This is a genomic window from Methylococcus mesophilus, from assembly GCF_026247885.1.
GTDB lineage: Bacteria > Pseudomonadota > Gammaproteobacteria > Methylococcales > Methylococcaceae > Methylococcus > Methylococcus mesophilus.
The window spans coordinates 1886296-1995309 of record NZ_CP110921.1; the positions used below are offsets into that span (position 1 = coordinate 1886296).

119 protein-coding genes, 4 tRNA genes and 1 pseudogene (2 of these 124 cut by a window edge) are annotated in these 109014 nt (G+C 62.5%); 74 read left to right on the forward strand and 50 right to left on the reverse strand.

What is annotated here, in order from left to right; all coding sequences use genetic code 11:
• The 3 genes in view from OOT43_RS08805 to OOT43_RS08815 are tightly spaced (at most 9 nt apart) and all read right to left on the reverse strand, a layout consistent with a single transcriptional unit that may run on beyond the window.
• Positions 1–1091: the 5' portion of a proton-conducting transporter transmembrane domain-containing protein gene (locus OOT43_RS08805; protein ID WP_266024537.1), read on the reverse strand. 475 nt of this gene lie to the left of the window's left edge; the window shows 1091 of its 1566 coding nt (coding positions 1–1091); its start codon is at positions 1089–1091; its stop codon lies beyond the left edge, outside the window.
• Between the two features lie 9 nt (positions 1092–1100).
• Positions 1101–4388, reverse strand: a complete 3288-nt coding sequence (locus OOT43_RS08810) for a DUF2309 domain-containing protein (protein ID WP_266024538.1) — start codon at positions 4386–4388, stop codon at positions 1101–1103.
• Positions 4389–4396: 8 nt separating this feature from the next.
• Entirely contained in the window at positions 4397–5863 is a 1467-nt protein-coding gene (locus OOT43_RS08815; protein ID WP_266024539.1) for a complex I subunit 4 family protein, read from the reverse strand.
• Between the two features lie 235 nt (positions 5864–6098).
• On the opposite strand from OOT43_RS08815, the gene gltX reads away from it, so the two are divergent.
• The gene (gltX, locus tag OOT43_RS08820; RefSeq protein WP_266024540.1) at positions 6099–7499 is read left to right on the forward strand and encodes a glutamate--tRNA ligase; all 1401 of its coding nucleotides are present in this window, start codon (positions 6099–6101) and stop codon (positions 7497–7499) included.
• Position 7500: 1 nt separating this feature from the next.
• The gene (gene cysS, locus OOT43_RS08825; RefSeq protein WP_266024541.1) at positions 7501–8925 is read left to right on the forward strand and encodes a cysteine--tRNA ligase; all 1425 of its coding nucleotides are present in this window, start codon (positions 7501–7503) and stop codon (positions 8923–8925) included.
• Between the two features lie 9 nt (positions 8926–8934).
• Here cysS and OOT43_RS08830 read toward each other — a convergent pair whose 3' ends face one another.
• Positions 8935–9795 (reverse strand): NADP-dependent methylenetetrahydromethanopterin/methylenetetrahydrofolate dehydrogenase, encoded by an 861-nt coding sequence (locus OOT43_RS08830; RefSeq protein ID WP_266024542.1) that lies wholly within the window; start codon positions 9793–9795, stop codon positions 8935–8937.
• Positions 9796–9912: 117 nt separating this feature from the next.
• Here OOT43_RS08830 and fchA point away from each other — a divergent pair, with 117 nt between their 5' ends.
• From fchA to OOT43_RS08855, 5 genes are all read left to right on the forward strand, one after another.
• A complete protein-coding gene (gene fchA / locus OOT43_RS08835; protein ID WP_266024544.1) occupies positions 9913–10536 on the forward strand; it encodes a methenyltetrahydrofolate cyclohydrolase in 624 nt (207 codons plus the stop codon).
• Between the two features lie 82 nt (positions 10537–10618).
• Positions 10619–10695, forward strand: a tRNA-Pro gene (locus tag OOT43_RS08840).
• A 5-nt stretch (positions 10696–10700) separates the two neighbouring features.
• A tRNA-Arg gene (locus OOT43_RS08845) sits at positions 10701–10777 on the forward strand.
• A gap of 9 nt (positions 10778–10786) precedes the next feature.
• Positions 10787–10862, forward strand: a tRNA-His gene (locus OOT43_RS08850).
• 12 nt (positions 10863–10874) lie between these two features.
• Positions 10875–10950 (forward strand) — tRNA-Lys (locus OOT43_RS08855).
• Between the two features lie 25 nt (positions 10951–10975).
• Here OOT43_RS08855 and OOT43_RS08860 read toward each other — a convergent pair.
• The 15 genes and pseudogenes from OOT43_RS08860 to OOT43_RS08925 all read right to left on the reverse strand — a co-directional run bounded on the left by OOT43_RS08860 (position 10976) and on the right by OOT43_RS08925 (position 21413).
• Complete coding sequence (locus tag OOT43_RS08860) at positions 10976–12013, reverse strand: tyrosine-type recombinase/integrase (protein ID WP_266024546.1); 1038 nt, start codon at positions 12011–12013, stop codon at positions 10976–10978.
• Positions 12014–12072: 59 nt separating this feature from the next.
• Positions 12073–12282, reverse strand: a pseudogene (locus OOT43_RS20555) (helix-turn-helix domain-containing protein); the annotation flags it as partial.
• A complete protein-coding gene (locus OOT43_RS08865) occupies positions 12249–13538 on the reverse strand; it encodes a hypothetical protein (protein WP_266024548.1) in 1290 nt (429 codons plus the stop codon). The pseudogene OOT43_RS20555 and the gene OOT43_RS08865, both read right to left, overlap by 34 nt.
• Before the next feature lie 277 nt (positions 13539–13815).
• Positions 13816–14049, reverse strand: a complete 234-nt coding sequence (locus OOT43_RS08870; RefSeq protein WP_266024551.1) for a hypothetical protein — start codon at positions 14047–14049, stop codon at positions 13816–13818.
• A gap of 8 nt (positions 14050–14057) precedes the next feature.
• Complete coding sequence (locus tag OOT43_RS08875; protein WP_266024552.1) at positions 14058–15182, reverse strand: zonular occludens toxin domain-containing protein; 1125 nt, start codon at positions 15180–15182, stop codon at positions 14058–14060.
• Positions 15183–15265: 83 nt separating this feature from the next.
• Positions 15266–15658: a hypothetical protein gene (locus tag OOT43_RS08880; protein ID WP_266024553.1), complete on the reverse strand. Its 393-nt coding sequence runs from the start codon at positions 15656–15658 to the stop codon at positions 15266–15268.
• On the reverse strand, positions 15615–17189 hold the full coding sequence (locus tag OOT43_RS08885) for a hypothetical protein (RefSeq protein WP_266024554.1): 1575 nt from the start codon (positions 17187–17189) through the stop codon (positions 15615–15617). Before OOT43_RS08885 ends, OOT43_RS08880 begins: the two co-directional genes overlap by 44 nt.
• Positions 17190–17406: 217 nt before the next feature.
• Positions 17407–17685 carry a hypothetical protein gene (locus OOT43_RS08890; RefSeq protein WP_266024555.1) on the reverse strand — a complete coding sequence of 93 codons (279 nt, stop codon included), beginning with the start codon at positions 17683–17685 and terminating at the stop codon, positions 17407–17409.
• 30 nt (positions 17686–17715) lie between these two features.
• Complete coding sequence (locus OOT43_RS08895; RefSeq protein WP_266024556.1) at positions 17716–17967, reverse strand: hypothetical protein; 252 nt, start codon at positions 17965–17967, stop codon at positions 17716–17718.
• Positions 17968–17996: 29 nt separating this feature from the next.
• On the reverse strand, positions 17997–18836 hold the full coding sequence (locus tag OOT43_RS08900; RefSeq protein ID WP_266024557.1) for a hypothetical protein: 840 nt from the start codon (positions 18834–18836) through the stop codon (positions 17997–17999).
• 20 nt (positions 18837–18856) lie between these two features.
• Positions 18857–19543 carry a hypothetical protein gene (locus OOT43_RS08905; protein WP_266024558.1) on the reverse strand — a complete coding sequence of 229 codons (687 nt, stop codon included), beginning with the start codon at positions 19541–19543 and terminating at the stop codon, positions 18857–18859.
• A 621-nt stretch (positions 19544–20164) separates the two neighbouring features.
• The gene (locus OOT43_RS08910; protein ID WP_266024559.1) at positions 20165–20386 is read right to left on the reverse strand and encodes a hypothetical protein; all 222 of its coding nucleotides are present in this window, start codon (positions 20384–20386) and stop codon (positions 20165–20167) included.
• Position 20387: 1 nt separating this feature from the next.
• A complete protein-coding gene (locus tag OOT43_RS08915) occupies positions 20388–20717 on the reverse strand; it encodes a hypothetical protein (RefSeq protein WP_266024560.1) in 330 nt (109 codons plus the stop codon).
• A 1-nt stretch (position 20718) separates the two neighbouring features.
• Entirely contained in the window at positions 20719–21174 is a 456-nt protein-coding gene (locus OOT43_RS08920; protein WP_266024562.1) for a hypothetical protein, read from the reverse strand.
• Positions 21171–21413, reverse strand: coding sequence for a hypothetical protein (locus tag OOT43_RS08925; RefSeq protein WP_266024563.1), 243 nt, complete (start codon positions 21411–21413; stop codon positions 21171–21173). The genes OOT43_RS08920 and OOT43_RS08925 overlap by 4 nt, the downstream gene beginning before the upstream one ends.
• Before the next feature lie 123 nt (positions 21414–21536).
• On the opposite strand from OOT43_RS08925, the gene OOT43_RS08930 reads away from it, so the two are divergent.
• Together OOT43_RS08930 and OOT43_RS08935 are read left to right on the forward strand one after the other, a co-directional pair.
• On the forward strand, positions 21537–21815 hold the full coding sequence (locus OOT43_RS08930) for a helix-turn-helix domain-containing protein (RefSeq protein WP_266024564.1): 279 nt from the start codon (positions 21537–21539) through the stop codon (positions 21813–21815).
• Positions 21816–21924: 109 nt separating this feature from the next.
• Positions 21925–22455, forward strand: a complete 531-nt coding sequence (locus tag OOT43_RS08935; RefSeq protein WP_266024565.1) for a DUF4231 domain-containing protein — start codon at positions 21925–21927, stop codon at positions 22453–22455.
• A gap of 1098 nt (positions 22456–23553) precedes the next feature.
• On the opposite strand, the gene OOT43_RS08940 is transcribed toward OOT43_RS08935, so the two are convergent.
• Entirely contained in the window at positions 23554–23883 is a 330-nt protein-coding gene (locus tag OOT43_RS08940; RefSeq protein ID WP_266024566.1) for a hypothetical protein, read from the reverse strand.
• Positions 23884–24057: 174 nt separating this feature from the next.
• Here OOT43_RS08940 and OOT43_RS08945 point away from each other — a divergent pair, with 174 nt between their 5' ends.
• From OOT43_RS08945 to OOT43_RS08960, 4 genes are all read left to right on the forward strand, one after another.
• Positions 24058–24402, forward strand: coding sequence for a type II toxin-antitoxin system RelE/ParE family toxin (locus tag OOT43_RS08945; RefSeq protein WP_266024567.1), 345 nt, complete (start codon positions 24058–24060; stop codon positions 24400–24402).
• On the forward strand, positions 24399–24683 hold the full coding sequence (locus tag OOT43_RS08950; protein WP_266024568.1) for a helix-turn-helix domain-containing protein: 285 nt from the start codon (positions 24399–24401) through the stop codon (positions 24681–24683). The genes OOT43_RS08945 and OOT43_RS08950 overlap by 4 nt, the downstream gene beginning before the upstream one ends.
• A 586-nt stretch (positions 24684–25269) precedes the next feature.
• Positions 25270–25785 carry a metal-dependent hydrolase gene (locus OOT43_RS08955; RefSeq protein ID WP_266024569.1) on the forward strand — a complete coding sequence of 172 codons (516 nt, stop codon included), beginning with the start codon at positions 25270–25272 and terminating at the stop codon, positions 25783–25785.
• Between the two features lie 27 nt (positions 25786–25812).
• A complete protein-coding gene (locus OOT43_RS08960) occupies positions 25813–26205 on the forward strand; it encodes a hypothetical protein (protein WP_266024570.1) in 393 nt (130 codons plus the stop codon).
• Positions 26206–26242: 37 nt separating this feature from the next.
• Here the strand turns inward: OOT43_RS08960 and OOT43_RS08965 are convergent, their stop codons facing one another.
• Positions 26243–26920 (reverse strand): thermonuclease family protein, encoded by a 678-nt coding sequence (locus OOT43_RS08965; RefSeq protein ID WP_266024571.1) that lies wholly within the window; start codon positions 26918–26920, stop codon positions 26243–26245.
• 70 nt (positions 26921–26990) lie between these two features.
• On the opposite strand from OOT43_RS08965, the gene OOT43_RS08970 reads away from it, so the two are divergent.
• From OOT43_RS08970 to OOT43_RS09000, 7 genes are all read left to right on the forward strand, one after another.
• Positions 26991–27710 carry an SOS response-associated peptidase gene (locus tag OOT43_RS08970; protein WP_266024572.1) on the forward strand — a complete coding sequence of 240 codons (720 nt, stop codon included), beginning with the start codon at positions 26991–26993 and terminating at the stop codon, positions 27708–27710.
• Between the two features lie 574 nt (positions 27711–28284).
• Positions 28285–28563, forward strand: coding sequence for a hypothetical protein (locus OOT43_RS08975; RefSeq protein WP_266024573.1), 279 nt, complete (start codon positions 28285–28287; stop codon positions 28561–28563).
• Between the two features lie 16 nt (positions 28564–28579).
• Positions 28580–29761 (forward strand): HlyD family secretion protein, encoded by a 1182-nt coding sequence (locus OOT43_RS08980; protein WP_266024574.1) that lies wholly within the window; start codon positions 28580–28582, stop codon positions 29759–29761.
• A gap of 31 nt (positions 29762–29792) precedes the next feature.
• Positions 29793–31598 carry a hypothetical protein gene (locus OOT43_RS08985; protein ID WP_266024575.1) on the forward strand — a complete coding sequence of 602 codons (1806 nt, stop codon included), beginning with the start codon at positions 29793–29795 and terminating at the stop codon, positions 31596–31598.
• A 755-nt stretch (positions 31599–32353) separates the two neighbouring features.
• Entirely contained in the window at positions 32354–32944 is a 591-nt protein-coding gene (locus OOT43_RS08990; RefSeq protein ID WP_317134066.1) for a LexA family protein, read from the forward strand.
• Complete coding sequence (locus OOT43_RS08995; RefSeq protein ID WP_266024576.1) at positions 32941–34224, forward strand: Y-family DNA polymerase; 1284 nt, start codon at positions 32941–32943, stop codon at positions 34222–34224. Before OOT43_RS08990 ends, OOT43_RS08995 begins: the two co-directional genes overlap by 4 nt.
• A 45-nt stretch (positions 34225–34269) precedes the next feature.
• A complete protein-coding gene (locus OOT43_RS09000) occupies positions 34270–34584 on the forward strand; it encodes a DUF167 domain-containing protein (protein ID WP_266024577.1) in 315 nt (104 codons plus the stop codon).
• A 121-nt stretch (positions 34585–34705) separates the two neighbouring features.
• Here OOT43_RS09000 and OOT43_RS09005 read toward each other — a convergent pair whose 3' ends face one another.
• The 6 genes from OOT43_RS09005 to OOT43_RS09030 form a co-directional block, all read right to left on the reverse strand.
• Positions 34706–35188 (reverse strand): hypothetical protein, encoded by a 483-nt coding sequence (locus tag OOT43_RS09005; protein ID WP_266024578.1) that lies wholly within the window; start codon positions 35186–35188, stop codon positions 34706–34708.
• 10 nt (positions 35189–35198) lie between these two features.
• A complete protein-coding gene (locus OOT43_RS09010) occupies positions 35199–35555 on the reverse strand; it encodes a site-specific recombinase resolvase (RefSeq protein ID WP_266024579.1) in 357 nt (118 codons plus the stop codon).
• Entirely contained in the window at positions 35555–36952 is a 1398-nt protein-coding gene (locus OOT43_RS09015) for a recombinase family protein (protein WP_266024580.1), read from the reverse strand. The genes OOT43_RS09010 and OOT43_RS09015 overlap by 1 nt, the downstream gene beginning before the upstream one ends.
• Entirely contained in the window at positions 36949–37401 is a 453-nt protein-coding gene (locus OOT43_RS09020; RefSeq protein ID WP_266024581.1) for a DUF2924 domain-containing protein, read from the reverse strand. Before OOT43_RS09020 ends, OOT43_RS09015 begins: the two co-directional genes overlap by 4 nt.
• Before the next feature lie 408 nt (positions 37402–37809).
• Positions 37810–38721: an ImmA/IrrE family metallo-endopeptidase gene (locus OOT43_RS09025; RefSeq protein ID WP_266024582.1), complete on the reverse strand. Its 912-nt coding sequence runs from the start codon at positions 38719–38721 to the stop codon at positions 37810–37812.
• Positions 38718–39041 (reverse strand): helix-turn-helix domain-containing protein, encoded by a 324-nt coding sequence (locus OOT43_RS09030; RefSeq protein ID WP_266021484.1) that lies wholly within the window; start codon positions 39039–39041, stop codon positions 38718–38720. Before OOT43_RS09030 ends, OOT43_RS09025 begins: the two co-directional genes overlap by 4 nt.
• A 216-nt stretch (positions 39042–39257) precedes the next feature.
• On the opposite strand from OOT43_RS09030, the gene OOT43_RS09035 reads away from it, so the two are divergent.
• The 18 genes from OOT43_RS09035 (at position 39258) to OOT43_RS09120 (ending at position 53666) form a co-directional block, all read left to right on the forward strand.
• Positions 39258–40484, forward strand: coding sequence for a hypothetical protein (locus OOT43_RS09035; protein ID WP_266024583.1), 1227 nt, complete (start codon positions 39258–39260; stop codon positions 40482–40484).
• Positions 40485–40491: 7 nt separating this feature from the next.
• Positions 40492–41451 carry a hypothetical protein gene (locus OOT43_RS09040; protein ID WP_266024584.1) on the forward strand — a complete coding sequence of 320 codons (960 nt, stop codon included), beginning with the start codon at positions 40492–40494 and terminating at the stop codon, positions 41449–41451.
• 65 nt (positions 41452–41516) lie between these two features.
• Entirely contained in the window at positions 41517–41738 is a 222-nt protein-coding gene (locus tag OOT43_RS09045) for a DUF2188 domain-containing protein (protein WP_266024585.1), read from the forward strand.
• A gap of 186 nt (positions 41739–41924) precedes the next feature.
• Positions 41925–42137, forward strand: a complete 213-nt coding sequence (locus tag OOT43_RS09050) for a helix-turn-helix transcriptional regulator (protein ID WP_266024586.1) — start codon at positions 41925–41927, stop codon at positions 42135–42137.
• Positions 42134–42613, forward strand: coding sequence for a hypothetical protein (locus OOT43_RS09055; RefSeq protein WP_266024588.1), 480 nt, complete (start codon positions 42134–42136; stop codon positions 42611–42613). Before OOT43_RS09050 ends, OOT43_RS09055 begins: the two co-directional genes overlap by 4 nt.
• The gene (locus OOT43_RS09060; protein ID WP_266024590.1) at positions 42610–43473 is read left to right on the forward strand and encodes an ATP-binding protein; all 864 of its coding nucleotides are present in this window, start codon (positions 42610–42612) and stop codon (positions 43471–43473) included. Before OOT43_RS09055 ends, OOT43_RS09060 begins: the two co-directional genes overlap by 4 nt.
• Positions 43474–43475: 2 nt before the next feature.
• Positions 43476–44096 (forward strand): hypothetical protein, encoded by a 621-nt coding sequence (locus tag OOT43_RS09065; RefSeq protein WP_266024591.1) that lies wholly within the window; start codon positions 43476–43478, stop codon positions 44094–44096.
• A gap of 14 nt (positions 44097–44110) precedes the next feature.
• Positions 44111–45796: a DEAD/DEAH box helicase gene (locus tag OOT43_RS09070; protein ID WP_266024592.1), complete on the forward strand. Its 1686-nt coding sequence runs from the start codon at positions 44111–44113 to the stop codon at positions 45794–45796.
• 73 nt (positions 45797–45869) lie between these two features.
• A complete protein-coding gene (locus OOT43_RS09075; protein ID WP_266024593.1) occupies positions 45870–46226 on the forward strand; it encodes a DUF6511 domain-containing protein in 357 nt (118 codons plus the stop codon).
• Positions 46210–46974, forward strand: coding sequence for a hypothetical protein (locus OOT43_RS09080; protein WP_266024594.1), 765 nt, complete (start codon positions 46210–46212; stop codon positions 46972–46974). Before OOT43_RS09075 ends, OOT43_RS09080 begins: the two co-directional genes overlap by 17 nt.
• Positions 46971–47330: a hypothetical protein gene (locus OOT43_RS09085; RefSeq protein WP_266024595.1), complete on the forward strand. Its 360-nt coding sequence runs from the start codon at positions 46971–46973 to the stop codon at positions 47328–47330. Before OOT43_RS09080 ends, OOT43_RS09085 begins: the two co-directional genes overlap by 4 nt.
• Entirely contained in the window at positions 47323–49476 is a 2154-nt protein-coding gene (locus tag OOT43_RS09090) for an AAA family ATPase (protein WP_266024596.1), read from the forward strand. Before OOT43_RS09085 ends, OOT43_RS09090 begins: the two co-directional genes overlap by 8 nt.
• Positions 49473–50252, forward strand: a complete 780-nt coding sequence (locus OOT43_RS20675) for a crossover junction endodeoxyribonuclease RuvC (protein ID WP_266024597.1) — start codon at positions 49473–49475, stop codon at positions 50250–50252. Before OOT43_RS09090 ends, OOT43_RS20675 begins: the two co-directional genes overlap by 4 nt.
• Complete coding sequence (locus OOT43_RS09100; RefSeq protein WP_266024598.1) at positions 50249–50458, forward strand: hypothetical protein; 210 nt, start codon at positions 50249–50251, stop codon at positions 50456–50458. Before OOT43_RS20675 ends, OOT43_RS09100 begins: the two co-directional genes overlap by 4 nt.
• Positions 50451–50822 carry a DUF6362 family protein gene (locus OOT43_RS09105; RefSeq protein ID WP_266024599.1) on the forward strand — a complete coding sequence of 124 codons (372 nt, stop codon included), beginning with the start codon at positions 50451–50453 and terminating at the stop codon, positions 50820–50822. The genes OOT43_RS09100 and OOT43_RS09105 overlap by 8 nt, the downstream gene beginning before the upstream one ends.
• Positions 50823–50869: 47 nt before the next feature.
• Positions 50870–51235, forward strand: coding sequence for a toxin-antitoxin system TumE family protein (locus OOT43_RS09110; protein WP_266024600.1), 366 nt, complete (start codon positions 50870–50872; stop codon positions 51233–51235).
• On the forward strand, positions 51232–51582 hold the full coding sequence (locus OOT43_RS09115; protein WP_266024601.1) for an HVO_A0114 family putative DNA-binding protein: 351 nt from the start codon (positions 51232–51234) through the stop codon (positions 51580–51582). Before OOT43_RS09110 ends, OOT43_RS09115 begins: the two co-directional genes overlap by 4 nt.
• Before the next feature lie 689 nt (positions 51583–52271).
• Positions 52272–53666 (forward strand): site-specific DNA-methyltransferase, encoded by a 1395-nt coding sequence (locus OOT43_RS09120; protein WP_266024602.1) that lies wholly within the window; start codon positions 52272–52274, stop codon positions 53664–53666.
• Between the two features lie 31 nt (positions 53667–53697).
• Here OOT43_RS09120 and OOT43_RS09125 read toward each other — a convergent pair whose 3' ends face one another.
• The 3 genes from OOT43_RS09125 to OOT43_RS09135 are packed head-to-tail and all read right to left on the reverse strand — an operon-like array spanning position 53698 to position 54621.
• On the reverse strand, positions 53698–54042 hold the full coding sequence (locus tag OOT43_RS09125; protein ID WP_266021462.1) for a helix-turn-helix domain-containing protein: 345 nt from the start codon (positions 54040–54042) through the stop codon (positions 53698–53700).
• Positions 54026–54283, reverse strand: a complete 258-nt coding sequence (locus OOT43_RS09130) for a type II toxin-antitoxin system RelE family toxin (protein WP_266021461.1) — start codon at positions 54281–54283, stop codon at positions 54026–54028. The genes OOT43_RS09125 and OOT43_RS09130 overlap by 17 nt, the downstream gene beginning before the upstream one ends.
• Before the next feature lie 56 nt (positions 54284–54339).
• A complete protein-coding gene (locus OOT43_RS09135; protein ID WP_266021460.1) occupies positions 54340–54621 on the reverse strand; it encodes a type II toxin-antitoxin system Phd/YefM family antitoxin in 282 nt (93 codons plus the stop codon).
• Between the two features lie 42 nt (positions 54622–54663).
• On the opposite strand from OOT43_RS09135, the gene OOT43_RS09140 reads away from it, so the two are divergent.
• Positions 54664–55926, forward strand: a complete 1263-nt coding sequence (locus OOT43_RS09140; protein ID WP_266024603.1) for a site-specific DNA-methyltransferase — start codon at positions 54664–54666, stop codon at positions 55924–55926.
• Positions 55927–55932: 6 nt separating this feature from the next.
• Here the strand turns inward: OOT43_RS09140 and OOT43_RS09145 are convergent, their stop codons facing one another.
• The 4 genes from OOT43_RS09145 to OOT43_RS09160 all read right to left on the reverse strand — a co-directional run bounded on the left by OOT43_RS09145 (position 55933) and on the right by OOT43_RS09160 (position 57332).
• Positions 55933–56211, reverse strand: a complete 279-nt coding sequence (locus OOT43_RS09145) for a type II toxin-antitoxin system RelE/ParE family toxin (protein WP_266024604.1) — start codon at positions 56209–56211, stop codon at positions 55933–55935.
• Entirely contained in the window at positions 56211–56420 is a 210-nt protein-coding gene (locus OOT43_RS09150; protein ID WP_266024605.1) for a TA system antitoxin ParD family protein, read from the reverse strand. The genes OOT43_RS09145 and OOT43_RS09150 overlap by 1 nt, the downstream gene beginning before the upstream one ends.
• Before the next feature lie 110 nt (positions 56421–56530).
• Positions 56531–57040 (reverse strand): DUF3489 domain-containing protein, encoded by a 510-nt coding sequence (locus OOT43_RS09155; protein WP_266024607.1) that lies wholly within the window; start codon positions 57038–57040, stop codon positions 56531–56533.
• Between the two features lie 97 nt (positions 57041–57137).
• Positions 57138–57332 carry a DUF6900 domain-containing protein gene (locus tag OOT43_RS09160; RefSeq protein ID WP_266021455.1) on the reverse strand — a complete coding sequence of 65 codons (195 nt, stop codon included), beginning with the start codon at positions 57330–57332 and terminating at the stop codon, positions 57138–57140.
• Positions 57333–57425: 93 nt separating this feature from the next.
• Between OOT43_RS09160 and OOT43_RS09165 the strand changes: the two genes are divergently transcribed.
• From OOT43_RS09165 to OOT43_RS09180, 4 genes are read left to right on the forward strand one after another with little or no spacing between them, the layout of a single operon-like run.
• Positions 57426–57953 (forward strand): elements of external origin, encoded by a 528-nt coding sequence (locus OOT43_RS09165; protein WP_266024608.1) that lies wholly within the window; start codon positions 57426–57428, stop codon positions 57951–57953.
• The gene (locus OOT43_RS09170) at positions 57954–60005 is read left to right on the forward strand and encodes a phage terminase large subunit family protein (protein WP_266024609.1); all 2052 of its coding nucleotides are present in this window, start codon (positions 57954–57956) and stop codon (positions 60003–60005) included.
• Positions 59939–60142: a phage head-tail joining protein gene (locus tag OOT43_RS09175; RefSeq protein WP_266021452.1), complete on the forward strand. Its 204-nt coding sequence runs from the start codon at positions 59939–59941 to the stop codon at positions 60140–60142. The genes OOT43_RS09170 and OOT43_RS09175 overlap by 67 nt, the downstream gene beginning before the upstream one ends.
• Positions 60142–61632: a phage portal protein gene (locus OOT43_RS09180; protein ID WP_266024610.1), complete on the forward strand. Its 1491-nt coding sequence runs from the start codon at positions 60142–60144 to the stop codon at positions 61630–61632. Before OOT43_RS09175 ends, OOT43_RS09180 begins: the two co-directional genes overlap by 1 nt.
• On the opposite strand, the gene OOT43_RS09185 is transcribed toward OOT43_RS09180, so the two are convergent.
• Together OOT43_RS09185 and OOT43_RS09190 are read right to left on the reverse strand one after the other, a co-directional pair.
• Entirely contained in the window at positions 61622–61900 is a 279-nt protein-coding gene (locus tag OOT43_RS09185; RefSeq protein WP_266024611.1) for a type II toxin-antitoxin system RelE/ParE family toxin, read from the reverse strand. The genes OOT43_RS09180 and OOT43_RS09185 overlap by 11 nt on opposite strands.
• Positions 61897–62121, reverse strand: a complete 225-nt coding sequence (locus tag OOT43_RS09190; RefSeq protein WP_266024612.1) for a TA system antitoxin ParD family protein — start codon at positions 62119–62121, stop codon at positions 61897–61899. Before OOT43_RS09190 ends, OOT43_RS09185 begins: the two co-directional genes overlap by 4 nt.
• A 60-nt stretch (positions 62122–62181) precedes the next feature.
• Here OOT43_RS09190 and OOT43_RS09195 point away from each other — a divergent pair, with 60 nt between their 5' ends.
• The 21 genes from OOT43_RS09195 to OOT43_RS09295 all read left to right on the forward strand — a co-directional run bounded on the left by OOT43_RS09195 (position 62182) and on the right by OOT43_RS09295 (position 79308).
• The gene (locus OOT43_RS09195; RefSeq protein ID WP_266024613.1) at positions 62182–63471 is read left to right on the forward strand and encodes a S49 family peptidase; all 1290 of its coding nucleotides are present in this window, start codon (positions 62182–62184) and stop codon (positions 63469–63471) included.
• A gap of 3 nt (positions 63472–63474) precedes the next feature.
• Positions 63475–63852 carry a head decoration protein gene (locus OOT43_RS09200; protein ID WP_266024614.1) on the forward strand — a complete coding sequence of 126 codons (378 nt, stop codon included), beginning with the start codon at positions 63475–63477 and terminating at the stop codon, positions 63850–63852.
• Positions 63853–63854: 2 nt separating this feature from the next.
• Complete coding sequence (locus OOT43_RS09205; RefSeq protein WP_266024615.1) at positions 63855–64856, forward strand: major capsid protein; 1002 nt, start codon at positions 63855–63857, stop codon at positions 64854–64856.
• A gap of 2 nt (positions 64857–64858) precedes the next feature.
• On the forward strand, positions 64859–65167 hold the full coding sequence (locus OOT43_RS09210) for a head-tail joining protein (protein ID WP_266021445.1): 309 nt from the start codon (positions 64859–64861) through the stop codon (positions 65165–65167).
• Positions 65164–65490, forward strand: coding sequence for a hypothetical protein (locus OOT43_RS09215; protein ID WP_266021444.1), 327 nt, complete (start codon positions 65164–65166; stop codon positions 65488–65490). Before OOT43_RS09210 ends, OOT43_RS09215 begins: the two co-directional genes overlap by 4 nt.
• A 9-nt stretch (positions 65491–65499) precedes the next feature.
• Complete coding sequence (locus OOT43_RS09220) at positions 65500–66012, forward strand: phage tail protein (protein ID WP_266024616.1); 513 nt, start codon at positions 65500–65502, stop codon at positions 66010–66012.
• Positions 66009–66446, forward strand: coding sequence for a phage tail terminator protein (locus OOT43_RS09225; protein WP_266024617.1), 438 nt, complete (start codon positions 66009–66011; stop codon positions 66444–66446). The genes OOT43_RS09220 and OOT43_RS09225 overlap by 4 nt, the downstream gene beginning before the upstream one ends.
• A 61-nt stretch (positions 66447–66507) precedes the next feature.
• Positions 66508–67011, forward strand: a complete 504-nt coding sequence (locus tag OOT43_RS09230; protein ID WP_266024618.1) for a hypothetical protein — start codon at positions 66508–66510, stop codon at positions 67009–67011.
• 6 nt (positions 67012–67017) lie between these two features.
• Positions 67018–67377 carry a hypothetical protein gene (locus OOT43_RS09235; protein ID WP_266024620.1) on the forward strand — a complete coding sequence of 120 codons (360 nt, stop codon included), beginning with the start codon at positions 67018–67020 and terminating at the stop codon, positions 67375–67377.
• A gap of 111 nt (positions 67378–67488) precedes the next feature.
• On the forward strand, positions 67489–70656 hold the full coding sequence (locus OOT43_RS09240) for a tape measure protein (RefSeq protein WP_266024621.1): 3168 nt from the start codon (positions 67489–67491) through the stop codon (positions 70654–70656).
• 28 nt (positions 70657–70684) lie between these two features.
• The gene (locus OOT43_RS09245; RefSeq protein WP_266021438.1) at positions 70685–70960 is read left to right on the forward strand and encodes a hypothetical protein; all 276 of its coding nucleotides are present in this window, start codon (positions 70685–70687) and stop codon (positions 70958–70960) included.
• A gap of 42 nt (positions 70961–71002) precedes the next feature.
• On the forward strand, positions 71003–71269 hold the full coding sequence (locus OOT43_RS09250; RefSeq protein ID WP_266024622.1) for a hypothetical protein: 267 nt from the start codon (positions 71003–71005) through the stop codon (positions 71267–71269).
• A complete protein-coding gene (locus tag OOT43_RS09255; RefSeq protein WP_266024623.1) occupies positions 71266–71739 on the forward strand; it encodes a lysozyme in 474 nt (157 codons plus the stop codon). The genes OOT43_RS09250 and OOT43_RS09255 overlap by 4 nt, the downstream gene beginning before the upstream one ends.
• A gap of 118 nt (positions 71740–71857) precedes the next feature.
• A complete protein-coding gene (locus tag OOT43_RS09260) occupies positions 71858–72013 on the forward strand; it encodes a hypothetical protein (RefSeq protein WP_266024624.1) in 156 nt (51 codons plus the stop codon).
• Positions 72010–72471, forward strand: coding sequence for a hypothetical protein (locus tag OOT43_RS09265; protein ID WP_266024625.1), 462 nt, complete (start codon positions 72010–72012; stop codon positions 72469–72471). Before OOT43_RS09260 ends, OOT43_RS09265 begins: the two co-directional genes overlap by 4 nt.
• Position 72472: 1 nt before the next feature.
• Positions 72473–73222, forward strand: coding sequence for a hypothetical protein (locus OOT43_RS09270; RefSeq protein ID WP_266021433.1), 750 nt, complete (start codon positions 72473–72475; stop codon positions 73220–73222).
• Positions 73222–75537: a hypothetical protein gene (locus OOT43_RS09275; protein WP_266024626.1), complete on the forward strand. Its 2316-nt coding sequence runs from the start codon at positions 73222–73224 to the stop codon at positions 75535–75537. Before OOT43_RS09270 ends, OOT43_RS09275 begins: the two co-directional genes overlap by 1 nt.
• A gap of 4 nt (positions 75538–75541) precedes the next feature.
• Positions 75542–75967, forward strand: a complete 426-nt coding sequence (locus OOT43_RS09280; protein ID WP_266024627.1) for a hypothetical protein — start codon at positions 75542–75544, stop codon at positions 75965–75967.
• Complete coding sequence (locus OOT43_RS09285) at positions 75967–76332, forward strand: hypothetical protein (protein WP_266024628.1); 366 nt, start codon at positions 75967–75969, stop codon at positions 76330–76332. The genes OOT43_RS09280 and OOT43_RS09285 overlap by 1 nt, the downstream gene beginning before the upstream one ends.
• The gene (locus tag OOT43_RS09290; protein ID WP_266024629.1) at positions 76329–78701 is read left to right on the forward strand and encodes a hypothetical protein; all 2373 of its coding nucleotides are present in this window, start codon (positions 76329–76331) and stop codon (positions 78699–78701) included. Before OOT43_RS09285 ends, OOT43_RS09290 begins: the two co-directional genes overlap by 4 nt.
• 121 nt (positions 78702–78822) lie before the next feature.
• Positions 78823–79308: a DUF488 domain-containing protein gene (locus OOT43_RS09295; protein ID WP_266024630.1), complete on the forward strand. Its 486-nt coding sequence runs from the start codon at positions 78823–78825 to the stop codon at positions 79306–79308.
• Here OOT43_RS09295 and OOT43_RS09300 read toward each other — a convergent pair.
• Positions 79265–79987 (reverse strand): hypothetical protein, encoded by a 723-nt coding sequence (locus tag OOT43_RS09300; protein ID WP_266024631.1) that lies wholly within the window; start codon positions 79985–79987, stop codon positions 79265–79267. The genes OOT43_RS09295 and OOT43_RS09300 overlap by 44 nt on opposite strands.
• 45 nt (positions 79988–80032) lie before the next feature.
• On the opposite strand from OOT43_RS09300, the gene OOT43_RS09305 reads away from it, so the two are divergent.
• Positions 80033–81082 carry an IS630 family transposase gene (locus tag OOT43_RS09305; RefSeq protein ID WP_266024632.1) on the forward strand — a complete coding sequence of 350 codons (1050 nt, stop codon included), beginning with the start codon at positions 80033–80035 and terminating at the stop codon, positions 81080–81082.
• 167 nt (positions 81083–81249) lie between these two features.
• Here OOT43_RS09305 and OOT43_RS09310 read toward each other — a convergent pair whose 3' ends face one another.
• From OOT43_RS09310 to OOT43_RS09345, 8 genes are all read right to left on the reverse strand, one after another.
• Positions 81250–83085, reverse strand: coding sequence for a DUF262 domain-containing protein (locus OOT43_RS09310; RefSeq protein WP_266024633.1), 1836 nt, complete (start codon positions 83083–83085; stop codon positions 81250–81252).
• A 15-nt stretch (positions 83086–83100) separates the two neighbouring features.
• Positions 83101–83823, reverse strand: coding sequence for a hypothetical protein (locus OOT43_RS09315; RefSeq protein ID WP_266024634.1), 723 nt, complete (start codon positions 83821–83823; stop codon positions 83101–83103).
• Positions 83820–85835 (reverse strand): BREX-3 system phosphatase PglZ, encoded by a 2016-nt coding sequence (pglZ, locus tag OOT43_RS09320; RefSeq protein ID WP_266024635.1) that lies wholly within the window; start codon positions 85833–85835, stop codon positions 83820–83822. Before pglZ ends, OOT43_RS09315 begins: the two co-directional genes overlap by 4 nt.
• The gene (locus OOT43_RS09325) at positions 85832–88639 is read right to left on the reverse strand and encodes a DEAD/DEAH box helicase (RefSeq protein ID WP_266024636.1); all 2808 of its coding nucleotides are present in this window, start codon (positions 88637–88639) and stop codon (positions 85832–85834) included. The genes pglZ and OOT43_RS09325 overlap by 4 nt, the downstream gene beginning before the upstream one ends.
• A 2-nt stretch (positions 88640–88641) precedes the next feature.
• Positions 88642–91425, reverse strand: a complete 2784-nt coding sequence (locus tag OOT43_RS09330) for a DNA methyltransferase (protein ID WP_266024637.1) — start codon at positions 91423–91425, stop codon at positions 88642–88644.
• Between the two features lie 70 nt (positions 91426–91495).
• The gene (locus OOT43_RS09335) at positions 91496–95224 is read right to left on the reverse strand and encodes a DUF6079 family protein (protein ID WP_266024638.1); all 3729 of its coding nucleotides are present in this window, start codon (positions 95222–95224) and stop codon (positions 91496–91498) included.
• 35 nt (positions 95225–95259) lie between these two features.
• The gene (gene brxF, locus OOT43_RS09340; RefSeq protein WP_266024639.1) at positions 95260–95721 is read right to left on the reverse strand and encodes a BREX-3 system P-loop-containing protein BrxF; all 462 of its coding nucleotides are present in this window, start codon (positions 95719–95721) and stop codon (positions 95260–95262) included.
• 4 nt (positions 95722–95725) lie between these two features.
• Positions 95726–96571 (reverse strand): WYL domain-containing protein, encoded by an 846-nt coding sequence (locus OOT43_RS09345; RefSeq protein ID WP_449406835.1) that lies wholly within the window; start codon positions 96569–96571, stop codon positions 95726–95728.
• Between the two features lie 192 nt (positions 96572–96763).
• Here OOT43_RS09345 and OOT43_RS09350 point away from each other — a divergent pair, with 192 nt between their 5' ends.
• Genes OOT43_RS09350 through OOT43_RS09365 form a run of 4 tightly spaced genes read left to right on the forward strand, consistent with a single transcriptional unit; the run spans position 96764 to position 99538 of the window.
• Entirely contained in the window at positions 96764–96922 is a 159-nt protein-coding gene (locus tag OOT43_RS09350; protein WP_266024641.1) for a hypothetical protein, read from the forward strand.
• Positions 96923–96924: 2 nt separating this feature from the next.
• On the forward strand, positions 96925–97872 hold the full coding sequence (locus tag OOT43_RS09355) for a patatin-like phospholipase family protein (protein ID WP_266024871.1): 948 nt from the start codon (positions 96925–96927) through the stop codon (positions 97870–97872).
• Positions 97873–97885: 13 nt separating this feature from the next.
• Positions 97886–98779: a nucleotidyltransferase domain-containing protein gene (locus tag OOT43_RS09360; RefSeq protein WP_266024642.1), complete on the forward strand. Its 894-nt coding sequence runs from the start codon at positions 97886–97888 to the stop codon at positions 98777–98779.
• A 12-nt stretch (positions 98780–98791) separates the two neighbouring features.
• Complete coding sequence (locus OOT43_RS09365) at positions 98792–99538, forward strand: DCL family protein (RefSeq protein WP_266024643.1); 747 nt, start codon at positions 98792–98794, stop codon at positions 99536–99538.
• Between the two features lie 908 nt (positions 99539–100446).
• On the opposite strand, the gene OOT43_RS09370 is transcribed toward OOT43_RS09365, so the two are convergent.
• Complete coding sequence (locus tag OOT43_RS09370) at positions 100447–100977, reverse strand: hypothetical protein (RefSeq protein WP_266024644.1); 531 nt, start codon at positions 100975–100977, stop codon at positions 100447–100449.
• A 559-nt stretch (positions 100978–101536) separates the two neighbouring features.
• Positions 101537–101773, reverse strand: a complete 237-nt coding sequence (locus tag OOT43_RS09375; protein WP_266024645.1) for a tyrosine-type recombinase/integrase — start codon at positions 101771–101773, stop codon at positions 101537–101539.
• Positions 101774–102097: 324 nt separating this feature from the next.
• Here OOT43_RS09375 and OOT43_RS09380 point away from each other — a divergent pair, with 324 nt between their 5' ends.
• The 3 genes from OOT43_RS09380 to OOT43_RS09390 all read left to right on the forward strand — a co-directional run bounded on the left by OOT43_RS09380 (position 102098) and on the right by OOT43_RS09390 (position 103754).
• Entirely contained in the window at positions 102098–102436 is a 339-nt protein-coding gene (locus OOT43_RS09380) for a Rieske (2Fe-2S) protein (RefSeq protein WP_266024646.1), read from the forward strand.
• A 48-nt stretch (positions 102437–102484) separates the two neighbouring features.
• Positions 102485–102844 (forward strand): DUF4144 family protein, encoded by a 360-nt coding sequence (locus OOT43_RS09385; RefSeq protein ID WP_266024647.1) that lies wholly within the window; start codon positions 102485–102487, stop codon positions 102842–102844.
• 238 nt (positions 102845–103082) lie between these two features.
• On the forward strand, positions 103083–103754 hold the full coding sequence (locus OOT43_RS09390) for an SDR family NAD(P)-dependent oxidoreductase (protein WP_266024648.1): 672 nt from the start codon (positions 103083–103085) through the stop codon (positions 103752–103754).
• Between the two features lie 241 nt (positions 103755–103995).
• On the opposite strand, the gene OOT43_RS09395 is transcribed toward OOT43_RS09390, so the two are convergent.
• Positions 103996–104817, reverse strand: coding sequence for a class I SAM-dependent methyltransferase (locus OOT43_RS09395; RefSeq protein ID WP_266024649.1), 822 nt, complete (start codon positions 104815–104817; stop codon positions 103996–103998).
• 547 nt (positions 104818–105364) lie between these two features.
• Between OOT43_RS09395 and OOT43_RS09400 the strand changes: the two genes are divergently transcribed.
• Positions 105365–106168 (forward strand): bestrophin-like domain, encoded by an 804-nt coding sequence (locus OOT43_RS09400; RefSeq protein ID WP_266024650.1) that lies wholly within the window; start codon positions 105365–105367, stop codon positions 106166–106168.
• Between the two features lie 120 nt (positions 106169–106288).
• Here the strand turns inward: OOT43_RS09400 and OOT43_RS09405 are convergent.
• Positions 106289–107394, reverse strand: a protein-coding gene (locus OOT43_RS09405) for an IS3 family transposase (protein WP_394358016.1) whose coding sequence is annotated in 2 segments (ribosomal slippage) — positions 106289–107136 and positions 107136–107394 — 1107 coding nt in all. Because the reading frame shifts where the segments join, the coding sequence is not laid out codon by codon here.
• 278 nt (positions 107395–107672) lie between these two features.
• Positions 107673–108653, reverse strand: a complete 981-nt coding sequence (locus OOT43_RS09410; RefSeq protein ID WP_266024873.1) for a transposase — start codon at positions 108651–108653, stop codon at positions 107673–107675.
• 188 nt (positions 108654–108841) lie between these two features.
• On the opposite strand from OOT43_RS09410, the gene OOT43_RS09415 reads away from it, so the two are divergent.
• Positions 108842–109014, forward strand: the 5' portion of a protein-coding gene (locus OOT43_RS09415; RefSeq protein ID WP_266024651.1) for an addiction module protein. 28 nt of this gene lie beyond the right edge of the window; only the first 173 of its 201 coding nucleotides appear in the window; it begins with the start codon at positions 108842–108844; the stop codon falls past the right edge of the window.

Below are 109014 nucleotides of genomic sequence, written 5' to 3' on the forward strand. Positions count from 1 at the left end.
CCGGATAGCGCGTGCATCAGCGCCGGCGCAGTGAGGAACTGGTAGCCCCGGACGACGGCGTGGGCGAACAGATGCCAGGTCGCAAGCTGCCAGAATCCCAAGCCGCAGGCCAGGAACATCAATCCCACCTGGGCCAGGGTCGAAAACACCAGGGCGGATTTGACGTCGGTTTGGCTGAGTCCACAGAAATAGCCGTAGAGCGCGGTCAAGAGGCCTGCCGCAGCCATCAGTGCCGACGCCGCTTCCGCGTGGACGAACAGGGGTTCGAGCCGCAGCACCAGGTAGACGCCGGCATGGATCATCAGCGCTCCGTAGAAAATCGCACTCGACGGCGTCGGTCCCTCCATGGCGCGCGACAGCCAGGGCGAGAACGGCACCTGGGCCGACTTCGCGAAGGCGGCGACCAGGAAGCAGGCGGCGACGAGGTTCTGCTTCTCCGACGAGAGCTGCGCCAGTCCGGCCAGCAGCTTCGGCCATTCGAGCTGGCCGGTCCAGGCGAAGCTCAAGGCGATCGCCAGGACGAAACCGGCGTCGCCCACGCGGTTGGTGACGAAGGCTCGGGTAGCGTTGCCAGCCGCGACCGGACGATCGTAGGCGTAAGCGATCAGGAGGTAGGAGCAGACCCCGGCCAGCTCCCAGCCGAAAAACGTCAGCACCGGGTTCCCGGCCAGCACCAGGAACTGCATGGCCCCGGCGAACAGGCTGAGCACCAGGAAGAACCGGTGGAAGCCCCGCTCGCGGTGCATGTAGTTGACGGAAAAGCGCGCAACCAGGTAAGCCATGAGGGCGACCAGCGCGGACAAACCCAGGCTCAGGCGGTCGAGCTGGAAGCTGAGGAGCACGCGGTAATCCGCGCTGGCCAGCCAGGTGCCCAGCACCGTTCTGGCCTCGAGCGTACCCGCCGACCCCAGCACCAGCAGCAGCGTCGCCAGCAGTCCCGACGCCCCCAGCGCCGACCGCACGAGCCGGGCGCTCATCCGTTCGCAGGGTTCACCCTCGAGACGCCCGAGCGCGATGCCTGCGGCGATGCCGAACGCGGCTGCGGCGGGCAGCAGCGGAATCAGAACGGCGGCTTTTTCGAGATAGGCCACGGCGCGATGTCAGACGCTAATCAAGGCAGGGGGCAACGGCTCGGCATGGCCTTCGAACCAGTCGGCCGAACGGGCGCACACTGCCATTTCCGCCACGGCGCCGGTCCAGGGAACGAAGCCCTGCTCCGGATCAAACGTCGAGATCGTACCGTCCGCAGGGTGAATTGCGGACAACAGGATCCAGCCGTTGCCGGCGAGTTCCCGGATCGGCGGCTGGCGGCGGTAGATCGCGGCCAGGATTTCCGGCGTCTGCTCCACCACGATCTGCAGCCGCATGGCTTCGTGAACCTCGGCCATTTGCCGGGGCAGGCCGGTGCGCAAGTCGCTGGCGGTGCCTTCCATGATGCCGAACAGCCCGGTCACGTTGTGCGGCACCTTGGAACCGCAGCCGTAGCGCTCGTTGTTCACCGTGGAAAAATAGTATTCGAGGTTGATGCCCGCCCCTACGGGGCCCGCCGCGAGCAGGATACCTTCCAGGATGCGCCCTTCCGGATCGCGGGTCGGGTCGTAGGAGATCAGGAATACCCGGCGGTCCAGGAACAGGCCACGGCTGACCGAACGCCGGCCGATCAAGGCGGCGGCATTGGTCGCGTGGCCCAGTTCCGGCCGGGCCTGGCTGAAATCCACCGAACGCCCGGTGACGTGGCGCAGCGCCCTGGCCGGCGAGGGCCGTTTGGGCGCCGAGGCAAAACGGCGGCAGCGTTCCTGCGCCGAAAGCCGGCAGGCCTCGTCCAGTTGCGCCGCGAAGGCATGCCAGCCGATACGGCTCAAGGGCGGGATGTCCGGCGTGTCGAACCAGGTGATTTCCTCGCTGCAGGTATTGTGCTCGGCACCGACGAACCAGGTGTCATCCGGAATCGGCAATCCCCGCTGCGCCAGCCGCGCCCTGACCTCGGGCCGGTTCGCCATGGCAGCGAACACCCGCGCATTGGGGCCGCCGTGGCGCCCGCTGCAGGCGCCGCAGTCGTAGGCCGCGAGATGCGGATTGTTCCGGCTGCCCGACCCGTGTCCCATCAGCACGACGATGGGCGCGAACTCCTGGGTCAGACCGACGTTCAGCAGGAAAGCCGCCACCCGGTCCGCCTGTTCTGCGTCGGTCAGGCCCGGGCGGGGCCGCTCCGGACTGGCCGGGACCGTATCGTCCGCCGCATTCAACGCCAGCGTGGTCGGCACTTCGGGCGTCCAGACCGCCGCCAGCCGCCGGGATAACCTCGCCGCCCAGCGAGGCAGCAGAACCTTTCCGAGCAGGCCAGCCGCGACGCCCGGAGCCACCAGATCGATCAGCAGGTGGGAACTGAGCAGGTTGCGCCGGATCTCCTGGTTGAATACCCGGCCGAGAAACCGGATGACTCCCCGCCGATGGTCGTGCAGTTGCCGGGTCGCTTCCTCGCCGGGGCTCGGAATCTCGCACACCTCGTGGGAGGGAGTGACGACGATCGGACACAAAGCCGTGGGTTCGGGGTCATCCAGGCCCCGCCAGTGCATGGGAATGCCGAAAAAACCGGCGGCACCCAGGGTCTCGACGGCCGGATTAAGTTCTTCCAGATGGCGGCGTATGCCCTCTTCCCGGTCGTCCATGCAGAACACAATCTGCGCTTCGGGACGCTCGTCGCGGGTGGCCCAGCGTCCCCGCCCGTGGTTGTTCGCCAGCGCGTTGAACAGAGGCTCGCGGTAGTGGCGTTCGTAGGCGCACAGCCAAAGGTAGCCGCGCCGTCCGAGCGTCAGTTCATCCAGCGCGCCGAGCAGGCGATCGATGTCTTCCTCCCGGAAAGCCCGCACGTCCTGGGCCGAAAGACCCAGATGCTGAGCCAGCTTGAACAGACGCCAGCCGCCGCCGTGGAGACGATAGCGCGAGTTCCACCCGGCCCTGGGCGCATGGCGCCAGGAGAAGATCATGTCGGCGGCGATGCGCCAGGGTTTCCTGTCGATGCGTTCGCTGCCGGCGCGCCGCACCAGGTCGGCGCAAGCCGAGGCCAGGAACTCCGGCAATTCGCTGCGGTACAACGCATGGCGCACCACGAACTCCGAAAGATGGCACTCGAAATAGCGCGCCAGTTCGCCGATATGGCCTTCGATGCCCCAGGCTTCGGAACAGATCTGGCGGAGATAGCGGCGGTCCAGGATGAGGCGGACCGCCAGGTAATCCATCAGGCTCGCGGGCGCAGTCCGGTTGGCCCGGTAGGCCGGGCGGTGGGCCCGCCAGTTCATCATCCCGGACCATCCTGGCAGCTCCAGCGCCAGACGTTCCAGATAGCCTTCCCAGTACGGCGCGGGGATGCCTCGCTGCTCGAGTTCGGAAATGACCGCCTCTGCGGCGTCGTCGGGCAGACCATCCAGGTCGGCGCGGTCCAGCGGCACCTCGCCGAGACCCCGCTCGACGCCATGCTGCATCGAACGCTTCCAGGCCGCATAGAATCCCAGGTTCCGGTCAGGAGAATGCCAGGCGGCCAGCCCTTCGTCGAGGTACGATGCGCAATGGCGGATGAGTTGGGGCCGGACCCGGTCCAGCACGTCCTGCCCCGTCAGCTTCAGCATTAAGCCGCGCAGGGTCCGCTCCCGCCCCACGGCGTCGATCTCTTTGGCGAGCAGAACCCGCGCCTCCTCGCGCATGGCACGATGCAACGCCGAAAGCCCGCTGCCGGAGGACTCGGCCTTGAAGTCGGCGTACAGCGCTTCCGCCTGGGCGATGGCGTGTTCCATGAGGTCCTCCGGATGCAGGGCGGCGCGCTCGTCCAGACCGAGCCGTTCCAGGCACGCGTCCCACAGGTCCCGCACCAGCCGGGGCGAGGCAGCGGCCTCCTCCTGGCCGCGCTTGGCCGACTCCATGAGCCGGCGTCGGGCTTCGGGCGAAACCTCCGGATCGAAGCGGTCGAGCGCCTTGAGTTCGTCGACCAGCCAGGAGAAACGGGCGGGATCCGCGGGCTCGAGATCGACCGTCAGCAGCAGACGATGGATCTGCCTACGGGTGATCGGCTCGCCTCCGGCCACGGCCAGGATTTCCCGGCCTCGCGGCCCGAGGTGCCGGTCGAGCACCGCCTCGATATCGGCGTCGGCGATGCGCCCTTTCCGGTAGAGTGCCCTGAATTCGCTCTCCGGCAGGTAGCCGTGGATGCCAGTGAGGCGCTCGGCTTCCTCCAGCGCCGTTTCGAAAGGGAGATGCTGAAAACCGTGCAGGGTGTTGTGATGGACGAAATCGCGGATCGGCGCCTGACCCGGCAGCACATGCTCCATGCGCTGCACGGCTTCGGCCAGACGGCTCTTGAGGTCGGTCGGGGCGGCGCCCGTCGGGTGGCTCATGCTCGGGCTCACAGGGATTCGGGATGCACGGCCGCCAGATAATGGCCAATCGAAACCCGGCTCAGCTCGAGCATGGCGGCCGGGGCGACGCCGAGATAGACGATGGCGGCGGCGAGACAGGCCGCGCCCGCGAATTCCGCCGGACGCATATCTTCGAGGCCGGACGTCGCCGGCCGGACAGGTCCTGTGACCAGCGCGGAAACGCTTCTCAACGCATACGCGCCGCCCACCAGGACACCGAAGCTGGCGGCCAGCATCCATGCGCCGAATCGCTGGAAACCGCCGAGCATTGCGTGCAATTCGGCAACGAAACTGGCGGAACCGGGAATCCCCATGGAGGCCAGCAGAGCCAGGGTGGTGAACGCCGCGAAGCGGGGCGCGGCCAGTCCCAGGGCGCCGTAATCGCCGATTTCGCGGGTATGGGTGCGTTCGTACAGCAGGCCGATCAGCAGGAACAGCGCGGCCGCCACCAGGCCGTGGGCGGTCATCTGCATCACCGCCCCCGTGAGGCCGACCGGATTCAGCGTGGCGAGCCCGAGCAGCACGAAGCCCATGTGGCTGACCGAGGAATAGGCGATCATGGCCTTCAGGTCGCTCTGGCGCCAGGCCAGCAGCGCGCCGTAGACGATGCCGACCAGTGCAATGGCAGCCAGCCAGGGCTGCATCGCGACCGCCGCTTCCGGCAGCATGCCGCAGGCCCGGATCAGGCCGTAGGCGCCCATCTTGAGCAACGCGCCCGACAACAGAATGCTGATGGGGCTGGGCGCTTCCACATGGGCCAGCGGCAGCCAGCCGTGCAGGGGGAACACCGGCATCTTCACGCCGAAGCCGATCAGGAGGCCGAGGAAGATAACGATCTGGCTGGCGCGCGGCAGCTCGCGCGCCGCGGCCTGCATCGAATCCATCAGCGTCGAGTGGTCGGCCGACGAGGTATAGACCATGAGCAGCCCGATCAGCATGAAGACCGAGCCGCCCATGGTGTAGAGCACGAAGTTCAGGCTGGCGCTGTGGCGGCGCTTGCCGCCCCACAGGTCGATCAGGAAGAACAGCGGGATCAGCGTCAGTTCCCAGAACACGTAGAACAGCGCCCAGTCGCGGGCGATGAAGACGCCCAGCATCCCGAATTCCAGGCTCAGGAAGGCCGTGTAATACCCGCGGGGCCGGTGGCCGCTGCGGCCGGCCAGCAGGGCGACCAGGCAAAGGAATGCCGAGAGCAGCACCATGGGCAGGGAAAAGCCATCGACGCCCAAGGCATAGAAGCTGCCCATGCCGGGATTCCAGGGCAAGGCCTCGCCGAACTGGATGTCCGGCGAGGCGGTATCGAAACGGATGGCGACAGCCAGGGCCCACAGCAGGCATAGCCCGCTGAACCCCAAGGCAACGCCGCATGCGTGCCGGTGCAGCCGCTGCGGCAGCAAGGCCAGCACCAGGGCGCCCAGCAACGGCGTCCAGAGGAGGCAGCTCAAGATTTTCACGACGACCGGTATCCCGCGATTTTGTCGATGTATCGTTTCGGAGGGGTTGCCGGCCGATCCCCGGTCACCCGTTTTTCCTGGGACGGTGCCCGCCACACGGCGGAGAAGGTTAACATGCTCTTGGATGATGGCAAACTCCAGCAAGCCCCGCGCAACTTGCAGCGGCTCGCTCGTTGCCGTTACTCTCTAACGTTACTTTTCGCCCAATCGTCCGTTCCGCCGTCCAACCCAACCCATGCCCCCGATCAAGACGCGATTCGCCCCCAGCCCGACCGGACTGATCCACCTCGGAAACGCCCGCACTGCGTTGCTCAGCGCCCTGGGCGGCGATACCTTCGTGCTGCGGATCGAGGACACCGACTTGGAGCGCAGCCGCAGCGAGTTCGTCGACGAATTGATCGCCGACCTGCGCTGGCTCGACCTGGAGTGGCAGGAAGGCCCGCAGTCCGCCGAGCCCGATCCGCACTGGTTCCAGTCGCAGCGCAGCTCGGTCTATAAGGATTACTACCGTGCCCTTGAGGAAAAGGGCCAGGCCTACCCTTGTTTCTGCACCCCGCTGGAGCTGGAGGTTGCGCGCAAGGTGCAGTTGAGCGCCGGCCGTCCGCCGCGCTATTCGGGGCGGTGCGCCCATCTCTCGGCGGATGAAATCCGCCGCAAGCAGGACGAAGGACTGTCGCCGACTTTGCGCTTCCGGGTACCGAGAGGCCAGGTGGTTGAGTTCGAGGACGAGGTGCGCGGGCCGCAGCGTTTCGCCAGCGAGGACATTGGCGATTTCATCATCCGCCGCGCCGACGGCAGCCCTGCCTTCTTCTTCTGCAATGCCATCGACGATGCGCTGATGGGCATCACCCGGGTGCTGCGCGGCGAGGACCATCTCGCCAACACCCCGCGCCAGCTCATGATCCTGGCGGCCCTGGACCTCCCCCAGCCCCGCTACGCCCATATATCGCTCATCGTTGGCGACGACGGCGCACCACTTTCCAAGCGAAACGGCAGCCGCAGCATCAACCAGCTGCGGGAAGAAGGCTATTTTCCCGAAGCCGTGGTCAACATGCTGGCCCGGCTCGGCCACCATTACGACAGTGAAGAGCTGCTGGGACTCAGCGCGCTGCGGGCCGGTTTCGACGTCAACCGGCTGGGCCGCTCGCCTGCGCGTTTCGACCTGTCCCACCTCGACCACTGGCAGGGCCTGGCGGTGCGAAAAACGGCCGACGATACGCTATGGACTTGGCTGCACGCCGAAACACGTGCCGTGGTGCCCGAAGCCCGTCGCTCCGATTTCCTGGACGTCGTCCGCTGCAACTGCCTGTTCCCCAAACAGGCGGACGGCTGGGCCAAGGTCCTGTTCACCGACGAGCTGGAGCTGGCGGCCGACATCGCCGCCGTGGCGCAATCGGCCGGCGAAGCGTTCTACCTGGCGGCCATCGATGCCGCGACGGAGTCGCCCGACGACTTTGCCGTTTTCCTGGCCGGGCTGAAGCGGCGCAGCGGCGCCAAGGGCAAGCACTTGTTCCTGCCGTTGCGGGCGGCGCTGACCGGCAGCCTGGACGGGCCGGAGCTGGCGAAGATATACCAGCTCCTGGACAAGCCGCGCCTGCACCGCCGGCTGGCCGAATTCACCTACGAATCGGAATGACATGCTCAAGATCTACAACAGCCTGACCCGGCAGAAAGAGGAATTCCGCCCCATCGAGCCCGGCCGCGTCCGCATGTACGTGTGCGGAATGACGGTGTATGACTACTGCCATTTGGGCCATGCCCGGGTCATGGTGGTGTTCGACATGGTGGCGCGCTACCTGCGGCACTTGGGGCTGGACGTGACCTATGTCCGCAACGTCACCGACATCGACGACAAGATCATCAAGCGAGCGGCGGAAAACGGGGAAGATATCGGCACGCTGACGGCCCGCTTCATCGAGGCGATGCATGAGGACGAGCGGACGCTGGGCGTGCTACCGCCCGATCATGAGCCTCGCGCGACCGAGTCCATCGCGGACATCGTGGCGATGATCGGAACGCTGATCGAGCGCGGCCACGCCTACGTCGGCAGCAACGGCGACGTGTTCTACGCGGTAGCGAGCTTCGGCGGCTACGGCCGGCTGTCGGGCAAGAACCTCGAAGAGTTGCAGGCGGGGGAACGGGTCGAAGTGGACGCAGCCAAGCGAGATCCGCTGGACTTCGTACTTTGGAAATCAGCCAAGCCGGGCGAGCCGTCCTGGGAATCCCCCTGGGGACCGGGCCGTCCCGGCTGGCACATTGAATGCTCGGCCATGTCGACCCGCTGCCTGGGCGCCCATTTCGACATCCACGGCGGCGGCATGGACCTGCAGTTCCCGCATCACGAGAACGAGATCGCCCAATCGGAAGGCGCGACCGGCGAGCATTTCGTCAATTACTGGATGCACAACGGCTTCGTGCGCATCAACGAGGAGAAGATGTCCAAATCGCTGGGCAATTTCTTCACCGTGCGCGAGGTGCTGCCCCGCTACCGGCCGGAGGTCGTGCGCTTCTTCATCCTCAACAGCCATTACCGCAGCCCGCTGAACTATTCGGACGAAAACCTCGACGAGGCCGCCGCCGCGCTATCCCGCCTTTACACCGCGCTGCGCGGCCTGACTCCAGACCTCCCTCTTCCCCTGGGAGAGGGCCGGGGTGAGGGTTTCTCCTCCCGTTTCGCGGACGCCATGCACGACGACTTCAACACCCCCGAAGCCATCGCCGTGCTGTTCGACCTGGCGCGGGAGATCAACCGGCACAAGGCGGCGGAACCGGCCAAGGCCGCGGCGCTGGGCGCGACGTTGAAAACCCTGGGTGGTGTTCTCGGCTTGGCACAGGAAGACCCTGATGCGTGGCTAAAAGGTGATGTAACTGTTGAGGTACGAGGCCTTCCTCCCGTGCGCGCGTCCTTCGGAGAAGACCAAATTCAAATCTTGATACAGTTGCGCCTCGACGCCCGCAAAGCCAAGAACTGGGCCGAGTCCGACCGCATCCGCGACGAACTCAAGGCCCAGGGGGTGATCCTCGAGGATTCCGCCGGCGGCACGACCTGGCGGCGTGAATAGGACTGGCGCTCAGGCCATGGTCTTGGCCAGCGCGAAGATTTCCTCCGCGTCGAACACCTGATCGTTGCTCTCGAACAGCTTGGCAATGCACGCCCGGTGCAGCGCCAGCTTGAGGGTGCCGAATCCGATCGCTCCCCACACGATCTTGCCGTGCCGGTCCGCACCCCGGTCCATCATGTCGGCACCGCCCAAGCCTAAAGGCGGAGTGGCGTTGGCGTCGGCCAGCAGCTCCAGACGCGTGTTGTCGCTCCAATGACGCTCCTCCAACAGCTGCACCCCCGCCGCGCCGGTGGCGAACACGATCTGGGCGTCGGCGATCGCCGCGCCTCGGGCGTCGTCGTCGAAGGCTTCTACGGGCACCAGATCGACGCCGAAGCGAGTTTTCATCTCGGCGCAAGCGTGTTCGGCGCGGGCCAACTGCCGCGAGGTGATCACCACCTCCGAACAACCCTCCTTCGCCAGCATCACCGCCGCCCGCTGCCCCACCGGACCGGTGCCGGCCAGCACCACCGCCTTTTTGCCGGCCAGCGCCCCGCTCGAAGCCAGCTTGGCGACCCCGGCCGCCGCCGTGGTATTGCTGCCGTTGCTGTCCAGCATCACCGACACCCGGAAATCGGCGAAGAATTTTTTGCGCACCGCCCGCAACAAGTTCTGACCCGCCACCAGATCGCTGCCGCCCACGTATATGGCGGTGTTCTTCTTGTCCTTCGGGGCGCGGGTGAAAATGGTGCCCTCCACCAGCGGACCGACGTTGTCCGGCGTCAGATGCCCGTGCGCGATGACCTGATCGGCGCCACCGTCGTAGCCGACGACGGTATCGAATACGGAAGGATGCAGGTCGGTATCGAATTGAAACAGCAGTTTTTTCATGGTCAGGGTTCGTGCTTGGGTTATTGTCCCGGCGATCGCTGGCGGCGATTTTACGCCAGCCGCAAGGCTTGCATATAATGGCCGGCTGTCATTTTCTCAAGATTTGAGTGCGGTGCCATGATCAAAGACCAGCCCATCCAGCAGTTTCTCGACGAACTCGCCAGCAAGTCGGCGACGCCCGGTGGCGGCAGCGCGGCGGCTGTCATGGGGGCAATGGGCGCGGCGCTGGTCGGCATGGTGTGCAATCTGACCGTGGGCAAGAAAAACTACGAGGCCGTCGAAGCCGAAATGGCCGACGTCCTGGCGCGGGCGGACGCGTTGCGGGCGCAATCCATGGACATGATCCGGGCCGACGTCGAAGCATTCGACCGCGTCATGGCGGCTTACGCGCTGCCGCGCGAGACCGAGGATGACAAGGCTGCACGCAGCGCCGCCATTCAGGAAGCGCTGAAAGCCGCGACCGAGGTGCCGCTGGCCTGTGCCCGGCTTTGCGTAGATATCATCGATCTGAGCCAAATCGCCGCCGAAAAGGGCAACCGCAATGTCGTCAGCGACGCCGGCGTTGCGGTCATGGCTGCTCATGCCGCCCTCAAGAGCGCGGCGCTGAACGTCTACGTGAATGCCAAGGGCCTGAAGGACGAGGCCTTCGCCCAGGATCGCGTGAACCGGCTCGAGGCCTTGCTGAAGGAGGGCGATGCCAAGGTCGACGCCATTTTCGCGGCGGTCAAGGCCAGTCTCTGATATCCTGATTGACGGACGAGTTTTCGGATAATAAAATGCGCGTCTCTTTGGGCAGCGCGTTGAAAGGTTCGGCAGGCTCATCCGGGGTATAGCGCAGTCTGGTAGCGCGTCTGCTTTGGGAGCAGAATGTCGGGGGTTCGAATCCCTCTACCCCGACCAATCAAGCGCTTGTAGCTCAGCCGGATAGAGCATCGGCCTTCTAAGCCGAGGGTCGCAGGTTCGAGTCCTGCCAGGCGCGCCAATTTCAGTGGTGACCGTAGCTCAGTCGGTAGAGTCCCGGATTGTGATTCCGGTTGTCGTGGGTTCGAGCCCCATCGGTCACCCCATCCCCGTTTTACGGGCCATTAGCTCAGCTGGTAGAGCAGCGGACTCTTAATCCGTTTGTCGTAGGTTCGATCCCTACATGGCCCACCAATAAATCAAAGGGTTAAGCGATAGCTTAACCCTTTTTTGTTTCTGAGCGTAGCCGATTCGTAACCACCCGACGCGGGCAGCCGGTCATGCTGGTGACATATTGCGCGAGGTGTTCACCGCTCAGATGGGCGTAGCGCTTCACCATTTCCACCGACTCCCAGCCGCCCAGCTCCTGGAGCACGTGTAACGGTGTTCCCCGCTGTACGTGCCACGATGCCCAGGTATGGCGGAGATCATGCCAGCGGAAATTCTCGATTCCGGCCCGTCCCAAGGCTTTCGTCCAAGCATGGTTATTCACCCGGCTGACAGACTGCCCACGATAGCTGAACACGTGGGTGTGATGCTTTCCGAGCTGGCGCCGGATGATTTCGACCGCGACGTCCGAAAGCGGTACGGCGATGGCCTTACGCGCCTTGGCCTGGTCCGGGTGAATCCAGGCGACCTTGCGGACAAGGTCGAGCTGGTTCCAGAGCAGGCCGGTGACGTTGGCCTGACGCAGACCCGTTTCCAGGCTGAAACGCACCATATCAGCAAGGTGCGCCGGCAGTTCGGCCAGGAGCCTTTCCGCTTCGTCTTTCGTCAGGAAGCGGATGCGCTGTTTCGGCTCGGGCAGCATCCGAACTTTCGGCATGGAATCCAACCAACCCCACTCGTGCACAGCCTTTCTCAGTATCGATCGGACAATGGCGAGATGCCGGTTAATGGTCGCATTTGAAGCGCCCTCCCCTTTCTTCGCCGATATAACCGCGTCGAGCTTGTACCGGTCGACCTCAGAGAGCATTACCCCTTCCAGATGGACATGAAGCCACCGCAGGCGGTTGATGTCGTCACGCCGGGAGGCTTTCTCTTCCGTGTCATCGAGCCACCGCAAAACCGCCTGTTGCCAGGAATACCCCGGTTTCACCCCGAGGCGGCTTTGTTCCCACAGTTCCGCCTTGAGCTTGTCGTGGAGTTCCTGGGCGCGTTTCCGGTCGGCAGTCCCAGTGCTTTCCTGTAGGCGTCGTCCGTTGACGTGGAGCTTGATCCACCAATGGGGACTATCTTTGCGTTTGTAAAGTGACATGGGTTTTCCTCTTGCGTGCTGTCACCTTGCAACGCCCGCGAGGGGTATTGTCCGCGCAGCCAGGCGGCCAGATCAACGTCGAGGAACAGCCAGCGCTTGCCGACCTTGGCGGCGGGAATCTCGCCGGCTCGGGCCTTGTCCCGGAGGGTGACCGGGTGCAGCTGCAGGAACTCGGCGGCCTGCTGGAGGTTAAGGGTTTGCATGGGACCGGATCGGTTCGGTTTTGTTTGAGCGGTCAAGCCGCCTTCCCGAGCGTTCGCCGCTTCCATAGCCCTTCGCGGATAAAGTCCTTCAAATCCTGCTCCACCTGGTCCTTGGCCTGGCCCCGGCGGGCGAGGTGTTCCAGCAGCTTGGGGTAGATCGACAGGCGCTTGATCTGGATCAGGATGTAATCGGCATTCCTGCCCTCACGGGCATAGAGCGAAATGAGGTTGCCGAGCACGTTGCCGAAGTTGCGGGCGACCGCGGACACGTCCTCTTTTTTTTTACGCACGATCTTGTAGCCGGAGGCCGGGACTTTGAATTCCGGATCGTCGCGCAGCAGCTGCCAAACGGGGTCGATGTAGGTGCCGTCCTTGGCGCGGTTGATGGTCAGGGCATAGCGCCACATGTCGGTGAGGTGCGGCACGACGTCCAGCCAGCGCTTGAGGGGTTTACCCATGCCTTCGCCGATTTCGTTCACCACCGAGTGATGGAACCGGGCTTCGATCCGCCACACCGGTTGGCTGGGATCGAATTCGCCTTCGGTGAACTCGCCCCATTGCGCTTGCATGAAGTCCACCTTGTCGGCATGGACGATCTGCTTGGACTTGTCGTAGAGGCAGAGCTGGAGCGATGCCGCCTTGCCGAAGGTGAGGCTTTCGGCGGCCTTATCGCCGTAGGTCACCGCCACTTCCGACAGGCCGTGGAATTCGGCATCCGAGATCCCATCGAAGCGGCGGGTAATTCGTGCTCGGGTGATGAAACGGTTCTGGAACCCCGGATCGGGTGACCACTGCTGGACGTCGACCGCCAGATGCACCGCCACACCCGAAGCCTCGTGCGCGCTCATGAGCTGGCAAGCGAAGCTGTCCAGGGTGGTTTGAATGGCGTTGGCGTTGGCTTCGGCCAGCAGCTGGGGCGACAGCTCGATTTTCAGATGATGGGCGGGCCGGCCTTCCAGCAAGTCCACTTCGGCCTGGTAGTAGCTGCCGATCAGCAAGATGATGCCGCGGGTGTTGTCCTGGAGGGCGTAGCGGTAACCGCAAGCCTTGCCCATCCTCCGGGCTGCCCAGGGGTGTTCGCCTTCCAGGAACCGGAACTCCCCGGAGCCTTCCGCGGCCTCTTTGATCTTCTGGTACAGCTCGGGCTTGAGCTGGCCGTGGTAGTTCTGCCGCACGGTGTCCACGAAGGTGCCGCAGATCAGGATATGGGACAGGTCCCAGGTGATGCGGGGGGTTTTGAAGATACGCCCTTTCGGGTCTTCTTCCGTGCCCTTGGACAGGCTGGAGTACGAATAACGCTGGAACAGCTTCAGATCGGCCATGGTCTTTTCTCCCTTCTCGTTGCTCTTGTTGCTCTGAACTTCTTCAATCCAAAAACCTTTAAACGCTCAAACTGTCTTTTGTGCTTCACTGTGCTCGAATGAGGCTTTGCATCCCCCTAGATCAGACGTGTTACAGGCACGTCTGACCGGCTGCGCCGCTGCGCGCCGTGGGCGCGCGCCCGCACGCGCCCGGCACGCAGCGTGCGCCGACCGGTGGAGCGCCCCGGCCGGGGCTCGGCAACCCGGTCGCAGCGCCCGCAGCGGCACGGCCCGGCCCTTAGCGGTAGCCGGCATCTTTCAGGCGCTGGGTCAGGTCGAAGTCGTCGGCTTTCTCGGGCTTTTCCTCATAGAGCAGGGTCTTGCCCAGGACGGCCGAATGCACCAGGCCGACCCCGCGCACCACGACCAGCACGCCGGCGATGGCGGTGCCGACATACATGACGGCCGAAGCCACCGAGTGAAAATCGATATCGATGCTGGGAATCAGCGAGGAAAAATCGGGTGCAGCCATAGATCACCTCATGGGCCAGGGTGGGCGGGGGGTTGGAAAGCGCTTTCGGCGATATGGAACGGAGTCTGCACCGGGGCCGGCCCCGACCAGCGGGCGACGATCTCGCCGTCCACCAGGCACTGCGGCTCGACCTCGAGATCGACACAGCGGCGGGCCGAAATCACCCGGAACTTCCTGCGCTTGTCCTGCAGGTACACCCGGCGCGACTCGCCCTCCCCGCTGAAGCCGACCAGGCGCCAGGCGTCCGACACCTTGGGCTCTGGGGTGGGGAGGGGGGTGGCTTCGGCCACCGGCGGCGACGTGGCCTGGGGAAGCGGTGAAGGCGTGGGCGTTGCCGCTACCGCCACCGGCTCCCCGGTGTACTCGGGCAGGACCTTCGGCTTCTCGGCCAGGGCGGCTTTCGGCTCGGGATGGAAGAAGCCCCAGACCCCGCGGATGGCCAGAACCCCGAACAGGACGGCCGCCGGCACCCCGAACTTCAGCAGGTTGTTGCCCCAGATGGTGGCGCGTCCGTCCGGCTTCGATTCGATCCCCACCATATCGTCCAGGGCCTTGGTGTGGGACTTGTAGAGCCGGTAAACCTCCGGCTTGTAGCTGCCGAAGATTTGCCGGATCGCGGCTTTGACCGGGTAGCGCGGCCCCCGCTGCGGCCCGCCGTAGATATCCACCCGGTAACGCTTGTCCGCGCCGAGGGTATCGAGCTTGGTGGCGACGAAGGTCTTATCGACCAGGTTGCGGACATAACTGCACAGGTTGGTCAGGTCCTGCACGATCAGCACGATTTCCTGCGAATACTGATTCGCGCCGACCTTGTGGCGGTGCTCGGCAAAAAACGACTTGTGTTCTTCGGTGAGATCGGCGGATTTGATGCCGGCGGGCCAAAACCGCCAGGCTTCGTCGATGACGATGACGGCGCCGCCCGGCAGACCGGCCCAGAACCCCGGCTGCTGGGCCTGGGCATTATCGAACACCCGGATTTCGACATCGGGCCAAACGATCTCCCATTCCTGCATGACCAAGGGAATGTTGGTCCAGATGGGGCGCAGCCGCTTCACCGACGGCAGAATGACGTTCTCGATCACGCCGTAACTCTTGCCGGCACCAGGCAGGCCCACATAGGCGAGGATGGACATGGCTCAAGGCTTCCGGAAACGTCCGGCAAAGCCGGCATCGCTTTGGGTGGGATTGATCTGTCCTACCATGGCACCGGTCTCCCTCAGCCGATGAACGGCAAACGCCGGATCAGGAAGCGGACGCCGTAGGCGCAGCAGATCATGCCGAGTCCGTAGGCGGCCTGGAACGGCGCCAGGAAGAAGCCGACCCCCGAGGCCGCCACCGCCCCCATGAGGCCAGACACCACCGTCGGCACCGCGATCAGCGCCGAACAGCAGCCGAGGAGGAAACTCCCGGCCAGGGCATCGCCGAGGATTTCCAGGAGGTGCGACCAGATCCACTTCGGCACGTATAGCAAGGCATCCCAGATCCACTGGACGAACTGGGCCATGTCCGGAAACAGCCCCTCGGCGTGGGCCTGGCCGGCATAAACCAGCGCCAGCACCCACAGGCTAAGCGCTGAACAGAATGAAAACCGCGATGAGGGACCAGACATAGGGCATGAAACTCGCGATGGTGGGAGAGACTTCCGCCCAGATCGTGCAATGCTGATCGATCACGAACGCGCGGTTGAACCAGGCCAAGTCGACCGGATAGGTGACACAGCCGCCTGAGGGTTCGGAAGCACTGACAAGGAACATCGCCCCCAAGGGGCCGGTTTGGACTTTTTGGATGAAGATTTGCCAGGTGGTGTCGAAGTCATCGATCTGGGGGACTTGGCCGTATTTGGTGGTGTCCTTGATGAGCTTCTTATCCAGGTTGTCCAACGACTCCTTGGCGGCTTCCGTGGCGGTGGCCACCCGCTGCTGGGTGACTTCCAGGTCGAGACCGCGAATGTCGACGGTGGGCTGGGCTTTAAGCGTTCGGTCAATCGAATCCAGCGAAGCGCGGCTCGCCGCGGAGTCGCCGCGGATGGCAGCCAGGTCGACCTTGGCGCCTTCCACCGCGACCCGGCTCAGGGCCACGTCCTGCTTCACCGCGTCGGTGTTGGTCTTGGTGGCCTCGCTGGCAGCCGCCACCCGCTGCTGGGTGGCTTCCTGGTTCAGGCTGCTGGTGTCGATGGTGGTGCCGGCGCCGGTGGTGTTGTCGACGTTGGTGATGGTGGTGTTGTTGTAGCTGGTCGTGGTCGAACTGGTGACATTGCCGTTGGCGTCGGTGTGGACCTGGTCGCGGTTGACCACCGGCTTGCCGTCGCTGCCGACCGATTCGGTGTCGCGGACGTAGTCGGCGCCGCCGTCGGGGGTGGGCTTGATCGTTTCCCGCACGCTGTTGGCATGCGCATCCGCGCCGGTGCGGGTGTCCTGATGCGTCCCCACATCGGGATCGCGCTCGGCCGCCACCCAGCCGGTGCGCCCGGCCCGATAGGTGGGCTTGCCGTCGGAGGGCCATTGCGCCTTGGCGCCGTTCGGGCAAGCACTCTGCAAGAGACAATGGCCCTTGCCGTCGTCGACATAACAAGTACCACACGTAGTCGAGGCTGAGCTGACAGCGATGATGCAGTTACAGCCGCCCGGACCATTGCAGTCGTAATAACCCGACCCATCCGGATTCGAATAGCCCGACCGGGGGAGGCATTCGGTCACTGTAGGGCCATACGCATTCGCGCAGAACTGGACACATGCCGCCGCGGGATCAGTAAACGTGCCCTTAATCCAGCCCCGGCTGTCGTAATAGGTGTAATTCGACGTCCCCGGCACGGACGCGGGTGGGGTGTCCGGATCGGACCAGCCCGGCACCGCCGGATACGGCAGGTTCTCGCCCGGCAGATACTGGTAGCAGTTGAGGTTGTCGCACAGCTCATACAACCCGATGCCAATCCCGAGGCCGATGGCGGCGCCGACCGGGCTGAAGGGACCGCGGAAGCCGGACAGGGCTTCCCAGGCTTTGGCACCGTTCGAGAACGCCGTGGACAGCGCATTGAGCGGGGCCACCAGGTTGGTCAGGGAAGGCACGGCGACGGCCGGTCCCGGCAGCAGGGCCAAGACCGAGACCAGGCTCAGAACCGTGAGAAGATGCCGTAGGCGCATGCGGCCCCCATCACGAAGAAGGTCCAGTAGTAGAGATCAGCCATGACGGACCACCGCATTGAGGTCGTCTTCGTCATCGAATTCATCGTCAGCGTCGTCTTCGTCATCGTCGAACATGGCAAGGTCCTCGGCTCAGCGAAATCCAGGTGAATCAGCGCAGCTTGAGAGAACCGGGGCGGTGACCCGCCCCGATCCCAACCGTCAAGCGGCTAAGCGCTTACCGGCCGCCGATGGCGGAGAGCACCATGCGGGTGCCGCGCAGGGCGATGAGGGCGGCGGCGACGGCGACACCGACCGCCATGATGGCGGTGGCGGCGGTGCCGAAGTCGATGCCGGTGGTGAGGGTGGTGAAGTCGGGACCGGCGGCGAACACCAGGTCATTGGCGGCCGCCAGGCCGGTGCCGGTGGCGGTGACAACTTCGGCTTTGTGGGACCGGGCCGCGTTGACCACCTTGGCCGAGCTTTCCGAACAGAACTTACGAGCGGTTGCAAACATAAAGATCACCTCATTGTCAGGTATTGCGAGTTAATCCCGCCGGTCGCCGCGGATGGCATCGAGCACCATCGCGACGGCGAGACCGACGAGCAGGACACTCCCGACGATCACGAAGCCTGAAGAGAACGCGGAGAGACAGGCGATCGGATCGAGCGTGGAGATATCGAACGCGCCGGGAATGCCGGACGCGTCGATATTCAATAGCCACGTCCCGGCACAGGTCGGGCTGACCGGTCCGCCGGTGTCGACCAGCAGACCGTCGCAGATGGGGACGTAGCGCATGTTGGGTTTCCCTTAGGGCGGCAGAGCCGTTAAGCCCGGACCGGGGCGGGTTCGGGGCCGGACAGGGCGCCGGGGCTTGGCGCGGCGCCCGGCTTGGCGCCCGCTCCGCTTGGGTTCGGTTCGGGCTTGGCGGCAGATGCTGTACCGCTACCGTTCCCGGCCTGGCCGGGCTGGAGCGGCTGGCCGTCCTTGCCGAGCTTGAAGAGTTCGTGCAGCCGGGCTTTGTCGAGCAGGTTGTCGGGCCGCAGGCCGGTGACGCGGAGTTGGGCTTTGTCGCCGGCGCCGCGGCCGAGCTGGACGTCGATGAGGTATTCGCCGGGGACCTGGAGGGCTTGGAGCTGGGCGAATATCTCGTAGGGCATGCGCAGCCGGATGAGTTCGAGGCCGAACTGGTTGGGGTTCCTTCCGCTGGTGGGCTGGAGGATGTAGAGCCGGCCGCCTTTGCCGCCGCCGTCGTCGGTCATGTCGTAGCGGGTGGCGCTGACGACGAGGCCGCGCAGGGCCCCGGCCAGGGGGCGCTGGCTGTCGGGGTGGGGTTTGCTGACGGGGGCGTTGGGATCGATATGGAACAGGTCATAGAGCGCGGCTAACTCGAAATGGCCGCTGCCGGCGAGGGAGAGGACGCTTTCTTTGTCGCTGTCCTGGCTGCCGCGTTCGATGTCGACCAGCAGGTCGTAATGGCCGGGCAGGGGCTTTTGGCTGAGCTGTTCGACCAGGTCGTAAGGGGCGTTGAACTTCTGGACCTGGAGGCCTAAGTGATTCTGGGCGTCGTCCTGGGCGGGCTGGAGGACGTAGACGCTGCCGCCTTTGCTGCCGTCGATGTGGTAGCGGTTGGCGCCGATGACGGGGGCGCTGATGACGATTTGCATGGGTTTTCTCCGTTTGGGGTTCACGCGCTTGGGGGTGCAGCCGGTCTGTCCGGTGTGCGCGTAGGGGCACCGGGCCGGCGGAAGGAGTTGCGGAAATTGGAAGCTGACGCTGACGCTGGAGCTGAAGCCGGAGCCGGAGCCGGAGCCGGGAGCGGCATGGCGCCATTGGCTTTGGCCTGAGCCTGGAGGCTGCGGTCGTAGTCCTGGAACCAGGCGAGGGCTTCGACGTAGTCGGGGCGGAGTTCGCCGGTGTCGCGGTCGATCCCGTCGCGCAGGGCGTCGATGTAGGGGAATAAGGGTTCGCAGCGGTAGCTGTCGGCCTGGATGACGAGGTTTTCGCCCGGTCCCCAGTACCAGCGCTGGCGACGTTGGAGCCGGCAGCTCTTGGCGGGGTTCTTTTCGACTTCGCCGCGGTAGTAGGGGCAGTCCCAGCATTGCGGGGGCGTGCGGGTGAAGGACACGCGGCGCAGGAGGAGGCCGCCTTGGAGGCCGGCGGTTTCGGGGGCGATCTGCTCGCTTTCGGTGGAGTAGCGGCCGCCGCCGATGGGGTAGGCGCAGGCGGCGGGCGGGGTGCGGTAGTCGAAGCGGGCGGCGCTGTTGAGCAGCGCGAGCGCGGGGCCGGTGAGACGGAAGCCGCAGACGGTCCAGCCGTTGGGTAAGGCTTGGAGGTAGTCGCAGTCGGGGCAGTGGCGGAGGTTAGTACGCACAGGCGAGCTCCCGGTTAAGACGCCAGAGCCAGAGGGCGCTGGCGAGGAGTTCGGAGACGGCGTCGGGCTCAACCGGCTTGGGAGCATCCAAGCCGGGGCGGGCGCGGTCGGCAGGAGGAATAAAAGACGCCCGTACCGTCGGGACGGGCGAGGTGCCGGTGGGTCGGCCGGCTTGGGAGATGACCGGGGGGCGGTGACTCCGACCAGGGCTGCGGAAAAGCGGTCCTTTAGGGGTAGGGTCGGCGCCTTGGGACTGCGGGACCGGTGCGCACGACTTTTGCGCCTGGCGCGAAGGGATGCGCCAGGGCGTCGGCTGATCGCAGCAGGTTACGGGTGTCGCTGGCCGCTCCCGACGGGTGGGACGGTTGCCGTGCGCGGGCCATCTCGTCCCAAAAGATCGTGGGGCGGAGGCGGTAAGCAGGGCGCGGACGGTCGGGCCAAGGGCGCGGGGGGCGACTTTGCCGGAGCCCGGTGTCGCGTAGGTTAGGACGATCATGGCCGAACCTCCGGTTGCCGATACGAATAGGTTTCCGGGCCTCGCCCCCAGCCGAGGGGACCGGAAGGGTTGCTGGTGGGTGACGCGAAGGGAGGGCGCGTCCTGGGGGGTTGGGGGAACATGGGTTAGGTTCTCCCCGGTATCTGGGCGTTGCCGGTGCCGATAACGGCAGCGGGCGCGGGAATGAAATGGAGATCGGCGCCGCGCCGGGTGCGCTGAATGTGCGTGGAGCAGATCCGGACTTCGCGACCGTTCGGGAGTTCCTGGAACCAGGTGCCGGGTAGGACGCAGCGCTCCCCGGTCCGGGTGAGGCATTCGCATTGCGGCGTGCGGTGGTCGGTGCGCATATCAGCTGTCCTCCTCGGGGTTGAACGTCCGGGCTTGGGCCTGGGCGTCGGCTTCCGCTTCGGCGCGCGTGTCGGCGTGGTCATCCACCAGGATCTGGAAGCGGTCGCGGACGTGCTGAACGCGGCGCAGGGTGCCTTTCAAATGCACCTGGCTGATCAGCAGCGTGGTTTCCAGGGGGAATTCCATGGCGAGCTGGGTGACGCGCTGCAGTACGCCGGCCAAGTCTTGGCTGATGAGGTCGACACGGTCGACCAGGCCGCCGACGGTCTCGCGGTCCGGGGTGTCGGGGATGCCGTAGGGCATGGGTGCAATCGGCGGGTGCGGGGTCATGTCAGGCCGCCTCGCAGTCGCCGACCCGCCGGCCATTGGCATTCGGCGCGGACGCTTCGGCCGGCGCGGCTTCCGGGGCGCTGGCGCCGGTAAGGCGTTCGACTTCGGCGCGGTAGCGCTGGCGCGTGGTGAGGTCTTCCGGACTCGGCCCGACAACGCCACCAAGCGCCTTCCAGAGGGTTCGGACATAGCCGCTGGCGAGTTCCGCGAACGCATACAGCTGCCGGTCCGGGTCGTTGGCTTCGCGAAGATAAGGCAACACCATGCCGTGGATCAGGGTGGCGCTGTGATCGCAGGCTTGCAAAGCTCGGGAAAACCCGTCCGACTGGCCGACGCAGTGCCCGGAGCGGCAATAACGCTCGGTGTCGGCCACTTCCGACAGGATGCAATCGAACACTCTGCGGTGATAACCGGTCGTCGGCACGGCGAGAGACTGGGGAACGGTTTGCGTGTTCATCGTTCGGCCTCCCCTTGCAGGTTGAGAAAGGACAGATCGAGGTCGGCGAGGCAGCGGACACGGATGTCGACCATGTTGATCAGCACCCGGCGGCCCATGCGGATGGTCTTGACTTGACCCCGTTCGACCAGGCCCCGGACGGTGTCTTGGGTCAGGCCGGTCTCTTCGGCGAATTTCTCCGCCGTCTTGGTGTCCGATGGCAGCGCTAACAGCGCTTGACGCAACGCTTCCAAATCCATAAGTTCCCCCTTTAAGACCTCACTGGACCACAGTGACACACAGAACCCGCACTAGAACTTGCGTTTTGCAAATATTCTCAAAGTCTATTTGCGAATGCAATAGTTCTTCGAGAATATTTACAAATGATTGGTCAGCGAATCAAAGAACTTAGAGAATTCAAAGGCTTAAGCCGGAGGGAGCTGGAGCGGTTAACGGGAATCCCGGACTACAAATGGGTCTCAATCGAGACCGAGCGACAGCAGACGAACGGCGAGCACATTGCAGCACTCGCGAAAATTTGGCCGGAGTACAAGCACTGGATAGTGTTCGGCGAGACGATCCCTGAAGTCGGGCAGATCAGCCCCGAACTGGAGGAAACCAGAGAAAAACTAGCCAAGGCTGGCGGATCGCCCAACGGGTGATCGAACGATGGGGAACAGGGTGGGTGATTCTAGGAGGACTTTCTAGTTTTTCTTTAGAGGCCAAGTTCAACATACCGCAAGACAGATAGCAGTATTGGGAGCCAAAACCATGAAACCTGATCAGAGAACCCTATTGAAATCCTGGCGAGATGAAATCGGCACGATGATGACCACTCATCACCAGTTATCAACAAAAATTAGGCGTTTGAACTATTTATTGGGCATCCCGACTATCGTAATGGCGATGCTTATCGCGACCTACGTGTTTTTTACAGTCAACCGAGACCCAGATTTATGGATCAGAATGCTCGTCGGGTTGATCGCACTGCTTGTCGCAATCCTTTCTTCGTTGCAAACCTTCTTAAAATATTCCGAGCAGGCGGAGAATCATCGTAATGCCAGCGCCCGTTACCAAGCCTTGTTCAACGCCCTTGATCAGTCTCTAGTTATCCCGCCTAAAGACGAGGCGGCCCTTGGGGATTGGTGCGATAAGTTACGCGAACGTTGGGACGAGCTTAACCTGGAAGCACCGACCGTGCCGAACCGGCTAGAAGTCCGTTCTATTCTGGATTTCGAAGCGACGGCTATACATCCGTCGCAGAAACACGATACAGAAAACAGTGAGCGGCAGACCACGTAGCCCGCGTAGGGTGCGCTGAAGAATGAAGCGCACCGTCCAGATGAAAGCAGACCTCACCCGGTACGAAATCGACGAGGAAAGAACATGCCAGAAATCCCAAGCACCCAACTCCTGGAGTCCTTGAAGGGGCTTCGTAAGCTCCCCCGTTTGGGGGTGAGGGTTTTCCAGGCCTGTTCTTCGGTCTCGGAGTTGATTCGAGCGCTCTGGGGCCAGCCGGTCTCGAAGGCTTGAACGAACCGGGCGGATACCTGTTCAAGGCTCGCCATTCCTAAACGCTATCGCTAGTGGAAAGGTGGCTCCAGCGTCAGACAGGTGAACCTGAGGTCTGATTTCTAATCAAATCTTTACGCTAGACGACGCCGAATATTCTCTTTGCAAGCGCCTTGTCGGAGAGGTTATCGATCATAATATCGACAAAATTTTCTATGACGCGTCTCTGTCGCGGGTTGAGGTAAGGATATGCCTCTTTATAAACGCGATTAAAACCATAAATGTCTTCAAGCGTATAGGGCGGTATTATGGTATCAATATAGCTCTTGACGCTCTCGAACTCGGGGATTTCCGCTCGAGTTCGAAGTGAGATAAGATTGCTCGTGACCATACGATTCTACCTTTGTTTTGATATTTCAGCCAATTAGGCGCGAAGGCAGATAATCCTTGTTCGTTAGTATTTTTTGATGTGTCTTCTTGATTCAGTTAATACATATTTGCCTATCAGAAGATGATGTTGCGGTTGGGTGCGGGAAGTAGCAAAAATTTGGTCAAACTTGTGTATATTAGGACAAGGGTATTGTTCAGAAGAAGGCTCTGAACAAGGCAGGAGTAGTTAAAATTAACGCAAATTGTGAAATTACGGAATCCGGAGATGTACGGATTGTTTTTTTCTGGAAAACGTGCATGCTCAATGTATGTTTTATGTTACATAATGTTGCTATATTTGTAACAGCAGGGATGTAATGTAACACAGCTTATATGCAGACGTAGCGAGGAGTCCTGTAAGGCCTCGCCTAGAATTAGGTTTTGCAATAACGTATCTAGCCTTTGTGCCATGGACTGAAGTACCAGGCCCATCAAGCAGAGCGGACCCGTTTACCGATTTCAACGCCAGTTTCCGGCCGGGCCGGGCGGAGTGACGCCAGGGTTACGACCGGCTGCAGGGGCGTTCAATTTTCCGACGGCTCCCGGTTGGTTGACGCCCACGTCGCGATGGACGTTACCTGCCGGGCCGAGCGGGTTGACTCCCGCGCCTCGCCCCACCCCTGGGGTACCCACGTTTCCGACAGCGCCGGGCTGGTTTATCCCCGAATCCCGATGGACATTGCCGGCGGCACCGACCTGGTTGACGCCGGGGTCGCGTGCGTGAAGCACGGCAGAATAATTGACGACCGTGGCGGCCAGGATCAAGACGATTTGATTACGGTATTTCATCGGTCCCTCCTCTCTCCGAATTTTCCAACGCTGCCCGCATAGCGTGCGCTGGGCTACGAAGCGCACCGGCAATATTCACGCCGCCTTCCTGACGAAGTCAACATGCGCGGTTTCGTACGGAGTCGTAAGGAAAAGGACCTTGCGTGAACTAAGCCATTGGCTTACATTGAGGCTATGCTTACCACGGTTACCGAACTGCCGGAGTACATTCGATGTGCGAACGATCTTCTGGATGAGGCTGATCGTAAGGCCGTGATCGATTACCTGGCGGCTCATCCTCGCGCCGGGGATGTGATGGAGGGCACGGGCGGAATCCGCAAGCTGCGCTGGGGGCGAGGTAATCGGGGCAAGAGCGGCGGGGTCCGGGTGATTTATTACTACCACGACGAACGGCTGCCGCTGTTCTTGCTGACGGTGTTCGGTAAGAACGAACAGGCGAACCTTACGAAAGCAGAGCGGAACAGCCTCGCGAAGCTGATAGACGTGCTGGTGACAACGGCATTGGAGAAGAAACGATGAGCAGGGCTTTTGAAAGTATCGCGCAGGGGCTGAAGGAGGCTATTGCGCTGACGGAGGGACAACCGGTTCCGGCGAAGACGCATCGCCCGGATGAAGTGGACGTGGCGGAGCTGCGCCATAGCTTGGGTCTGACGCAGATGGAGTTCGCTGCGAAATTGCGGATCAGTGTTGGGACACTTCGGCATTGGGAGCGGGGAGACCGTCAGCCTCACGGTCCGGCTTTGACTTTGCTCCATGTGGTGGCGAAGGAGCCGGGGGCGGTGTTGCGGGCTTTGGGTTGAAACATCAAACGTAGCCATTTCGTAACCGCGTTAAGCTTGCAACTCCACTAAATCAATACTTTACAAAACTTTGTTGCGTGATGCGGGCGTTTGTAAGGCTTTGATTTGTAATCCAATATCTAGAGAGTGGCGGACTCTTAATCCGTTTGTCGTAGGTTCGATCCCTACATGGCCCACCAGACACCAAGCCGGAGAATATTCTCCGGCTTTTTTGTGCCCATCTACAGGCCACGGCTGGCGCGGTTCCCGCATTTGGCCTCTTGACCAGCCATCCCCGAAAAAGCCGGTTTCGGGCCAAAATAGGCTAAATTTCTCTCTCTGTTCTCTGTCGAGCTCTTGACTGTCAAGAGGCCGAACCCAGGAAAATCAAGAGTTCCAGCGTGTAGGGTTGCGACTGTCAATTGGTCTGCGGTGGGGATTGAGAACAGAAATTTCGGTACAACGATCACCCTCGGATCCATCACGCCCCGCGCGCAGCGCTGGCGCGCGATCCAGTGGACGCCGCCAACGATGCCGCCGACCTCCTGGCCGGCCGCTGCGAAGCCGCCTTGTTCCTGGCCTACTGGCAGGACGAGGGCGCGGGCCTGTGAAATGGCAGAACCACATCGTGATTGCCGGCGCGATCACCGCCACGATTGACCCAGTGCTTGCCCCCGGCGCCATGCTCGGCGCCACCGCCCCGGACTGGCTGGAATGGCTCATCACCCCGGTGCGCAAGGTCCGCCACCGCACCGTGACCCATTACCTGGTGCTGTGGATCGCCGCCGTCCTGTTCTTCTTCCTAGTTTGGGACTTCCACCACCTGGGGCAAGCCTTCAGCCTCGGCGGCCTGTTCCACCTCCTCACCGACGCCATGACCATTTCCGGCATCCCGGTCGGCTGGTGGTCCGACCGCAAGTTCTACCTGTTCGGCGGCCGGCTCAAAACGGGCAGCGCGGAGGAATACATGATTGCCGGCGTGGTGCTGATGATCTGCGCCCTCATCGTCTGGCATCGGCCGGACAACCGCTTTACCCCGTTCTTCTTCGACTGGGGCGGGTATTACGAGCAGGGCTTGATTGATGGCAGGGAATGGAAGGAGAATCGGTTTCGGTGGCTGTAGTGTCACAAGCCCTCGAAGGAGAAATCGTTGCGTCATTTCATTGCGTATCACAATCAGCAGAAGATGGGCTACTCCTGTGCCGACATCCCCGAGCCTCGTGTTCAAACTAGCAGGGAGGTTGAAGGGCTTGAAGGAGTAACGGTCTGGTTGGTTGCTGGAGAGGGCGAGAATCCAAAGGCCTACTTCCTCGCGGCAAAGTTCGTCGCCTCCCACTGTGAAAGAAACTCAACATCGGGTTCCAAATTTCCTTATCTCATCGCCGGTCCAGGCTCCCTTTACAAAAAGAGCATTCCGCTGGGAGGCACATCCGTGCTTGCCCAGATTCGCAAAGAGTCGGCAAATTTCGTTCGGGGGTTCTACGAAACAAAGAACCCTTCGATCGTGTCCGCGCTCAATGCGCTTGCACCAACTAAGAGCTAACCCGGATTTCGTATCCGGCAAGCTGCTGAACTCACCGTCACCCCCCACACAACCCCTCGCACGGCACTCCATCACCGTCTCGATCCAAGCTTTTGACGCCGCAGCGGGTGAGGTAATACCGGGCTTCGTCGCAGGTGGTCATTTCCTGGCAGGTCCGCTTCGAGCCGCAGGCGGACGCGGCAACCCCGGACAAAGGACGTGGTGTCTGAGTGGGTTTTCGGGTGGGGTTGAAATCATCCCAGAACGACGGGCCACGGCTCTTGTGGCGGAACTCCCACGGCGGGACCGGGTTCGGCTGTGACCATAGCCCGCGCCGGACGGCACGCGCTTCGTCTTCGGCGCTGAAGTAGCCGGGATCGTAGGCGTATTTGCGGTAGACCCAGGCCATGCCGGCGCGCACTTGCTCCAGGTTCACATCAGTTCCACCAATCAGCACCTTGCCGACGCTGCGGCCATAACGGTCGGTGTCGGCGACTTCGACCGTGACCTTTTTGCCAGACACCCAGTCCGACAAGGCGCGCTTGGAGGCTTGACCGTAGTCCTGCCGCTTCTCCGGCGCGTCGATCTGCGCCAGCCGCACGCGGGTTTGAACGTTGCCAACGGACAGCAGGGTGATCGTGTCGCCATCGAGCACACTGACCACCCGGCCGGCGAGGGATTCGGCCGCGGCTGAGGCGGTGACGGTCAGGCAGAGCCAAAGGAACAAGAAGCGCATGGAGAGTTCGGGCGGTGGTCAAGGAAGCACCGGCCGCGCTACGATCGGCCGGTAGGGGTGAGGTGGAACGATGTGCGGACGATACACGCTGACGACGCCAGCGGACAAATACAAGGCGCAACTGAAATACGAGCGGGCCAGGGCGTTTTTGGAAAAACTGTTCGCCCGCTACAACATCGCCCCGACCCAGGACGTGGCGGCCGTGCGGACCGGGACCGAGGGGGTGCGGGAGCTGGTGGCGCTGCACTGGGGCTTGATTCCGAGCTGGTCGAAGGCGCCGAAGACCGAATACAGCACCATCAATGCCCGCGCGGAGACGGTGGCGGAGAAACCGGCCTTCCGCTCGGCCTTCCGGTACCGCCGCTGTCTGATCCTCGCCGATGGCTACTACGAGTGGCAGGCGCGGCCGGGCTCGAAACTCAAGCAGCCCTGGTACATCCGCCGGGCCGACGGTGAGCCGTTTGCCTTCGCGGGATTGTGGGAGCGCTGGGAATCGCATCTGGGCGAGGAGGGCGAGCCGGTGGAGTCGTGCAGCATCATCGTGACCGACGCCAACGCCTTGACCCGACCGATCCATGACCGCATGCCGGTGATCCTTGACCCGGCCACCTACGATGTCTGGCTCGATCCGGAGTGCCGGGACAAGACCGGCCTGCTCTCGCTGCTGCGGCCGTTTCCGCCCGACGAAATGACCGCCTGGAAGGTCAGCACCCACGTCAACAGTCCGAGACATGACGATCCCACGTGTGTGGAGCCGGCGGAACCGTCCGCGCTCGACTCGGTGGACTGACCCGCCCGATGCCGGCTACGCCCGAAGGGCGGGGCGCTATCCCTGCCCATTCCGGCCGGTGTCCGTGCCCACCGGCAGAGCGAATCGGTCCCCGCGTCCGTGCGGGGTGAGTCTGGAGGGTGGTGCGGGCTTCCTGCCCGAGCAATCTGACCGGCCGGCCCGACTCCGCCCGGCGGGCCTCCCTGCCCGCCGCCACTGCTCTCTATGGAATTTGAGAACCGACCCCTATGTATGTGTATGTGAATATGTGAAAGCATAGCCATCCACCGGGCATTGGCCGTGGCGGTGAAGTCCGAAAGCTTGACATAATTACGCATTGTGTTAGCTCTAGTAAGGCCGTCTGCGGCGATAGCGCGCAAAGGCGTGGATACGGGCGAAGTCGCCTGGTTTACGCATCCTCGCAGATGCGATCGTCGAGTTCGGAGGAGGCCTTGTCCGGCCCGCCCTTCAACTGCTCGATTCTATCTTCAGGCAGTTGGGTAATAGCCGGCTGCGTGGTGTATAGGTCTGCGCATTTCGCCGACTGAGGCACTTAGAAGATCACGAACGTCACTGGCTTCGAAGGGAGGTCTGAATGTTTCAGTACATCGTCCGGGTGCGAGACAAGACATACGTCTGGGGATCGAACGATCTTGAGGTTGCCCTGTCGTTGCCGATCGTGCTGGTGGTGAACAACGATGCGTTCGGCGATGCCGTCGAAATTGCCTCGGAATCACCACAGGGCGCTCCGGCCGTCCTGGGCATACTCCAGCCCGGGCAGTGCTGGACGTTGGTGCTCACCGGTCTTCGCGGCGTGACGGCCACCTGCGAGACCGACACTACATTGGCGTGCGCGATCCTGTCCCCCAGTTGAACGGAAGGTATGGTCAATGGCTACGGGTAGATCAGTAAACCTGCGGGTTCGCCCCTACCAGTCGGTCGACCTGTCCTTTCCGGTCGATGGTGTCATCAGCAAGCAATCAGACACCATCCTACTGGGCAGACCGGTTCTCGGAATTGACGTCGAACACCTTTACGCGATGCTCGGCGAAATGCGAAACGTCGGGTTGCAGGTGCACGGCGGCCGGCTGAAGTGGGACTCGCGGCAGATCTCGGAATATTTGTCCAATGTCGCGGGCGTAGCAGCAGGGCAGAACGGTACTACGCTCCTGGGGAAGCTTCGGAACGCTACGGAAGCCGCCGATCTGGACCGGGCGCTGATGATGCGGCAGAACGCCTATCTGACGTCGTATTCGCCTGAGGTGCTCGCCGAGGTGCGGCGGGTCTACTGCGGTGAACCACGCGACGACTCGCTGGCACGTTACCGGCTGCTGCAGAAGGTCGAAGAGGACATCACGACCATGCACAACGGGCTAGCCGGTGCGTACAATCATCGCGGCTGGTCGGGCAAGGTCATCGAATATACACGCTCGGAAAACACGAACAAAGCGACCCAGTACTCCGGGTCCGGACACATCCAATTCGAGGGTTTGACCGACACCAATTCCTGGGGGTATGAGTTCCGTTACCCCTCAGCGGAGAACGATCTGAGATACCACCAGGCACGGGCGGGCATTCGGCAGGAGATTCTCAACGCCCAGCGAATGGCAGAAATGTGCCGGCATGGCGATGTCACTTTCCCCAATGAGATCGGCGCGATAGACCTAAGTATCCGGAAGCTGCAGGCCGCCTACATCGACACCTTCCTCTTCGCGCCGTTTAACGGGATTGTCACCGGCGTATTCCGTGGGCCAGGGGATTATGTGCGGGCCGGGGAACCGGTATGTCGTGTGGAGAACTATCTACTCGCCTACCTGGTAGGCACCGTGAAATATCGTGGCATGCTGGGGATTGGAACGAAGGTGGATGTGAGCACGACATTGTTCGAGGCCGCTGGAACGACCCCGGTAAAGGTCTCCGGTGAGATCGTCGCGGTGCGTGGCCACGACGCGGTGTCCGAGCAGTGGGATGTGCTGATTTTCTGTGAGAACTACACCGCCACAGGGGATCCGGTGCTGCCGCTGAACTATAACTTCGATTTCGAAAGTACCACGGTAGGCGTCCTACCCTGATCACGAATCGCCGCTGACGAACGGAGTTGTTGTGTCCGACCCTTTTGGCTTTCTCGACGCAATTTTCGGCGGCGGCGGTGGCGGTGGCTACTCCTCGACGCAGGGCGGGCCGCGACTCGATCAGGGCTTCGCACCGGTCGCGGGATGGATGGTCGGTCAGGCATTTGCCGATGCTGGCCCGGTCGGGCAGTACTTGGGAATGCTGTACGGCTCCCCAGGCACGGGCATACCACGCGTCGAGTGGGGGACGGACTACGCAAGCCAGGTGGACTACGGCGACTACCTCGATTTCACCCAGTCGCAGGTGTTTGCGGACTCCCCTGACTACAGTGCCAGCGTGCGGGTGGTGGATACCTCCGACTCGGCGCCGTCGCGGCCCGCCGAGCCTCGAACTCTCGAGGTACTTGATCGGGGGGACTCCGGGGCAGTCCCGGCGGCAGAACCGATAGAAGTGGTGCATGTCTTTGGCACCCCGCCGGATCGCCCCAGCAAGAACGACTGGTTCGAGAGTTTTCTCTCGACGCCGCGGAACAACACGTTCTCCGGAGGGGAGATCAAGCTTTGGGTGGACAATCCGCTACCGCGTCCACCGCGCCCCCCGCGACCGCAACGCTCCGCTGGCCGCAAAGGGTCGCCTGTGGAAACTACCAGCCCGCTCCCGGAACTGCCGCCACCTGAGCGCGACCCAGTGGACAGCGGGCCGTACTTCAATGTCGAGGGGACGCCGCTGACCGTCCCTGGCAGCGACCAGGCCACCAACCCGTGGATGTCAGACGCTGCCGTTCCGGAGCGGTTCCTGCCCTGGGGATCGTGGGACCGCCCCGAGAACAAGCCCTCGCCGCGTTGGGAGCGGGGAGACACCGGCAGGATCGAAGCCGTCCCTACCGTACCGGTCGAACGCAGTTTCTGGAGCCGTGGCGGCACCGGGCTGGCCGCGGGCGCAGTGACCGCCGGCCTCGGCGTGGCCGCGTTGATGTGGTGGAATCCGGTCGGCTGGGTTGCGCTCGGGACGGCATTGGCGATCGCCGGCGGCGTGGCAGCAACGACCGCCAGTGCGGTCGAGCTTACCGCATCCTACAGCGGCGCCACATCCCTGGAGCAGGATGCTGAGATGAACCGGGCGATCTCGGCAACCCTCGGGTACAGCTCGCCCGGCGGAGTCATCGGGAGTGTGTTGGGCACCGTTGTCGCCGATGACCCTCAGGAGGGGTTTGCACAGGGCGCCCTGTGGGGGGGGCTGACCGAAGGCGTGACCAGTCTCCCCGGCGCACTGCGCGCCGTGCCTGGACTGTGGCGCGCAGCCCTGCCCTGGACGAAATCCCTCCTGCTAACGCCATTCTGGTTTTTCATGTCAGCGGGCGGCGGTGGAGGCCGTGCCCGCTCGTTGGCCCGGGTGTTCGCCGCGCAGGGCCGGATCGCATCCCGGGTTCGCAGTGTTGAGTACCTGGGTACGACGCCGCTGCTGGAGCGCGACGCCGACTGGGCTCGATTCCAGGTCTTTGCAACCCGAACCCGCAACGAGTCCGTCTTCCGAATTACCTATGCGAACGGCCAGCAGCGGATCGTGCTCGCCGACCGCGCCCAGCCGACCGGCCGGGCAATCTTGGAAGCCAAATACGGCGACATGGGCCAGATGTGGAACCCGACCCGTGAGGCCCACATCATCGGCCAAGCCAACAACTACCTCGACATAGCCACGGTGACCGGCGGCAGGGTCGGCTACCTCGTCAGCACCGAACGCGGCGCGTATCGACTCACGCAGCGATTCGGGCTGGAGTTCCCGGCGGAGATGGCGTCGGGGCAGCTGTGGATCGACTGGGTGCCGTGGCGGCGGTAGACGCCCACGGTCTGCATCCGAAATAGGTTCTGCAACCACGCCCGTCAGCAATGTTTGCGTAGGTTCCACGTAATTCAAACCGCCTCCGTCAGCCAGTCTTTAATTTGTATCATTTGCGCCCGCTACCGCGCTCTCTAATGCTATACCGTACCTGAGCTGTAAGCGGACTGCGTCCTTGCAACGCGCGCAATCCTACCTTTGGGCTTCCCTGCAATCCATCCCGACAAGGTGCCGGCGGCGTCCGTGCCGTCTGAGCTTGTGCTAATCGCCCACCGGCGAGCGGAGGCGGCGGGTGCTTGTGCCCCGCCGGTCCGGTCTACGCAAGGGGCGCGGGCTGTCGTGCCCGCCTAGTCTGACCGGCCGGCCCGGCTGCGCCCAGCGGGCCAGAAGGGCGCTATCCTTGCCTAAACCCGACCGGCTTCCCTGCCCGCCGCGCAATCTTTCATTTTTGATCCCCCCAAGCCCCCACGGGGGGATGTCGGCATATCCATGTGCCACTAACGGTGCATGGGTCCCCAAAACAAAAAAACCGAAAAGAGAGAAAAAGCCTCGGTTGTTGCCAGGGCTGCGCGCGCAAGGGGTACGCTTCGCCAGTCGGGGGCGGCGGTTCTGTGCCGCGCATGACGATCCTGCGTGCCTGGATTCAATCGGTGGCTCTTCGGGGTGAGTTGACGGCGATCGACCCGCGAAGCTTGCCAAACAATGGGCATATTGATTACCGTACGGAAATCATAAGCAGCGACTCGGTCTTCCCCATGACTTCGATTCCTCGCGGCGGACTCCGCCCCGGCGCCGGCCGCCCGCGTGGCACCGGCGCCTTCGGCGAACCGACCACCCCTGTACGCATCCCCGAAAGCCGCTTGGCCGAGGTGCGGACGCTCATTGCTCGCCCTCGCCGGCCTGCCGCACCGGAACTTGAATGGACAGGTGAACCGGACGCCAGCGCGCCGGGCTTGAGTCTTCCGCTGTTCGCCTCCCGCATCCAGGCCGGGTTTCCGTCTCCGGCGGATGATTACGTCGAAGGCAAGCTGGACCTCAACCAGCACCTGATCCGCAATCCGCCCGCCACCTTCTTCCTGCGGGTGCAGGGTGAATCCATGCTGGGGGCTGGGATTCATCCCGGCGATCTGCTAGTGGTGGATCGCTCGATCGAGCCCAAGCACGGGGCGGTGGTCATCGCGGTGGTGGATGGCGAGCTGACGGTCAAGCGCTTGTGGCTGGCGACACCGGAGCGGGTCGAGCTGCGCGCCGAGAACCCGGCCTATGCGCCGATCGTGATCGGCGAATTCCAGCAGTTCGAGCTGTGGGGCGTGGTCACCAGCGTGATTCATCCGCTGCTGCCATGAGCGTTTTCGCCCTGGTCGACTGCAACAACTTCTACGTCTCCTGCGAGCGGGTGTTCGATCCGAAGCTGGAAGGCCGGCCAGTGGTGGTGCTGTCCAACAATGACGGATGCGTGGTCGCTCGATCGCCCGAGGTGAAGGCGCTCGGCGTGCCGATGGGTGCGCCGTGGTTCCAATATCAGACCCTGGCCCGCAAGCAGCGCATCGTGGCGCTGTCCAGCAATTACGCCCTGTACGCCGACCTGTCCGACCGGGTCATGCGCATCCTGGCCGATCTCAGCCCGGCCCATGAGGTGTATTCCATCGACGAATGTTTCTGCGACTGGCGCGGCCTGGCCGGCGTGGATCTGATCGAGTACGGCCAACGGACCCGGCAGCGCATCCGCCAGTGGGTGGGCCTACCCGTATGTGTCGGACTCGGTCCGACCAAGACCCTCGCCAAGCTAGCTAACCATGTGGCGAAGAAGCAGCCGCAGCATGACAGCGTGTTCGACATCGCCCGGCTGACCGAAACCGAGCGCACGGAGCTGCTCGACCGCATTGCCGTCGGCGAAGTCTGGGGAGTCGGTCGCCGGATCGAAGAACGCTTGCGGGAACAAGGCATCACCACAGTACGGGCGCTGCGCGATGCCGATACTCGCATGATCCGCGCCCGTTACGGCGTGGTGTTGGAACGCACCGTGCGCGAACTGCGCGGCAGCTCCTGTCTGCCGCTGGAAGCCGTCACGCCCCCGCGAAAACAAATCCTCTGCTCGCGTTCCTTCGGCCAACGGGTGGAAGACCTCGACTCACTGCGCCAGGCCGTCACCGCCTACACTGCGCGGGCCGCCGAGAAATTGCGCCGGCAGGGCTCGAGTGCCGGGGCCATCCAGGTATTCATCGAAACCAACCGCTTCAACGATGAGCCCCGCTACGCCGCCCAGCGCACCATCCCGCTCGCCACGCCCACGGCAGACACGCACCGCCTCCTGCATGCCGCCCACCACGCCCTGGTGGACATCTACCGCCCCGGTTACCGCTACCAAAAGGCCGGGGTCATCCTGCTCGACCTCGACCCCGCAGAAAACGCCCAGCGCGATTGCTTCGCCAGCCTCGCCGCCGACGCAATCGACCCTGCCCGCGCCAAACTCATGTCCGCCATCGACGCCATCAACCGCAACCACGGCCGCGGCGCCCTGCGCTGGGCCGCCGAAGGCTACACCCGCCCGTGGGCGATGCGCACCGACCGGCGGACGCAGGGCTACACTACGCGTTGGAACGAGTTGGCGACGGCGAGGGCTTGAGGCCAATGGATCAGCTCACAAAAATCATCATTCAGTGGAGCAAAAGTGGCAAAAAAAGGCTTATCGATGGATTCGTTCTGTACCTGGGATGGCGAAACCTTAGTGCTGAATATTCTCGGACAACCGAGCGCAAAGCAGGATGCGATTGGCAAAGCCAAAGGCAATCAGCTCAAAGTAAGCGTGACTGCCGCGCCGGTAGGAGGCAAAGCGACCGACCATATGGTTCGCTTCTTGGCAAAGGAGTTCGGAGTAGCAACTCAGGATATCGAAGTTGTTTTTGGCCGGTACAACGTCAATAAGCAGCTACGCATCAAGTCTCCCAAGAAACTACCGTCTGTAATCGACAAGCAACTGCCCTGATAGACGGCACCTAGGCCGCATAAGGTTCAGCCGAGCCCGGATTACGATGAGCGCCTTGTTTCAACCACTGAGCAAGACCGAAAACAGGTCGGTTCGGCTAGCCGGTTTGGGCCAAATACCGTTAATCTGGGCGCGCTAAAATCTCTACCCTCTGCGCTTGCCAGTCCAGCGAGAAAGGACTCCGGCACCGACTCTCCGACACCCGCCCGCCTCCCTTCCCCGCCAAGCAAGCCTCTACGATCTCCGGCGCCAACTGCACCAGCCGCCCCACCCTGCTTGCCTGGCTCAGGTCGAGGCCTTCGGCATTGGCGATTTCACTGAGCGATTCGAACTTTCCCTCGTCCAACAACCGCTGCCAGAAGTGGGCCAATCCAAGGGCGCGGATGAGCGGCGTGTCCTGCTCGGCTCTGCGCTTTTCGACTTCCTGCCTGGCTTCTTCTCGGAATGCGGCCGGCGTGCCCAGTGGCGTGATAACCTCCCGCTTCACCCCACGCTTGACCAATGTCCAGGGGAGGAAGGTTTCGAGCCTCACTCCGTCCGCGGGGCTTGGGATCGTCGTTGTAACTGGACGGCCGGTGATCCGGCCTTGGCTTTTTCGGGGCATGGGATGCGTCTCACTCGAACCTGTCGATGGTCTCACGCTGGGCTTCCCAGTCCAGCGGCAGTCGATGGCGTTTCAGCCATCGTTGGGTCAGCGTCCGTGGCTGGTGCCCTGCCAGACAGCGCTCCACTTGCTCCGGCGCCAACAGGGCCAGCCGGAGCACGTGCGATACGCTCGGCGGCGTCAGTCCTTCCCGTTCCGCCAACTCGGCGCAACTGTGCACGACACCGGTGTCCAGCAGGTGCTGCCAGTACATGGCTCGGCCGATCGAGATGAGCAGGCCGGGGTCGTGAGCCGTTCGCTGAGTGTTCACCAGGTGCCACTGCCGCCGCCGCAAGCAAAACGGTACCAGGGTTTCGGGGTTGTCCATCAGGCCACCGCCTCCATTTCTATCAGTTCTGCCCCGATCGTTTTAGGCGTGAACTCACCCAGCAGCGCCTTCCAACCCAGCGCCCGCCAGCGGATCCTGAGACCACCCTCGGCGAGCTCGACCCGCTCGATCATGAGCTGGACGATGCGGTGCCGTTCGGCTGGGAACAGCTGTTCCCAGACGCTGCCGAGCTGGCCCACGGCAACCACAACCTGGGCTTCGTCGAGGTCGGCCGTTTGCGCCTGCACCGCCAGCCATATAGCCGCAATGGCTTCGGGACTGGCCAGGACGGTCCGGATCTGGGCGAGGGTGGCCGCTTCGATTTCTTCCGCAGGCAGCCGGACGCTGGTCTTGTGGCCGGCGCCGAAACGCGCTTCGGCCTTGGAGAAGTAATAGCGGTATTGGCGGCCGTTTTTCCGCACGTAGGTCGGGTACATCTTTTCGCCCTCGGTGTCGTAGAGCAGGCCGCGCAGCAGCGCGTCGGTTCGCTCCCGCTGCCGGGTTTCGGTGGCACGGCTGCGGGCATCCCGGGCCAGGACTGCGTGAACAGCGTCCCACAAAGTGGCTTCGATAATTGCCGGGTGGGCGCCGGGATGCCAACTGCCCTTGTGGGAGATTTCGCCGAGATAGATCCGGTTGCGCAGCAGGTGGTGCAGGTGTTTCTTGTCGATCCGGGCGCCGGGGCGGTGCCTGCCGTCCTGGGTGGTCCAGGCCTTGGTGGTGATGCCTTCGGCATTCAGCGCCGCGGCGATCCGGGTGGTCGAACCGACGCTGAGCATGTCCTTGAAGATCCGGCGGACGATGGCGGCCTCGTTTTCGTTGACCACCAGTTGCCGATCCCTGACGTCATAGCCCAAGGGCGGTACCCCGCCCATCCACAGCCCCTTGCGCTTGGCCGCGGCGATCTTGTCGCGGATGCGCTCGCCGGTGACTTCGCGTTCGAACTGGGCGAAGGACAACAACACGTTCAGCATCAGCCGTCCCATCGAGGTGGTGGTGTTGAACTGCTGGGTGACCGAGACAAAGGACACGCCCTGGCGCTCGAACACTTCGACCATGCGGGAGAAATCCGCCAGGCTCCGGGTCAGCCGGTCGATCTTGTACACCACCACGATGTCGATCCGGCCGGCCTCGATGTCGGACAGCAGACGCTTGAGCCCCGGCCGCTCGGTGTTGCCGCCGGAGTAGCCGGGATCGTCGTAGTCGTCAGCGACCGGGATCCAGCCTTCGATCCGCTGGCTGGCGATGTAGGCGTGGCCGGCTTCCTTCTGGGCGTCGATGGAGTTGAACTCCTGGTCCAACCGTTCATCGGAGGACACCCGGCAGTAGACGGCACAGCGTTGGCGGGGCTTGGACGGGGCGCCGGTTTGCACTTCCATACGGTTCGATGCCCTCATGTCCCCTCCCCGGCTTGGCGCAGGCCGAAGAAGAGCGGGCCGGACCAGGCGGTGCCGGTGATGTGGCGCGCTACCGCGGTCAGGCTCTTGAACGATTGCCCGGCATAGTCGAACTGCCCTTCGGCAGTGACAGTGACCTTGTGGTCCTGCTCGCCCCATTCCCGCACCAGCACCGTGCCGGGCGGCAGGTGAATCGCTGGCGACACCCGCCGGGACTTGATCTTCGAGTGGCGCTGGCCGATCAGCTCGAGGCGCCGGCGGGTCTCGGGCGCGAGGCCGCCGTAGGCGGCTTCCTGAATCTTGTAGGCGATGCGGGATTCCAGGTAGTTCCGGTTGGGATGGGTGGGGCGGCGCGGGAAATACTTGTCCCACAGCGCCCAGAGGTCTTTGATCGGCAGGTTCGAGAGCGAGGCCACTTGGGCCGCCACCGAGAGTTTCAAGTCGTTCATTACACACGCTCCGGTTGAGAGGGAGTGGTATGGACGCGCTTCCCGGCCAGTAAGCCAAGGTCCAACCCGGTCTTTTTCTCGGATTCTTTCTGGAGCGTGCGGACAATCGCAGCGGCCAGGATCGTAGTGATCTCGTGGGCGCGTTGGGCGGGGGAGAGACGTTCGGGCGACGGGAAGGATGGCATCGTCATCGGCAACTCAACAATCATTTGGCACGAAAGGGATGCCTACCAGTCTCCGTCACAACCCGATCGCCGCACCATCCCGAGATTTCGAAGGTCTACGGGTCGTTGCAGGCCATTGCAAAAACTAGTCGAATTTTTCGGCTCGGAAACCGCTGTGGAGGGTGCTTTCGACGACCTGGCAGCCCAGGTTTCGACACCAGAACTTGATGTGATAAAAAACCTGCTATCGCCTGAAGCGTCCCTGGCGGATGGCTGAATCCATCCGCTCGGCCGGATCGTCGTCCTCCTCCTCTTCACGCTGCCAGCGCGGCTCGGCCTTCGGCATCAGCAGGAGAGCGAGCGTGTAGTCGTAGTGCTCGTTGACGAAGGTCAATTCTGTCAATGGCATGTCCCTGGGCTCCTTGGGAAACCAGGTCTTGGCCGAGAGGCTCCCTTCCTGAATCGGAATGCCGCCATTGTGGCCATGGGCCAGCGACTCGAGGGGAACGGCATAGGTGCGCTTGCGAGTGGCGAATACCGCACCCGACTTGAAGGCTGCCTGATTTGAGCGCGCCCACAACAAATGATCATCACGGACGGCGACGAGCACCGCCCGGTTTTCGGCGATCTCGATCCATTTCAAGGCAGCCGCCGTCAGCGAAACGCCGTAGCGCTCGGCGCAGTGGGCCAGCAACTCGAAGGAAATACGCTCCTTGCCGATCTGCTGCCGGAAGTCGTCCAAAGGCATCAGGAGGTAAGACGCGAACGTGTCCGCTTCGGTTTCGAGCTGTCGCTCTTCGGCATCCCATTCCTCCATGTCCTGTTGGCTGCAGCTGAAGAGCTCCTGCCGGTCGCGGTGCAGCAGGTAATGGCCGAATTCATGAGCCAGCGTAAAACGGATCCGCCCCCTGGACCGGACTGCCGAGTTGTAGACGATTTTCCATTGGGTCTTGCTGGGATGGGCCGCTAGCATGCCTTCGAACCCAGGTAGATCGGCGCCCTTGATCTGGGTGATCGGTGCGTGCGGGAAGCACTGTTTCGAATACTCCAGCGCCAGTGCCTCCACATCGACCGGAAACCGTTCGCGCCCCAGTACCTGCCCGAGCATCACGTTGAGCCGATTGGCCTCGGCCGTTGGCCACTTGCGCTCGGTCATGGATCGTCGTCCCAGACATCGATGAGTTGCCGCAGCTTCTTCTTGGTTTCCTCCGGCATCTTCTTGTACTTCCGGAAAAAGGCCTCGTCCGCGACGGCCGCGTCGGGCGTCATTTCCTGGTCATTCATCAAGAACTCCGTCGTGACCTCCAACACGGCGGCGATTCTGGCGATCTTTTCTGCAGACGGGTTGGGAGCCTCCTTGTTTTCGAGCTCCCAAAGATAGCTCTTGCTGGATTCGGTTAGGTCGGCAAGCTGATCCAGGCTCAGTTTCTTCTGCTTGCGCAACCCCCGGATTTTCTCACCCAAGGGCGATGGCACGGTGTTTCTCCTCTCGTCAGGTCAATTCATGTCACCGCAGGCGACCTTAGGAATATAGCACCGTGCCGAACGAATTCGTACCGGCTTGACAGAACATTCAGCAGCCCGCAATAATTCGCATCGTTCGGTGTACCGAACCTATCCGTCCTATTGGGTCAGTGTTCGTTGCTCAGGCCGCTCATTCCTCGTTTTTTCTTCAGTACAGGAGAAATCATCTTGGCTGCATTCAATCTTCGTCACCTCATCCGGGAGATCCCCGGGAAAACCTGGCGCGACTATTTGGCAAAGCGGTCTATCGAGGTCGGTGACGATTTCGATTGGGAGGCGGAAGAATCCGCGCTGGCAAATGCCCTGATCGCCCGCTTCGAGAGTCTCGAGGACAGCGAACAACGCGCGGCGGTCCACGCGGAAATGCGCAGGGTTCACCGGCTGGCCCAGCGCAAAGGCATCTACGCGCTGCTCAACGCAGGGCATGGACAGTCCGAGATTCAGGAAGGTTTCGAACAATTGCACAACCACGCCGAGCGCGCCCTTTGGACCTGGGTGCATTGGCCGGCGGTGTTTCAGATCGGCGAGCGTTTGTTGCAATTCGATCTGAGTGCCGGCACCCGGGCCTGGAAACGGCAGGCCATCAAGGTCAGCGAACCCGTATCTAAAGAGGAAGAGAATATCCGGGCTTTGGAAACGGCTTTGTCGGCATTGATGTCGCGCCGGAAAGGCCCCCGACGGGCGTGCCGGATCGATGTCTGCGAGCGGTGCCTCGATGGCGGCGTTCAGGTCAATATCTACATCGAGGACGACCCGAACGATCTGGTGGAATTCGTCGAGGAAAACATGAAACGCCGAACCACCCGGCCGGCGGGCAATCTGGCGCTGGTGTATTACCCGATCTCCGGGATCGTCGACAGTGTCGGTCGAGGCGGCGCGCGGATCCATGTCACCCTCGTCACCCTTTTCGCAAAACACCTCCTCAACCGAGACGTCAAGCCGGAGGCTGTCAAGCAACCGATGTTCCATCTCAACCGTCTGCGTTATGGACTCGCATTTGTCGAAGGCGATGCCATCGATCTGGCGACCCATGGCGTGGATCGTATCCGGCTGCGGCAAGTCCGAGTACGTGCCACGATCCCCCCATGCTGCGATTTCTGGGTCGAGACACCAGCGGATCCGAACGAAGCTTGCGCATTCACGGCATCCAGTACGCACTTGCAGGAGAGAGACTTTTTCCGAGGCCCCTTCAATCTGGTCGAAGTGGTGATCAGCGTCTACTTCGTCCCGAGTGAACCGGGAAAAATCGGCCATGTCCTGAACATCGTTCTGAAACAGTCCGGCGTGTCCAACCTGCGCGACCTGAGCGAGAGCGACGCACAACTCGCCGACGCCCTGCTACGCGCGTGGCAGGTCACCGAACCGAGCGAATTCGAAGCCAAGCTGGCCGCCTAGGTGACCGATGCCGGCCTGCAACGACATCGCCTTCGGCCTGCTTTGCGAGCTGATCGAGGCGCCCCATGCGGATATCCACCCCGATACCGTCCGATGTTCCGGTAGGCGCGAAGCCTACGAGCACCTGCACGAACTCCAAGCCCTGCAAGTGGGTACGGGCCTTGCGGGTTCCGTTCTCTGCCCTTGGTGTGGAGACGACGAACTGTGTTCGCTCAGTTTCTCCGAAGAAGGCTATCGCGGCTATTGCAGCGATTGTGGCTGGCTGAATCTTGCCACCCACCAGGTGAAACCCCTGCGGGTCGAGTATCAACGCATCGTCCGCTGGATCGCCTCCGCGCTCGGCCTGCAGGGACGCTTTCGACTCGAGGAACGCGTACCGGCCCGGCTTTGGCGTTTGGGTGACATCGAACATCGGCGGAAACGCCGCACGGTGTTTTTCGGCAGGCGGCTGAACGAGTCGAGCGATGCGCAAACGATCGACGCCGGCATCCGTGCCGTCGCCGCGCCGGGGACCGAGATCCTGATTACGACCACCCCGCAGGATTCGATTGCGCCACCGCTCGCGAACGGTCGGCTCGTACCCCTTCGCGCCGTGTCACATCTGCGCAAAGCCGGCTTCGTCGTCGAAAACTTGGAGTCCTATCTTGACGCGCCCCTGATTGCTGATGAGGACGTTGCCGAGACTTCGTTGCGGCTGCTGCATTCCGGCCGGCTCGCCTTGATCGACGGCAAACAGATCAAAGTCTCACCCCAGATCTACCGATTTCTCAGCATTTTGATCGACGCAGACGGCAAGCCCGTGCACAAAAGAGTGCTCGCCGATGCGCTAGAAATGGATGTCGACGCCTGCAAAGGTTCCGAGATCTTCAAGCGGCACAAAGCGGTCTACCGAACCTTCATCGAACATGACACTGAGGGCCGCTACTGGATCAAACCCGAGTTCCTGAGCCGACGAGGAGGTGAATGACCGTAATCATCCTTATTCCTATTTTCCCGACATATTCCACAACGTACTCAACATGAGGTAAACCGATGAGCAAGAACCAATGGGTCGTCAAGAACGGCGACGGCTGGGGCGTCCGGGGCGAAGGCAATAGCCGATTGACCTCCAAGCACGACACCCAACACGAAGCCATCGAGCGCGCACGAGACATCGCGCGCAATCAGAGCAGTGAAGTCATCATCCAAGGCGAGGATGGGAAGATCCGCGAGCGCAACAGCTTCGGCAACGATCCTTTTCCCCCACCCGGATGATTTCGCCGTAATCGCATTATCGATCGAACCGGCCCGGAGCATCCCTCCGGGCTTTTTCGTTTCTGTCGCCTGAAATTCGAATTGCAGGTTTTGCCCACCCCTGCCGCCCGTTTTGCCCCCCGCTTTGTCCACCCCCTGACGCCCAGAATTTGTTCACGTTTCCGCAACAACCCACAGGAGCGACTCGTGAACGTAAAACATCTGAATCAACGCCAACTGGCGGATCGTTGGGGCGTCAGCGAAGCCACGCTGGAACGCTGGCGGTCCGAAGGCATCGGCCCGGTCTATCTGAAGCTGCACGGCCGGGTGCTCTATCGTCAGGAAGACATCGAGGCCTACGAGACCCGCCACCTCCGCAGAAGTCCCGGTCAATGCGTTCAGGCCGGAGGTGCGGCATGACCTCGATGAACCCCGACATCCTCCTCGCCACTCCGGCCGGCCAGCTCGCCGAGTTGCCGGCGGAATCGCTGTGCCGGTTCAAGCTCGACGCCGACGCGCAACTGGCCGCCGCCAAGACCCTCAACGAACACTTGGACCGCGCCCTCGAGATCAGATACGCCGAGCGCGCCCGCCAACTGCGGCTGGCTACGGGCAAAGACACCGGCATCGTCCACTTCGACGACGGCCCGGTGCGGGTCACCGCCGACCTCCCCAAGAAGGTCGAGTGGGATGCCCGACAGCTCGCCGCCCTGGTGCGACGGATCGCCGACAGCGGCGAGGACCCTGCCCAATACGTCGAGATCGGCTACCGGGTATCCGAGACCAAGTTCAACGCTTGGCCGGCCGGCCTCCAGCAGAGCTTCGCACCGGCCCGTACGCTCAGGACCGGCAAGCCCGGCTTCCGTTTGGCGCTGCTCGGGGAGGACGCGGTATGACTCTCCCCATCATCAGCGCCGACCAGCGCTTGGCGGAACGGCGCGGCGTCAAGGGCGTCCTGGTCGGCAAAGCGGGCCTCGGCAAGACCTCGCAACTGTGGACGCTGGAAGCCGCCTCGACCCTGTTCTTCGACCTGGAAGCCGGCGACCTCGCGGTCGAAGGCTGGGCCGGCGATACGATCCGGCCGCGCACCTGGCCCGAATGCCGCGACTTCGCGGTCTTCATCGGCGGCCCCAATCCGGCCTTGCGGGATGACCAGCCCTTCAGCCCAGCCCACTTCGACGCGGTGTGCGCGCGCTTCGGCGACCCCGGTGCGCTGGAACGATACCAGACCGTGTTCGTCGACTCGATCACCGTCGCCGGGCGCTTGTGCCTGCAGTGGTGCAAGGGGCAGCCGCAGGCCTACTCCGAGAAGACCGGCAAGCCGGACAGCCGCGGGGCATACGGCCTGATGGGCCAGGAGATGATCGGCTGGCTGACGCATTTGCAGCACACCCGCAATAAGAACGTCTGGTTCGTCGGGATCCTGGACGAGAAGCTCGACGACTTCAATCGCCGGGTGTTCGCGCTGCAGATCGACGGCGCCAAGACCGGGCTCGAACTGCCGGGGATCGTCGATGAAGTGGTCACCCTGGCCGAACTGCCCGCGGACGATGGCAGCCGCCACCGGGCGTTCGTCTGCCAGACACTGAACCCTTGGGGCTATCCCGCCAAGGACCGCTCCGGCCGGCTCGATCCGATCGAACCGCCGCACCTCGGCCAGTTGATGCAGAAGATCGCCGGCCCCGCCCGCCCGCTAGCGGAACGGCTCGATTTCAGCCGTCCTGCCCCCGCAACGATCCCCACCCAGGAGACCTGACCATGAGCTATTTCGATTTCAATTCCGCCGAGCAGGCGAGCTTCGAGCTGATCCCGAAGGATACCCTGGTGCGGCTCCGCCTCACCCTCAAGCCGGGCGGGTTCGACGATGCCAGCCAGGGCTGGACCGGCGGTTGGGCCACCCGCAGTCCTGAGACCGGCGCCGTCTATCTCGCATGCGAAGGCGTGGTGTTGGATGGCCCTTACGCCCGCCGCAAGCTGTGGTGGAACATCGGCCTGCACTCACCCAAGGGGCCGACCTGGCAGGCGATGGGCCGCAGTTTCATTCGGTCGCTGCTGAACAGCGCCCGCCGCATCCATCCCGCCGACATCGGCCCCCAGGCCCAGAACGCCCGCCGCATCGCCGGCTTCGCCGAGTTGGACGGGCTGGAATTTGCCGGCCGCATCGACATCGAGAAGGACGGCCGCGGCAATGACCGCAACACCATCCGGGCGGTCATCGAGCCTGATCACAAGGACTATGCCCAGCTCATGGGCCAGCACTTCGCCCCGCCGGTCCCAACTTCGCCTTCGGGTGCGATACCGGCAGCGGCAGCCTATGCGGCTTCGACGCCGGCTACATCCCCAGGCGTCCCCGGCGGCAAGCCGGCCTGGGCCCAGTAAGGGAGGACATCGCCATGATGCTTCGTCCCCGTCAGACCCTGCTGGTGGAGCGCTCGCTCGCGGCGCTGCATCAGCACGGCAACACCTTGGCCATCGGTCCCACCGGCTCGGGCAAGACCATCATGCTGTCGGCGGTGGCCGGCAGCGTGCTGGAGGAGCCGGACGCCAAGGCCTGCATCCTCGCCCACCGCGACGAACTCACCGCCCAGAACCGGGAGAAGTTCGGCCGCGTCAATCCGGGACTGACTACCTCGGTGTTCGACGCCCAGGAGAAATCCTGGGCCGGCGCGGCCACTTTCGCCATGGTGCAAACCTTGGCGCGAGGCCGACATCTTGAGCAGATGCCGACGCTCGACCTTCTGGTGATCGATGAAGCGCACCACGCCGCCTCGCCCAGCTATCGAGCGGTGATCGACCGGGTACGGTCCCGCAATCCGAAGGCCCTGCTCTGCGGCCTGACCGCGACCCCGAACCGGGGCGACGGCAAAGGCCTGCGCGAGGTGTTCTCCAACGTAGCCGACCAGATCACCCTGGGCGAGATGATCGCCTCCGGCCACTTGGTGCCGCCCCGCACCTTCGTCATCGACATCGGTGTACAGGCAGCCTTGCAGCAGGTCCGCCGCACCGCGATCGACTTCGACATGGACGAGGTGGCATCGATCTTCGACAAGCAGCTGGTCACCGACGCGGTCATCCAACACTGGCGGGACAAGGCCTCCGGGCGGAAATCCATCGTGTTCTGCTCGACGGTGGCACATGCCCGCCATGTCTGCGAGGCCTTCATCGCCGCTGGGATCCACGCGGTGCTGATCCATGGCGACTTGTCCGACGCCGAGCGCAAGGCGCGCTTGGCCAACTATGAGTCCGGGCCGGCCCAAGTCGTGGTCAACGTGGCAGTGCTGACGGAAGGCTACGACTACCCACCGACCGGCTGTGTGGTGCTGTTGCGGCCAAGCTCCCACCAGTCCACCTTCATCCAGATGGTGGGCCGGGGCCTGCGCACGGTGGACCCGGAAGTTTTTCCCGGTGCCATCAAGACCGACTGCATCGTGCTGGATTTCGGCACCGCCAGCCTGATGCACGGCACCCTCGAACAGACGGTCGATCTCGACGGCCATCTGGGCCAGGGCGAGGCGCCGACCAAAGACTGCCCCGAATGCGGCGCGATCGTTCCGGCAGCCTGTCTGGAGTGTCCGCTGTGCGGCCACCTTTGGGAGCGGCAGCCTAAAGACCGCGGAGTGCTCAGCGATTTCGTCATGAGCGAGATCGATCTGCTGAAACGCTCGCACTTCCGCTGGTGCGACCTGTTCGGTAGTGACGACGCCCTGATGGCCGCCGGCTTCAGTGCCTGGGGCGGGGTGTTCTTCCTGACCGGCCGTTGGTACGCGGTGGGCGGCGGCAAGGGTCTGCCCACCCATCTCCTCGGCGTAGGCGAACGCACCGTCTGCATGGCCAAGGCCGACGATTGGCTGAACGAGCACGAGTCCGTCGACACCGCCCACAAGACCCGTCGCTGGCTCAACGAACCGCCCACCGAGAAACAACTCCGCTACCTGCCACCCCAGTGGCAAAGCGACTTCGGATTGTCGCGCTACCAAGCCTCCGCGCTGCTTTCGTTCCAGTTCAACAAGCGGGCCATTCAATCCTTAGTGCTGGGCGCAGATGCCGCGACCCACGATACCCAACGGAGGGCGGCTTGACAAATGATCAGGACAGAATATTTGCACAGCCGCGCAGCGGCTGCCCGAAGGGTGGCGTACAGGGATGCACGCCATGATTTGCGCTATCTGCGGAAGAGAAGGCCGGGGCTTTTGCTGGGCATCGTCCCACGACGCTCCCCACGACTCAGGCGACAAGCGACTGTTCAAGCGCTTCTGCTCGAGGCGCTGCCAGGACATCCATCTGCAACGACTGAAACGGAGCGACGGCGTCGTGATCGATCCCACCCATAACGAGAAGGCGGCGATGGCGGCCGTGCTGCCCCGCCTCGGCGACTACGTCGCGGCGGTCGGCATGGACCGGCCGCTGTCGGCCTACAGCCGGGCGGAAATCCTGCAACTGGTCGACGTGGTGCTGACCGCCTATTTCGACCACCTGCGGGAACACGCTCCCGATGACGTGCCGTTCTGAGGGGGCGACCATGCTGGATTACAACCCTGGCGCCTTGTTCAACGAACGTCTCACGGCGCTGATCGATGCCGGTCTGCAGCATCGCCAGGCCGGTGAGCCACGCCGCACTTATCTCGGCGCGTCTCGCCTCGGCGTGGCCTGCGAGCGCGCGCTTCAGTACGAATACGCCCAGGCGCCGGTCGATCCCGGCCGTGAGTTTTCAGGCCGGATGCTGCGCATCTTCGAACGTGGCCACCGCATGGAGGAGGCGGTGGTGGGCTGGCTGCGCGCAGCGGGCTTCGGCCTCCGCACTCATCAGGCCGACGGCGAGCAGTTCGGGTTCTCGGCGCTGGACGGCCGCCTCCAGGGCCATGTCGACGGCGTCATCGTCGGCGGGCCCGAAGGCTTCGACACCCCGGCTTTGTGGGAGAACAAATGCCTGGGCGCGAAATCCTGGCGCGAGCTGGTGAAGCACCGCCTGGCCAAAGCCAAGCCGGTCTACGCAGCCCAGATCGCGGTATACCAGGCCTACCTCGCACTGCACGAACAGCCGGCGCTGTTCACCGCCGTCAACGCGGATTCGATGGAGATCTACGCCGAGCGCGTCCCCTTCGACGGCGGGCTGGCGCAGCGGATGTCGGATCGGGCCGTGCGTGTCATTACTGCGACCGAAGCCGGCGAGCTGTTGCCGCGGGGTTTTGCCGATCCGGCCCACATCGAGTGCCGGCAATGTGCTTGGGGCCTGCGCTGCCGGGGAGGCGGGGCATGAAGACCCGGCAGCCTTCCGATGACAAACGGGCGCAGCGGCAGCCGCCCAGGCCTCTGGTGCGTCTGACGGTCATCGACAAACTGCTGCGCCGGCATATCGTGTTCGCCTGCCCCGAAGCCCACCTGGCAGTGGCGGTGATCACCCTGGCCATCGGCGACTGCATCGATCCGGACGACGCCCTCCGCGCCGAGGCGCGGTACTTCCTCGCCGGCCCGGCCCTGGAGTTCTGGTGCGATGCGGTCGGCCTGGAACCGGCGTTCGTGCGTGCGATTGCGCACAAGGGCGGGTATCTGCCGAGCGAGACGGCGCACGGAGTCGGAGTGAAGCTCACGCCGAAGGAGCTAGGACTTGCTTGACTTCAACGACGCGCTGCCCAGGCCGGCCAACCCCGCCGATCTGACGCTCCAGCGCGAAGCCGTGCGCGCCGATCTGCTGGCCCGGTTGCCGTCGGTGCTGAAGACCTTGTTCCCGGCCGGCAAGGTGCGCGGGGGTGCCTTCGCGATCGGCAACGTCCAGGGCGATCCGGGCGACAGCCTGGAAGTGGCGCTTTCGGGCGAAAAGGCCGGGTTGTGGTATGACCATGCGACCGGCGAGGGCGGGGATCTCTTCGCCTTGATCGCCGCTGTCCACGGCCTGGAGACGCACGGCCAATTCGCCGAGGTGATGGCTCTGGCCGGTCAGCTGTTGGGTACGGCGCGGGTCGAACCGACACCGCTGCGGGAGAAAGCCCCGGTGGATCGGCTCGGCCCCGCCACGGCGAAGTGGGACTACGTCGCGGCGGACGGCACGCTGATCGCCTGCGTCTACCGCTACGACCCGCCCACCGGCAAGGAATTCCGGCCGTGGGACGTGCGCGCCCGCCTGTGGCGCGCCCCCGACCCGCGTCCGCTCTACAACTTGCCGGCGATCGCCCAGGCGAAGGAGGTGGTGCTGGTCGAGGGCGAACGGTGCGCCGACGCGCTGGTCCATCAGGGTGTAGCCGCCACCACGGCGATGAACGGGGCCAAGGCGCCGATCGACAAGACCGACTGGTCGCCGCTCCGGGGCAAGGCCGTGCTGATCTGGCCGGATCGGGATGCGCCGGGCTGGGACTATGCGGAGAACGCCGCCCGCGCTTGTGTGACGGCTGGCGCGGCCTCGGTCGCGATCCTCGTGCCGCCGACGGACAGGCCCGACAAGTGGGACGCAGCCGATGCCGTGTCCGAGGGCTTCGATTGCGTCGCGTTCATCACCCACGGCGAGCGCCGCGTCATCGGGGTCGCACCCCCGGTACTGCCGACGCATACCTTGGGCGCCTTGCTCGATGATGACTCTCCCGTCCCGCCGGACCTGATCGCGCCGCGCGTACTCACGCCCGGCGGCCTCTTGGTGTTCGGCGGGGCGCCCAAGGTCGGCAAGAGCGACTTCCTGCTGGCCTGGCTGATGCACATGGCGGCGGGGGCCAGCTTCCTCGGCATGACACCGCCGCGTCCCTTGCGGGTGTTCTATCTGCAGGCGGAGGTGCAGTACCACTACCTGCGGGAACGGGTGAAGGGAATCCCCTTACCGTCGCACCGGATAGCCGAGGCGCGGGTGAACTTCGTCGCCACCCCGCAACTGCGTCTGGTCCTGGACGAGGCCGGCCTGGCCCAGGTGATCCCGGCCATTGTTCAGGCGTTCGGCAACACTCCGCCCGATCTGATCGCCATCGATCCGATCCGCAATGTGTTCGACGGCGGCGAGGCCGGGGGCGAGAACGATAACGGCGCGATGCTGTTCTTCCTGTCGCAGCGGGTGGAACAGCTGCGCACGGCAGTCAACCCGGACGCCGGCCTCGTGCTGGTGCACCACACCAAGAAGCTCGGCAAGAAACCCTTCGAGGAGGATCCGTTCCAGGCCCTGGCCGGCGCCGGCAGCCTCAGGGGCTACTACAGCACCGGGATGCTGCTGTTCCGGCCGGACGAGACCCAAACCACCCGCCAACTCATCTTTGAGCTGCGCAATGGCGCGGCGCTCCCGGTGAAGTCCGTCGACAAGTTCAACGGTACTTGGCGCGAGGTGGTGAACACCGGGCGACGGGTCCTGCAGGACTACGCCGAACGCCTTGATGCCGAGCGCCGGCGCAAGCATGACGTGATCCTGCAGATACTGTTCGACGAGGCGGCGGATGGGCGCTGCTACAGCGCCACCCAGTTCGCCGAAGCCTTCGAGGGTCGCGCCGGATTGGGCGCGGAACGCACGATCCGCGAGCGGCTCTCGGTGCTCGCCACTCAAGGTTACATCAAGTTCTTCCGTAACGCCGAGGACTACGGACTTCCCCCGTTACACCGCAGCAAGTTCGGCTACCAATGCGTCGAGGGCATGGTGCTACGGCGGGAAGATCCCCCGGATCCTGACACCGGAGAAATCCCGATGTGGCCGGTTTCGGTCTACCCCTCCCACTACAAATGCCCCCAGACCGGCGCCTTGCTGCCGGTCGAAGACGCCACGATCTGGCTCTACCACGACGAGGACCATCCATGACAACGACCTTGATTCCAGATGGCGGACGCTCTGCCATCTGCCCCTTGAAATCTGCCATCTGGATCCAGACGGCAAACGTCCGCCATCTGGGAATCCATATACTTCAATCGCTTACGGTCCAGATGGCGGAATTTCCAGATGGCAGCGCCGCCAACTCGCCATCTGGCGCAACCGATTGTTTATACGAAACAATTTATGGAATTCCAGATGGCGGAGACTCCCTCCCCCTACGGGGGAGAGGCGCGCTACGCGCCCTCTACCCGTCCCGTAGGGGCCTCTCTGGGCTAGGAGATAACGACGAAGGTGACCGGACCACGCTGCTGGCCCTCGATCTGGGTACTCACACCGGCTGGGCTCTGCATCAGCGGGACGGTACGGTCATCAGCGGCTCCGAAACCTTCAAGCCCCAACGCTTCGAAGGCGGCGGGATGCGCTTCCTGCGTTTCAAGCGCTGGCTGACCGAAATCAAGCAAGCCGCCGGCGATCTGGATGCGGTCTATTTCGAGGAGGTCCGCCGCCATGCCGGCGTCGATGCCGCCCACGCCTATGGCGGGTTCCTGGCCCACCTCACCGCTTGGTGCGAGCACCACCAAATTCCCTACCAGGGGGTACCGGTGGGAATGATCAAGAAACACGCGACCGGCCAGGGCAACGCCAACAAGGCCGCCATGATCGCTGCGATGCGGTCACTGGGCTTCGATCCGGTGGACGACAACGAAGCCGACGCCCTGGCTTTGCTGCACTGGGCACGGGTGACCCAAGGGGGGGGCGTATGAGCGGACCGAACCCTAATCCCCGTTGCCCGCTGGGAAAGCTGCAGCCGCAGGTCACCGACCTCGAAGCGGTCAAGCGCGAGGGCTGGCGCGAGCAGCACATCCTGGTGGTCCATCTGACCGACGAGCGGCTGGATTTCGTCGAGCGGGAGTTGATCCGGCAGATCGGCGAGCGGCTGTACGGCCGCCAGGAGTCACGCCGTGGCTGAGTGGACGATCGAGCGCGTGGCCGCCCGCTTCGAGGAGGCGGCCTGGACCGCCCAGGACTTGCCGCCGGTCAAGGTGCAAGGCTATTTCAACTGCTGGCCGGCCATCGCCCGCCAAGCCTGGGAGGGCTATGCCGACGAGACCCGCGAGTGCCGGGTCCAGCCGAGCCCCGACGCGGTGGACCGCATGCTGGAAACGATGCGCTGGGTGCTGTGGCTGGAGGAGGAACAACGTCATCTGGTCTGGATGCGGGCCGAGCGACGGGGCTGGAAGATCATCGCCCGGCGCTTCGGATGCTGCACCCGGACCGCCCAGCGGCGCTGGCAGCAGGCCTTGAGGCAAGTCGTGGACCGGCTCAATCACTAGAGATTTTTAGGCGTGGATACTTTATCAGCCGCTGATATAATATATGCATGGAAAGGGACCCTGGCATTGAAACCCTCCTGGATTTACAGGACCAGATCATTGATCAGGGCAGCGGATATTGGGTCAAGATCGAGGCGTATCAGGTTGAGCCAACGCCCGATGTGCCCCATGGCATCCGCTACTCACTGACACTGCATGAGCCCTACGGCAAAAGGATACTCGGTTATGACAATGCCCACGCAGTTAAACCGCCGAAGAAGTTCAAGTATGCGGGGCGACGTTTAACCTTCGACCACATGCATCGGCATGCCAGAGATCCAGGCGTTCCGTATGAGTTCAAGAATGCGCATCAATTGCTGGCTGACTTCTTTTCTGAAGTGGACCAAGTTCTGCTGGAGGTAAAAAAGCGATGAAAACCATTGTGATAGGCATCATGCCGCAAGAGGACATTCGCGAGCGTCTGCTGGCCATCGCGCGGGGCGAGCTCAAGCCCAAAACAGGGGATCCCAAGATATGGTTCACTTCGATGAGATCGCTTGCAGAGGTCCTGAGCGATGAAAACAGGGCGCTGCTCAAGGTGATCAGAGAAACCAAACCTGAATCGATCACGTCTCTCGCGGCAACGACGGGCAGGAAGCCCGGCAACCTTTCTCGCACGCTGAAGACGATGTCCCATTACGGCCTCGTAGAGATGAAGCGTGAAAAGAATCATGTCCGCCCCATCGTCAAGGGAACGGAGTACAGGATCGTCGCTGCCTAATTCGAAAACGACAGAAGCACTGTTTCGAATTTCCTTGAAGTGGCTCAACCTGATCGATCGCAAGGACTTGGAACTTCTTCTGTGAACCGGGCTGCCCGAGCGGCCATCAGCGCCGGCGATCGCCTCCACTGCATGCGGGAACTTAACCGAAGTCGATAGCGTTTGAAGGTCATCGGGGAACGCTGCGGGCGGCTGCGAAAACAGCCGGCTTTTGGGCTGTCGCATCCGAGGGCCGACGGGCGTAGAGTAGCGCTCAAAGTACAGCAGGTGTGACCGAAGGGGCGAGACGCCCCGCCGCCGTGAGCGGTTGCGGGTCCTTCCCGGCTCCTGAGGGCTACGGGGGGAACGCGCGCGGGATTTCGCTAGCGTCAGACTGCAAACCAAGGTTTGCAGGGTTTGCGGTTTGCACCCCCAGCCGGAGCGCACCACCCTGGAGGCCGCGCCGGTGCTGGCGCTCACACGGGAGCGCCCAACGCCCCCAGTGCAAACCTGGGTGCAAACCCCACCCTGCAAACCGGGTGCTGCCATCGAGGTTTGCACCCTTGGGCTTACCTCATTTCCCAAGACCCGCCCCGGTTCGCCGTCGGCGGGTTTTTTGTTGCTGCGTTACCTCGTGTCTACGGCTCGTTGCAGGTTCCGATCGGACCCTGCGCCGGGCCGTACTTTTTTGGGATTGCTACGAACCCTTCATGTTGCAGGTCGAATACCGTCCGCTGGAAAAGTTGATCCCTTATGCCCGCAATCCGCGCACCCACAGCGTGGATCAGGTGGCGAAGATCGCGGCCAGCATCGTGGAATTCGGCTGGACCAACCCGATCCTGGTGGACGGGGCACAGGGGATCATCGCCGGGCACGGCCGCCTGGCGGCCGCCCGCAGCCTGGGGCTGGCGGAGGTGCCGGTGATCGAACTGGGTCACCTCTCGCCGGCCCAGAAGCGGGCCTATGTGCTGGCCGACAACCGCCTGGCTCTCGATGCCGGCTGGGACGAGGAGTTGCTGGCGCTGGAACTGGCCGAGTTGTCCGGTGCCGGGTTCGACTTGGCGCTGACGGGGTTTAACGATGATGAGCTGGAAGCTCTGCTGTCGATCGATACCGAAGATTCGGATGACGCCGAAGACCGCGAACCCGAGACGGCCGATGATGTCCCCGAGCCGCCGGCGGCCCCTCTGTCGCGTCCCGGCGATGTCTGGCAGTTGGGCCGACATCGGTTGATCTGCGGCGATGCCTCGGACCCGGACGTCGTCGCGGCGTTGATGGGCGGCGAGTTGGCCCGTCTCTGCTTTACCTCGCCTCCGTATGACAATCAGCGCGACTACACCTCCGGCGGCATCGGCGACTGGGACGGCCTGATGCGCGGCGTGTTCGCCCAGTTACCGCTGACCGACGATGCCCAGGTGTTGGTGAATCTGGGGCTGATCCATCGCGACAACGAGGTGATCCCCTACTGGGATCCCTGGCTGGGGTGGATGCGGACCCAGGGCTGGCGCCGTTTCGGCTGGTACGTCTGGGACCAGGGGCCGGGGATGCCGGGCGACTGGGCGGGACGCTTGGCGCCGAGCTTCGAGTTCGTGTTCCACTTCAACCGTCAGAGCCGCAAGCCCAACAAAACCGTGGCCTGCAAGTTCGCAGGTCAGGAGACGCACCTCCGCCAGGACGGCAGTTCCACCGCCCTGCGTGGCAAGGACGGTGAGGTCGGCGGTTGGACCCATGCGGGTCAACCGACCCAGGACCGCCGGATCCCCGATTCCGTCATCCGCATCATGCGCCACAAGGGCAAGATCGGACGGGACATCGACCACCCGGCGGTGTTTCCCGTGGCGCTGCCGGAGTTTGTCCTGACCGCCTACTCGGATCCGGACGATCCGGTGTATGAACCTTTTGGCGGTTCGGGGACCAGCCTGCTGGCAGCGGAGCGCACCGGGCGCCGGGGGTATGCGGTGGAGATCGCGCCGGGGTATGTGGATGTCGCGATCCTGCGTTTCCGTCAGAGTTTTCCGGCCATCCCGGTGACACTGCTAGACACCGGCGAAACTTGGGAAGTGGTTGCCTCCCAGCGGCAAGCGATACAGACGACGGCTGGATGATCATCGCCTGCCGATCGTCTTTTGGAAGCCGCTACTCGGCCAACTGCTCCACGCTCAGACCCATGGCCTTGGCGAGCTTGGTCAGCGTGGCCTTACGGGGCGTACTGTCGCCGCGCTCCAGACGGGCCAACGCCGGTTGCTGCATGCAGGCCCGTTGCGCGACGTCTTCCTGCGTCAGCCCCAAGTACTCACGCCAAGCACGGATCAGCGGCATATCGTGCAGGACATGGGCTTCCACCACCGCTTGGGGAATGGCGTCACGGACACTGCGGCGTTCGAGTAGGGGGCGGACCCGTTCGAAATCGGCGACCGGCACCAACACGAAAGCAGGCTGTCCGTCATGGTAGATGGTCTGGTATTCAGTAGGTGCTTTCATCGCGTTTCTTGACCTCCTCGATGCTGACCACCTCGATGGCGTCCAGGACATTGAACAGAATCCGGTAATCGCCCACGCGCAGCCGGTAACCACAGGCATGATTGACCAGCGCCTTGACGCCACCCACTGCCGGGAACCGCTCCAGCGCTGTCGTTGCAGTCAATATCCGCTGTTGAGCCGCCTTGTCGCCCAACTTCTTAAGTTGCTTCAGAGCTCTCGGCTGCCAAACGATCGTTTTCATGGCGCATAACAAATTATAACCAATATCCGAAAGCTATTGTTATATTCGCCAGCCGCTCATTTTTCAAATCCGAGCGCCTGCTTCAACGCCGGGAGCGGGGTCGGTTCGACTTCACCGGCCCGGGCGCGCGCCAGCGCCGCCAGCAGCCGCTCGGCGTTCCGGGGCGAACGCAGCAGATGCGCGGTTTCCATCAGGCTTTCCAGCTCATCGGCCGCAATCATGGCGACGGCCCCACCGGAACGGCGGCGGATGATGATCACCTCACAATCATCGACGGTGCGATCCATCAGCGATTCGAGTTGCTCGCGGGCCCGGCTGTAGGTGATTTCGAGCGTCATGGCGGTAAGCACTTCCGGCAAAATGCATTCAATGTACAACGCATGCGTCATTCCTGGGTAGCCGACCGGGTCGAGTCCTGGCCGGTCGACAAGTTGCTGCCTTACGCCTGCAATGCCCGCACCCACTCGGACGCGCAGATCGCTCAGATCGCCGCCTCCATCGCCGAGTTCGGCTTCACCGCGCCGATCCTGGCGGGCGCGGACGGGGTGATCGTGGCCGGGCACGGGCGCTGGGCGGCGGCCCGCCAGCTGGGCCTGTCCCAGGTGCCGGTGATCGTGCTGGATCACTTGAGCCCCACCCAGCGCCGTGCCCTGGTGATCGCCGACAACCGCATCGCCGAGAACGCAGGCTGGGATGAGTCCTTGCTCAAGCTCGAGCTGACGGCCCTGCAGGACGAAGACTTCAATCTGGGCTTGACCGGCTTCGATGCCGACGCCTTGCTGGACCTTTTGGCCGACGAGGCATCAGTCACCGAGGGCCAGACCGAGGACGACGTGGCGCCCGACGTGCCGGTGCAACCGGTCTCTCGGCCGGGCGATGTCTGGATCCTGGGCTCCCATCGGCTGCTGTGCGGAGACGCCACCCTGGCGGAGCACTACGACCGCCTCCTTGCCGGCGAATCTGTGGACATGGTGTTCACCGACCCGCCGTACAATGTGAACTACGCCAACTCGGCCAAGGACAAGCTGCGCGGCAAGCATCGCGCGATCCTGAACGACAACCTGGGCGAGGGCTTCTCGGACTTTCTGCTGGCGGCGCTGACTCCGATGCTCGCCCACTGCAAGGGCGCCGTCTACATCGCTATGTCCTCCAGCGAACTCGATACGCTGCAGTCTGCCTTCCGTACCGCCGGCGGCCACTGGTCGACGTTCATCATCTGGGCCAAGAACACGTTTACCCTGGGCCGTGCAGATTACCAGCGCCAGTACGAACCGATCCTGTACGGTTGGGCCGCAGGCGCCCAGCGCCATTGGTGCGGCGATCGTGACCAAGGCGATGTGTGGCAGATCAACAAGCCGGTGAAGAACGATCTGCACCCGACCATGAAGCCGGTGGAACTTGTGGAGCGGGCCCTCCGCAATTCCAGCCGGCCCGGCGACGTGATCCTGGATCCGTTCGGCGGTTCGGGCACCACCTTGATCGCCGCCGAAAAGTCGGGACGGGTGGCGCGGCTGATCGAACTGGACCCGAAGTACGTCGATGTCATCGTTCGCCGCTGGCAGGATTGGACGGGGAAACAAGCCACCCGCGAAGCAGATGGGCTCGCGTTCGATGCCCTCGTGTCCGAGACGGCGGGGGGTTAATCGGACTCAGACGTCTTGCCGTTTGATGTCGCGGTAGAAATTCTCATGCGGACCGAAGGTGAGCAGCTTGAGGGTGTCCGGTGCGAGGATCCGATAGGCCAACAGACACAGCGCATTCGACAAGCGGAATTTGTAAACCCGAACGCCGGCCAAATCGCCGACCTTGGCGACACCGATTTCCGGATCGGCGGCGATGGCGCGCACCACCTCGTCGAGGTCCAGCTTCTGGGGCCGATTGAGTTTCTTCGCCGCCCGATCGAAGGTGGGCGTAACTTGTAGGCGCATCAGCCGAAGCGGTATTCGCCGATGGCCTCTTCCTCATCTGCGACCAGGATGTCGCGGATCAGGGTAAACGGCAGATCCGGGTTCTCCTCGGCGATCTTGCCGATCATCGACCAGTGCTCGATCTGCTTGGGCACCGAACGGTGCTCGATGTGAGCATAGCGCCGGGCCTGCTCCACCAGGTGCTCGGACAGTTTGACAGTGACGGACATGGCGGACTCCGGCGCAAAATCGCAGTGTAGCCCCAAAGGTGCCCTGACGGAACCTTCCGCATCGCGCCGGTGGGGGTGCGGGGCACAGGTGGTCCCGCGCCCCAGCTCGATCATCCGATCTTGTAGATGCGATCGCCCCCTTCCGGCTTATCCGACACCAGGGTGAGCCTGAGTTTCTTCTTGAAGGCGCCGGCAAACAAGCCCCGCACGGAGTGGGCCTGCCAACCGGTCTCGGCGCAGATCTGCGGAATCGTGGCGCCTTCGGGTCGGTGCAGCATCCGGATGACTTCGGCTTGCTTGCTGTCCTCGCGGCTCTTTCGGACTCGCTTCCCGGTGGCGTTGGCCTCGGCGGCCTCGGCGTTGCTGGCGGGCATTTCGGTTTCTGCGCTGGGAGATATCGGCACCGGAGGCGTTCGGCCCACGGCGGCAAAACCTTCGGCGGTGACGCAATGATCCCCGCCGTTCAATGCGATCAATCCTCGCTTGAGCAGTCCGTCGAGGACTTTCCGGCGGGCGCCGCCCTTGATGTTGTCCGGAAACCAGTCGATGCGCCCCGCCGTGTGCTCGATCGCATGGTCGAGGATCCGGCGCTGGGTGTCGGTCAGGGAGAGTGTGTTCATGTCGATGCTCCTCAGTGCTTGGGTTTGGGGCAGCGTCGCCGCCGTCCCTCTGTCAGTGGACGCCCGACGGGATCCGCCAGGCGTGCAATTGATGTGTTCAAGTGTTGGCGGCGGCGGACTTGGTGCGCCGTCCAGCCTCGATCCCTGCCTGGTACGCCGCCTCCAGCGCGGCTTTGAGGCACCAGACCGCCATGTCGTGGAAATCGAGGTGATCCGAGTTTTGGGTTTCTAGGGTATCGATCCCGAGATGCTGCTGGGCGTTCCGGGTCAGTAAGGCGTCGCGTGGCGTCATGGCGTAGTTCTCGTGGTGGCGTGGATGACGACGCCATGAACGCGCTGTTCCGAACACAAGCCAAGCAAAATCCACAGCCATTCGAAGCGGCCGATGGGACTCTCGATCCGCGCCTACGCCCGCCACCGCGGCGTCACCGACACCGCCGTGCACAAGGCCATCCGGACCGGCCGCATCACGCCCGAAGCCGATGGGAGCATCGATCCGGACAAGGCCGATCGGGAATGGGCCAGGAATTCGGATGCGCCGAAGGCCGGGACGCGTCAACCCGCGGTACGGGTTGCGGTGCCCGACGCCTCCCACGACAGCGGGCCGTCCATGCCCGCCGGCGGCACCTCGCTGCTGCAGGCCCGAACGGTCAACGAGGTGGTCAAGGCCCAGACCAACAAGGTCCGCCTGGCCAAGCTCAAGGGCGATCTGGTCGACCGCGCTGCGGCCATCGCCCAGGTGTTCACCCTGGCCCGGGCCGAGCGCGACGCCTGGCTGAACTGGCCTGCGCGGATCTCGGCGCCGCTTGCGGCGGAACTGGGTATCGATCCGCACACCCTGCACGTCGCCCTGGAGACGGCCGTGCGAGAACACCTGCAGGAACTGGGCGAACTGCGGCCCCGAATCGACTGAATGCCGAACGACGATGACGGCGCGGACGCGATTGCCCGCGCCTGGCGCGACGGGCTGACGCCGGATCCGCTGCTGACCGTGTCCGAGTGGGCCGACCGCCACCGGGTGCTGTCCAGCAAGGCATCAAGCGAACCGGGCCGCTGGCGCACCGCCCGGACGCCTTACCTGCGCGAGATCATGGACTGCCTATCGCCGGCCTCGCCGGTGGAGCGGGTGGTGTTCATGAAAGGGGCCCAACTCGGCGCGACCGAGATGGGCTCGAACTGGATCGGTTTTTGTGTCCATCACGCGCCGGGCCCGATGATGGCGGTGTGGCCGACGGTGGAGATGGCCAAGCGCAACTCCCGCCAGCGCATCGACCCGCTGATCGAGGAATCGCCGGCTTTGGCCGCGCTGATAGCGCCGGCCCGCAGCCGCGATTCCGGCAACACCATGCTGGCCAAGGAGTTCCGTGGCGGGGTCCTGGTGATGACCGGCGCCAACAGCGCGGTGGGGCTGCGATCGATGCCGGTGCGCTACCTGTTCCTGGACGAGGTCGACGGCTATCCGCCGGACGTCGAGGGCGAAGGCGATGCGATCGCCCTGGCCGAGGCCCGCACCCGCACCTTCGCCCGCCGCAAGATCTTCGTCGTCTCGACCCCGACGATCTCAGGAGCCAGCGCCATCGAGCGCGAGTACGAGGCGTCGGACCAGCGCCGCTATTTCGTGCCGTGTCCACACTGTGGCCAGTTCCAATGGCTGCGCTTCGAGCAGCTGCGCTGGGAGCGCGGGCGGCCGGAGACGGTCGGCTACGTCTGCGAAGGCTGCGAACGGCCGATTCCGGAACATCACAAGGGCGACATGCTGGCACAGGGTGAATGGCGGGCCTTGGCGCCCGAGCACGGCGCCAAGACTGCCGGTTTTCATCTGTCCTCGCTGTACAGCCCGCTAGGCTGGCGCAGCTGGCGTGACATCGCCGCGGCCTGGGACAGTGCGGTGCACCCGGTCTCGGGTGGCCCGTCCGCGATCAAGACCTTCAAGAACACCGAGCTGGGCGAGACCTGGGTCGAGGACGGCGAGACGCCGGACTGGCAACGCCTGCTGGAACGCCGCGAAGACTATACGATCGGCACGGTACCGCTCGGCGGTTTGTTGTTGGCGGGCGGCGCCGACGTGCAAAAGGATCGCATCGAGGTCTCGATCTGGGCCTTCGGCCGCGGCAAGTCCGCCTGGCTGGTGGAACACCGGGTTTTGATGGGCGATACGGGCCGGGAACCGGTATGGGCGGAGCTCGCGTCGATGCTCGAGGAACGCTGGAGCCATGCCGTCGGGGCGTTGCTGCCCTTGGCGCGTCTTGCCCTGGACACCGGCTACGCCACCCAGGAGGCCTATGCCTTCGTCCGCCGACTCAAGGATCCTCGGGTGATGGCGGTCAAGGGCGTCCCCCGCGGCGCGGCCCTGATCGGCACCCCCACCGCGGTGGACCTCACCCAGGGCGGCCGGAAACTGCGCCGCGGCATCAAGGTGTTCGCAGTGGCGGTCGGCATCGCCAAGCTGGAGTTCTACAACGCGTTGCGTAAGACCGCCGAGGTGGGCGAGGACGGCACCACCCTGGTCTATCCGCCGGGCTACATCCATCTGCCGAGGATGGACGCCGAGTACCTGCAGCAGCTCTGCGCCGAGCAGCTGGTGACCCGCCGCGACCGCCACGGCTTCGCCCGGCGCGAGTGGCAGAAGCTCAGGGAGCGCAACGAGGCGCTGGACTGCTACGTCTACGCCCGGGCCGCTGCCGCGGCCGCCGGGCTGGACCGCTACGAGGAACGACATTGGCGCGCCCTGGAGGAACAGCTCGGTGTCGGTCCGCCGCCGGATTCCGAACCGCCGTTACAACCGATCGATCCCCAGCGCCCACCGACTCCGGTGGGCGTTCCGTTTCCAGCCCGGTCGATCTTCGCGCCGGGTGATCCGCAGCCGCTGGCTGGCTTGAGACCGAAGAAAGCTTATCGATGGCCTATTCCGCAGAACACCTGCAAGCCCTGGAAACCGCCCTGGCCCGGGGCGAGCGTCGGGTGACGTTCCAGGACCGCAGTGTCGAGTACCGCTCGGTGGAGGAGCTGAAGGCAGCGATCCGCGAGGTGAAACGCGGCTTGGCGGCCCAGGTCGGACCGGTGGCCCGGCAGCTCCGCATCACCACGCGCAAGGCCACCTGATGGGCTGGTGGCAGCGGTTGCGCTTGGGGCTGTTCGGCGGACCGGCGCCGACCTACGACGGCACCGGCGGCGGCCGCCGGGCGCTGGCCTGGCAGGTCGGCAATCCGGGCGCGGTGGCGGCGCTGGCCTACAGCCAGGACGAGCTGCGGGCCAAGAGCCGCGACCAAGTGCGGCGCAACGTCTGGGCCGCCGCCGGGGTGGAGGCTTATGTGGCCAATGCCATCGGCACCGGCATCAAGCCGCAGTCGATGGCGGCCGACGTCACGGTCCGCTCCGCCATCCAGGCGCTCTGGGCCCACTGGGGCGATGACGCCGATGCGGCCGGACTGACCGATGTCTACGGGCTGCAGGCCCTGGCCTGCCGCGCCCTGGTGGAAGGCGGCGAGGCGCTGGTGCGGCTGCGCTACCGGCGGCCGGAGGATGGCTTGAGCGTAGGACTCCAGCTGCAGGTGCTGGAGCCGGAACATCTGCCCGTCGCCCTGAACCGGGAGCTGCCTTCAGGGAACGTGATCCGAGCCGGCATCGAATTCGATCGGTTGGGACGGCGGGTGGCCTATCACCTGTACCGCTCGCATCCGGAGGACGGCGCCTTGGCGCCGATGTCCGGGGCGGGCGGCTTGGACACGGTGCGGGTCGACGCCAGCGAGGTAATCCATCTGTTCCGTCCCCTGCGCCCCGGCCAGATCCGGGGCGAACCCTGGCTGGCGCGGGCGTTGGTGAAGCTGCATGAGCTGGACCAGTACGACGACGCCGAGCTGGTGCGGAAGAAGACCGCGGCGATGTTCGCCGGCTTCATCACCCGGCTGGCGCCGGAGGATCCGCTCATGGGCGAAGGACCGGCCGACGCCCAGGGGGTGGCCCTGGCGGGGCTGGAACCGGGGACCCTGCAGCTGCTGGAGCCGGGCGAGGACGTGCGCTTCAGCCAGCCGGCCGACGTCGGGGCGAGCTACGCCGAGTTCCTGCGTATGCAGTTCCGGGCGGTGGCGGCGGCCATGGGCATCACCTACGAGATGCTGACCGGCGACCTGACCCAGGTCAACTATTCCTCGATCCGCGCGGGGCTCCTGGAGTTCCGCCGCCGCTGCGAGGCGATCCAACACGGCGTCATCGTGTTCCAGCTGTGCCGGCCGGTGTGGCGGGCCTGGATGACCCAGGCGGTGCTGGAAGGGGCTCTGGAACTTCCCGGCTTCAGCCGCAGGACACGCGAGTACTTGGCGGTGAAATGGGTTCCGCAGGGCTGGCAGTGGGTCGATCCCAAGAAAGAGTTCGATGCCTTGCAGACGGCGATCCGGGCCGGCCTCCTATCGCGTTCGGAGGCGATCTCGGCCTTTGGTTACGACGCCGAAGACGTCGACCGGGAGATCGCCGCCGACAACGCCCGGGCGGATGCATTGGGGCTGGTGTTCGATTCGGACCCCCGGCATGACCGCGCTGCCGCGCCGGCCAGGGGATCGGCGCCGGCAGCCGGTGGAAACCGGGTCAGCGTTTGAGGTCGCGATAGAAATTCTCGTGCGGCCCCACGGCCTCGAGATAGACCAGGCTCAAGCCGTCATCGCGGGTGTAGCCGAGCAGGTAGAGCTGCACCTGGCTGCGGATTTTATAGACCCACAGCCGGGCCAGATCGCCTTTCTTTTTCTCACCGACGCCCGGATCGCTGGCGATCACCGCGACCGCCGCATCGACGTCGGCCGCCACTGGATCGTGCAGTTTCTTGTAGGCGCGCGCGAAACGGCGCGTCTGCAGCACCTGCCAGTTCACCGGCGGGTACGCGGTACGAACGGTGTGGCTTGCTCAGGCGACTCATTCAGCGCCATCAGGCTTTCGGCGATGAAGGAAGCCGGCAGATCCGGGTTGTCCAGCGCGGCACGCCCAACTTTGGCCCAGAACTCGATCTGCCCCTGCACGGTGCGGAACTCGGCCTTGGCCGCCGCGCGGGCTTCCTCGATCAAGGTTTCATCGATACGGACGGAGACGCTCATGATCGGTTCTCAAGTAGTTCGCCACAATTGTAGTCAGAGCGGCCGGGGTGGGCAAGGCTGATGCTTCCCCACTTGGCCGGCCGCCTGTACGGAACGCCGCTCCTCATCGCCCGACCGAAGCTCGAGGTGATCCTGGCGGTGTTGGGCGCCCGGATCGGGCTGCCGGCAGCGGATACCCCGGTGCCGGCGCCGATGCCCAGGGCTGCCGCCCAAGCCCTTCCGGGCATCGCCGTGATCCTGATCCACGGCACCCTGGTGCGACGGACGCTGGGGCTGGACGCAAATTCCGGGTTGACCTCGTATGCCGAGATCGGCGCCCAGCTCGATGCCGCGCTGCGGGATCCCGAGGTCGCCGGCATCCTGCTCGACATCGACTCGCCCGGCGGCGAATCCGGCGGGGTGTTCGAGCTGGCGGCGAAGATCCGCGCGGGCACTTCGCACAAACCGATCTGGGCCCATGCCAACGATACGGCGTTCTCGGCCGCCTATGCGATCGCCGCCGGCGCCTCGCGCGTGACCCTGGCGCAGACCGGCGGGGTCGGCTCGATCGGGGTGATCGCCCTGCACGTCGACCAGTCGGTCAAGGATGCCCGCGAGGGACTGACCTACACCGCGCTCTATGCCGGCCATCACAAGAACGACCTCAATCCGCACGCGCCGCTCTCGCCGCAGGCGGCCGCCGCGCTCCAAACGGAAGTGGACCGGCTCTACGCGATCTTCGTCCGGGATGTGGCGGTATTGCGGCAACTGCCGGAAACGGCGGTACGCGCCACCGAGGCCGGACTGTTCTTCGGCGAGGACGCCGTATCCGCAGGACTCGCCGACGGCGTGCTCGGCTTCGAGGCAGTGCTGAGCGAATTCGCCGACGCGCTGCAGGCCCAGCGCCGACTGAGCGTCATACAGGCCCACCAAACCCCGGTGATTTCAACACGAATCATGGAGAACCCCATGCTCGAAAACCCTGCCGAACCGATCGCCCCTGCCCAGTTGGGTGAGGAAACATCCAGGGATCCGAACCCCGGGCCGTCGGCCACGACGGACGGATCCGTCCCGCAGGTGGCGAGTTCCTTACCACCGTCCCCGGAAACCGGCCAAGCCGACGCCCACCATGAGGCCCGTGCCGAAGCCCAGGCCATCGCCGAGCTCTGCCTGATCGCCGGCGCGGCCTCGCGCACCGCGGAGTTCCTGGCGGCCGGCATGAGCGAGGCCCAGGTGCGGCGCGCCTTGCTGGCGGCGCGGGCCGAGACGCCCGAGATCGCTTCCCGCATCCAGGTCGATGCGGGAACCTCGGTTCGGCCCGAGGCGAGCCCGGTGGTCGCCGCCGTCCAGAAACTCATCGCCCGGAGCTGAGCCATGCCCAAGCTGCGCGAACCCAAGAACCTCGGCGATCTCTTGAAGTACGAGGCGCCCAACCGCTATTCCCGCGACCTCGCCCCGGTGGCCCTGGGCCAGAAGCTGGCACTGGGGGCAGTGGTGGCGCGTGAGCCGGCCGGCGCTCGGCTGCAGGCGCTCGATCCCGCCGCGACGGATAGCTTGGCCCAGGCGGTGGGGGTGCTGATCGAAGCGGTCGATGCCACCGCGGCCGAAGTCCCGCAGGCCCTGCTGCTTGCCCGCCATGCCATCGTGTCCGACCCGTCCCTGGCGTGGCCGGCCGGCATCACCCCGGCCCAGAAGACCACCGCGATCGCCCAGTTGCAAGCGCTGGGCATCCTCGTCCGCACCGGAGCCTGATCATGCAGAACCCGTTTCACAATCCCGCCTTTTCGATGGCGGCGCTGACGGCCGCCATCAACATCATTCCCAATCGCTACGGCCGGCTGGAGGATCTGAACCTGATGCCGGTGAAACCGGTGCGGCAGCGCCAGATCCTGGTCGAGGAGCGCAACGGCGTGCTGAACCTGTTGCCGACCCTGCCACCGGGGGCGCCGGGCACGGTGGGCGTCCGCGGCAAGCGCACCCTGCGCTCGTTCGTGATTCCGCACATCCCCCACGACGACGTGGTGCTGCCGGAGGAGGTCCAGGGCATCCGTGCCTTCGGCTCGGAGACCGAGCTGGAGGCGGTGGCCGGGGTGATGGCGCGCCATCTGGAGACCATGCGCAACAAGCATGCGATCACCCTGGAGCATCTGCGTATGGGCGCGCTCAAGGGAGTGATCCTGGATGCCGACGGCTCGGTGCTGTACGACCTCTACGACGAGTTCGACATCCCGCCGAAGACGGTCGGGTTTCAGCTGGGCACGGCCACCACCGACGTCAAGGCGCGATGCATGGAGGTGCTGGCCCACATCGAGGACAGCCTGCTGGGCGAGTTCATGACCGAGGTGCATTGCCTGTGCTCGCCGGAGTTCCTCGCTGCGCTGACCGGGCACAAGGACGTCAAGACGGCCTTCACCCACTGGCAACAAGGCGCGATCCTCATCAACGACGTGCGCCGCGGCTTCACCTTCGGCGGCATCACCTTCGAGGAGTACCGCGGCCGCGCCACCGACGTGCACGGGGTGACCCGGCGCTTCATCGCCGCCGGCGAGGCCCATGCCTTCCCGCTGGGCACCGTCGATACCTTCGCCACCTATGTCGCCCCGGCCGATTTCAACGAAACGGTGAACACCTTGGGCCAGCCGCTCTATGCCAAGCAGGCCCCGCGCCAGTTCGACCGCGGCACCGATCTCCACACCCAGTCCAACCCGCTGCCGATGTGCCACCGGCCGGGGCTGCTGGTCAAGCTGACGGTCTAGGGATGGACCTCGATGCGGTCAATGCGGTGTGCCTGTCGACCTTCGGCGAGACGGTGATCCTGTGGCCGGACCGGACCGATCCGCCGCCGGTACACCTGACGGGGATCGTCTCGGTCCCGGCCGGACTGGAACGCCCGGGGCCGATGGGCGCGCCCCGTCCCGAGGCGGACCCGCGACTGACCGTGCGGAGTGCGGACCTGCCTGCGGTTCGCATGGGCGATCCCCTGAAGCTGCGTGGCCTCCCCTACGGCATCGCCTCCCGCCTCGATCGCCTGGACGGCCTGACCACCTTGATCCTGCGGCCCCGATGAACGCCCCGCCGAAGAAGCTCCTGCTGGTGTCGCCCCACGGCAATGGCGATGAGGTCCGGCTGGCCCTGCAGATCATCCTGGTGACGATCTGGTCGGGGCTGGTGGCCCAGCTCAATCGATGGCGGCGCCATCCCCGGCCGTGGCGGCCGTGCCTGTGGTGCCTGCTGGTCGACGTCGTGTCCTGCAGCCTGGTCGGCTTCTCGGTGTGGCTGCTGGCCGAGCGGGAGGGCCTGGGCTACTACGAGAGCCTGTGGGCGGCGATCGTCGCCGGGCATCTCGGGGCGCGCTGGTTCGGTTTGCTGATCCATTCGAGTCGGGGCTAGGCAACAGGCATGAGTCTCGGCTTGCGCGTGCAGCTGCACGGCGATACCGCTCAGGATTTGCGCCGCTTGCCGGCGGTGCTGCGCAAAGCGTCCCGCCGGGCGGTGGGCCAGACCGCGCGGGAGACCCGCGAGGCGATGGTCCGAGCGATCGGAGCGACCTACGGCATTCCGCTGAGGGCGCTGCGCTCGCGCCGGGTGCAGGCGTATCTGCGGCTGGCAGGAGTCCGCGCCCGGGTCTGGACCGGCCACGCCCCGATCAAGGCCGCCTATGTCGGCCGCCTGCGCCAGGAGGAGTGGGGCAGCAGCGCCGGGGCCTATCTCTTTCCCGGCAGCTTCGTCGCCCGGATGCCCAGCGGCCATCGCGGTGTGTTCCACCGGGCAGGCCACGCATCGTTACCGATTATCGAGGACGTGGTGGCCTTGCCCAAGGTGCCGGCCCTGGCCGAGGCGCTGGCGACCCGGGCCACGCTGCGGCTGGCCGCGCTGATCCGCGAAATGACGCAGGACGCGCTGCCGCGATGATCACCAGCATGTTCGAGATCGAGCCGGCGCTGATCCTACGCCTGCGCGACACCCTGCCGGAGTTCGTCACGGTGGACAGCGTCGGCGTCCTGGCCGGGGTGCAGAACCTGGAGCCGCTCTGTCCGGCCGCCCTGGTGCTGCCCTTGGGCTTCGCCGGGCCGGTCGGGACGCCGCCGCCCAACGTTTTCCTGGCCGAGCGCCAGCGCTGGCAGATTACGGTGTGTGTCGCCCACGCTCCGCCGGCCAGCACCGTGGTGACGGGCGGCGAATACGTGCTGCGGATTCTGCGTGCGCTGGAGCACTGGTCCCCGCAACCGGGCTGGGGCCGGCTGAAGCACGTCGGCCTGGACGACCCCTGGTTCGATCTCGGCCATGTCGAGTTCTCCCTGGTGTTCGAGGTGCGTCCGCTGCCGCTGGACACCGGGACCCCGTGACGCCCGGTCGGCGTCAATCTTCCTTTCCTTTAATCCATCCATTTTTCTAAGGAGTTGACACATGACTACGACCGCCATGCTTTTGACCGGCACCATCAAGGGCGCCGTTGGCGCCGGTGCCCCGGTGGACCTGGGCAATGCCGCCCTGGACCTCAGCATCGAGGAGGACACCAAGGAACTGGCCGATTACCAGAACCCGGGCGGCGGCTCGATCGCGTCCTTGAGCCGCATCAAGTCGGTCACGCTGAAACTGAAGTTGTGGTCGATCAGCAAGGAGAACCTGGCGCTGGCCACCCGCGGCACGGTGAGCGGCAACAGCATCGAGGCGCTGACCCAGACCGCGGAGGACTGGCACATCACTTTCGACGGCGTCAACGAGGTCAACGGCGATGCCGTGGCCTACGACTTCTACAAGGTGAAGTTCTCGCCGGCCAGCAGCCTGCCCGGCCCCGGTACGGAGGATTTCGCCGTGCTGGAGCTGACCGGCAAGGTCCTGAAGGACACCAGCAAGACCGGTGCGGGCGTCAGCCAGTACTTCAAGGCCACCATCACCCCGGCGGTGTAGTCCCCCATGGCAGAGCTCGACACCACGAACCCGAAAGGACTCCGGCAGGAGCGCACCATCGAGGCCGGCGGCCGCAAGGTCGTGGTGCGCGAGCTGACCGTGGGCGAGGTCCGGGCCTGGCTGAAGGACGCCAACGCCGAATTGGATCGCAACGACCTGGTGGCGCTGGCGCTGTTCGCGGACATCACCCTGGACGATCTGACCCGATTCTCGGACCTCTCCCGGGCCGAGCTCGATGCCATGCTGCCGTCGGAGCTGGACAAGGTGCGGGAGGCGGCCAAGAGCCTGAACCCGCATTTTTTCGGGCTCCGCGAACGCCTGGCCAACGCGGCCCAGGCGGCCGCTACGGCGCCGCCGGCAACCTAGAGAATTTGGAGATGACGGCGCTGGCGCTGATCGAGCGCGGCCACGCCGGCGTCTGGCATTACCCCTGGCGGCTGTTCCTGCAGGCGCGTTTGATGCGGCGACGCTAGGCCCATGACGACTTTCAAGACGGTCATCGAGATCGCGGCGAACACGGCCGCGGCCGAGAAGGGGCTCGGCAACGTCGCGGCGCAGGTCGACCGGTTGACGGGATCGCTCCGGCGCATCGGGCAGTATACCGTCGGCGCGTTCGGGGCCGCCGAAGCCCTGCAGGCTGCCCGCGATCTGGGCAAACTCTCCGACCAGTACCGCAACCTCGAAGGCCGGGTCAAGCTTGCCGCCGGTTCCCAATCCCAGTTCACCGAGGCGCAGCGGGCGCTGTTCGCCATCGCCCAGAACAACGCGCAAGCCCTGAACGGCGTCTCTCAATTGTATTCCCGCATCGCCAAGGGCGCCGGGGAAATGGGCGTGTCGCAGCAACAAGTGCTGAGCATCATCGACTCGGTCGCCAAATCCTTCCGGATTTCCGGCGCCTCGGCGGAAGAGGCCTCGGGCGCCACCCTGCAGTTCTCCCAGGCGCTGGCCTCCGGCGTGCTGCGCGGCGACGAATTCAACTCGATCATGGAGCAATCGCCGCGGCTGGCCCAGGCCATCGCCGACGGACTCGACGTGCCGATCGGCAAGCTACGCGCCATGGCCGAAGCCGGCGAACTGACGACTCAGAAGGTTGTCGGCGCGCTGCAAAAGGCTAAGGCCAGCATCGACGCCGATGCCGCCGGGCTGCCCGATACCATCGAGCAGGCCATGGTGCGCTGGGACAACGCCGCGCTGAAGTTCGTCGGCACCTCGCCCGAGATCACCCGCGCGGCCGAGACCATCGCCGCCGCGATCAATACCGCGGCGGGCAACATCGACACGATCGCCAACGGGGTCGAGATAGCGGGATCGTTGTTGGTCGCGGTGCTGGCGGGCAAAGGTACGGCCGCCGTGGCGGCCTTCGCCGGGAGCCAGGCCCGGCTGGTGCAAGCGAATCTGGCGGCGGCGACCGCAGCGCGGAACCACGCCCTCAATGAGGAATACAACGCCCGTGCCATGCTGGCTTCCGCCGAAGCTGCAGTAGCGAACGCCTCCGGCATGGCGCGGTTGGCCGCGGTCGAAACAGCGCTGGTGCCGGCATCGCAGCGCCTGGCCGTCGCCCAGGCGGAAGTGGCGGCCAGCGCCGGACCGCTCAAGATTGCACTGGGTGGTCTGGCCTCCTTCCTCGGCGGTCCTACCGGTATCGCAGTGTTGCTGCTGACGGCGGTGTCCGCCTGGCATCTATTCGGCAGCGCCGCAGAATCGGAACTGGAGCGCGTAATCCGGAAGCGCCGAGAACTCGCCAAGGAAACCGGCAAGGACACCCGCGGCAAGTCCGAAACCGATCTGAGCCTGCTCCAGGACGAAGCCGCGGTGAAGAAGCAGGAAGCCGTGGTCGCCCGGTTGGCGGCTCGTTACAAGGAGGTGGGCCAGGCGGCGGACCAGGCGTTCATGGGCGGCAAGCTCGGGCGGGAGCTGGTAGGCGAAACCGCGCTGCTCCGAGAAATGCAGGCCGAGCTGGTCAAGCGCAAGCAGGCCGCGACCGACAGTGGCGATGCGCTGAAGGCCAAGGAAAAACAGGTCCAGCAGAGCCTCAATGACACCAAGTACGCCCTCAAGGACGCCACTACCCAGGCCGAGACCTACTACAAGCGCCGGGTCGATGCGATCGATGCCATAGAACAGACCGGCATCACGCGGATCATCCAGACCCCGCCGACGCAGCCCGTCCCCGGCGAGTCCAGCACCTTAGGGAGCACGGCCCAGCCCAACAACAAGGCCAAGACCGAGCTGGAGCAGGCCCAGGCCGTGTTTAGGCTCCAGCAGCAGGCAGAACAGGCCCGGCTGACTGCGGCGCGGGACTACGCCAATCAGCGCCTCGCTCTGGTAGATCAGGTCTACGGCAGGGAAATCGCCAAGTACAAGGACGGGGAAGACAAGAAGACCGCGCTGGAGCGTGAATCGCTGCAAGCCCGCCGGGCGATCTACACCGAGCTGGAAGCGGCCTACACGGCCAGCATCGACAAGCTGGTCGCTCAAGAGCGCAGGCTGCGGGATGAGGCGGTCGCCGCAGCGAAGGCGCGCCAGGACATCGAGCTGGAAACCGCGCAAGCGGTCAAAAGCATGGCGCAGGGCGCGGCCTCGACCGAGGAGGCGGCACGTGCGCAGTACCTGGAACTGCAAAGGCTGATTGCCGAACAGCAAAGCGCGCTCGCCGCCGGCAACCTGGACCTTTCCAAACAGGCCGGCAATCAGGCGAAGGGGATCGCCGAGGCGCTGGGCCAGCAGATTGCCTCCGCGCTGCGGGACGTGAAGCAGAAGATCGCCGAACAGGGCAAAACGGCGGATGCCGCCAACCCGCCCATCGACCACCAGGGAAACTGGTGGGACCAGGAATTCGGCGCGGCCGCCAAGGATCAGAGCGGCCAGTTTATCCGCAATGCTCCGGCCCAGCCCGAACCGCTCAAGCCCGACCTCGGCACGCAGCAGGATTTGCAGAAGCTGATCCAACTGCGCCAGGAGATCGGCCAGCTGCTGGCCGATGCCGAGACCAAGACCGGGCAGACCGCAACGCATCAGGCCGAGCAGACCGCCCAGCAAATCCAGACCGCCATGCAGTCCGCGCAAAGCGTGGGGGCCGAGATCGACAAGATCGACCAGCAGCTCCGACACGGCTTCAACCTGGACATCAAGGCCGATCCTGCCGCGCTGCAAGCCCTGCAAACCCAACTCGCCGAGCTGCTACGGCCCGAGACCAAGATCATCAACATCAAGGTGGTCAAGGACGGCAACTCGATCACCGCAACGCCCGACGGCTCCGCCCTCCCCGATACCGGCCTGACCGTGCCCGGCTACCGCCGCGGCGGCTGGATCAAGGGCTACGGCGGAGGCGACCGCATCCCCGCCCTGTTGGAGGAAGGCGAATTCGTGCTGCGCAAGGAGGCGGTGCGCAAGCTCGGCCTCGACAAGCTGTACGCCCTCAACAACTTAGCCCTCCCCCGTTTCAGCATCGGCGGCTACGTGGCGCAAGCACTGCCGGCGTTCGATGCGTCGCTCACGCGCTCCAGTGACGGCGGCCAGCCGGTGCATATCCATCTGCCCGGCATACCGGGTTCGTTCCCCCTCAACGGCGACCCGCAAGTGGTGGCGGCGCTTAAGCGCGAGGTGGCACGGGCGGCGCTGAAGCACGGGCGGATCGTGCGATGAGTTTCCCAACCGACAGGAGCAATACCCGATGAATCCGATCTTACGCTGGGCGCTCTGGCTTGTAGTGCAGGCCGTCTCCGGCATCACCAAGGAGCAATGGGGCCTGATCCAGGACAAGGTGGCGGCTCTGGAAACCCGGACGATCAAAGGGATCGTCGACAAGACCACGCTGAACGACATCAAGAAGAAGGAGGCGGCAGCCTACATCGGCACCTTCGTCAGCGGTGTCCGAACCAACGTCGTCCATTTCCTCATCGAGGCCGCGCTGTGGTTCGTGCGGTCGTTCGGCGTGAAAGCGCCCTGACGTGCATAAAAACACGGTGAATTTCGACAGGAGGGCGGCGATATGTTCGAAAAAGTGAAATATCTGTACGAGTGCATGCAGGCCGGCAAGAGCCTGCAGAACCCACGGCTATGGAGCCAGCGCGCGAGCCTGATCGCGGTCCTGACTGCGCTGCTGACCGCCGGCGTGGGGCTGGCTCGCGCGTTCGGCTACGACGTGGACGCCACAGGCACGGACATCGCGGCAGTGGCCCAGGGCCTCGGTGTGCTGGGCGTCATCGTGGTCGATGTGATCCACCGGGCCAGCAACAAGGAGGCGGGAAAGCGATGAGGCGCACGAAGGCGGCGACCATGTCGGTTTCTGCGTTGATCGTCGGCATGATTGCCCTGCATGAAGGCTACCGGGGCGAAGCCTACGACGACGGAGTCGGGGTCCAGACGATCGGCTTCGGTTCGACGGCGGGCGTGAAGCGCGGCGACCGGACCGATCCGGTGCGGGCGGTGCAGCGGCTGGCCGCCGACGCAACCCGGGTGTCCCAGGCGGTAGCGCGCTGCGTGGGCGAAGTGCCGCTGTATCAGCACGAGTTCGACGCCTACGTCTCGCTGACCTACAACATCGGCGTGAATGCGTTCTGCGGATCGACCCTGGTCAAACGGCTGCGCTCCACACCGCCCGGCTATGCTGAGGCCTGCCGCGAAATCCTGCGCTGGAACAAGGCCGGCGGACGCATTCAAAAAGGGCTGGTGCGGCGCCGGGAGGCGGAATATGCGCTGTGCGTCGGCACCGCCCAGGGCGGCTAGGCATGATCGTACTGACGCTGCGGGAAATCACCTTGTCGACGGTCGCCGTGCTGGTTTTCCCTTCGGCTCCGCTCAGGACAGGCGGCGGATTGGCCGGGGTGCTGCTGGGGTGAGTCTCGTGCTGACACTGTCAGGCTGCTGCTCGCTGGAGCCGTGGGTGACGCTGGCGCCGCGGGCGTGCGCGTGGCCGGTGCGCCTTTCTGGTCTTGTCGCCGGCGTCGATGAAGTCGGCCTGGCCTTGCGCTGCGACGAGCTGGAGCCCGATGAACAGTGAGCGATCTCCGCGACACGGCATTCAAGCTCGGCGGCGTGGTGGTGCCGCTGTACGCCCGGCTGGAATGGTCGCAGACCTACCGTTGGCTTCAAGGGGCCACCACCCACCGGATGTGGTCCGGCCGCTCGGTGAAGCAGCAGACCTGGCGCAAGCTCACGACCGAAATCAGCGGAGGCGGCTGGGTTCCTCCGGGGCTGTCGGCGCTGGACTACTCGCAGCCGCTGGTGCTGGCCTGTGCCGCGCCCCTGTCCGTCGTCGGCGGCGGATCGCCCCCGGTTCCGGTGCGGACGGAGCCCGATTTCGCCACGGTGACGATCGACGTCGACGGCGTGGCCATCACCTACTACTACCCGAAGATCACTGTCTACTGCGAGCCCCCCGAGCAGCAGTTGGACGGGGTGAGCGGGAATTATTCGTGGCGCCTGAACGCCGAAATGGTCGATCCCCTAGGAGCATGACATGCTGAATCTCGCCGGGCTCAATGGCGTCAAGGCCATGGTGACGGACGCCTTGGTAGCGCCGTCGGATTTCACGATGAACGTCAGCGCACTGGGTGCGCCCTGGGTTTTGCCGCCGGTGCTGGCCAGCGGCGAATACTACTACCTGACGATCATCGATCAGGATTACCCGACGAAGTGGGAGCGGGTGAAAGTCACCGCCTGCCAGGGGATGGGGGCCAATTGCCTGCTGGCGATCACCCGCAACGTCGCCAGTTCCACCGGGGTGGCTCAGACCTTCACCCAAGGGGCCTTCGTCCAATGGTCGCCGGGGGTGGAGGAGATGGAGTCGCGCTGGCGGATGATCCTGTCGGCGTCGATGACCGGGACCAACACGATGACCAGCACCCGGTTCGTGGCGCCGTTTTCGGGCAGCACCACAGGGTCCATGGGCACGGCGTACTGGATCAATCGTACCGGCAAGACCCTCCGGCTCTCCAATCTCGTCGCCGCGCTCTCGACCGGTTCGAGTTTCAGCGGTGACAGCATCGTGGTCTCGGTGGAAGCGGGCTCGACGGCGCCGACGTCCCCGTCCGCTTTGCAAGTGGTGGTATCGCCCGGCGACTATGGCTTCAAGTCGAATAACGTCAACACGGTGACCGTGGGGCCTGACAGCCTGGTCTGCTTCATGCTCAGCCGATCCAACACAGGCGCTGCGGTATCCGGCGGCTTTCAACTCGCCAACGTCAGCGTGCTGGCCGAGGAGTTGTAATGACGCTCCCCGTCGGCGGCGTTACCGGCATCGGCGGTGTTGCGGCGGGGCCGGATGTCGGCGAGCGGTATGCGCTTACCGCGGTACTGGAACAAGCGGTTTTCTCCGTTTACGGCCTCGGGACCGGTATCACCCAGGCTGTCGTCGACATCGACGCCTACGACGTCTTTTGTGTCATCGATCAGCCGGTCTTCGAACGCTTCGGTCTGAGCGCCGCCGTCGAGCAGACGCTGCTCGACGTCTATGGCATGACGGCGCCGCTCCGGTTCGAGGTCTTGGCGGTGGCCGGCAACTCGGCTTCGATCCAGCAAGTCCAGTTCTCGATCTCATCGCTTGCGGCCCCCCTACAGCAGAGCATCTTCTTCAAACCCTACCGCCGCGCTGCATGGATCACGCAGTGGATTGGCGAGGTCTACGGTGTCGTCGCACCGATCACTTGTACGGTGGACCACCTGCCGTTCGACCTGGCGGCGCAGGTCGAGCTGGCCGTATACGAAGTTGTTGCGGCCCTGAACGTCCCGTTCCGTCACACCGTGTTCGATGCCCAAGCCGTCGCCGGCGGGGCCTTCGTGGCCCAAGCGATGGCCGCCAGCGCCGACATTACCTCCTGGGCGGTACTGGTCAACATCGGCAACGCGGCCGGCGACGGAGAGCCGCTGAATGCCGGGACCGGGGCGGTGATGGGCGCGCTGCTGGGTAGGCTGACCGGGCAGATGACGGTGGATGCGGAAGAGGGCGCGGCCCGGATCGCCGAATTCAGCGTGCTGCCGGAGCCAGGTCCGATCAGCATCAACGCGCTGACCGGCTTGCCGATCACGATCTACCTGGTGGCGGGGACGACGCACCTGCCGATCTTCCAGGGCATCCTGGATATTCCCGGCTGGGACCCGGTGCAGGGCGTGCTGCAACTGTCCTGCACCGACAATCTGCAGAACCGCTTCGACGGCATCAAGCGCAAGGACATCGCCGCCATCATCGGCGGCTATTGGTCCGAGTACGTGTTCGACAAGAAGGCCGACGAGTGGCAATACCTGCAAGACCGGCTGTCGACGCTGCCGGCCAGCTACGACCTCGACCTGAATCTACAGGGTGTCGTCACCCCCTGGCGGGCCAAGACGGCCCCCGACTTCACCTTCACCCGCGATGCGGTGATCGAGCACAGCATCCGCATCGACATGGCCTCGGCGCGGCAGCTGGTGAACACCATCGAGGTGAAGATGCAGTACCGCTACGAGCGGCTGATGCAGCGCAACGTCGGCATTTTCTGGGAAATGGACATGCACGAGCTGGTGGCCGGCGGTGCCGCGCCCTCGGTGGAAACGGTGTTCCAGGCCGTCGACGGCACCGGCTGGGCCTGCTACGGCCTGACGATGAAGGCGGTGCCCACCGGATCGTTCGAAGGCGTGGGGCTGCTCGGCGATATACCGCGCTACAGCCTGACGGCGGGTATGCAATGTGCGCTGGCGCAGCGCTGGACCCAGACCGTCACCGAGGACTGGAGCGTGACGGTGGACGCGCCAGATTCGATCAAGATCATCGGCAAACGCAAGGGCAGCACCACGGCGAATTTCGATTCGAATGCCGACAAAGACCCGCGCTACACCCATTGGGACCGGATCACGGAAAAGGAAATCAAGCTCACCCTGATCGGCCAGGACATGGTATCGCCGATTGCGGGCGACTCCTCGTTCATCCCTTACCACCCGCTGAACATCAAGCAGTACACCGTCGCAGTGCCGGACAGCGCAAAGCGGCTGCCGTCCCAAGACCCGGCGGCGAATCCCCAGGGCGATCTGTACTACGACCTGGACGACGGTGCCCAGGACAACCGCACCGGGCTCTCCAACGGCTATATGACGGGCATCGCCCGTGCCCAGCGCGACATCCTGTCCTCGCACCGCCAAACCACGCTGAGCTTCACCGGCCTGATCGCGCCGCTGCTCGACCGGATGCATACGGTGCGCATGCTGTCTGCGCGGCTGACCGCCAAGGGCAAGGTAAGGCGGGTCACGCACCATCTCGACTTCGATGCCGGTTCGGCGCTGACCGAAGTCGCCATCGCCGTGTCGAAATCCTACGGGATAGGCATGGTCGACACGCCCTACGACCTGCAAGCCCCGGCCAAGCCGGCGGTCGTGCAGCCGCCATTGAAATATCCGATGGAGCGCCCCTCGGCGACCTACGACAGCGGCACCGGCGAATTCATCGTGACGGTGCCAGGCGTGGCCCAGGAGCACATCGACGCCACCCACTCGGCTCCGGCCGACCATGTGAGCATTTTCATCCCCGACGACGAACTACTTTTGGAGGCCTAAAACCATGTCCTCGTTCAAACTGTACACCGATGCCGCCCTGACCACCCCGCTGACGGGCAGCCTGGTGGCCGCCCAGAATGCCGACGGCTCCACTCCGGCCATTCAGTTCTCCCTATACCTCGGTTCGACCACCGCCAGCCGGATGATCCAGGCCAACGCCAATCCCGGTGTGGATCAGATTCAGGCCACCGTGGTGGACGCTGGCGCCGGTAGCGGGCACGACGTGAGCGAAGTGAAATTGGCGGCGACTCAAGCCGGCCTGGCGTCGGCAGTCGGCGGCGCCGCGCTGGACCTGGGCACTTCCATCCTGTCGGGCGCGGCCAACGCCAAGCCGATCTGGATCGAGGTGAACGACGCCACCCACGTGGTCGGCACCGCCACGGAACTGTCGGTGGTGATCGCCGACGTGCGGGAAACGGCGATCGTGTAATGACAGTTCAAAAGTTCTTCGTCAACGACATCAACGCCATCGTCGATGCGGTGCGGAGCAGCGGCGAAGATTTGCCCGAACCGGCGGCCAAACCGGGCATCGGCGCCCGCACCGGGGTGGGCGCGCCCAAGCGCGGAGGCGGCATCGCCTCCCCCCTCACCGAGACGACGGCGCCGAACGCAAAGGGCGAGTTTTGGGCGGATCGGGAGTATTACCCGGCTCGGGATATGGAAACCACCGACGGCGAGTTCGTCATCAAGTACGCCGCCATCAAGACGTTGAAATTCACAGATGCCAACGGCGAGGCAGTCGAGTTCCATTTCGCCGAACCGGATCCGGATAAAGCGCTGGGGACGACGGCATGAAAACGATCGCGCGGCAGAGTGACCCGTTCGACCTGGTGCGGATCGTCGATATCCAGGCCTGCGGGCTGCTGTGCACGCCGACCGCCGGCAACTATCCGGACGGCTGGGGCGAGCCGTTCAAGGATGCTCAGGACCAACCGATCCACCCGCCGCTGGGCACTTACGCCCCAGCGTCGGGAGCCATCGGCGTTGAGCTGTCGGCCGAGACCGACCCCAAAAAGCCCAAGGCCCTGCAGGTCAAGCGGCGCGCTTCCGGCCGCAAGGTCGGCAATTGCCTGGTTGAGCGCAAGATCGGTAAGCGCTGGATTCGGGTGTCGTTCGACGGGCCGTTCAACCGGGTGTTCGTCGATAACGACCTGCAGCCCTACGGCTGGGATGTGGGCACGGACCGCTACTCCGAGGAACCCTGGAGCAATTACATCTATCTCCGCGGAAAACGGTTGTATATCGACGCCAAGAAAAACGTTTACGACTCGGATTTCTTCGGCAGGATCGTGGGAGTCGGCATCCGCGACGAGAACACCCTGGTACTGGCGGCCATCCATCGCAACGAAATCGCCTTCGCCCCCCTCGATATCTCGAAACCTTATGCCGACGGTCAAACCGTGTCGGTGACGTATTACAAGCTGACGCCTCAGGTCCAGGATCTGCCGGGTTATACCTTCTACCCCGGTTTCACGGTCAAGCCCACGCCGCCGGGCTTCGTTTTTCACGGCCCCATTTATCCGCAGATCGATACGCCGTTTGAATTCAATTCGGATTGCACGCAGGCCTCCTGCATTGCCAAAAGCTATCGCTTCCCTGACACCAGCATGTATGTGGCGCGGCGGCACTGGCGCATTGCGAACGGCTATAAATCCGAGGAGGAAGGCGACGTCGATTCCGAGTTCAGCGACGGCGTGCCCTACAACTGGGCGAATAGCGACCTGGCCGACGACGTGGAAGCGGTCATCACGTTCCTGAACGAATCCCCCATGGAGTCGGTCATCAACAAGTTGGGCGCGGCGCGGTTGAATCCCAATTTCAAACGGGTGCCGTTTTTCCAGCGCTATCTCCATGACGTGGAATTGATCTGGAGCCAGGATGACAAGAACAAGACAAATAAAAAGAAGGTGCTATCCGCCGTGCAGGGCCGGGCGACACGGGTGGATGCGCATCAAGGGGGTGAGTCGTTCTGGACGCCCAACAGCGCCCGGGTCGAAACGCTCAACCCGCACACGGCGACCGTGTCCTGGTCGACCTACAAGATATACAACACCAACCCCGATCCGGCGCAGTTGATCGCGACCGGGTCGCCCGGCGATTACGATCCGGGCCGCAATAATAATCAGCGCCACGCCGGAGAATCCTTCGTGGATTACACCATCGAGCGGGGCTACGAAAGCCATTTCGACCTGCCCGTCTACGTTTATTACGACGACGAGGACATGAAGTCCTTTATCCGATTCTTCGGGGAAGATACTTATCAATACACCGAGAAAATAAGATTTCACGCCTCTGGTGTGGTACCGGTCGGCGAGTCCGGGATGGGATCGACCGGCTACGGGGAGGAAATCTCGGGAAGCAGTATCGTCGGAATACAGTCGCACGACGGCGCCAATCAGAAGGTGTACTACTTCGGCAGCGTGGATACGGTGTATGGCGAGGACTACACCGACAATACCTGCCGCAAGGCGCGTTCGCTCAAGGTGTATGCCTCGCATCCTTATGCGGGCTACCCGGTCATGGAGCGGGTAACGATCAGGGACGGCACGGGAGAGCCGCCCCCCGGTCCGCCCTACGACACCGCGTACGGCATGAACGGCGTGCCGGGCGAGTTCTTTTTCATTTCGGAAGGGCTGATTTACGTCGAATCCGACCTGTTGGCGCGCATCATTTGGATGGACCCCCGGCAAAACAATTACCTCTTCGCCAAGTCGACGCACCAGGGCGCGTGGTATGGGACAACCGTCCAGAACAGCACGGACCCGTTTTTCGACGCGCGACTCTCGAGCATTCTGTATGGCGTGGCTCCGGGCTTGGCCTCGGGCGAGATCGTCAATATCGATACGCTGGAGAAGTTCCTGGGCGGCAAACTCATGACCGAGGTATTGCACACCGGGTGGCCGGAGACTAAGGGTGCGCTGGTGAAGTGCAAGTCGTTCAAGTCGATCGACTATGGCGGCTGTGTCACGCTGCCGGAGTCGGGGATCGCCGTGGCCTCGTACAAGGTTCCCGTCTGGCATGAAAGCGCAGACCCGCCGCAGCGGCTGCGATACCGCACGTTCAGCGCGATCTCCACCGGGCAGCAGCTGCGCGAGATGACCGGATTGAGCGCGGGCGCCCCGAACAGCTATGCCGATTTCTACGCGCCGTTGAACCTGTTTTGAGGGAGAACGGCGCTGAGAATCCCGCCCGCCTGATGCGCAAATTTGTTCGCTGGGGATGAGATCAATCCTCGCCATAGCATGGGAACCTCCGGTAATATCCCTACCTCAAGAGGCTCAATCAATGACAATTTTTACCATCGGCTACGAAGGACTCGACATCGACGCGTTCCTGTCCCTGCTCACTCAGCACGGCATCGAAACCGTCGTCGACATCCGTGAGCTGCCCCTGTCGCGCAAACCCGGCTTCTCGAAGCGATCGCTGACAAACGCACTCAACCTTTCCGGTTTTGAATACGTGCACATGGCCGATCTCGGCTGCCCGCGACCGGTGCGGGATCGCTACAGGAACGACGGCAATTGGAAACGTTACACGGAAGGTTTCATGAAGCACCTGACGGCGCAGGAAGCCGCGATTGCCGAACTTGCGGAACGGACGGCGTCTTCGAACTGTGCACTGCTGTGCTACGAGGCGAACTATAACTTCTGTCACCGCTCGATGGTGGCGAACGCGGTGCGCGACCACTGCGGTGCCGGAGTCCGTCACATCAAGACGGGCCCCCGCACTAAAACAGCGAGTACTGCCTCACTTCCACTGGCTTTTGCTTAGGCGGGTAGACCAGACTGATGATCAGCCACTGGTCTTGGAACCGGTGCTGATTTCCCATCAGGAACATCAAGTCCTTGCTGATCAGGTCATCCTCAAGCTTGGCACGGAACTTGTCCTTCCAACCTAATGGGCCGTGGTCTTGGTACATCCTCCAGAACAGTGCGCCCGCTTCCCAATCGACGATCTTGTGCTTGCGCTCCTTCTCGCCGTCCGGCGTGTCGTACACGTAGGAGTAGTAGAAGTCGAACGGTACCTTGCGCAAGTCCCTGACCTGCTGCTTGGCCTGCGCTTCCGAGAAGAGGTCGCCCTGCATCTGGGCGCGCATCAGCTTTTCCTTCTCCTCGTCCGTCCAAACCTTGTTGCGTGCATCCTTGATCTCGAGGCCGAGCACCTTTTTGGGTCGCAGCAGTGCAATCGATAGCCCCTCATCCCGGCAGGCCTGTTCGATCTCGTCGAAGCTGCTGAATGTGGGCATCTTTTCGATCCACTCCCGTCGTTCAGCCCACTCCTTCTTGGGCGTCACATCCTCCTCAACTTTCAATGACCCGATGTCGACCTTGTGACTTTCGGGTCGATGATCTGCTGGGGCCTTCTCGACACCGACCTCGATCCATTGCCATTTCTTGAACTGTTGATCCTGTTCGATCATCCGGAACGGCACGGGATACAAACGACGCATTATTAACCAGGCAATTAAATAGCGGTTAGTGATACAATATTGGGCATGGAAAAAGTTGATGCCCGGAAATTACCCCGTGAAGCCCAAGACGAAATGCGTCGGCAGGCGATGCGGATGCGTACGGAATTGAAATTACCTTGGAGGGAAATTGCGCGGGTGGTTGGCGTCAATATCAATACGGTCATTGGTTGGTCCAAGCGTTATTCAATGGAGGGCGAGTCTGGCCTGAAATCGAAGACGCGAGGTCGTCGGTATTTGTCGGGACGGACGCTGACCCTGGCCCAGGAATGGCAATTGCGATCGGTCATCGTGGGCGAGAACCCCAAGCAATTGAGTCTGCCGTTTGCCTTGTGGAACCGGCGGGCGGTGATGCAACTGGTCAAGGTGCTGTTCGGCATCGACATGCCAATTCGCACCGTCGGCGAATACCTGCTGCGCTGGGGCTACACGCCGCAGCGCCCGATGAAGCGGGCACTGGAGCAAAATCCGGCCAAGGTTGAGCAATGGCTCAACGACACTTATCCGGCGATCGCGGCCCGCGCCAAGGCAGAGGGTGCCGTCATTTACTGGGGTGACGAAACGGCGGTCGCGGAAGATGGACACTGGCTGCGCGGCTATGCGCCGGTGGGACAGACGCCAGTTCTTGCGGCGCCGAGCAAACGGCATGGCCTGTCGATGGTTTCGGCGATCAGCAACCAAGGGCTGGTGCGCTTCGAGTTCACCGAGGAAGCCATGAACACCGATTTGTTCATTGGCTTCATGGAGCGCCTGATCGCCGACAACAGTCAGAAAGTCTTCCTGATCCTCGACAACCTGAAAGTGCATCATGCGAAACGCGTGACCGCTTGGTTGGCCGAGCGTAAAGAGCAGATCGAAGTCTTCTATCTCCCGCCGTACTCGCCCGAGATCAATCCCGACGAATACCTGAACCGGGATTTCAAAACCGAACTGCGATCCTCTGACCGAGCCACCAGCAAAAAAATGTTGCTTCAAAAGGCGAACCGATTCATGGAATTCCTCAGAAAAACACCAGAACGGGTTATGGCTTACTTCAATCATTCGGCTGTCCAATATGCAGCATTTCAGGATATTTGATTGCCGGGTTAATAATCCATCCTGACTGATGCCCGCGACGCAAGAGGTTTCGACATGCTTGGCACTGGGCGAAGGGTATGACTTCGCAAGAATCAGAATGCGCTCACGTCGAACCAGTGCCATTTTGATTACCTCCCATTATTCATTCTTGCGCTGAGCCGAGTCTTTCAGACATCGATTGGCGACGTCTTCCAAACATCCTTCACCAGGGTTATCAAGAGTCCGTGACGGTTTTCGATGGACTTCGCATTCCAAGCGAGGAACGACGCCAACTTCTCGTTGACTCTGGAAATCGATGTGTTTTGCCCAACGTCGGTCAGTTCAACCAGACTGCGGGTTAGGTAGTTCCCGCACTTCCGGTACTCAGCCTGCTTCGAGGCATAAAAGTCGTTCCCCGCGACGATGTTGATTGGCTTTTCCAGCAAGGTGAGATTGCCCAGCCGGTTCTTGTAGTCGTCGTAGGCGGCGCTCTGGTTTTCAGTCGCCCACTTGGCGCGCAATTCGGCCGTAGGGTTGTCAGGCAGGATGTGCTCGATCTCCAGCTTCGTAAACGGCTCCAGGCTGCCCGGTGTTTTCAAACCACTGAACGCCATATCAACGTGCTGGGTCAGGCGGGCAAGCAGGTAACGCGTGCGGTACTGCTGCATCGAGTACAGCGTGAAACGCTTGAGCGCATCGACGAGTTCCTGGGACTTTCCTGTCATGTTCCTCTCGAAGCGGTCGGCGACGAATGCATTGAGTTGAACCTTTTGTTTCACCGGATCGGAACTCTCGGCAATCGAGCGCAGTTCGTCAGCCCATTGGGAAAAGCTGCGCTCAAGATCTTTGGTCGGTGTCTTGGTGAAGATGTAGTAGAAAAGGAAACTCTCCAGCTGTGCCACGAAGTGGTCAAACAGCGGTTTCGGGAAATTCGCCGCCGGCAGCAGTAGGACGAAGTGCAGGCTGAACGCGCCGCCCGCCAACCGCTTGAGGCTGTCCATTGCAAGGCTGGGCTTGCCGTCATTGCCCAGCCCATTGGCGAAAGCCAAGTAGTGCTCGACGTTGCGAATGACCTTGCGAACAAACTCAAACGGCTTATTGGCGTAGTCGCACAGCGCGGCGTTGTCCTTGGCAATGAACCAGTCATAGATTTCGTCCTCACGCACCACCGCATCTCCGCGCTCGTTCTTGATGACATAATTGGCCATCAGGAAGTAGCGTAAGAAACGCAGCGGCTTTTCCTTTTCCTTCTCTAGCGGCTTGGTAATCTTCTTCCACTCGTCCTTAAGCTGGGTGAACTGCGTTTGCTTGACCTGTGTGAACAACAGGTTCTTCAGCAGGTCCATCGGGTTGAGGCCGACGCCACGTTCGTTGATGGTCTCAAATATCTTCAGCGCACTGCTGACGTCGGTGGAAATCTGGATGAACACCACGTTGTTGGCCAGATAGCCCCAATATTTCTTCAGCTTGGCCGTGTCGTCGTAGTTGTCCTTCAGATAGCGATACAGCGTGCTGTAGGCGTTGACCAGATTTTCCAGCGACCCAAAGCTCGTGATGCCAGCGGCCTGGATGCCAGCTCGCACGGCCTGTGGGTCGGCGTCCAGCTCTACCAGCTTTGCCATCACTTCGCCCGCGCTCTCGTAGCGAGGCTCCAACTTCAGGGTGGTGCACACCTCGCCGTCGCTGTCCACGTAGCTGGTCGAGATCAGCCCGGAAAGCATCTGCCGCTGTGGTTCGCCCTGGAACAGATGCTTGAGGGCGCACAGCAGCAGGAAGAAGGTGGTCAGGCGCTGCTGGCCGTCTATCACCTCGTAGTGGTTCTTCTGATCGGTTGGCGACACCAGCACGGTGCCAATGAAGTATTCCCGCGTCGTGCCTGCATCGATCTGCTCGCCGATGTCCTCCAGCAGCTGATGCACTTCCTTGTCCGTCCAGACGTACTCGCGCTGGTAGTCCGGGACGATGTAGAAGCACTCCCTGAAGGCTTCCTCGATGCTGTATTTGTGGTTTTCGATGCGGGCCATATTCTTCCTTCTTCTTCAAATCGCGGAGCGCAAAGCGACGAACTGGTTACTCGGGCCTTCCGACCGAACGATCAGATCCGCACTGTTCGACACCACGTAGGCCAGGGGCCGCTTCAGGGTGAACGGGAACAGCACGGGCAGCGACTGCAGGCTGGGCACTGAAACGGGCTTGCCGGCGTAGCGCACGGCGGCCTCGATCAACCAGGCCGTGAGTTCGTCGTTGTCGATCGGTGTTGGTGCCAGCCGGATGACGCGCTTGCCTTTCTCAACCCGCTCCACTGCGCCCCAGCTCGCCTGGCTCTGGATGACCATGTTGGTCATGCGCCGGGTGCCTTCTCGCTCTCCGTAGGTTTCGCTCATGCGGCGGTGTACTTCGGCAGACGCGCAGTCGCCCTGGATGGCGGAGAGGCGGCCCACCAGCTCGGCCACCTTGCCAAAAAATGGATAGGTCGCCACAGACATGCCCCAGCACAGCGCTGCGACCGGAATGTCCGGCTGCGTCTTGTGGATGGCCACGCCACGATCCGCGTAGTCGACCAGTTCGGCGCGTGGCTCCAGCCACAGCCGATTCAGTACGGTGCGTGTTTTCTTCTTGGCTTCCACGCCAAGCTCGGCTGCATCAAGCAGTGCATTCAGATCATTTAGCCCAGCCACGTCCGCACGAACATTCAGCGCCGCAGCCGCCCAATCAAGCTGAATGAACCGATCAAAGCCTATTTTTGGGGCTGATGAATTCATTCGGTACCAATCACATAACTGACTTTCACAAAGGGCACGATCAACTCTTCGACCGACACCCCGCCGTGGACCACCACCTGCTCGCCCTCCGGCACAAAGGCGGTTCGTCCGCCTGCAAATAGGGGCATGAAGTTCGCGGGTAGTCCAGCGATGTCCAACCTCACTGTGGTGGGATAGGCCGCAGCGGAATCGGCCAGCAACGGCTCACTCCGGTAGACCCGCACGCGCTCACCGCGCGTCTCGGCAATGACGCCCTGGTTGGGTCTGCCGACGCCGGTGGACTCCACATTGCCGTGGTCCGCCGTGAGATAGATGTGGTATCCCTTGTTCAGCAGCAGCGAGAACAGCCGGTCGACGAATCCGGTTGTCAGCCAGTTGCCGATCCACATCGCCACGTCCTTCTTGGACCGCTCCTTGTGGAGCCGGTCATCCACCTCATCGATGACTAGGCCCACCACCTTCGGGCGCCGGTCGTTCAAGTCCGCCTCAAGCACATCCAGTTGATCGACTTGGCGCAGCGCGCGTCGGTACATCACCTCATTCGAGTTGACGCCTTCGTTCTGCCAGAACATCTTCCACAAGGATTCCTCCTTGTCCGTCCGGTCGATGGAGTCGTCGAACTCTCGCGGTTTCAGGCCCGAGAACAACGCCTGGCGCGATACCGATGTCACGGTCGGTAGCCATGCGAACGCGGTTCCCTCGTCGAACGCGAATCGCTTTGTGGTGGCAATCAGGCGCTCGCGGATCTGCACCCACTGGTCGAAGGCCAGACCGTCGAATACCAGCAGAGCCACCTTGGTTTCCCCTGCGGACCGCCGATGGCGCAAGAAGCGCGGCACGTGGTGCACCATCACCGGGCCTTTGGTCACAGGCTGCAGGATCAGGTCGGCGTAATGCTTGGCCGCTACCCAGGCTTGCAGGCGCTCGTCTGACTGCGCCTGCAAGGTCTTGATCCGCTCCCGAATCACCGGCAGATGTTCGCTGCCTTCCGTGCCTGGCAGACCATGTGTGCGGGCAAGGATCTCGCCGTAGCGTTTGGCGAACTCGCTCCAGTCCTTGTGCGAAGAGGCCGCTGTTGGGGTCATCTCGATCAGGCCATCGATGCCTTTGAGCACCAAAGCCTGCAACGCCGTCGGGTCCTGAACGATCCCGGCCTTGATCCAACTCGGCATACCCGCAGGGACGCTGTGCACCGCCAGCGGATGCAAGCTGCCATCGAGGAACATGGAATCGACCAGCACCTGCACATCGGAGTGCTCGAACGGAATCTCGATCTTGGCGACGTAGTCTGGTGGTGGCGGCTCCCCTGTACGCGTGCCATCAAGCCCCAGGGTCGTCAGGTAGCGATACCACGAATCCTGTACCACCCGCAGCAGCGCACTCTTGGATGCCAGCCATGTGGCGACGGGGAGGTCCGGGAACAGTCCCTTGCCTTGAATGATGCCCGCCGCATGCTGGGCGAATAGAGGTGGCAACGAGCGATTGGCAAAATGCATCCGCAGCAGCTCACGCCAGAAGTCCACCTGGGTGCGAATGGATCTCGGCGTCAGTTGGTAGACGTGCTCGAGAATGAAGTCCTTGGACTCGTTCTCGCCGCGCGCTGACTGCAGTTCGGTCTGGTGGGCATGAAACAGCCCGGCCAAATGCTCCGGCTCGACTTGCTGTACGGCGCTGTAAGCCAGCTTCGGGAACAGATCGGCAAGGCTGAGGCGCACCACACGACCGTGATGCACGATGTCCCATGGCAACGCATTCGCATCGGCGCTGCGCAGATGCAGAACTAGCGAAGGCGCTGGCCCCGGCTCACCGCGATCCCATGCCGCACGGTAGCGCTCCTCGTACTCAGCGCGGAAGGTGAACGGGTCTTCGTACAGCATCAGCTCGAAGCCGCGACCGCGCAGCTCGGTCAACAGCTTCTCGTCGAGCAAAACATCGTCAGGGTCGCATGCCACCCACAGCCGGGTGAGGTCGGCCGTAAAGTGGCTCAGGATGCGTTCCGTCCAAAGGCTCATGCATCACCTCCGACGCGCACCATCATCACGGCATTCAAATCCGGAACGCTGGCCTCCATGTCATCGAGGGCTGCCAAGCGTGCATCGTGCTCTTGTTGCAGTCGCTTGCGCCGGTGCTCGCGCACGGCGGGCAGGCCGATTCGTCCAATGGCCTGGCCTCGGGCCTCGAACGCATACACCGCACGTTCGCGCTCTTCCTTCAGCCGGGCGCTGTGTTCGGTCAGCAGTTCGGTGAAGATCCGTTCACCCTGGGTACTTGCAGCGGCATACGATGCCTCGAACCACTTCACCGACTCCTCGGCACCCGTCACGGCATGGACGTCCACGGTTTCAGTGAGCAGCAGATCCCAGACGCGCTTGGCGGTCGGCACAAATGGGCGGCCTTCCTCGTTGATGAACACCGGCAGGAAGCGCTTCCGGCTCAAGCCTTCAGCCGCCAGACTAATCTCCCACAGCGACCAGATGCCGTGTACCGAACCTGGCAAGCCGGTCACGCGGATCACCGGCAGCGGCTGCCCGGCGACAAAGCGCGGCAGCTCGCTGATCACCGCCCGGGCGCGTGGGTCTTCCATCGTGACCCATTCCAACTCCGGGTTCTCATCCGCCGTGCGGGCGTCAAAACAGGCCTGCGCCGACTCGCTGCCGTCCGCCCACTTCACTCGCCACGCTTTGCCAACCTTCGCTGCTGAGCCTCCGCGCGCAGCCAACCCGCTGGTGATGGCACGCTCCAGCCAGAACTGCGCCGGGTGGTCGCGCCACTTGCGGGCATCGTCGGCGTCCAGATCGTGCTCGGTAGTGAGCAGGTCGCTGTTCTTTTTCGACTCCGCCAGGGTGGATCGCAGTTGCGACACCACCGCGTCGCACTCCTGTTCGATGGCGTCTGGGTTCTGCAGGCCATGCACGAACAGCTCGTCGAAGATCGGGTCGGCCTCGACCGAATCCATCACGTCGGCCGCCTTGTCGACGCCAAACTCCTGCGCGATCACCTCCAGCTTTTCCTCCAGCACCTGGCGCACGCGGTGCTCCACGGTGTCTTCAAGCACGAAGTTGATGGCGCGAACCACATGCTTCTGCCCGATGCGGTCTACCCGGCCAATGCGCTGCTCGATCCGCATCGGGTTCCACGGCATGTCGAAGTTGACGATGACATGGCAGAACTGCAGGTTCAGACCTTCACCACCGGCATCGGTCGAAATCAGCACGCGCACATCCTTGGAGAACACCTGTTGTGCCCGCGTGCGCGCTTCCAGGTCCATGCTGCCGTTGAGCGTCGCCACCGAGAAGCCACGGCTCTCCAGGAAATCGGCCAGCATGGCTTGAGTAGGCACGAACTCGGTGAAGATCAGCGCCTTCAACGCCGGGTCGCCTTCCTCTTGCTGCAGCTTGTAGATCAGCTCCAGCAGTGCCTCAGCCTTGGCATCGGTGCCGGCGGCCTCGGTTTCCCGCGCCAGCTCTAGCAACATCTCGACTTCGGACTTCTCCAGCTCCCAGCCGCTGGACTGCATGGCCAGATCTACTTGCGACTGGCCGTCGAGGTCTGCCCACTCATCGGCGCTGGTATTCTCGAACAGGTTGGCTTGCGGCTGCGGTGCCTCCAGCAGGGCCTGGCGCTTTTCCAGTGTGGTGCGAATAGCCGCCGTGCTCGATGTCACCAGCCGCTGCATCAGGATCATCAAAAAACCGATGTGGCGCTGCTTGGCCGCCATGGCCTGGTTGTAGCCATGGCGCACATAGTCCGTCACCGCCTCATACAGCCGCTGCTGCGAGCCGTGGCGTGCCTGCCAGGCCACGGCCTGCAGCCGGGTGACGCGCGGCTTGAACAGCGGCTGGCCTTCGGCGTTGATGGACACACGCTTCTCGGTGCGGATAACGAAGGGGCGCACCCGGTCACGGTTGACGCTGCTCTCGTCCGGAAACGCTTCGCGGTCCAGCAACTGCATCAAGCGCATGAACTGGTCGGTCTTGCCCTGGTGTGGGGTGGCCGACAGCAACAAGAGATAGGGTGAGGCTTCGGCCAGCGCAGCACCCAGCTTGTAGCGGGCAACCTGCTCGGTGCTGCCACCCATGCGGTGGGCTTCGTCGATGATGACCAGATCCCACGACGCTGAGATCAGGTCCTCGAAGCGCTCGCGGTTGTAGGAGTTGAGTTGCTCCAGGCTCCAGCCGCGACGGCCTTCCAGTGGCTTTACCGAATCCAGCGAGCAGATCACCTGATCGTGCATGCGCCACAGGTTTTCTTCCTCGCCAGCGCCGCCGCTGCGCCACTGCCGGAAGGCAGCCAGCTCGGACGGCTCGATGAACTGGAACTTCTCACCGAAGTGCAGGCGCATTTCGGCTTGCCACTGGCGTACCAGTCCTTTGGGCGCCACCACCAGGATGCGCTTCACCCGGCCGCGCAACTTCAATTCGCGCAGCACCAGGCCAGCCTCGATGGTCTTGCCGAGACCCACCTCATCGGCCAGCAGGTAACGGATGCGGTCGCGGCTGATGGCGCGGTTCAGCGCGTAAAGCTGGTGCGGCAACGGCACCACGCTGGACTGGATCGGCGCCAACAGCAGGTTGTCCTCCAGGGCATCCAGCAGCTTGGCCGCCGCCGTGGTGTGCAGGATCTGCTCCACGCTCGGGCGCACGCTTTCCAGTACAGCAAGGTCCGCTGCCCGGGCGCGCACCACCGCGTCCTTGGCCGGCAGCCAGACGCGGTAGGCGACCTCGCCCCACACGTCCTGACGTTCGATCACACGGCACGGCGATGCCTGCCGGGTGAACCAGCACCAGTCGCCGATGGTGAACCCGCTGCCTGCCACGCTCAGATCCCGTCTTCGGTACGGGTCAGCGCGAGGTCATAGAGGGTGAGCAGCTTCTCGTCCTCTTGCAGCGTTTCCTCTGGCAGCTTGTTGGCGATGCCGATGATGGTCTGGTAGTCCTTGGCTGCCCATGCCGCGCGGAACCCGGCGCGCAGAACTTCCAGACGCGACTCCTTGATCTTGCGGCCGGAGAAGGCTTTGTAGGTCTCGAACTCCTTGAGCAGCGCCTTTTCTCGCTTTTTCTCCAGGTCCTGCGCTTTGTTTGGATCAGGCACGTACCAACGGTCCTTGGCCTTGGCGATTAGCGCTGGGTCACTCTTGTCGAGACCACGCTGGTCTTTATGGTTCGAGGAGAGATAGCTGTGGATCTGGCTAGGCACTTCACCTGTGCCGTCGTATTTCAGGAAGTTATCCTCAAGCAGCTGGTCCAACTCCGGAATGATTTCGCCCTTGCGCTTGGCAGAACCGATCTGCGGGATGTACTCGGGGTGAATCTCTGACCGAGTTGATGGGCGCTTGAGCAGGAAGTTGGTCAGCCAGTCGATGGCGCTGCGTTCGTCGGATACGAACAACTCCGCCTGCTTCACCTGCGGTATGCGCGATCGCGCCTTCTCGTACTCGACCAGTTGGTCGGGCAAAAACACCATGCCATCCATCTCGCGGAAACGAACAGGCAACTCAGCCAAAAACTCCGGCGTTGAAATCGGCACCATTGCGCCGTGGCGGATGAACCAAGAGGCCATTCGGTCGTATATACGACGCGGGTCTCGCTCAACTATGTTCAGTAGCTCCTGAGGATAGCCGTTTGTTACTTTGACGACCGGCAACTGTTTCAAATGAGTCTGCACGAAGTCCCACACAGACTCGATTGTTGCTCCACTTCGATTAAAGCGATCTTCTAGTCCTCCGTTCGGCTTGTAAGCGGAGATAACCAGATCCTGCTTGATTGCGTTTGGCGAAACTACTTGCTGAAAGCTGAGATGAACCTTGTCCAGCGTTGTAACCTCCGCTACGACAAACCCAACTTGCTGCAAAGCGACTTGAATTGCATTCCAGACTGCAGCACGACTATTTGAAAAAACAACAGTCATCCAGCGCCCTGGCTTCAGCACACGATAGTACTCAGCGAAGCAGCGATGCATGAGACGCTGGTACTCAGACACATCTTTGTTCTTTACTCGATCAACAATCGCCTCAGGCGCAGAGTCGCTAATAACGCCATACCAAGACTCGACCAGATAATTCAGATCCGAGTAATAGATGTTTTCGCCAAATGGAGGATCTGTGAAGATGTAGTCAATGCTGGAGTTCGGCAAACCAGAAATATTTGCTGCGTCGCCCGCCGAAATTATTACGTTGTCACCCGCACCATGAAGCCTGCCCCAAGCACTCTTCTCCATTCGTTTAATTCGATTAATGCTCCCCTGTAGCAGATCGAAAACATTGGCTTCTGCGACCAACGACGAAACATAGAAAACACCTGTCAGAGGAGAGTTGCCGAACGACGACGCAGGGCGGTATCGGTTCATAACCGAAGCATTTACGAACTGATGCTGTGCGATGATTTTCAGGGCTTTCCTAATTGACACATCTTTAACCGCGCTTACCTTTTCGAAGAATCGGGATAAGACCTGAATCGTTCGAGGAAGAAATAGGTCGTGAACATGAACAACGTTCGTAGTCTTCATGCGCCCAACACGCATCATCTGCATATCAGGGAAAGCTATGCTAGGAGCGTTTTTTGGATGTGGAAGTGCCGCTATTTTTTCGAGAATCTCAAGATCTTCGGGATCAACAGGCTTAGTGAATTTCTTCGATCCGCAAGTCATCTTGATCAGAACGGGTCTTCTTCTGGGGCGCTTTTTGGATTCCATCGTCGCGCCATCCAAAATTGTATCGAAGGCTAAATCCAGATCTTTCTTACCAAGATCCGCCCCACAATGAGGGCATGCGAATGAGTCTTTGACCCTCTGCGATTCATCATCGAGCGCATGATCCAAAAAGACGATCTCGCCGGCGCACTCCGGACAGGTAAACACCTCCGACCAAACGGTGAAATCAATGTCGCCAAACTTTCCATCCAGACTCGACGCGTACATCCAGCCGACTTCATTACGCAACTCATCCAGAATTCTTTCCGCCTCCGCGAGGAAACTGTGAATTTCGAAAGGAAGGTTGTAATTGGCAGCGATAAAAGTCGCGGCGGGAGACAAATCGTTCAAAACGGTCCGCCGAACGCCCCATTTTGGCGAAGGCCTCCCCTGAGTCTTCCATTCCGTTTCCAACTCATGCCTGTAAGCATTCGGGGCGGCACCACACCACTGAGCCGCAACGCCTGTCATTCCTGAGCCACAGAAGCCATCGAGCACGATGTCACCTGGCTCTGTGTAATGCAGGATTGACGGAACGATCGCCAAATGAGGAACTTTCGTGTGATAGGAGTGCGCTTTGTAGATGGGATCGCTTTTCCCCACCGAAGCATCAATAGCGAGGGGCTCACGACTGTACTTAACGCTCGGGTCGTAAGGCTTGCCGTAATGACGGACAAAGTCTGCAATGAATGGATTTGGGCACGCGGTGTAATAGGGCGGATCGGACAGCGCCAATATGGCTTCGTCAGTACCCTTAGGAAAGCCCTTTTGCTTGCGAAACTCAGGCTCCCTTAGCTTCTCAGCGAGAAGTTTGGTGAAATGCTCACGACGGGCATTGTCATTTGGAAATGTCTGGCCAAGGCATTCGACCGGGCCAGTTGCGCCAGTTTTCTGGCCGTGCAGTAAGTCATTCATCCGTTCGTTCCTCAAATTCTTCTTGTCATCGCTGTATCGCCAGCGCCGAGTTTTGGCTCATGTCTGTTCGTCACTCGATCACGAAGCGCAGCTTGGTGGCGTCCTTGCCCTTGCAGCGCTCGTTCATGAACGTGTCGAAGCGCTTGCGCAGGTCGTCCGGCGTGGCCGGCGAGCCGCCTTGCAGCAGTGCCTGCTTGATCTCGTCGCCCTTGACCGCGATCTTCTCCAGCCCCGACAGCGCCTCTTGCACGGCATTGGCGAACTCGGTGGTCATCGGGTCCGGCAGCTTGCGTGAGGCCAGGAAGGCGTCGATCAGCTTTTTGGACGCCGGCGGCAACAGGCCCAGGCTGTCCTGCGTGAACGGGTCTTCCAGGTTCTCCAGCAGGGTCTGCTGCCAATTGGCCAGCAGTTCGTCCAGATCGTCATCCAGCTTGTGCAGGCGGTTGGCCGCCGGGATTAACTCCAACTGCTCGGCAGACGGGCGGAACTGGCAGTGCGGGCAGACGGCGGCCGTGACCAGGGTCGGCTCGTCCAAGGATGAGCAGCTCTTCAGGCCGTTGAGGGATTCCTCGAAGGCGGTGAGCTGGCTGGTGGGCATCAGCGACACGCCGGCCAACACACGCAGCGCCAGCAGGCGATCGTCCTTGCGCAGGGCGTTGCGGGTCTTGTCCTCGGCCACGCCCAGCCGCGCCTTGCTGTGGCTGGCGATGTAGGCGGTGATGTAATCCTTCTTGAGCTGGTTGAGCGTCTGCCGGTATTCGGCGGCGTGCTCGGCGGTGCGGTCCTGGCTCAGCTTGTCCTGCAGCGCCTTGCGGGCCGCTTCAGCCTGCTTCACCCAGGGGTGCTCGGCGGGCAACACCATCTCGGCCTGCGAGAGGTAGGACGCCGTGCTGCCCAGTTCCACCACCAGTTCAAGCAGACGCTCGACGGCGGCCAGGATCTCCAGATTCTTCTTCTGGCCGTCCAGGTCTTCCTGCGTGACGCGCAGGTTCTTGAGCTTGCCGACGGTGTTGTACGGCGCCAGCGACTCGGTGAACTTCTTCAGCGAATCCAGCCGGGCGTGCCAGTCTTTGGCTTCTTCTTCACGCAGCAGGTTCTGTCCCCAGAAGCCGAGCTTGCCTTGCTGCAGGTCGGAACCGGCCTTGAGCACGCGCGGCACCAGGGCGCTGACTTTCTCCTGCAGTTTGATGACCGGCTCGGTGTCGCCCTGGCTGGCCTTCTGGGCAAGGCCGGACGGCAGGTCGAACAACTCGAACAAGGCACGCAGCACCGCGAGGTTGATCTCCTTGGGCGCCTCGACGTGCTTGAACTGCTTGAGTTCTTCCAGCGAGCGCTCTGCAAGCTGCACCAGCTTGCCGGAGTCGATCTTGTCGCCGGTGATCGACAGCACGATATCGCCGGAGTAGACGAGACCACCCAGCACGGTGACCAGCAGATCCGGTTCCAGCCGGTATTTGATCGGCGCGAAATACTCGACGTCCGATGTGCCAGACAGCAGTTCGCTGCGGTTGAGCACCTGGCCGTGACCTTTGGCCTTGAGGCGGCTGAGCACTTCCTGCGCGTAGCGGGAATTGGCGGGGTCGACGCGGTCACCATCGAGCAGTTCCAGCGCATCGAGGATGGCTGCGGCATCCTTGGTGCGCGTGCCGCCTGCTAGGGCGCGCAGTGCATTGCCCACCAGTTGCTTGCGGTTGGCCTCGGTGACCAATACGGAGAAGGTAGGGTACTCGGGCGAGATGTCGGCAAAGCGCTGGCCCAGTGCCAGGCCGGAGACGATGTTCACCACGTCGCGGAAGTTGATGCGCTCGTCCGGGCCCAGTCGCGCGCGGTCGCGCAGGGACACGCCCTTGGACCAGTCCTGCAGCGTCTTGGTCTTGCCCTGGTAAGTGACCTCGAACGCGGTCATCTGCTTTTCCTGCAGCCACTTGCTCATGGACCGCAGCGAATCCTGGGCCTTGGACAGGTAGATGGCCTTCGCGCCGCCGCTGGCAGTGGACGCCAGGTCCAGTGCCGCCGCGTATTGCGACAGGTAGCGCTTGTAGTCCTCGTCTGGCGACTTCAGGCGGAAGAACACCTCGTCGGCCAGGTTGTTGTCGCTGAACTTCGGCTTGTCGAAGGGCTGGATGAAGTAGATGTAGAAGTCGCGTTCGGGCTGAGCGGTGGGGCGATCGTTCGGGGCGCCAAAGAACAGGTAGCCCATGCGCTCGGCACGGCGCTCCTGCCACTCGATCTGGTACTGCCAGATCTGGAAGCCGGGGTAACGCAGATCATCGCTGCATTCCATCAGCGCCTTGATGGCGCTGTAATAGGCGCGGTCCAGCGCATCGTCGGACAGTGCCTCGGCGCGTTTTTCGATTTGCGCGTCGTAGTCGATGTCCTTCTTGAGGTCGAGGTAGTACTGCTCGGTGTCCGGCGCCTTGGAGATGAACTGGCCGTTGACGGTCTTCAGCACTTCCCGCAGGACGGTCTGGACCATCGACAGCAGATTCTCGGCCGGATCGCCCGGCATGTCCTCCACGCCCGGCTGGAACAGACACAAGGCGTCGCGCAGCTCGGCAGCCGTGGGGCCGATGGGCACATGGATGTCGCCGCCGGTGGTCAGGCGGTGCACCGCCAGCGCGTTGATCACGCGCAGCGCCATGGCCTTGTAGGCCGGGCGCGTGAAGGCCTGCTGTACGCGCGACTCCAGCACTTCGGAGACGCGCATCACTTCCTTGATGTTCGGGTCGGCGCGCAGGACCGAGTTGGCCTTGACGGTGTTCCAGAAGCTCTCGTAGCTGATGAACAGCGGCTTGTCGGCGGGTACTTCCTGGTCGAGGATGGCCAGCATCGCGGCCTCGATGGTCTTGAGTGCGCCGCGCTTCTCGGTGAAGTGGATCTGCTCGAAGGTCTTCAGGTAGTCCGGGTGAACCGGGAACAGCCGGACGTATTCGTCCATGCGCTCGTTCATGGAGCCGTAGAACTTGGCGAACGGCGTGAGGTATTCGCGGATCTTGTTCTGCTGGTCGGCCGTCTTCTTGAGCAGGCGCGCGGAGACGACGAAGCTGACGTCCTGACGGTCGATCAAGATCTGGGTGAAGCGTTCGTTGACCCGGCGCATGCTGTCGGCGACGTGCTGGAAGCGCACGCTGTCGAAGATGGCCTCCTGCACGCCGGCCACGAAGCGGAATTTCAGGTGCTTGGTCACTTCGCCGATCTGGCGCAGGATGGCCAGGTCGCGCACCAGCTCGTGGTCGCGGCGCGACTGCAGGTACTCCAGGAACTCGTCGACGACCAGCAGCACGCCTTGGTTCGGGAATTTCTCGCCGAACGCGGCCATCATTTCCTCGAACGACTCCTTGTTGTTCAGCTCCTGGTCCGCTGCCGGGAAGGTGTAGCTGACGCCGAGCTTTTCCAAGAAGCGTTCGAGCTGCTGCGTGATGATCTGGCGCAGCGGCATTTCCAAGCCGCCCACCTCGATGCGCAGTACCTTGAAGCGGCCAGCGATCGGGGCGACAGCCTCGGCGACCTTGGCGTGGCGGATCATCGGTGCGTAGGCGGCATCCTCGGCCACCAACGACAGCACCGACATCAAGTGCGACTTACCGGTGCCGTAGTTGCCGACGATCAGCACGCCCTTGTGGTCGACCGAGTCGTCGAAGCTGAGCTGGGGAACCATGAGCTTGGAGATCCGCTCGGCCATGTCGTCGGAGATGACGTAGGTCGAGACGAGCTTCTTGGCTTCGTCCGGACGCCCCGCATCGAGTAGTTGAATGACTGACTCGATCTGCTCGAACTGGATCAGATCTCCGTATTTCATGTTCTTGGCCATATGGTCCTCGCTTCCCCTGTACGTCAAATTTCTAGAACGACCACGCCGTCACGGCTGTAGTCGCGATGTTCTGGGTGGCTCATGTCGGCGTAGATCAGCCGATCACCCCGCAGCTCGCCCGGCCACACGGCCACGACGCGCTTGGAATGAGCCAGCCGCCTGACGAGGTCAAGCGGGTTGATCTGCAGGCCCGGCTCGAACAACAACTCCAGGTTGTCGAGCAGCAGCGGGTCTTCAGTTCGTTCCTTGTCCGCGATCTCCCGCAGCAGTTCGCCTGCCGAGAAGCCGCGCTTGTTGTTCGGCGTGGCGGCCAAACGGCGCCCCAGCTCCAGGCCGACATTGAGCGGCTCGAGGTTGAGCTTGGCGCTGAGTTGGCGCAGCAGTTGGGTCTTGCCACTGCGGCTGGGACCGACCAGCAGGATCAACTTGCTGTTGAGGTCGCCGATTTCGCCGATGAGTCGTTCGAGTTTTGCGAGCATGCTCATCCCCTCAGTCCGACTCGGCTTCAAGCCGTTGTTGATCAGGGGAGCGGTAGCCCGGCGCCAGCACGGCATTTCGCACGCCGTAGATGGCCAGGTGGTCCTTCAGCCACAACCGATACTCGTGCCCGCGCAAGCTGTGGTCGGGCGTGCAGTCCACACTCCATTGGCGAAGGATGTAACCGGCGGTGGCTGCCCGTAGCTTCATCCGCAGCACGCCACCCTGCATGCTGTAGTCCATCTCGGTGATCTCCGGCCGGGGTTGATCCGGGTGCGGCACCAGCTCCAGCTCGACGATCCGGGTCCACTGAATGTCCTGATCGCTCATCTCGTGGGGCGCCACTGGCTGCCCCTTGAGCACCACCGGGCGCTTGATCCGGGTGATGACGAAATCCCGGAACTCTTGGGATTTCCGGTCGAAAGCGCGGACATACCAACGGAGGCCGTTGTCGATCAGCGCGAACGGGACGATCTCCCGCTCGGTGCGGCCACTGGAGATGGAGTGGTACTCGATGCCGAGCGGACACTCCTGGTGAATCGCACGGGTCACGCTCGCCAGCCCATCCAGATCCGGATGCGTGAGCCGTGACGGGCTCTCGCTGGCCACCCACGCCTTGAGCCGCATCGGCTCACCATCGCCAAAGCCCTGGGTCAGCCACGACAGCACCCGCTCCGGGGGGAAGTCGAAGATGGGCCGGAAGTCCGGCCCCAGGACGTAGGACTTGCCCTTGGGGTCGTAGTCGATGTTGCCGGGCGCCAAGTCCTTGTACAGCGCCAGATCCCTGGATGCGGCGGCGGACTGGATGCCAAACCGCGTGACCAAGTCCTGACGGCGTATCTCCCCGATGAAGCGCACGCGCAACTCCACGAACGCGAGCCGGTCGCGTTGTGGCTGGGTTAGATCTGCAAGCTGTTCGTTCGACATCCTGGCTGGCTCGTTCGGGTTAGCGAATGCTTGTACGGGTTATTGCGGAAAGTATATGGTCTGCTCTAGAATCTGTACATAATTCGATTATGATTTGTTGATTAGCCGCATTGTGATAACCACATGCGACCCGCTGACAAGAAGACCGGTACGGCCACCATGCAGACATTCGCGGACCTTCACATCAAGCCAGAGACGCTGGCGCGGCACGATTTCAGTCTCGGGATTGAGCTGATGATCGCCGGCATTGCATGTGTTCATCAGTTCTGGGGAGGGCGTTGAAAATGGTGGGATCGAAGGATGTCTCGACGTCATCCGCCATGCTGCGCGTCCTTACGCTAGACGGCGGCGGTGCCAAGGGCTTTTACACACTGGGGGTACTCAAGGAAATCGAGGCTATGGTCGGGTGCCCACTGCACCAGAAAATTGATCTGGTTTTTGGGACCAGCACGGGCGCGATCATCGCGTCACTGATTGCGCTTGGCCACAACGTCGATTCCATCCTGGAGCTTTACCGCAAGCACGTGCCTACCGTGATGTCACAGAAGACCGCCTCGGCCAGGTCGCAGGCATTGAAAAATCTGGCGTGCGAGGTCTTCGGCAATGCAACGTTCGATGATGTGAAGACGGGTGTAGGGATCGTCACAGCCAAGTGGCTGACCGAGCGCCCGATGATCTTCAAGGGCAGCGTTGCCCAAGCGCATGGACGTGTCGGCACGTTCGTCCCGGGCTTTGGTGTAAGCATCGCTGACGCCGTCAAGGCATCGTGCTCGGCTTACCCGTTTTTTGAGCGGACGATCGTAAGGACATCAATGGGTGAGGACATCGAGCTGATCGATGGCGGGTACTGCGCAAATAACCCAACACTGTACGCGATCGCCGACGCAGTCCAGGCACTTCAAAGTGACCGAAAGGACATTCGACTGGTGAGCGTTGGCGTGGGCGTCTACCCCGACCCGAAGCCAAGTTTCCTGATGAGGATGGCGAAGAAATATCTCGTTAGCGTGCAGTTGCTGCAGAAGACATTGGAGATCAACACGCAGTCGATGGACCAACTGCGGCAGATCCTTTTCCATGACATACCGACCATTCGGATCAGTGACTCCTACGTCACCCCTGAAATGGCGACCGATCTGCTGGAGCACGACCTTAATAAGCTGGACATCTTGTTCCAGCGAGGGCGGGAGTCGTTCGCGTCACGGGAGCAGCAGCTTCGCGAGTATTTGATATAGCCAGGGGGGGAATATGCCTATTTCGGAATCACAGCTCGAAACGTGGTCCCATCAGGGATCAATCACCCAGTCGAGCAACACCTATAACGCGATCAAAAGCGTCTTGGAGGCCAGCACCACGCCCTACGCCGGCAAAAATTTCAAGGTGTTCCTTCAGGGCTCATACGGCAACGACACGAATATCTATGCCGAGAGCGACGTGGACATCGTCATCCGGCTCGATGACTGCTTCCATAGCGATCTCGAATCACTGTCCGATGACGAAAAGTCGGCCTACAAGCAGGCATTCAGCGACGCGACCTACACGCACACCGACTTCAAGCGGGACGTGCTGTCGGTGCTTGAAGAACAATACGGATCAGCGGTGAAAACTAGCGACAAGGCGATTGCCATCGACGCGAGCGGTTCACGGCGAAAGTCGGATGTGATTGTCGCGACGCAATTCCGGCGGTACTTCAAGTTCCGCTCAGCGAGCGATTCAGAGTACGTCGAAGGCATCTGCTTCTTCAACGCTGCCGGCGAGCGAATCGCAAACTACCCAAAGCAGCATTCTGCGAATCTGACGGCAAAGCATCAAGCATCCTCAAAGTGGCTAAAACCCATGGCCCGCGTGTTCAAAAACATGCGCAGCAGACTGGTCGAAGGAGGCTTGATCGATGCCGGTATTGCGCCCTCGTACTACATCGAGGGTCTGCTGTACAACGTACCGAATGAGAAGTTCACGACCAGCTATCAGGACTGCGTCGCCAACATCATCAACTGGTATCGGCAAGATGCAGCCAAGACAGACTTGGTTTGCGCCAACGAACAGTACTACTTGCTGCGTGATGGCTACCATACCTGCTGGTCTCAGACGGACTGTGATGCACTTGTCGAAGCAGCGGTTGATCTCTGGAATCAGTGGTGAGGAGAGAAAGGCATGGCAAAACCCGTCGAGATCGGACCCCGCAGCTTCCGGACCCAGAAAAGCGCACTGGATCATTACAAGGCCCTGCTTCACCGCTACCAGGACGGGGATCGCATCTCTGAACCAGTGGACCACGCCGACCTCGTGGCGCTCATCGAACGATATGAGCCGATTCTTGACGAGGTCGGTGAGCCGGCGAAGGGTTGCGGCCAGATCGATCACTTCGAGCGGCGCCTGAACACCGGGATGGGCTGGAGCAACTCCGGCTTCTGGGTGGTGCGCCAGGACGGGTCCGCCACGGACTTTTCGTACATCTGGGCCGTCAAAGGTCTACCAGGGGACCGGTCGAAGGACTTCTACGGCGCATGCCGGGAGGCTGTCGCACTCGATCTCGTTCTGGCCAAGAAGCGTGCCTTCGCGGAGCATGGGGACGCTCATGGGTTGGTTGCGTGTGAACTTACTGGCGTGATGGTCAGCATCGACGACGCCCATCTGGATCACGCTTGGCCGAACTTCTCGCACATCGTCTGTGGATTCCGGGCGGCCAGGGGCTGGTCAGGTGACATCCCGGACGGAATCGTTTCCGCCCCGGCTGACGGGCAGACGACGCCCACATTCGTCGATAAGGCAGTCGCGGATGCCTTCCGGGACTACCACCACAACCAGGCGATGCTGCGGATTCTCTCCAAGTCGGCCAACCTCCAAACCGCCAGCCAAGCTCGAAGACCTAAGATTGCAAGACCAGTGCGGTTGACTTGACCGACTGCGGACGCGGGTTCAATTCCGCAAATGGGATTCGAACTGGCGACCCGTCCGATGTGCTTGGCTGATGACCTCGACCAGGCGTAACTGGTAGGATTGACGGCAGTAAGGACTGGTTTCCGCACCTTTCCGCAGGAGTTCGCGGCGGTCCGCACTCGCCTTAAGAATGGGTTTGAACCGGGGTCCCGACTGCACCACCATAAATTCAAAGGGTTAGGTCATTGACCTAAGCCTTTTTTCTTGTCTTAGTCAACCAAGTGTCAACGGCGAAAAGAGGTTAAACCCTTGGGCTTTTTCCAGGAGGGCCAGCCCCATATGGACGTGACGTATGATTGCGCTCACACAATCATGACAATGAAGTCTGCAAGCAAAGCGAGCCCCTTTTCGAACCACGCAGATCATACAGGGCGCTAGCGCTGACCCGCCCCTGCCCCGCCTATCTGTTGCTGTCAAAGAGGTCCAGATTATCATCATGATCCAGACAAGCATGCAATGAGAGGCAGCCCCTCTTAGCCGACTTAGTGTCCCTTATGCAAACGCGATAATTTTTTTGAGCCACTTTCTTGCACTTCTTCTTCGCGGGCTTACCCATCGGCCCTTTGCATTGAATGCGATCAGCTCGATACCTGATTCCGCAATCTGAAACGGACTCATAAAATCCATCCGTGCAAGCCTCGCATTCCTCATCTATATCAGCAAAACAGTTGGTCGACATTGCAGCGGCGACCAGAAGAACAAAAAAACGTATAGACAACTCTTTGCGCATTATATTAACCCCACATATACCATCGACCCCACTATTAATCTAGCCGTGCGACCGGTCCGCGTTATCTCTTTATTACAAATCTCACTTTTCTCCCGACAACGGACAATTGCGATCACAGCGGCTACCGCATAGGGGCAGCCTAATATGTTTCGGCATCTTTCAGGCAAATTGCAAAAACAGTAAGCTTGCTATTTTCCTGACTCAATTCGTCATTGCGCGTCACTGCAACGCTCCACGAATTATTCGTTGCATCTGGCGCGTTCTTGATGATGGTCCATGAGGTGGTAGTCTGCATCCCATCAGCAGCCGTAATCTCATAGCCTCCGCTCAGGAGCGCGCTGCCGGACGGACATTTAGCGCTTGCATCCAGCCTTACACTGGCACCAGAAATAGAAGATGTCACTTCAGTAACCTTGTCATGCTCCGTTGTGCAAACGGTTGTACCATCGTCCTTAATCTCTGTAATCGCTGAGCCTTCGGGACACGTCGTACTTAAATTATCTTCAAGCGCATTAATTTTACCTTGTAAATCGTTAAATGGCCGCCCATTCGGTGTGGAGCCGTTGTTTCCATTGTTATTATTTTTCTTCGCCATGGCGGGCGTTGCTTTCATGACCGAAACAGAAAAAAATACTGCAACAACGATATAGAATCTATTCTTGATTAACATTGTGGGTTCCACCGATTTTTATGCAATCGACTCTTAAGAAAACAGAATATTAAGCCTCTGCCAGCCGGACATAACTTATACTTTTAGCAAAGGCACCCAAACCGGCATGTATATCGTCATGTTTAAGGACGTACTGAAGGTCTGGTAAAAAGCTCAATAACGCTAGAAGCAACAACCATGCCTTTTCGCGTGATAAGATTTTCATGCCATGTAAAACAGGAGCCTACACGCATTTCCTTTGGCGTTTGAAATGGAATAACGCAGATTTAGCGTATAAATCGTCGTTGCAAAGCGACGCGAACAAGACTGCTCGATCAAGGGACAACCTCGGATGATTAGCCGAACGCCCACGAGCGGGAACTGTGCGAAAACGGCACCCCATGCCCTCTAGACACAAGATTTGCTAAGTGCAGTCTCAGCAACAATCATCTAGATACGGGTGTCAATTCATTCTTCTGGATCGCCGACCGCATGCGATTGTCATCCGTTCGACCCCATCAAGGCGCAATTTGAAATCAGAGACTTAAACAGCAATAGCTTGCCTACTCCCCTACCTGTCTCATGCAAGCGTCAAAGTAGCTAACGGGTTCAGCTTCCGCACTTCCTCCAGATGGTCGGGAGCAAGATGGGCATAGCGCATGGTTACAGTCAGGCTGCTATGGCCGAGAATTTTTTGCAGCGTGAGAATGTTGCCGCCCCGGATCACGAAGTGCGAGGCGAAGGTGTGCCGCAGCACATGGGCAAGCTGCACGCCCGAGCTTGAAACCCTGCGTTTCTTCCGTCGGCGTTTACGCATTCCACTCGAATTTGTCGCAAGGTCGAGTCGGTCATCTATGCGAACGATCCGTGTCGGCGATGTGGAAAAAGCTTTGCAGCATTGTCTGGTTTCTAACACGGATCGATGCGATCGACTTCCTCGGCACCTAGCGCACTGTCGAATCGGATCTTCTCCCATGCCGTGCCGTTCGCGCGATGGCGCCAGTGGAGGCCCCCGATCTCTGTGGCCGAAGTGGATTTCCGCGGCGTGGACGCCCCCCACGTGCGCCCAACCAATCTATGAAAGCCGGTGGTCCACGATTTGCTTCATATTGCCACAGGTCTACTTTCAAAAGGAGGAGCCATGACGTTCACCGCGATTTGTCACAAGAATGATGTCTCGGAAGGGGGAATGGGATTCTTTCAAGCGGGTAAAAAGAGCGTGCTGGTGGTTTGGCCAATAGGTGGCGAGCTGAAGGCATATCGCGGGCGCTGCCCCCATGCCGACATGCCTTTGAACGAGGCGAGCTTCGACGGGAAGACCGTCAAATGCCAATACCACCAATGGGGTTTCGACAGCGCCAGTGGAAAATGCGTGACACACCTGGTCCGTAACGCGCTCCATCCCTACGAGTTGCGGGTCGAAGGCGACGAGATACTGGTCGATGTCGGGCCCATCAAGCAGCCACGTTCGGCGGCTTGAGTCCAGTTAATTGGCGCAATCTCGCATAAGATCGCCTAACCTCGGAATGTGCACACCACTTGGGTGACTTCCTTGGTTGCATGGCCAGCGGTGATTAAATTACTCGGGGACGACGAACTGACGTTCGTCGAGTCATCGGAAGCGCTGAACAAGAATTCGGAATTGCTCGATATCCAGTTGAATCCAGACGATGTGCTGATCGATGGAGCTGGCCAGGTTTACCGGCTGGAAAAGCGACTGGGCCGCATCGAGATTTCACAGGATTCGGTGGAAACTTTGACACTGGATTCCGTCGCTGATCTGGTCCGTCGGCATGCTTCGAACTGCGGCCAATGCTGTGTCGGCAAGATTTCAGCCCCTACCATTTCCAAGGCGATCACGCTGATTCAGGATATGAATTCAAGATGATTGGGTCCGTGTCTACACCGGTGTCGCCGTGTTTCCGTTGAGGCTAGCGGTTTTCATTCTTGTGAAAGATTTCGTCATCCTGCCGCCTCGCACCTTGGCCATTGTTATCCGCACCACATCGGGGCTTGAACATGCATGTAACCAAACGCGCCCGTCGCACGTCCGCGCCTACCATTGAGATGACCCGCCTGATGACTGCGACGGCAGCCCGAAGGCATCCGGCGGGAGTGGTCAGCGTATGACTGAGCAGGTTGCATTGATCATCGGCGCGGGTCCAGGCATTAGTGGCGCCTTTGCGTCCCGCCTGGTCGCGCGGGGCTATAACGTCGCTTTGGCCGCGCGCCAATTGAATCGGCTGGAGCCGCTGGCGGCTTCGTTAAACTGCCGGGCCTATCCTGTAGATGTTAGCTTGCCCAACTCAGTGGCCGATCTGTTCGTCACCATCGAGAGGGACTTGGGAACACCGGAAGTTGTCTTGTTCAATGCCGCCGCCCGATTCCCCGGTGCGATTACCGATTTGCAGCCCGATATCGTCGCCTACAGCCTGCAGGTCAACGCTTTGGGTGCATTCGCGGTAGCCCAGGAAGCTGCGCGACGTTTGCTGCCGCTAGGTCGGGGGCATATTTTCTTCACTGGCGCTACGGCCAGTGTGAAAGGCTTCGCACGATCCAGCGCGTTCGCTATGGGCAAATTCGCTATGCGTGGGCTGGCACAAAGCCTGGCCAAAGAACTGGCACCCCACGGCATCCATGTTGCGCATTTCGTGATCGACGGCGCCGTCGCATCACAGGGCGGGGAGCGCGACTTTACCGCCGACAACATCGCCGGTAGTTATTTGGCGGTGCTCGATCAGCCACCGGGTGCCTGGTCTTGGGAGATTGAACTGCGCAGCTACGGTGAGCGCTTCTAGAAGCCATTGCGTCCAGGTTCCTTCCTTACGCTCGAATGGGAATCCAAGGTCGAATGGCGGCAATCGCCGAACAGCGACCTACCCCAGAAAGCAACGATTCGACAGGTATTCGCCCGAAGCGGCCGCTCGCCCAGCCTTGTAAACGGGACTTCGTGAAAGGCCGATCTTGTCAGGGATTATCGAGGCTGAATGCCCATAGCCCAAATTGACACCGAAAAGCCCAGCGGCGTGAACGGGCACATCAGGCCGACTTGGTGGCAACGGCATAGATGACGTTTGCCTCGATCCCGCTCAGGTGGGATTCGTCGATAAAGCAGAGATTGGCTTCCCTCACCCTGGCAAGGCTCTCGGCGTCCAATTGATCGATGGTGCCCCGGTAGCCTGAGCCCAGCAAGGTGGTCCACCAATCCTCGGGCGAAACGATGGGATGGCTCCCGGCTTCTTCTACGATGTGGTCGGTTTCGATGCCCGCGTCTCTCAACATAGCCGCCAACGAAGCCGGGTCACTGATTCTGTCCCAAGGGTTGAAGGACTTATGAATCTCGGGCGCCTCCCTCCGGATAGACTCCCAGAACACCGAATTGGCTGGTTCGAAGAAGTTCGGCCCCCAGGTCGTCAGGGCGAGCTTTCCGCCCGGCCGCACCCGGTGCCAAAGTTCCTTGACCGCGCCAGGCATGTCCGGCACGAAGAAGATGCCGAAAACGCACACAACAGCGTCGAAGACCGCTGCCGGGAATTCGAGGGACATCATATCCCCTGCCTGAAATTCGGCCTGGGAGAGGCCGCGCTGCCTAGCCTTGGCCCGCGCCAGTTCCAGGAGGTTTTCCGCCAGATCGACACCTATCACTCGCCCCTCCGCTCCAACGGCTACTGCCGCAGGGAGCGCAGAAGCGCCGCTACCGCAGCAGACATCGAGCACGGTTTGTCGGGGTCGTAGACTCAATCTGTCGATGGTCGCCCGCCCAAATCGGTCCCAGAACGTGTTGGCAGGATGGTCGAACAGATCGGCGGCGGCATTGTACGCGGCGGCAGCGCGTGCCTTGGCCGCTTCTAAGTCGTGCATAGTAGTTCCTCGAGTAGGAAAGACGCGCCGTTCAGTTTCACCCTGCTGTCGTGCCACAGTTGATTGCCCTGCTCTCTTGAAAGTCATCTGTTCATGATTTTCCGGATCATTGCAATGGATCGTCGCCTGGTCGGTGAATTCGCCGTCGACCCCGCTCCGTCTGAAAAATTTCGCGCCCGTCAGATGACCATCCCGATCGCCTCTGCCTTAGCGGCTTTGCAATGCTACCGGTCGCTTTTCCACCGGCACAAAGGCTGTTTACCAGGCCCAATTCCGGTCAGAAGCCTGCCGTGGCGTTGGCTACCCGTTTGAGCGTACGCAGTGCTCCCCAGGCCGCTAATCGCTCCCTGGATGACGAAAGACGTGTTCCATTTCACCAATGTAAAATCAGCCAGTGACGTATCATCATGACTACCACCGTCCGTGGAACCAGCGGCTCGACCCAACTTTTGCGGGCTCCGGGAAATCCGGGTCATCTCAGTCCCTCGTCAACGCAACGAGCCCAGGGTCCGAATAAGAATTTTTCATCGCAGGTACAACGATGGACATGCTTTGGCTCTACAACTTGCCTAACTGGTTGCTCTGCCTGCTGATTCTAGTAGTCTTTACCGGGGGCTCTCTTGTCGGCCAGATGCTCACACGACCTCTGATCCGCCATTTCGCGACACAGGCGCTTGAGGACCACAACGAAGCTGTCGGAGCGGTCATCAGTGCGTACGGCGTATTCTACGGGATCACCCTAGGACTCATCGCAGTAGCGACGTGGGACAGCTATGACGCAGCGGAGGACTTGGTCGTCAAGGAAGCGTCCTCGCTGGCGGCTCTTGATCGCGATGTCGCCGCCCTCCCCGAACCTACTGGAACCGAATTGAGGCACCTGCTCCGAAATTACTTGGACTTCGTTATTGATCGTGCTTGGCCTGAGTACCGCCGGGGCATCGTCCCCGTAGGGGGCGAACCTTTGATCGATGCTATCGAACGCGACCTCGTCAGGTTTGAGCCCAAAACCGAACGCGAGTCCGTCCTTTTCCAGGCAGCGATTACCCAATTTAATGACATGCTCGAGCACCGTGGCGCCCGCGTCGCAAGTATCGATAACGGCCTCCCCATTGTACTTTGGTGGATTGTGCTCGTTGGGGCCATATTGAACATGATCTTCCTCTATATACTCCGCATCGAACCACTCCGGACCCACATGCTGTTGATTGCCCTGGTATCGACCTTCATCAGTTTCATGATATTCCTGATCATCGCATTGGATCACCCCTTTGTCGGTGAGCTCAGCGTTGACCCCACTCCCTTTGAAAAATTGCGCGCACGCCAAATGGCGGTTACTGATCGCCATTTCTAAGCAACGTGGTGTTCGGCATCCGAGACGCTCGAGAAGATCTCGCGAAGCGGTTACGATGCAAACATCAGGAGCACAAAGGGTGTCTAAATCAGCTCTAGCGACTATGACCTGCTCCCCGATTTAGTCCGAAACGGACATAGAGTCTGCGGTTAAAAATGTGTCTGCAAACTGATCTGGCGTCAGGTAAGCCAACGAACTGTGGGGGCGTTGCTCATTGTATTCCCGACGCCACTCCTCAATGACTTGGCGAGCATGGCGCATCGAGACGAACCAATGCTCGTTCAGGCATTCATCCCGGAATTTGCCGTTGAAGCTTTCGATGTAGGCGTTCTGCTGTGGCTTACCTGGCTGGATGAAGCTCAAGCACAGTCCTTGGCTATCGGCCCATTCATCCAAAGCCTTGCCGGCAAACTCGGGGCCGTTGTCGACGGTGACTGATTTGGGCAATCCGCGGATCTCTGCCAGCCGTTGCAGCACACCGACTACACGTCTGCCAGGCAGCGAAGTATCGACTTCGATGGCCAAGCACTGCTTCGTGAAGTCATCGACGATATTCAGGCACCGCAGCCGCCGACCATCGGCCAAACCGTCCGAAACATAGTCCATAGACCAACTCTCGTTAGGCGCCGATGGCGCGACCTTGATTTGGCGCTCCACGCCGGCAATGCGCTTCCGCTTTCGTTTGCGGACCATCAGGCCGGCCTCGTGATACACGCGATAGGTGCGCTTTCGGTTGATTTCCCAACCCTCTCGGCAAAGTAGCACGTGCAGCCGGCGATACCCATAGCGCCGCTTCTGCGCTGCCAATTCGCACAGTCGTTCCTTGAGCTCCTGGTCTGCTGGCCGCTTAGCTTCGTAGCGATACAGCGACCGAGAAATACCGATCAGCCCACAAGCCCGCGTGACGCCCATCTGGTGCTTTGTCATCAGATGGGAGACCGCCGCCCTCTTGGCTTGTGGGCTTACCACTTTCGGCCTACAACCTCTTTCAACGCAGCATTGTCCAGCATCGCCTCCGCCAGCAGGCGCTTGAGCCGGGCATTCTCGGTCTCCAGTGCCTTGAGCCGCTGCGCATCCGACACTGTCAGGCCGCCGTATTTCGCTTTCCAGTTGTAGTACGTCGCCTCGCTGAGCCCGTGCTTGCGGCACAGCTCCGCTACTTTTAGGCCGGCTTCGGCTTCCTTCAGGATGCCAATGATCTGTTCTTCGGTGAAACGCTTCTTCATGCCGCCTCCTATCGAGGCAGACTCTACATCACGACCGGACTAATCTCGGGGAGCAGGTCAACTATTCTAAGGCATTGATTTAACATTCATGATGAACAGCAGCGGCTCGCCGCCTGATTCAATGGATGCCTATGGCATTCCATACACCAGATTTGACTTTGGCCCGCAGTTTTAATAGAGGAGCATGGCCAATATTGGCGTGACCAAATCGTGACGCACTCCGGTCCTGGCTGGGCCATCCCTGTCACGTTCAGCCCGCGTAGATACTGTTATCGGCGTCAAGCGCAATGAAGCGCGGGGTTGAAAGGTTGTCCCGATTTGAGGACACCGAAGGCGACATAGATGAGCTTGCGCATCATGGCACCGAGAATCACCATGGGCGACTTACCGGCGGCTGGCAGGCGGTCTTTGAAGGCTCGGCCCCATGCTGTTTTCGTGGTCGCAACCAAGGCCGGCATGTACAAGGCCTTGCGCAGCAAGGCATGTCCGACTTTGGACAGACGAGGTTTCCCTCGAACACTGCTGCCGGACTCGTGATGACGTGGATCTAGCCCGGCGAAGGCGGCAGCCTGACGGGCGTTGTCGAAACGCAAGGGTCCGCCGTAGAAGGCCAGCAGGATAGGGATCGTCTTATCGCCCAAACCGGGAATGCTGTCGAGCAGGGCGCGCTGGTTCTTGAGGTCGGGATCATAGTCGATCTTACGGCGAATCATCGCGTCGATTTCGACGATGGCTTGCTCCAGGTAGTCGAGATGGGCCAGGATATCCGAGCGCACTGCCTCGCGCGCCACCTGGAGCCGGTTGCGTTCCTGAGTGCGCATGGCATCCAGGGCGTTCCGTCGTGTCACGAGCGCCCGTAATTCCCGAATGGCCAAAGACGGGGTATGCCAGGGTTCCGGATGCTGAGCGGCGCAGAACGCGACGATCAGGCGGGCATCGACCTTATCGGTCTTGGTGCGTACCATGACCGAGGTCCCAAAGGCCTTGATCTGCACGGGATTGACGACGCTCACCGTATGGCCGGCATCGGCCAAGAATTCGGCGACGGCCTCCCAATAGGTACCGGTGGCCTCCATGCAAACGTGGAGTTCAGTCACCTCCTGCTTGGCCAGCCATGCCGACAAGGCTTCTAAGCCTGGCGGGATGTTGTCGACGACTTTGCTTCGAAATTTGCCCTCAGGAAGGCGTAACGCCACATCGAGCTTGGTCTTGGAAACGTCGATTCCGAGTATGTGCTTCTTGAAGGCTCCTCGCGCAATCTACCTTGTGAATACGGGCTGCCGACTCAGTCGGGCCAAAGATACTGTCCGATTTCTCGCCAGAGGAATGGGAAGCGTGGCGCATCATCTACGCGGCGAGCTTTTCCGCTCAAGGATGCGCTGAAGCATGAAGCGCACCGTCCAGATGAAAGCCCCCTCACCCGGAACGAAATCGACGAGGCAAGAACATGCCAGAAACCTCAAGCACCCAAATCCCGGAATCCTTGAAGGGGCTTTCGATCCAGGAACGTATCCAGATCGTGGAGGACTTGTGGGACAGCATTGCCATTCCGCAGGAGAATTTCGGTTTGCCCGAGGCCAGGCGCGGAGTTGGGGAAGCGAATCGACGCGCTGGAGAAGA

What these genes read in the sequence shown, in the direction of transcription:
- OOT43_RS08810 (WP_266024538.1), bottom strand. Translation starts at nt 4,388, where the DNA reads ATGAGCCACCCGACGGGCGCCGCCCCGACCGACCTCAAGAGCCGTCTG.
- gltX (WP_266024540.1), top strand. Translation starts at nt 6,099, where the DNA reads ATGCCCCCGATCAAGACGCGATTCGCCCCCAGCCCGACCGGACTGATC.
- cysS (WP_266024541.1), top strand. Translation starts at nt 7,501, where the DNA reads ATGCTCAAGATCTACAACAGCCTGACCCGGCAGAAAGAGGAATTCCGC.
- OOT43_RS08830 (WP_266024542.1), bottom strand. Translation starts at nt 9,795, where the DNA reads ATGAAAAAACTGCTGTTTCAATTCGATACCGACCTGCATCCTTCCGTA.
- fchA (WP_266024544.1), top strand. Translation starts at nt 9,913, where the DNA reads ATGATCAAAGACCAGCCCATCCAGCAGTTTCTCGACGAACTCGCCAGC.
- OOT43_RS08860 (WP_266024546.1), bottom strand. Translation starts at nt 12,013, where the DNA reads ATGTCACTTTACAAACGCAAAGATAGTCCCCATTGGTGGATCAAGCTC.
- OOT43_RS08865 (WP_266024548.1), bottom strand. Translation starts at nt 13,538, where the DNA reads ATGGCCGATCTGAAGCTGTTCCAGCGTTATTCGTACTCCAGCCTGTCC.
- OOT43_RS08870 (WP_266024551.1), bottom strand. Translation starts at nt 14,049, where the DNA reads ATGGCTGCACCCGATTTTTCCTCGCTGATTCCCAGCATCGATATCGAT.
- OOT43_RS08875 (WP_266024552.1), bottom strand. Translation starts at nt 15,182, where the DNA reads ATGTCCATCCTCGCCTATGTGGGCCTGCCTGGTGCCGGCAAGAGTTAC.
- OOT43_RS08880 (WP_266024553.1), bottom strand. Translation starts at nt 15,658, where the DNA reads ATGTCTGGTCCCTCATCGCGGTTTTCATTCTGTTCAGCGCTTAGCCTG.
- OOT43_RS08885 (WP_266024554.1), bottom strand. Translation starts at nt 17,189, where the DNA reads ATGCGCCTACGGCATCTTCTCACGGTTCTGAGCCTGGTCTCGGTCTTG.
- OOT43_RS08890 (WP_266024555.1), bottom strand. Translation starts at nt 17,685, where the DNA reads ATGTTTGCAACCGCTCGTAAGTTCTGTTCGGAAAGCTCGGCCAAGGTG.
- OOT43_RS08895 (WP_266024556.1), bottom strand. Translation starts at nt 17,967, where the DNA reads ATGCGCTACGTCCCCATCTGCGACGGTCTGCTGGTCGACACCGGCGGA.
- OOT43_RS08900 (WP_266024557.1), bottom strand. Translation starts at nt 18,836, where the DNA reads ATGCAAATCGTCATCAGCGCCCCCGTCATCGGCGCCAACCGCTACCAC.
- OOT43_RS08910 (WP_266024559.1), bottom strand. Translation starts at nt 20,386, where the DNA reads ATGCGCACCGACCACCGCACGCCGCAATGCGAATGCCTCACCCGGACC.
- OOT43_RS08915 (WP_266024560.1), bottom strand. Translation starts at nt 20,717, where the DNA reads ATGACCCCGCACCCGCCGATTGCACCCATGCCCTACGGCATCCCCGAC.
- OOT43_RS08920 (WP_266024562.1), bottom strand. Translation starts at nt 21,174, where the DNA reads ATGAACACGCAAACCGTTCCCCAGTCTCTCGCCGTGCCGACGACCGGT.
- OOT43_RS08925 (WP_266024563.1), bottom strand. Translation starts at nt 21,413, where the DNA reads ATGGATTTGGAAGCGTTGCGTCAAGCGCTGTTAGCGCTGCCATCGGAC.
- OOT43_RS08930 (WP_266024564.1), top strand. Translation starts at nt 21,537, where the DNA reads ATGATTGGTCAGCGAATCAAAGAACTTAGAGAATTCAAAGGCTTAAGC.
- OOT43_RS08935 (WP_266024565.1), top strand. Translation starts at nt 21,925, where the DNA reads ATGAAACCTGATCAGAGAACCCTATTGAAATCCTGGCGAGATGAAATC.
- OOT43_RS08940 (WP_266024566.1), bottom strand. Translation starts at nt 23,883, where the DNA reads ATGAAATACCGTAATCAAATCGTCTTGATCCTGGCCGCCACGGTCGTC.
- OOT43_RS08945 (WP_266024567.1), top strand. Translation starts at nt 24,058, where the DNA reads ATGCTTACCACGGTTACCGAACTGCCGGAGTACATTCGATGTGCGAAC.
- OOT43_RS08950 (WP_266024568.1), top strand. Translation starts at nt 24,399, where the DNA reads ATGAGCAGGGCTTTTGAAAGTATCGCGCAGGGGCTGAAGGAGGCTATT.
- OOT43_RS08965 (WP_266024571.1), bottom strand. Translation starts at nt 26,920, where the DNA reads ATGCGCTTCTTGTTCCTTTGGCTCTGCCTGACCGTCACCGCCTCAGCC.
- OOT43_RS08970 (WP_266024572.1), top strand. Translation starts at nt 26,991, where the DNA reads ATGTGCGGACGATACACGCTGACGACGCCAGCGGACAAATACAAGGCG.
- OOT43_RS08975 (WP_266024573.1), top strand. Translation starts at nt 28,285, where the DNA reads ATGTTTCAGTACATCGTCCGGGTGCGAGACAAGACATACGTCTGGGGA.
- OOT43_RS08980 (WP_266024574.1), top strand. Translation starts at nt 28,580, where the DNA reads ATGGCTACGGGTAGATCAGTAAACCTGCGGGTTCGCCCCTACCAGTCG.
- OOT43_RS08990 (WP_317134066.1), top strand. Translation starts at nt 32,354, where the DNA reads ATGACTTCGATTCCTCGCGGCGGACTCCGCCCCGGCGCCGGCCGCCCG.
- OOT43_RS08995 (WP_266024576.1), top strand. Translation starts at nt 32,941, where the DNA reads ATGAGCGTTTTCGCCCTGGTCGACTGCAACAACTTCTACGTCTCCTGC.
- OOT43_RS09005 (WP_266024578.1), bottom strand. Translation starts at nt 35,188, where the DNA reads ATGCCCCGAAAAAGCCAAGGCCGGATCACCGGCCGTCCAGTTACAACG.
- OOT43_RS09010 (WP_266024579.1), bottom strand. Translation starts at nt 35,555, where the DNA reads ATGGACAACCCCGAAACCCTGGTACCGTTTTGCTTGCGGCGGCGGCAG.
- OOT43_RS09015 (WP_266024580.1), bottom strand. Translation starts at nt 36,952, where the DNA reads ATGAGGGCATCGAACCGTATGGAAGTGCAAACCGGCGCCCCGTCCAAG.
- OOT43_RS09020 (WP_266024581.1), bottom strand. Translation starts at nt 37,401, where the DNA reads ATGAACGACTTGAAACTCTCGGTGGCGGCCCAAGTGGCCTCGCTCTCG.
- OOT43_RS09025 (WP_266024582.1), bottom strand. Translation starts at nt 38,721, where the DNA reads ATGACCGAGCGCAAGTGGCCAACGGCCGAGGCCAATCGGCTCAACGTG.
- OOT43_RS09040 (WP_266024584.1), top strand. Translation starts at nt 40,492, where the DNA reads ATGCCGGCCTGCAACGACATCGCCTTCGGCCTGCTTTGCGAGCTGATC.
- OOT43_RS09045 (WP_266024585.1), top strand. Translation starts at nt 41,517, where the DNA reads ATGAGCAAGAACCAATGGGTCGTCAAGAACGGCGACGGCTGGGGCGTC.
- OOT43_RS09055 (WP_266024588.1), top strand. Translation starts at nt 42,134, where the DNA reads ATGACCTCGATGAACCCCGACATCCTCCTCGCCACTCCGGCCGGCCAG.
- OOT43_RS09060 (WP_266024590.1), top strand. Translation starts at nt 42,610, where the DNA reads ATGACTCTCCCCATCATCAGCGCCGACCAGCGCTTGGCGGAACGGCGC.
- OOT43_RS09065 (WP_266024591.1), top strand. Translation starts at nt 43,476, where the DNA reads ATGAGCTATTTCGATTTCAATTCCGCCGAGCAGGCGAGCTTCGAGCTG.
- OOT43_RS09070 (WP_266024592.1), top strand. Translation starts at nt 44,111, where the DNA reads ATGATGCTTCGTCCCCGTCAGACCCTGCTGGTGGAGCGCTCGCTCGCG.
- OOT43_RS09075 (WP_266024593.1), top strand. Translation starts at nt 45,870, where the DNA reads ATGATTTGCGCTATCTGCGGAAGAGAAGGCCGGGGCTTTTGCTGGGCA.
- OOT43_RS09080 (WP_266024594.1), top strand. Translation starts at nt 46,210, where the DNA reads ATGACGTGCCGTTCTGAGGGGGCGACCATGCTGGATTACAACCCTGGC.
- OOT43_RS09085 (WP_266024595.1), top strand. Translation starts at nt 46,971, where the DNA reads ATGAAGACCCGGCAGCCTTCCGATGACAAACGGGCGCAGCGGCAGCCG.
- OOT43_RS20675 (WP_266024597.1), top strand. Translation starts at nt 49,473, where the DNA reads ATGACAACGACCTTGATTCCAGATGGCGGACGCTCTGCCATCTGCCCC.
- OOT43_RS09100 (WP_266024598.1), top strand. Translation starts at nt 50,249, where the DNA reads ATGAGCGGACCGAACCCTAATCCCCGTTGCCCGCTGGGAAAGCTGCAG.
- OOT43_RS09110 (WP_266024600.1), top strand. Translation starts at nt 50,870, where the DNA reads ATGGAAAGGGACCCTGGCATTGAAACCCTCCTGGATTTACAGGACCAG.
- OOT43_RS09115 (WP_266024601.1), top strand. Translation starts at nt 51,232, where the DNA reads ATGAAAACCATTGTGATAGGCATCATGCCGCAAGAGGACATTCGCGAG.
- OOT43_RS09120 (WP_266024602.1), top strand. Translation starts at nt 52,272, where the DNA reads ATGTTGCAGGTCGAATACCGTCCGCTGGAAAAGTTGATCCCTTATGCC.
- OOT43_RS09125 (WP_266021462.1), bottom strand. Translation starts at nt 54,042, where the DNA reads ATGAAAGCACCTACTGAATACCAGACCATCTACCATGACGGACAGCCT.
- OOT43_RS09130 (WP_266021461.1), bottom strand. Translation starts at nt 54,283, where the DNA reads ATGAAAACGATCGTTTGGCAGCCGAGAGCTCTGAAGCAACTTAAGAAG.
- OOT43_RS09135 (WP_266021460.1), bottom strand. Translation starts at nt 54,621, where the DNA reads ATGACGCTCGAAATCACCTACAGCCGGGCCCGCGAGCAACTCGAATCG.
- OOT43_RS09140 (WP_266024603.1), top strand. Translation starts at nt 54,664, where the DNA reads ATGCGTCATTCCTGGGTAGCCGACCGGGTCGAGTCCTGGCCGGTCGAC.
- OOT43_RS09145 (WP_266024604.1), bottom strand. Translation starts at nt 56,211, where the DNA reads ATGCGCCTACAAGTTACGCCCACCTTCGATCGGGCGGCGAAGAAACTC.
- OOT43_RS09150 (WP_266024605.1), bottom strand. Translation starts at nt 56,420, where the DNA reads ATGTCCGTCACTGTCAAACTGTCCGAGCACCTGGTGGAGCAGGCCCGG.
- OOT43_RS09155 (WP_266024607.1), bottom strand. Translation starts at nt 57,040, where the DNA reads ATGAACACACTCTCCCTGACCGACACCCAGCGCCGGATCCTCGACCAT.
- OOT43_RS09160 (WP_266021455.1), bottom strand. Translation starts at nt 57,332, where the DNA reads ATGACGCCACGCGACGCCTTACTGACCCGGAACGCCCAGCAGCATCTC.
- OOT43_RS09165 (WP_266024608.1), top strand. Translation starts at nt 57,426, where the DNA reads ATGGGACTCTCGATCCGCGCCTACGCCCGCCACCGCGGCGTCACCGAC.
- OOT43_RS09170 (WP_266024609.1), top strand. Translation starts at nt 57,954, where the DNA reads ATGCCGAACGACGATGACGGCGCGGACGCGATTGCCCGCGCCTGGCGC.
- OOT43_RS09175 (WP_266021452.1), top strand. Translation starts at nt 59,939, where the DNA reads ATGGCCTATTCCGCAGAACACCTGCAAGCCCTGGAAACCGCCCTGGCC.
- OOT43_RS09180 (WP_266024610.1), top strand. Translation starts at nt 60,142, where the DNA reads ATGGGCTGGTGGCAGCGGTTGCGCTTGGGGCTGTTCGGCGGACCGGCG.
- OOT43_RS09190 (WP_266024612.1), bottom strand. Translation starts at nt 62,121, where the DNA reads ATGAGCGTCTCCGTCCGTATCGATGAAACCTTGATCGAGGAAGCCCGC.
- OOT43_RS09195 (WP_266024613.1), top strand. Translation starts at nt 62,182, where the DNA reads ATGCTTCCCCACTTGGCCGGCCGCCTGTACGGAACGCCGCTCCTCATC.
- OOT43_RS09200 (WP_266024614.1), top strand. Translation starts at nt 63,475, where the DNA reads ATGCCCAAGCTGCGCGAACCCAAGAACCTCGGCGATCTCTTGAAGTAC.
- OOT43_RS09205 (WP_266024615.1), top strand. Translation starts at nt 63,855, where the DNA reads ATGCAGAACCCGTTTCACAATCCCGCCTTTTCGATGGCGGCGCTGACG.
- OOT43_RS09210 (WP_266021445.1), top strand. Translation starts at nt 64,859, where the DNA reads ATGGACCTCGATGCGGTCAATGCGGTGTGCCTGTCGACCTTCGGCGAG.
- OOT43_RS09215 (WP_266021444.1), top strand. Translation starts at nt 65,164, where the DNA reads ATGAACGCCCCGCCGAAGAAGCTCCTGCTGGTGTCGCCCCACGGCAAT.
- OOT43_RS09220 (WP_266024616.1), top strand. Translation starts at nt 65,500, where the DNA reads ATGAGTCTCGGCTTGCGCGTGCAGCTGCACGGCGATACCGCTCAGGAT.
- OOT43_RS09225 (WP_266024617.1), top strand. Translation starts at nt 66,009, where the DNA reads ATGATCACCAGCATGTTCGAGATCGAGCCGGCGCTGATCCTACGCCTG.
- OOT43_RS09230 (WP_266024618.1), top strand. Translation starts at nt 66,508, where the DNA reads ATGACTACGACCGCCATGCTTTTGACCGGCACCATCAAGGGCGCCGTT.
- OOT43_RS09235 (WP_266024620.1), top strand. Translation starts at nt 67,018, where the DNA reads ATGGCAGAGCTCGACACCACGAACCCGAAAGGACTCCGGCAGGAGCGC.
- OOT43_RS09240 (WP_266024621.1), top strand. Translation starts at nt 67,489, where the DNA reads ATGACGACTTTCAAGACGGTCATCGAGATCGCGGCGAACACGGCCGCG.
- OOT43_RS09245 (WP_266021438.1), top strand. Translation starts at nt 70,685, where the DNA reads ATGAATCCGATCTTACGCTGGGCGCTCTGGCTTGTAGTGCAGGCCGTC.
- OOT43_RS09250 (WP_266024622.1), top strand. Translation starts at nt 71,003, where the DNA reads ATGTTCGAAAAAGTGAAATATCTGTACGAGTGCATGCAGGCCGGCAAG.
- OOT43_RS09255 (WP_266024623.1), top strand. Translation starts at nt 71,266, where the DNA reads ATGAGGCGCACGAAGGCGGCGACCATGTCGGTTTCTGCGTTGATCGTC.
- OOT43_RS09270 (WP_266021433.1), top strand. Translation starts at nt 72,473, where the DNA reads ATGCTGAATCTCGCCGGGCTCAATGGCGTCAAGGCCATGGTGACGGAC.
- OOT43_RS09275 (WP_266024626.1), top strand. Translation starts at nt 73,222, where the DNA reads ATGACGCTCCCCGTCGGCGGCGTTACCGGCATCGGCGGTGTTGCGGCG.
- OOT43_RS09280 (WP_266024627.1), top strand. Translation starts at nt 75,542, where the DNA reads ATGTCCTCGTTCAAACTGTACACCGATGCCGCCCTGACCACCCCGCTG.
- OOT43_RS09285 (WP_266024628.1), top strand. Translation starts at nt 75,967, where the DNA reads ATGACAGTTCAAAAGTTCTTCGTCAACGACATCAACGCCATCGTCGAT.
- OOT43_RS09290 (WP_266024629.1), top strand. Translation starts at nt 76,329, where the DNA reads ATGAAAACGATCGCGCGGCAGAGTGACCCGTTCGACCTGGTGCGGATC.
- OOT43_RS09295 (WP_266024630.1), top strand. Translation starts at nt 78,823, where the DNA reads ATGACAATTTTTACCATCGGCTACGAAGGACTCGACATCGACGCGTTC.
- OOT43_RS09300 (WP_266024631.1), bottom strand. Translation starts at nt 79,987, where the DNA reads ATGCGTCGTTTGTATCCCGTGCCGTTCCGGATGATCGAACAGGATCAA.
- OOT43_RS09305 (WP_266024632.1), top strand. Translation starts at nt 80,033, where the DNA reads ATGGAAAAAGTTGATGCCCGGAAATTACCCCGTGAAGCCCAAGACGAA.
- OOT43_RS09310 (WP_266024633.1), bottom strand. Translation starts at nt 83,085, where the DNA reads ATGGCCCGCATCGAAAACCACAAATACAGCATCGAGGAAGCCTTCAGG.
- OOT43_RS09315 (WP_266024634.1), bottom strand. Translation starts at nt 83,823, where the DNA reads ATGAATTCATCAGCCCCAAAAATAGGCTTTGATCGGTTCATTCAGCTT.
- pglZ (WP_266024635.1), bottom strand. Translation starts at nt 85,835, where the DNA reads ATGAGCCTTTGGACGGAACGCATCCTGAGCCACTTTACGGCCGACCTC.
- OOT43_RS09330 (WP_266024637.1), bottom strand. Translation starts at nt 91,425, where the DNA reads ATGAATGACTTACTGCACGGCCAGAAAACTGGCGCAACTGGCCCGGTC.
- OOT43_RS09335 (WP_266024638.1), bottom strand. Translation starts at nt 95,224, where the DNA reads ATGAAATACGGAGATCTGATCCAGTTCGAGCAGATCGAGTCAGTCATT.
- brxF (WP_266024639.1), bottom strand. Translation starts at nt 95,721, where the DNA reads ATGAGCATGCTCGCAAAACTCGAACGACTCATCGGCGAAATCGGCGAC.
- OOT43_RS09350 (WP_266024641.1), top strand. Translation starts at nt 96,764, where the DNA reads ATGCGACCCGCTGACAAGAAGACCGGTACGGCCACCATGCAGACATTC.
- OOT43_RS09355 (WP_266024871.1), top strand. Translation starts at nt 96,925, where the DNA reads ATGGTGGGATCGAAGGATGTCTCGACGTCATCCGCCATGCTGCGCGTC.
- OOT43_RS09360 (WP_266024642.1), top strand. Translation starts at nt 97,886, where the DNA reads ATGCCTATTTCGGAATCACAGCTCGAAACGTGGTCCCATCAGGGATCA.
- OOT43_RS09365 (WP_266024643.1), top strand. Translation starts at nt 98,792, where the DNA reads ATGGCAAAACCCGTCGAGATCGGACCCCGCAGCTTCCGGACCCAGAAA.
- OOT43_RS09370 (WP_266024644.1), bottom strand. Translation starts at nt 100,977, where the DNA reads ATGTTAATCAAGAATAGATTCTATATCGTTGTTGCAGTATTTTTTTCT.
- OOT43_RS09375 (WP_266024645.1), bottom strand. Translation starts at nt 101,773, where the DNA reads ATGCGTAAACGCCGACGGAAGAAACGCAGGGTTTCAAGCTCGGGCGTG.
- OOT43_RS09380 (WP_266024646.1), top strand. Translation starts at nt 102,098, where the DNA reads ATGACGTTCACCGCGATTTGTCACAAGAATGATGTCTCGGAAGGGGGA.
- OOT43_RS09390 (WP_266024648.1), top strand. Translation starts at nt 103,083, where the DNA reads ATGACTGAGCAGGTTGCATTGATCATCGGCGCGGGTCCAGGCATTAGT.
- OOT43_RS09395 (WP_266024649.1), bottom strand. Translation starts at nt 104,817, where the DNA reads ATGCACGACTTAGAAGCGGCCAAGGCACGCGCTGCCGCCGCGTACAAT.
- OOT43_RS09400 (WP_266024650.1), top strand. Translation starts at nt 105,365, where the DNA reads ATGCTTTGGCTCTACAACTTGCCTAACTGGTTGCTCTGCCTGCTGATT.